The following is a 111,807-nucleotide window of genomic DNA, read 5'->3' on the forward strand; positions in this document are numbered from 1 at the left end:
TCGATCGACGTCGCGCGGTGGTACGACGAGCGGGACGCGTGGTCGCCGGAACGCATCGCCGACCACAACGCGCGGATGGCGCTGCGCATGGCGGGAGCCGGCCTCGGCTCCGCCGCTGCCGAGGCGGACCGGCCCCCGCACTCCTCGGACGGGTGACCTCGTCACCACCAGTGGTCCAGTTCGCACCACGTGAACGGTGAATACGGGCAATTGTGCACATGTCCCGGTCCAGTCGTGGCTCCCAGACTGGTTCTCACCACAACGCGGCAACGCACAAGGAGCACGCAGATGAGACGTAGCAAGGTCAGCGGCAAGGTCGCCGCCATCACGGGAGCCGGTTCGGGCATCGGCCGCGCCCTCGCCGTCGAACTCGCCCGCCGTGGTGCGTCCGTCGCCATCAGCGACCTCGACGAGACGGGCCTGGCGGAGACGGCGTCCTTGCTGGATGGCCCGTCCCACACGTCCGTCGTCGATGTCAGCGCCCGGGACGCGGTGCTGTCGTGGGCCGACGAGGTGAAGGGACGTTTCGGCCGGGTCAACCAGATCTACAACAACGCCGGCATCGCGTGGAACCGCCACGTGCTGGACAGCAAGTGGGCGGACTACGAACGCGTCCTCGCGGTCAACCTCAACGGGGTCATCCATGGCACCCATGCCTTCCTGCCGCACCTCGTCGCCTCGGGCGATGGCGCTGTCGTCAACGTCTCCAGCATCAACGGCGTCATCAGCCAGCCCGGACTGTCGCAGTACTGCGCAGCGAAGTTCGGCGTCCGCGGGTTCACCGAAGCGCTCCGCACCGAGATGATCCTCACCGGGCAGCCCGTCCACGTCAGCGTCGTGCATCCCGGTGGGGTCGCCACCGCGATCTCGTCGAGTGCAACGCGAATCGCCGAGGAAGCGGGTGAGGAACTCACCGCCGGCCAGCGCGCCCGGGAGCGCATCTACCGGGAGAAACTTCTTCGGATGCCACCCTCGAAGGCGGCCCGCATCATCGTCGATGGCGTCGAGCGGGCGAAACCGCGCATCCGCGTCGGCGGGGACGCGGTCGTGCTCGACCTGATGACGCGCCTGGCACCCGGATTCGCCACCTACCTCACCGTGCCGCTCGAGCGGAAGCTGTTCGGGCCGGCCTCCGGGATCGAGGAGGCAGTCGCAGCCGGGCCCTCGGTCAACGTGTCGCTCCCGGACTGACGGGGTTCGTACCGGGTCCGACCCGCGCAACGCGTGGTTCAGCGGTAATTGGTGAACTGCAGCGCGACATCCAGGTCCGCCGCCTTGAGCAGCCGCTGGACCTCCTGCAGGTCGTCGCGCGACTTGCTGGTCACCCGCAACTCGTCGCCCTCGATGCGCGACTTGACCGATTTCGGGCCTTCGTCGCGGATGATCTTGGAGATCTTCTTGGCGTTCTCCTGGCTGATGCCGTTCTTGAGCGTCGCCTCCAGGCGGTAGTCCTTGCCGGACAACTGCGGCTCGCCGTCGTGCGAGAGTTCCAGCGACTTCAGTGAGACGCCGCGCTTGACCAGCTTGGTCTGGAAGACGTCGAGCACTGCGAGCGTGCGCTCCTCGGAGTTGGCCTTCATGACGATCTTCTCGCCGGACCACTCCAGCACTGCGCCCACGTTGCGGAAGTCGTAGCGGGTGGAGATCTCCTTGGCCGCCTGGTTCAGCGCGTTGCTGACCTCCTGCTTGTCGGTCTTGCTGACGATGTCGAATGACGAGTCGGCCATGATCTCCAGCTCCTTCGGGCGAGTACGGTGCTCGCCCGAGTATGCCGCGCCCTCACGGGTATGCCGCCCGCGGGACGCCGATTGGCCCGCGCCGCCCGATGCTTGTTATCCTCGTCCACGCACCACGCCAGGTTGCCCGAGCGGCCAATGGGAGCGGACTGTAAATCCGTCGCGAAAGCTACCTAGGTTCGAATCCTAGACCTGGCACCACCTGACGAAGGGCCCCGGCGAATCAGCCGGGGCCCTTCGTCGTGCCCCGGACCGGATCGCTGCGGGTTCGGCTGCGTCCGGGGTTCGCAGAGGTTACGTTGGAGGCGCCATGAGCATCGACGAACAACGCGAGGACGCCGGCGGAGGTGTGCCTGCGGAGCCGCTGATCCTGCACCCGGAGCAGGAGGTCACCTTCGGTCAGGTGCGCGCGATCGGTCAGCGGATGCAGCGGTTCATGCTCGAGTACGAGTTCGCGCTGAGCGAGGTCGAGACCAAGATCACCATCCTCAGCGACGAATTCCGGCGGATGCACGACTACAACCCGATCGAGCACGTCTCCAGCCGGGTGAAGACCATCGACAGCCTGGTCGAGAAGCTGGACCGCAGGGGCGTCCCCGCCGAACTCGAGGCGATCCGCGAACAGATCACCGACATCGCCGGGATCCGGGTGACCTGCAGTTTCGTGGGCGACGCCTACATGCTGTTCGACCTGCTCACCCGGCAGGAGGACGTCACGGTCCGGATCGTCAAGGACTACATCGCGCAGCCGAAACCCAACGGCTACAAGAGCCTGCACGCGATCGTCGACATACCCGTGTTCCTGTCCACCGGGAAGGTCCTGGTGCCGGTCGAGATCCAGTTCCGAACGATCGCCATGGACTTCTGGGCGAGCCTGGAGCACAAGATCTACTACAAGTACGACCAGGACGTCCCCGCCGCGCTCCTCGCCGAACTGAAGGACGCCGCCGACGTCGCCGACGCACTCGACACCACGATGGATCGGCTGCACAAGCGGGTCCGTGGCGCCGACTCCGCACCGGGCCGAACGGCCGAGGCTCCGGAACCACGTCGGCCGTCATACGGCGATCAGGGCGATGCCGGCCAGGACGACCACCGCTCCGGCGAACTTGCGCGCCGGTGCCGGCTCGTGGAAGAGCTTCCACGCCAACAACGAGCCCACGACGATGCTCGACTCGCGTGCCGGCGCGACCAGCGCCACCGACGTCGTGGTCATCGCCTGCAGCACTAGGACGTACGCGAGCGGTGACAGCAGCGCGACGCACAGCGTCTCCCGCCAGTGCGCACGCAGCACGTACCGCAGCTCGGCCCGACGGCCGCGCAGCCCGGGCACCATGAGCCCGGCCTGCCAGGCGGTGCCGAGCCAGAAGTAGGGGATCGGCAGCAGCGCGAGGTGGGTCATCGCGTGGTCGTCCCACAGGGTGTATGCCGCAATGGCGAGCCCGGTCGCGGCACCCCACCGGACACCCCGCCAGGCCGGGGCCGCGTGCAGCTGCGGGGCGTCGGCCGACCGGGCCGACGCGACGACGGCGACACCGGCCACGATCACGAAACCACCCGCGACGGCAACGGCTCCGGGCCGATCGGCCAGCACCACAATGGCGAACAGCATGGTGATCAGTGGCCCGGTGCCGCGCGCCACCGGGTAGACCACGCTCAGGTCCGCCTTGCGGTAACCGGTCTGCAGCGTGAGCCCGTACACGATGTGTAGCGCACCCGAGAGCAGGCTCGCCAACAGCAGGGTCCGGGTGAGTCCGTCACCGCTGACGAGCAGCACCGCGATGCCGAGCGGTGACCAGAGGAGCGCCGAGAGCAGCGAGTAGGAGAAGACGAAGGCGTAGCTTCCACCACCGACCCGTTTCGCCGCGATGTTCCACACGGCGTGCAGGACCGCGGCCGTGAGGACGAGGCTCAGTGCGGTGGCAGACATCCCGAAGACGCTATCGAAGCGCCACCGCCCTCACCGCCGCGGGAATGATCGCAGCGTCGTCGGGCTTGAAGGACCACATGGGCGTTCCGGCCGTCACGGAGCCGCGGCCGCTCGCGATGAGCGAGCCGGCCGGGCGGCGGCTGCTCGCGACGACCGTGCTCGGGTCCGGCATGGGCTTCCTCGACGGCACGATCGCCAACGTCGCGCTTCCGCACATTGGCGACGACCTGGGCGCCGACCTGGCCGGGCTGCAGTGGGTGGTCAACGGCTACACGTTGTCGCTGGCATCGCTGATCCTGCTGGGTGGGTCGCTCGGAGACCGCCTCGGCAGAAAGCGGGTGTACGCCTGGGGGGTAGCCGGTTTCGCCGTCGCATCGGTTCTGGTCGCGGTGAGCCCCACGATCGGGATGCTGGTGCTCGCCAGGATCCTGCAGGGCGTCGCCGCTGCCGCACTGACTCCCGGATCGCTCGCGTTGATCCAGTCGTCGTTCCGCCAGGAGGACCGGATGCGCGCCGTCGGCGCGTGGACCGGCACCCTCGGCATCGCCACCGCGGGTGGACCGGTGGTCGGCGGTTGGCTGGTGGGCATCGACTGGCGGCTCGCGTTCTGGATCAACGTGCCGCTGGCGGTGATCGTCCTCGTGCTGTTGCGTTCCGCGCCGGAGAGTCGTGATCCGCACAAGATGGCTGAAATCGACTGGCGGGCAGTCGTGCTCGCGCCGATCGCGCTTGCGGGACTGACGTGGGGGCTGACGGCGTGGCCGGACTCCGGTGCGTCCGCGACGACGGTGCTGTCCCTGGTGGTGGGTGTCGTGGCCGGTATGGCGTTCGTGGTCGCCGAGCTGCGCGAATCGCATCCGATGGTGCCGCCGGCGCTCTTCGCGTCGCGGGACTTCTCGGTCATCAACGTCGTGACGCTCTTCGTCTATGCGGCGTTGTCCGGATCGATGCTCTTCCTGGCGATCTTCCTGCAGGTGAGCGCCGGATGGTCGCCGCTCGAGGCCGGTGCGGCCACCGTCCCGATCTCGGTGTTGATGTTCTTCCTCGCCTCCCGATTCGGTGCGTTGGCAACGAAGTTCGGTCCGAGGTCGCTCATGGTCGGTGGGGCAGCGGTGCTCGCTGCCGGCTTCGCGTCGCTGGCGTTCGCGCCGAACGACGCGTCATACCTGACCCAGATCCTGCCGGGCGTGGTCGTCATCGGCCTCGGCCTGTCGATCCTGGTCGCACCGCTGACCGGCACCGTCCTTGCCGCGGTGCCGGACAGTCAGTCCGGTCTCGCGAGCGGCATCAACAACGCGGTCTCGCGCACCGCGAGCCTCATCGCCGTCGCGGTGCTGCCGCTGCTGACCGGACTGAGCGGTACGGCCTACCAGAACCCGGAAGCCGTCGGGGACGCCTACCGTGCGTCCATGTGGTGGTGCGTCGCACTCGTCCTCGTCGGCGGCGGGCTCACGCTGGTCGGGCTGCGCCGCCGATCGGGCGCACCGACCGGCGCAACCTGACCAGCTGCCTGGTGCGCGACAAGATCTGCGGCCGGGTGATCCGCTCCGCGCGTTCGTCCGCCGGAGGGCGCCGGTTGGCGACATACTCAGCCCATGAGGTGGTACTGGGGGATGCTGCTGGCGATCGCGTTGATCGTGGCGGTGCCGATCGGCGCGCTCTGGTTGTGGGGCCGGCCGCGGGCGCACTTGGCGTTGCCGACGGCGGCAACGCCACCGGCCGAGGTGGTGCGCACCTATGCGCGGGCGATGAACGCACGCGACTTCGGTGCCTGCAAACACATGGGTGTCGGGGACGCCGGTGACCCGGTGGCCGATTGGAGCACCCTGCACGGGCCACAGATCCTCGACCTGAAGATCGACGGCGTCAGCAGGGTCATGTCGGGTCCGAAAGCCGCGAAACGCCAGTACGACCGGGGGCTGAAACGCTGGAACGAGGTCGTCGAGGTCGACACGACGGAGACACTGAAGAACTTCGACGGCACGCCCGACCCCGAGCCGGGCCACGTGTTCTCCTTCGTACTCGTCCGGCACGATGCGTCGCAGCCCTGGCGCATCTACTCCGCCGGCGAGGGCTGAGATCGGGGGACCTCACGTTTCGGCCGCCCGCCACGACTACCAGGTGATGAAGCAACCATTCGAGAATGCGATCGACGCACACGGGCCCACCGTGTTGCGGGTATGTCGTGCCGTCCTCGGCGCGACCGTGGACGCCGATGACGCCTGGTCGGAGACCTTCGTCGCGGCGCTGCGGGCGTGGCCGGAGCTGCCCGAGCACACCAACGTCGAGGCGTGGCTGGTGCGCGTGGCGCATCGCAAGGCGATCGACGTCGTCCGCGCGAACAGACGGCACGCGGTGCCCACCGACGAGCTGCCCGCCACGGCGCCCAGCACGGAAGGGGTGCCGCACGACGGAGACCCCGACCTGTGGTCGGCCGTGGCGGCGCTGCCCGAGCGACAGCGACTCGCGGTGGCTTACCACTACGTGGGTGGCCTGACGCACGGCGACACCGCGGAACTGATCGGTGGTACGGCCGACGCCGTCCGCCGGGCCGCGGCCGACGGCATCAGGGCGCTGCGGAAGACCTACGCATCGAGCGCAACTCAGGAAGGAAAACGATGAACACCCACGACAACCCGGCGCTCGACCTGGCGAGCGCACTGCCGGTGCACACCGACGAACTCGACTTGCTGCGCAGCCGATTGGCCGAGCGAGCAGGTCACGACGGGCTGCTCGACGTCGCCTACCGCACGATCGACACACCCCTGGGCCCGCTCCTCCTCGCCGCGACCGACCGCGGCCTGGTGCGGGTGGCCTACGAGCGAGAGGAGTTCGAGCAGGTGCTCGACACCATCGCCCGACGGGTCAGCCCGCGCATCCTGCGCACCCCTGCGCGTCTGGACGAGGTGGCCCGCGAACTCGACGAGTACTTCGCCGGGCACCGCCGGACCTTCGACCTGGCGCTGGACCACTCGCTGTCGGCGGGGTTCCGCGCGGAGGTGCACCGCAACCTGCCGACGATCGGCTACGGCCGCACGGCGTCGTACGGCGAGGTCGCGGCGCTGGTCGGCCGGCCCCGAGCGGTGCGCGCGGTGGGCACGGCGTGCGCGACGAACCCCCTGCCGATCGTGGTCCCGTGCCACCGGGTCGTCCGCAGCGACGGCTCGCTCGGCGGTTACGTCGGGGGAGTTGAGGCCAAGACGACGCTGCTGACCCTGGAAGGAGCCGCCTGATGAACCACTGGCAGCGCCGGGTCGACGGCGGCGACTGGGGCGGCATCGCAGCCGAGCTCGACGAGTACGGCGGTGCGCTGCTCCCGCAACTCCTCGACCCCGAAGAGGCGGCGCGGATCCGTGCGTTGTACCCACGCGACGAGCTGTTCCGCAGCACGGTCAACATGGGTCGGCACCGGTTCGGGGACGGCGAATACCGTTACTTCGCAACGCCGTACCCGAAGCCGATCGAGCGGCTGAAGCAGGCGCTGTACCCGCACCTGCTGCCGATCGCTCGTGACTGGTGGACCAGGCTCGGCCGCGAACCGGTGTGGCCGGACACGCTCGATGAGTGGCTGGCGCAGTGCCACGCCGCCGGACAGACGAAGTCGACGGCGATCCTGCTGAGGTATGGCGCGCAGGACTGGAACGCACTGCACCGAGACCTGTACGGCGACCTGGTGTTCCCGCTCCAGGTCGTGATCAATCTCAACGATCCGGGGGTCGACCACACCGGCGGCGAGTTCCTGCTCCTGGAACAGCGGCCGCGCGCCCAATCACGCGGCACCGCAACGTTGCTGCCGCACGGCCATGGATACGTCTTCACGACCCGGGACCGGCCGGTGCGGTCCGCGCGGGGCTGGTCGGCGGCGCCGGTGCGACACGGGGTCTCCGCCATACGATCCGGCGAGCGACACACCCTGGCCCTGGTGTTCCACGATGCCGCCTGAGCAGCAGGACCGGACGGCTTCCGGTGCCGGGGGGTTCACGCTGCTCGGCCCGGACCGGGTGCCCTACCGCTCGGACACTCCCGGGCTGCTCGGCGGCAACGGACGCCTGCACATCTACGGCCGGCTGGACTGCCCGTCCGCGCTGCGCGCCCTCGGGAAGGGCTACGCAAGGCACCGGGTCTTCTTCGCCGACGAGTCCACCGCGATCGCGGCCGGCTACCGGCCGTGCGGAAACTGTCTGCGGGAGAAGTACCGGGTGTGGAAGGCGGCGTCCCGGACGGCGATCCCCAGCGATTCCTCACCCGCGGGTGACAGCCTGAACGGATGAGCACCGTCACGGTCCTGCTCGTGGCCGGGTGGGCGATCTTCTGGCTGTACTGGCTGTTCGCCGCCTTCTCGATGAAGCGGGGTCACGTGCCTTGGTCCCGCGAGCTGGGCATCCGGGTCGTGGTCGCGGGTGTGGTGATCGTCCTCTACCGGTTGGGGGTCTTCCGGCACTACGACCGCAACACCGAACTGTGGCGCGGCGTTCTCGGGTTGGTGCTGCTGGCGATCGGGCTCGGATTCGCCGTCTGGGCGCGCCTGCACATCGGCCGGAACTGGGGAATGCCGATGACGCAGCACCAGGAACCCGAGCTCGTGACGAGCGGTCCGTATCGGCGGGTGCGTCATCCCATCTACTCCGGGCTCCTGCTCGGAGTGGTCGGGACCGCCGTCGCGCTGAGCTGGACGTGGCTGATCGCCGCGGCGCTCGCCGGGATCTATTTCGTCTACAGCGCGACCGTGGAGGAGCACTATCTCGCGAAGCAGTTCCCGGACACCTACCCCGCGTACCGGCACTCGACCAAGATGCTCGTGCCGTACGTCTTCTGAGCGGACCGACCTGCTGAAACCGTGCCACGCCTCGGTGAAATCGCCGCGAAACCACGGTGAAAGCGGCCGTTCCTAGCGTTCTGCGCAGACCGATCGTCCCCGCAGACCCCAGGAGGCAGCCATGACGGACACCCTCGTCGCCCCGGAAACACCCACCGAACCACCCAGCACCCGCACCTACCCCTCGATCCGCGCCGCGTGGATCCCGCTGGCCGCACTGTGCCTGGCCTTCTTCGTCGAGATGGTCGACAACACCCTGCTGTCGATCGCCCTGCCGACCATCGGCCGCGACCTCGGCAGCGGTACCACCGCGCTGCAGTGGGTCACCAGCGCCTACTCGCTGACCTTCGGCGGCCTGCTGCTGACCGCCGGCTCGGTCGCCGACCGATTCGGCCGGCGCCGGGTGCTGCTCGCCGGGCTCGGCCTCTTCGGGCTGCTCAGCCTCGGCGTCATACTCGTGCGCTCCACCGGCGAACTCATCGCGCTGCGCGCCGCGCTCGGGGTCGCGGCGGCCGCCATGGCACCGATCACCAACTCGCTGGTCTTCCGCCTCTTCGACAAGCAGGAGCTGCGGATGCGGGCGATGACGGTGATGATCGTCGTCGGCATGTCCGGCTTCATCCTCGGTCCGCTACTCGGCGGCACCGCGCTGGCCCACGTCGCGTGGCAGTGGCTACTGCTGGTCAACGCACCCATCGCCCTGGTCGCCTGCCTCGGGGTCTGGCGCGGCGTCGCCGCCGACCGGCGCGAGGACCTCACCGACGACCGGCTCGACCTGCCGGGCGCGGCGCTGAGCATCACGATGATCGGCCTCGCGTGCTACTCGCTCACCAGCGGCGTCGACCACGGCTGGCTCTCCGCGCTCACCCTCGGCTCCATCGCGGGCGCCGTGCTCGCCGCTGTCGCCTGGGTATGGCGCGAGCGCACCGGCAAGGCACCCATGCTCGACCTGTCCGTCCTGTCCAACGGCACCGTCCGCGGCGCGATCATCGCGCAGATCGGCACCGCGATCGCCATGGCCGCAGTGATGTTCGGGCTGATCCTGCACTTCCAGTACGCCTACGGGTGGAGCCCGGTGCGGGCCGGCCTGGCGAACCTGCCGATGATCGTCACGATGCTGCTCGCGACCCCGCTGCCGGAGTGGCTCGGCAAGCGGTTCGGCCATCGCAGCGCGTGCCTGGTCGGCGCCGCCTGCCTCGCCGGCTCGCTGGCGGGTATGGCGTGGGGCGTCGAGCACGGGTATGTCGCCATCGCGATCTCGATGGTCGTGATGACCGTCGGCCTGCGCACGGTCATGACCATCTGCGCGGTGGCGCTCGTCGACGCGATGCCGGAGAACCGCACCTCGATCGGCACCGCCCTCAACGACACCGCGCAGGAGGTCGGCACCAGCGTCGGCACCGCGATCGTCGGCACCCTCATCGCCGCACTCGTCACCGCAACGCTCCCGGCGGGTGTGTGGAGCAGCGACCTGGTGGCCTCGTTCTTCCACGGTGAGCGGATCACCTACGCGATCCTGGCCGCCGTCGTCGGCTGCATCGCGGCCGTCGGTGCCCTCACACTCACCGACTCGCACAGCGTCGAGGAGAACTGAGCGGCGACGATCGCCGGTGCTGCCAGGTGGCGGGTGTCCGGCGGGGTCGGTCCCGCCGGGGAATCCAAGGTAGGCTTGATCCCGGTCGGCAGTTGTTCCTTCACGTCTTGAGCGCGCTGGATGCATGCAGCGCTCGACGCAAAGGCACCGACGAGTCCATGTCGGAAGCTCGCAACGTCGATGTGTGGCCCCGAGATTCGCGCACCGTGTGCGACTCGGAAGAAACCTGGAGGGAATCGCCAACATGGCAACAGGCACCGTCAAGTGGTTCAACGCAGAAAAGGGCTTCGGCTTCATCGCACCGGAGGATGGCAGCCCGGACGTCTTCGTCCACTTCTCTGCGATCAGTGGCAGCGGCTACCGCTCGCTGGACGAGAACCAGCGCGTGGAGTTCGACTCGACGCAGGGTCAGAAGGGCCCGCAGGCCGAGAACGTTCGCCCGCTCTGATCGGCTGAAGCACCGAGAACGGGCGCACCCGGGACTGTCCCGGGTGCGCCCGTTCTGCATGCTCAGCACGCCTCGTCGCGCGCACACCGCAGGATCAGATAGCGCGGCACCTCCGCCGCCGGCTCGATCACCGCCACGAGGCGAAGCCCGGCCCGCAGCACAGGTCGTCGATGTCCATCAGGGCCATGTTCGAGACCACACCGTCGAACGGTTCGCCGTCCCACCAGTCGGTGGTGGTCGCGTCCCCGTGGCGGTAACGCACGCTGCCCGTGGCGGCATGCCGGAGCATCTCCGCTGACGCGTCGACCGCGGTGACATCGGCGCCGCGTTCGGCGAGTGCCCGGCTCACCGCGCCGACGCCGCACGCCAGGTCCAGGACACGCCGGCCGGTCAGGTCGTCGGGCAGGTACGGGAGACAGACCGGGACCCAGTCCCGGGTGGCGTCGGCGTACCACGGGGCGACCGCGTCATACCGAGTCTGCATGCGCCGAGCCTACGGCGGCTCGCCCCGGTGTGATCCGTGGTGGCTCAGACGATCTCGATCTCACAGGTGACGCCGGGCGCCCTGCTGAGGCGAGCATCAGCGGTGATCAACGGAATCCCCAGCCGGGTGGCGAGGGCGACGTGGAGCGCGTCGTAGAAACTCACATTTGCCCGCAACTCCCAGGCAAGGTCGGCGAGTGGCCCAGTGTGGGGGTAGCGGTGTTCGATCAAGGCGCCGGCGGCCTGCAGGGCGGCCGTCGCTTCCGCCCCGCTGATCCGCCCGGACAGCTCATGGCGGCGCAGGACGTTGCCGACCTCGGCGTCGATCAGGTGCGGTGCGTGCAAGCGGAGGCCGGGCAGCCGTTCCCGCAGCCGGTCGGCAGCGTCCGTCTTGCCGACCAGAGCCATGACCAATGCGGACGCGTCGAGCGCACAGTCGGTCACCGGCGCTCGTCGGCGAGGTCGGCCAGGACGGACTCCCTGGTGGCTCCAGGGGTGTCGCTCTCGGCGCGAACCTGCTCCATCCGCGCCAGGATCTCCTCGGTGGTCGGCCGGTTTGCCAGATCCACGACGGCATCGCGCATGTAGGACTGGATCGAGCGCCCTGAAGCACGTGCGCGCTTGCGGATCACCTCGTAGACGTCCTCGGGGATCTCGCGGATCTGGATCGTGGCCATAGCGCTATTTTAGCGCTACAGCGCTAATCTCGATAGCGACGCCGTGCGTGCGGCGCGTAGGCGAACCAGCCGTAGCTCGCACCCGGCGCCACCCCGGGAGTCGGCCCCTCGACGGGTGCACCGTCCTCGTCGTCCGTGTCGTCGGCCTCGTGGTCGCCGAGCCCGAGCAGCGAGCGCGTCACCGACTGGGACTGATCCAGCAGGTCGTCCAGAGCGGTGTGTATGTCGTGCGCCGACACCCGGTCCGCGCGCCCTTCCTCGGCGGCGGCCAGGACGGCCCGGCGGATCAGCTCCTTCAGGAACGACGCGGTCACCCCGTCGGTGCGGTCGACAACCCGCGCACGGTCGTCCTCGGGTAACCCGGCGAGGACGTCAGCGCCATACAGCTCCAGCAGTCTCGCCCGGGCCGGTCCGTCGGGCCGGGCGATCTCGACGGCGACGTCGACCCGCCCCGGTCGCTGCACCAACGCCCGCTCGAGGACCTCGGCCCGGTTGGTGGTGAGGACGAAGAGCAGGTCACTGTCGGCGGCCGACCCGTCCATGGCCTCCAGCAGTGCGAAGAGCACCGGATTGTGCTGCCCGTACTCCCGGTCCTCGGCGACGAGGTCCACATCCTCCAGCACGACCACGCTGGGCGCGAGCTCCCGGGCCAGCCCGGCGACCGCGCTCACCGAGTGCAGCGCCTCGCCCTGCAACAGCAGGCGGGTCGCGTCGGGGCGCCGGCCGATCAGGTAGCGCACGGTGTGCGTCTTGCCGGTGCCCGGAGGCCCGAAGAGCAGGAGCCCGCGCTTGAGGTGCTGCCCGGCGTCGCGCAGCGTCTGCGCGTGGGCGGTGATACCCAGCGCGTGCCGGTCGACGCGGCCGAGCACCTCCTCCGGCAGGATCACGTCCTCGCGTGCCACCGGCGGAAGTTGCACGAAGGACAGCGAGAGACCGCCCATCCGATTGCTCTCCACCACGATGGACTGCCCGCGAAAGACGTTGAGCTCGCTGCGAAGCCGATCGATGTCGGACAGCAGCGCCTGCGCCGCCCCGGTGTCGACCCCGGCGACCTCGATGCGCACGTCGGGCTCCTCGTGCGGCTGCGGGCCGTTCACCAGCAGGGCGTACGTGCCGCACGGGTCGCGGACGAGCAACAGCGCACGCTTCCAGCAGGCGAGGGTCTGCCCGGGCCCGCTCGCCAGGTCGATGACGTCGGGCGACCCGGTACGCAGGGGTGGTAGGCCGTCACCGGAGAGCAGCTCACCGAGCCCGAAGCTGGAGAAATGGCGTGGTGACGACAATCCGACGACGGTGACTTCGCGGCCGTCCTGCCGGCGCCACACATCCAGGGCCCGCTGCAGGTTGACGTGCTCGACGGGGCTCCACTCGCGACTGATCACCGAATGGTCGGTGCCGCCCAGGTGCTCGTGCAGCTGGTCGATCACCGGTGGATTGCGGCGTTCGGACACCTCCTGTGTCCACTCCATGAAGGCCTGGAAGTCGCGCGCGAACTGCTGCGCCTGCTGCTGTTGATCCCCCGTCATTCCCGCAGCATAGGCCCAGCCGCCGTCACCGCACGATGGGCGCCGTGATCAGCTCGTCGGGCACACCGAGTGCGTCGACGAGGGTCGTCACCTGCGGCCGCAGCTCCTGGCACAGGGCGTTCACCGCGGCCGTGACGGCGCGGCTGCGGCCGGTGGTGAGCCGGCCGTGCTCGAGGAACCACGCCTTGTCCTGCTCGATCGAGCCGAGGGCGTAGAGGATGAGGACGCGCTCGAGCAGATCCTTGCTTGCGCCGTCCGGTATGCCCTGCTGCGCCTCGACCGCGTCCTCCAGCACGCACCGGTCGATGTGCGTACGGGCGGCGAGGAGGACGTGGTCCTGAGCCTGGTTGAAGAGTTCGAACGCGTTGTCCTTGGTGGCTTTCCGTAGCCGGTTGCCGAGCGTCTCCAGCACGTGGTCGGCGCGCTGTTCGAACATCGACACGGCCCAGGGCAGGCTGTCCGTCGCGGACTCGTCGTCGCGTCCGGTCGCCGCGTCGATCAGCCGCTGGATGCCGGCGCGTCCGGTCGTGCGCTCGACGATCCGCCCGCCGACCTGCCCGGCGATCTTGCCCACCATGCCGGGCACGTCGAGGTCACCCCACATCGCCTGGTAGTCGGTGAGCAGACCCTTGGCAGCCAGTTGCAGCAGCACGGTGTTGTCGCCCTCGAACGTCGTGAAGACGTCGACGTCGGCGCGCAGTTGGGTCAGCTGGTTCTCGGCCATGTAGCCCGCCCCGCCGCACGCCTCACGGCAGGCCTGGATCGTGTCGAGTGCGTGCCACGTGGTGACCGCCTTCAGACCCGCGACCCGGGACTCCAACTCGCGCTGGCCCTCGACGTCGCGCTCGGCGTCGGCCGGCCCGCCCTGCAGCTCCTGCAGACGCTCGGTGACGGCGTTCTGCGCGAAGCTGAGCGCGACCGATTTCGCCAGCCGGGGGAGCAGTTTGCGTTGGTGCGCAAGGTAATCCAGCACGACGATCTCGTCCTGGTCCTCCGTGGCGGAGAACTGGCGTCGCGTGGTGCCGTAGCGCAACGCGATCGCCAGCGCCTTCTTCGCCGCCGCCCCGGAGCCGCCGCCCACACACACCCGGCCGCGCACCAGGGTGCCGAGCATGGTGAAGAAGCGACGGTTCGGGTTGTCGATGTCCGAGACGTAGCGGTGGGCGTCGTCGATGTCCCCGAAGGCGCCCAGCAGGTTGTCCTTCGGCACCCGCACGTGGTCGAACGCGAAGGTGCCGTTGTCCACGCCGGGCAGCCCGCCCTTGGGGCCGTTGTCACCGATCGTCACGCCGGGCAACGGTTCTCCCGACTCGTCCCGCACCGGAACGAGCACCGCGTGCACACCGTGCTCGCCGTCACCGGTGACCAGCTGGGCGAAGACGACCGCCATCCGCGCGTCGCGCGCCGCATTGCCGATGTAGGTCTTGACGGCGCTCTCGGTCGGTGTGTCGACGACCAGTTCGCGGGTCCGTTCGTCATACGTCGCAGTGGTTTCCAGTGCCTGCACGTTGCTGCCGTGGCCGACCTCGGTCATCGCGAAGGAGCCGAGCAGCTGCGCGGTCATGATGTCCTCGAGGTATGCCGCGTGGTGGCGTCGCGTGCCGAGGCGGGCCACGGCGCCGCCGAAGAGACCGAACTGCACGCCGGTCTTCACCAGTAGGGACAGGTCGCCGTACGCCTGCATCTCGAAGAGGACGCAGGAGGCGGCGTAGTCGAGTTCACCGCCGAACTCAGCGGGGAATCCCACTCGGCCATAACCCAATTCGGCGATCTTGAGCAGGGACTCGGTGGTGCGGGCGCGGTGTTCCTCGATCGTCAGGCCCGGTGGTGCGAGCATCACGTCGGCGGGCAGCTCGGTGCGGGCCCGCCGGCGGAGGTCGATCCACCGGCCGTCGAGGACGTCGCGGAGCTCGTCCGCGATGGGGTCTGTCATGTCGTACTCCTGGAGTCGAGGCCGAGTGCGCCGGACAAGCCGTAGGTGGCGAACTCGGCGAGATGTCGGACGACCACCTCACGCGGTGGTCGGTCGGGGTCGGCCAGCCACCGGTCGGCCGACTCGCGGACGAAGCCGATCAGGCCGTGCGCCCAGATGCGGGCCGCGGTGACAGGCTGGCCTGCTGCCTGCAACGCCTCGGCGAAGATCGGTTGCAGCACCCCGGCGATGGTGTCGCTGATGCCGATGACCGGGTCGTCCTCGGGGGAGACGTTCAGTGCGGGTCGACGGACCACGAAGCGGTAGACCTCGGGGTCCCGCTCGACCTGGGTGAAATAGCTGTCGATGACCGCCTCGATGACGGCCCGGGTGTCGCCGGTGAACGGTGTGCCGGCCGAGTCGCCGGCTGCGTCGAGCACCTGCTGCAGATCGCCGAGGACGTTGTTGTCGACGCTGGCGCAGACCGCGAGGTAGAGACCCAGCCGGTCGCCGAAGTGCCGGTAGATGACCGTCTTGCTGGTGCCCGCCTCGGCGGCGATCTCGTCCATGCCGACGGTCGCGCCGTGTTCCCGGATCGCCTTGATCGCGGCCTCGGTGAGCTCGCGGCGCCGCTGCTCGCGGTGCGCGGTCCAGCGGGCGTCGCGACCGTCGATCCGGGTGTCCTGCGGGGTCGTCATGACAGGGACGATACCCGAAACGCGCTGTACCTGCTACTCTCGGTATCGGTAATTCTTCACCAACCTCGGAGCAGATCTTGATGACGACGACTCGTGACGTCTATGTCCTCGGCGGCAACCGCATCCCGTTCGTGCGGTCCGGCGGCAAATACCTCAAAGCGCCCAACCAGGACATGCTGACGTCGGCGCTCGACGGCCTGGTCTCCCGCTTCGGCCTGGCCGGGGAGCGACTCGGCGAGGTGGCCGCCGGCGCGGTGCTGAAGCACTCGCGCGACTTCAACCTGACCCGCGAGTCGGTGCTCGGGTCCCACCTGTCGCCGACCACCCCCGCGTATGACGTGCAGCAGGCGTGCGGCACCGGCCTGGAGGCGGCCGTCCTCGTCGCCAACAAGATCGCCCTCGGCCAGATCGACTCCGGCATCGCCGGCGGCACCGACACCACCTCGGATGCGCCGCTGGCGGTGAACGACTCGCTGCGTCGCACGCTGATGAAGCTCAACTACGCCAAGACACCGCAGCAACGGATCTCCGCACTGACCAAGATCCGCCCCGGTCAGCTCGCGCCGGACCAGCCGAGCAACGGTGAGCCGCGCACCGGCCTGTCGATGGGCGAGCACCAGGCGATCACCACCAAGGAGTGGGGCATCACTCGCGAAGCGCAGGACGAACTGGCCGCCGCCAGTCACCAGCACCTCGCCGCGGCCTACGAGCGTGGCTTCTTCGACGACCTGCTGACGCCATACCTCGGGGTCACCCGGGACAACAACCTGCGCCCCGACAGCACACCGGAGAAGCTGGCCAAGCTGAAGCCGGTGTTCGGCAAGGGCGAGGGCGCCACCATGACGGCCGGCAACTCGACACCGCTCACCGACGGCGCCTCGGTGGTGCTGCTCGGCTCCAAGGAGTGGGCCGAGGAGCACCGCATCACCCCGCTCGCGCGCTTCGTCGACGCCGAGACCGCGGCGGTCGACTACGTCACCGGGAACGAAGGCCTGCTGATGGCACCGCCCTACGCGATCGCGCGGCTGTTGCAGCGGGGCGGCCTGACCCTGCAGGACTTCGACTTCTACGAGTTCCACGAGGCGTTCGCCTCCACCGTGCTGTGTCACCTGGCGGCGCTCGCGAGCGACGAGTTCTGCAAGGACAAGCTCGGTCTGGACGCCCCGCTCGGTGAGATCGACCGCACCAAGCTCAACGTCAACGGGTCCTCGCTCGCTGCCGGGCACCCCTTCGCGGCGACCGGTGGGCGCATCGTCGCCTCGACCGCGAAGATGTTGCACGAGAAGGGATCCGGCCGGGCCCTCATTTCCATCTGCGCCGCCGGTGGCAACGGCGTCGTGGCGATCCTGGAGGCAGCATGAGCAAGGACACCTACTCGAAACTCGTCAACAAGAACCCGATCGGCAAGAAGGTCGCCGGTCAGCTCGGGCTGCCGAAGCCGGAGATGCTGCGCCGCTACGAGGAGGGCCAGGACCTGCTGGTCGGACCGGCCGCAGTGGCCGGCATCGGGGATGCACCGGTCGCCGCGTCCGCGAGCGCGATCCTGAAGGCCTCCGGTGCCGTCGTCATGCACGCCACCCCGGAGACGTCGTACGACGCCCGGCTCGGCGCGATCGTGTTCGACGCCACCGCGGCACGCACGCTCGACCAGCTCGACGAGCTGCGGGCCACCGTCGCACCGGCGATCAAGAAGCTCGGTGCCTCGGCCCGGCTGGTGATCATCGGCACCACCCCTGCGGACCTGGGGGACGCCGAGGCGGCCGCCACCCAGCAGGCGCTGGAGGGGATCACCCGCTCCGTGGGCAAGGAGCTGCGGCGCGGCAGCACCGCCAACCTGCTGTGGGTCGATCGGGACGCCCAGGGCGACGCGTCGGTGCTCGCGGCACCGCTGCGCTTCCTGTTGTCGGCGCGGTCGGCATACGTCGACGGCCAGCCGGTGCGCGTTCGCACCGCCGACGTGCCGGACGTCTCCGACTGGCGGCACCCGATGCGCGGGCGGATCGCGGTCATCACCGGTGCCGCACGCGGCATCGGGGCCGAGATCGCCAAGGTCTTCGCGCGCGCGGGCGCGACGCTGATCCTGGTCGACATACCGGCCTCGGGTGACGCGCTCAGCAAGGTCGCCAACAGCCTGGGCGCGACCGCCCTGCAAACCGACGTGACGTCCGCGGACGCCGGCGCCAAGATCGCCGAGGCGGTAGCCCGCAAGGGCGACAAGCTCGACGTGATGGTGCACAACGCCGGTATCACCCGTGACAAGCTCTTCGTCAACACCGACGAAAACCGTTGGGGGAGTGTGCTGGACGTCAACCTGCGCTCGCAGTTCCGGATCAACGAGACACTGCTGGACCCGTCGGTCGCCGGCGGGTTGGCCGACGGCGGACGGATCATCGCGGTCGCCTCGATCAGCGGCATCGGCGGTAACCGGGGGCAGGCCAACTACGCCGCCTCCAAGGCCGGTGTCATCGGCATGGTGCGGCAGCTGTCGCAGAACCTCGCCGACCGGCAGATCACCGTCAACGCGGTCGCGCCCGGCTTCATCGAGACCGAGATGACCGCCAAGATCCCGTTCGCCACCCGCGAGGTCGGCCGGCGGCTCAACTCGCTGCTGCAGGGTGGTCGTCCGGGTGACGTCGGCGAGGCGATCGCGTTCTTCGCCGAGCCGGGCTCGGCGGGCGTCACCGGTCAGGTGCTGCGCGTCTGCGGCCAGAGCCAGTTGGGCGCATAGGGATGACGGACAGCATCGAACTCGAGGCACCGCCCAGCCTGCCGAAGGTCTTCGCCCGGGCCGTCGCCTCCTCCCGGGGACGCAACGGCAAGGGCCCGCTGCCGGACCTGCAGGTGGTGCGCAGGGGAGTCGCCATCGACCCGTCGCAGCTGGCCGACTACGACCACGTCTGCGGCTTCACGCTGCGGGACGAGGTGCCCTCGACCTACCTGCACAACCTCGTGTTCCCCTTGCAGGTCAGCCTCTTCGCCGACAAGCGTTACCCCTACCCGCTCGTGGGCAGCGTGCACCTGGACAACACGCTGACCCAGCACCGTCCGGTGCTGATCGGTGAGCAGCTGGACCTGTCGACGCACGCGACCAACGCCCGTCCGCACAAGCGCGGCGTGCAGGTCGACGTGGTGTCACGGGCGCACGTCGGGGATGAGCTGGTGTGGGAGGGGCTGGCGACATACCTCTATCGCGGCCAGCGGATCGACGGCAACCTGCCGGAGCGTCCGCAGGAGTTGCGGGGTCCCCGCGAAGTATCGGAGCGAGATACGAGCGGAGAACTTCGTGGGGTGCAGGACGAGGCGCCGGACGGCCCGGGCATGGTCTGGCGCCTGCCGGGGAATCTCGGCCGTCGCTTCGCCGCGGTGAGCGGCGACGTCAACCCGATCCACATGAATTCCGTCACAGCCAAGGCGATGGGCTTCCCGACCACGATCGTGCACGGGATGTGGAGCCAGGCACGGATGCTGGGCGCGATCGAGAACCGGCTGCCCGCGGCATACCGGGCCGAAATGTCCTTCCGGAAGGCGGTGCTGATCCCCGGGACGGTCCGGCTGGTCGCGCGCGAGCGGCCCGGTGCCTGGCAGCTGGCCCTGCGGGAGAACCGCAGGAGCACCGTCCTGGTCCGCGGGGAGGTCTCGCCGATTTCGTGATCGAACAGGCTGTGAGGTAGCCTTTTCGCTGCGCTGCTCGGCAGGGCGACCATGTGGTCGCGCCCGTGACAGGCAGGCCCCTATAGCTCAGTCGGCAGAGCGTCTCCATGGTAAGGAGAAGGTCAACGGTTCGATTCCGTTTGGGGGCTCTGGTGGGCCTTCGGTCCATCCGCCGAGGCGGGGTAGCTCAGCTGGTTAGAGCGCACGACTCATAATCGTGAGGTCGCGGGATCGAGCCCCGCCCCCGCTACAACGACAGACATACGCACCAAAGACAGAAACTCCGAGAGCAGGTTGCCGTGGCCAGCAAGAGCGCAGACATTCGCCCCAAGATCACCTTGGCGTGCACCGAGTGCAAAGAGCGCAACTACGTGACGAAGAAGAACCGTCGCAACAACCCCGACCGCATCGAGTTCATGAAGTACTGCCCGCGGGACAAGAAGCACACGCTGCACCGCGAGACCCGCTGACTCAACGCTTCGTCGAGCGCCTCGGACCCCTGGTGGTCCGGGGCGTTTCCGCGTGCTCCGGGACCAGTAGTCTGACGCCATGGCTGTGAACCCTGAGGTGGCCGGGCGGAGCTATCCGCCGTCTGCGCCGTATGTCGTGTCGCGCGCGAAGATCGCCGAGTTCGCCCGGGCGGTGGGCGCCACCGACGAGGCGCACTTCGATCCGGAGGTCGCGAGGTCCCGCGGCTACGCCGATGTCATCGCGCCGCCCACCTTCGCGGTGATGATCTCCCAGCAGGGCGATGCCAACGTGATGCAGGACCCGGACGCCGGCATCGACTACAGCCGGCTCGTGCACGGCGAGCAGGCGTTCGAACACCACCGGCCGCTCGTCGCGGGCGACGAGGTGCGCGCCACCACGACGATCGAGAAGGTCCGCCAGGCCGGGGGCCACTCGATGGTCACCATGGCCACCGAGCTGACGACACCGGACGGCGAGGTCGTGACCAGCGCGACGTCGGTGGTTGTGATTCGAGGGGACGAGGCATGAGCGAGAGCATCGAGGCGGGGACCGAGATCCCCAGCCGCACCATCCACGTCGACCGCGCCACGCTGATCCGGTATGCCGGGGCGAGTGGCGACTTCAACGTCATCCACTGGGACGAGCAGACCGCGAAATCGGTCGGGCTGCCCGACGTCATCGCGCACGGCATGTGGACCATGGGCGCCGCGATCCAGCCGGTCGTCGACTGGCTCGGTGACGCGGGACGCGTCACGTCATACAGCGTGCGGTTCAGCGCACCCGTGCCGGTGCCGCACGACGGCGGCGCGGACGTCGAGGTCGGCGCGACGGTGAAGTCCGTCGAGGGCGACACGGCGACCATCGACATCACTGCCACCTCCGGCGGGCAGAAGGTGCTGGTGCGTGCCCGGGCGACCGTGGCGCTGAAGTCCGCCTGATGCGGGAGGCGAACGGGGTCGAGCTGGCCCCGCTCACCACCATGCGGGTCGGCGGCCCCGCCGCGCGGCTCGTCGTCGCCGAGACCACCGACGAGATCGTCGACGTGGTGCGCGAGGTCGACGACGCGGCCGAGCCGCTGCTGGTCCTGTCCGGCGGGTCCAACCTGGTCATCTCCGACGACGGCTTCCCGGGCACCGTGCTGCGGATCGCCAACTCGGGCATCGAGGTCGAGTCCGCCGACGCGTGCGGCGGGGTGCACGTGCGGGTGGCTGCCGGCGAGGAGTGGGACGACTTCGTCGCGCGGTGTTGTGACGAAGGATGGTCGGGTGTCGAGGCGCTGTCCGGCATACCCGGGCTCGCCGGTGCGACGCCGGTGCAGAACGTCGGCGCCTACGGCCAAGAGGTCGCGCAGACGATCGCCTCGGTCCGCACCTGGGACCGGGTGGAGCAGCGGGTGCGCACCTTCTTCAACTCGGACTGCGAATTCGCCTACCGGCACTCGATCTTCAAGGGGTCGTCATACCGCGGCGGCGGGCGGTATGTCGTCCTCGACGTGCTCTTCGCGTTGCGTCCGACGCAGCTGTCGCAGCCCGTCGCCTATGCCGCGCTGGCGCAGGGCCTGGGCGTCGAGATCGGTGAACGGGTGCCGCTGGCCGACGCGCGCGCCGCAGTGCTGGAGCAGCGTCGCCGGCGCGGCATGGTGCTCGACGCGGGCGATCACGACACCTGGTCGTGCGGGTCGTTCTTCACCAACCCGATCATCAGCGCAGGTGCGTATGACGAGCTCGCGCGCGTCGCGGCCGAGCGGTTCGGCGTCGACGCACCGGCGCCACCGCACTGGCCGACCAAGGGGACCGGGGTGAAGACCAGCGCGGCCTGGCTGATCCAGCACACCGGCTTCGACAAGGGTCACGGCCTGCCCGGCCCGGCGGCGCTGTCCACCAAGCACCCGCTGGCGGTCACCAACCGGGGCGACGCGAAGGCCGCCGATGTCGCCGAGCTGGCCCGCGAGGTCCGCGACGGCGTGCAGGCGGCGTTCGGCATCACCCTGGTCAACGAGCCGATCTTCGTCGGACACGACCTCTGACCAGCACCCGCCAGCCCCGACCCGGATCGCCGACAGGCCCACAAAGCGCCGACAGGCGCAGTAAACCCGGGCGAAATGGGGCGAAATGGGGCCGTGCTTCTGGGCCTCTCGGTCGTTGGTGAGCCTTTCGGCGAATGAGGGATGCGGCGCGACGGCGGCGGTGGCACGATGGAAGGTGGCATCGGGAGGTCGCGATGTGGCGACTTGTTGAATACGCGGCGGCGTGTGTCGCGCCGGCTGCGATCCTGATCGGCTGCGAGAGGGCCGTGCGGGCCTGGATCGCGCCGAAACGATCCGCCACGGCCACACCGAGCCCCGCACCACGCGACATCGCCCGGCTCTCCTCGGACCTGACCCGGTTGTACACCGAACTCGACGTGCTGCGTTCCTCGAAAGCAGCCGCGCGCGTGCACCGGCTGCGGGCCACGACGCTGGCGTATGACGACGTGCTCGAGGCCTGCTGCACCGCGCTGCAGGTCGAGCACAGCATCCCGGAACGCGAATGGACGACCGTCGAACGGCTCGAGGTGGAGGCGACGCTGGAGGAGGCCGGCCTGCGCTGGTGAGCCGCCGCGGGCCGGTGGGCGTGCGAGGATGCCGCGCATGCACTTCACCGAGTACGACACGCGCCTTGCGGCATACGCAGTCATCGTCCGGGACGAACAGATCCTGCTGGCCTGGTACAACGGCAAGGGGCATGGCAAGGCGGGGTGGACGCTGCCCGGTGGGGGAGTCGAGTTCGACGAGTCGATGGAGGCGGCGGTCGTCCGCGAGGTGTTCGAGGAGACCGGCTACCACGTGACCGTCGGACGGCCCGTGGCCACGGACTACTTCGCTGCTGCGACCGACGGCCCGCTGGAGCGGCCGTTCAAGTCGCAGCGGGTGCTCTTCGAGGCGGAGATCACCGGCGGTGAGTTCGGCACCACCGAGGTCGACGGCTCGACCGACTTCGCGCGCTGGATGCCGCTGGCCGAGACCGACGGCATGGGCTACCGGTCACGCATCGTCGACGTCGCGCTGCGCCTGATCGCCCGGTGACTCCAGCCACGCGTCGATGTCGGCGTACGCCGCCTTGCGCACGTCCGCCGGCGCGAAGGATGCATCGATCGACGACCTGGCCAGGGCGGCGAGCTCCCGGTCGGTGAAGCCATGGTCCTCGCGGGCCGAACGGTATTGATCCGCAAGGCGATTGCCGAACAGCAGCGGATCGTCGGCACCCAGCGCGATCGTCGCACCCGCCTCGGCCAGCGTCCGCAGCGGCACCTCCTGCGGGGTGCGGTAGACGCCGAGGGCGACATTGGACCCCGGGCACACCTCGAGCGCGACACCGGAGTCCACCACCCGGTTGAGCACCGAGTGCGACTCGACGGAGCGGACACCGTGTCCCAGCCGGCTCGGCTGCAGCGAGCCGAGCGTCTCGTTGACCGCGTCGGGCCCGAGCAACTCGCCCGAGTGCGGGACCGACGCCAGCCCGGCCTTCCGGGCGATCCGGAACGCGGGTGCGAAATCGGTTGTGACTCCGCGGCGTTCGTCGTTCGACAGTCCGAAGCCGATGACCTCTCCGGGTCCGTCCCCGGCGTGCCGTGCGGCGAGTCGGGCGAGCGCCCGGGCGTCCATCGGGTGTTTCAGCCGGGAGGCCGCCACGATCACGCCGACGCCGATCGGCAGGTCGGCGCTCGCCGACCGGGCCTCGTCGAGCACGATCTCCAGCGCGGGCGTGATGCCGCCCAGGCCGGAGGCGTATGACGTGGGGTCGACCTGGATCTCCAGCCAGCGGGAGCCTTCGGCGACGTCGTCCTGCGCCGCCTCCCGCACCAGGCGGCGCAGGTCGGACTCGTCGGTGACGCAGGCGCGGGCGGCGTCATACAACCGCTGGAAGCGGAACCAGCCGCGTTCGTCCCGTGCGGACAGCTTCGGCGGCCACTGCGCCAGCAGCGCCTCCGGCAGCCGCACGTCGTGCTTGTCCGCGAGGTCACGCAGGGTCGCGATCCGCAGGGATCCGGTGAAATGCAGATGCAGATGAGCCTTGGGGAGGGTCGCCACCGAACGTTCGGGCATGGCCCCGAACCTAGTGGACCCGACGGCGCGCACACCTATGCTTGACGGCCATGAAACTGGCGCAGGTGCTCTGGATCGGCGGCGGGAGCGGCGCGGGGAAGTCCACACTGGCCCGGCGCATCGCCTATCGACACGACCTGCGACTGCACCCGGTCGATGCCTACACGTACGCCCACGTCGAACGCACCGACCCGAAGTCGCAGCCGGTGATGGCTCGAACCCATGCCATGGACTTCAAGGAGTTGATGGTCGACCCCACCGCCGAGCAGCAGGCGTCACGCTTCGTGGACTACGCGACGGAGCGGTTCGAGATGATCCTGCAGGACGTCACCGCTCGGGGAGACGGCCCGCTCGTGGTCGTGGAGGGCCCGCAGTTGCTGCCGGAGTTGGTCCAGCCGGTCATGGCGGGTCGCGGCCACGGAGTGTGGCTGCTGCCGACCTCCGAGTTCACCGCACGCAGCCTCGGCATCCGCAACAGCCCGACGCCGCTGGAACGAGAAAGTGACCGTGAACGCGGGCGCCGGCTCCGGCTGGAGCGCGATGCGCTGCTCACCGACCGGATCCGTCGGGCGGCCGCGGAGCGCGACCTGGCCGTCGTCGAGATGGACGGTGCGCAGGAGGAGGAGCAGAGCGCGGCTCGCCTGGACACCTTCTTCCGGCCGGTCGTGCAGGCCGGTCAACGGGCGGTCGACGGCGCGCAGCGCCGCGCCGTACGGCGTGAGGAGAATGCCGTGGCGAACGGCCAGATCGCCGCGTTCCGCCGGTCCCTCGGCGAGAACGCACCACCCGAGAGCCCCTTCGACTACGCGTGCGAGTGCAACACGCTCGGATGTGCACGGCTGGTGCCGTTGACTCCTTCGGCGTACCAAGCGGCCGGTGGCGCGGTCGGTCACTGAGACCGCGGGAACCCGGATCGACCGGTCTCCGTTTTGTTGGGAGCGGGGCACACCCCGTATGCTTGACACACCGATCAACCTCAAGCTGATGTGGCATGCCCGAAAAACGGGCGGCGACGACGCTTGAACGCTCGGAGGGCACTAGCTCAATTGGCAGAGCACCGGTCTCCAAAACCGGGGGTTGGGGGTTCAAGTCCCTCGTGCCCTGCAGGACAGGTACATCAGCATCGACAAGGCAGGAAACATCGTGAGCACGAGCACCGCCTCCACGCGTGGCTCGACCGAGGAGCGATCCCCGCGCGGTCTTGGCAAGATCCTGCTGTTCATCCGGCAGGTCATCGACGAGCTGCGCAAGGTCGTGCGGCCGACTCGGGACGAGCTGGTCAGCTACACGATCGCGCTGATCGTCTTCCTGGCGCTGATCATGGCCTACATCGTGGGTCTGGATCAGCTGGTGGTGAAGCTCGTCGGCTGGGTCTTCGGCTGACGCACGATGCTGCCGACGCGGCTCCCGCGACGGCATCGGTCCGACACAAGACATCAACGAAAGCAGGGCAATGACTGGCGAGCTGGACCCGCGCGAAGCTGCGGCGCTGGACGCGGAGCGCGCCGAATCGCAGGCGTGGAACGCCGACCTCCAGGTGGAGGACGCGCAGGACGCCGACGCGCTCGACATCGCCGCCGAGGCGGACAGCGAGGCGCCCGCGGACGACCTGCGCGAGACGTTCGAGGACGACCTCGATCTCGCCGACGGCGACAGCGACAGCGAGCAGTCCCTGGCCGCCGCGGGCGAAGGCGCGGACCCGGAGGACCCGGCCGAGCTCGAGGCGATCCACCCCGACTACGACGGCGCGGACGGCGACGACTCCGACGAGGACTTCGACGCCGCCGAGGTCGAGGACGACCCGCAGATCGACGCCGAGATCGCCGAGGCGGACGCGGACCTCTCCGCCGAGGCCGACGCGGAGCGCGACGAGGACGAGGTCGACGGGGCCGAAGGTGACGAGGAGGCCGACGCCGCGGTGGCCGCCGAAGCCGCCGACCTGGGCGAGGACGTCGCGTCCGACGAGGCCGATTCCGACGAGGCTGCGGACGACGAGGCTGCGGACGACGAGGAAGGCCCGGTGCTCAGCGCCGAGGAGCAGCGCGCGGCGTTCATCGCCGACCTGAAGCTGCAGTTCGGCGAGTGGTACGTCGTGCACTCCTACGCCGGTTACGAGAAGCGCGTGAAGGCCAACCTCGAGACCCGTATGACGAGCCTCAACATGGAGGACTACATCTTCCAGGTCGAGGTGCCGATGGAGGAGTTCACTGAGATCAAGAACTCCCAGCGCAAGACCGGCACCCGGGTCCGGATGCCCGGTTACGTGCTGGTCCGCATGGACCTGACCGACGAGAGCTGGGGCGCCGTGCGCCATACACCGGGTGTGACCGGCTTCGTCGGCAACGCCCACCAGCCGTCGCCGCTGTCGATCGACGAAGTCGTGACGATGCTCAACCCGGTCTTCGAGGAGCCGGCGGGCGAGGCCGAGTCCGGCGCTCCCGCTGCGAGCGGTGTCGCCAAGCCCGGCAAGGCCGCCGCGTCGGCGGACGTCGACTTCGAGGTCGGCGAGTCGGTCACGGTCATGGAGGGCCCGTTCGAGACGCTGCCCGCGTCGATCTCCGAGATCAACACCGACACCCAGAAGCTCAAGGTGCTCGTGTCCATCTTCGGCCGGGAGACCCCGGTCGAGCTGTCGTTCAACCAGGTCGCGAAGATCTAGACCCAGGTATGACGACACATCCCTGACAGGGTTCGCCTGCCAGGACATTGCAACCGGGTCATCGCCCACGGCGTCGGCCCACGAAAAGGAACAACAGCATGCCTCCCAAGAAGAAGGTCGCCGGCTTCATCAAGCTGCAGATCCAGGCCGGCCAGGCGACACCCGCCCCGCCGGTCGGTCCGGCGCTCGGTCAGCACGGCGTCAACATCATGGAGTTCGTCAAGGCGTACAACGACGCCACGGCGGACAAGCGCGGCAACGTCATCCCGGTGGAGATCACGGTCTATGAGGACCGCTCCTTCACCTTCATCACCAAGACGCCGCCGGCCGCCGAGCTGATCAAGAAGGCCGCCGGTGTCGCCAAGGGTTCCGGTGAGCCGCACAAGACCAAGGTCGGCAAGCTGACCAAGGACCAGGTCCGCGAGATCGCGCAGGAGAAGATGGCCGACCTCAACGCCAACGACATCGAGCAGGCGTCGCGCATCATCGCCGGGACCGCTCGCTCGATGGGTATCGACACCGAGGCCTGAGCACCACCTCATCGACCGTGGTTGGGCCTGCTTCGGCCCGCACAACCACAATTCCGAAAGGGAAGAACACATGAAGCACAGCAAGAACTACCGCGCAGCGGCGGAGCAGATCGACAAGGACAAGCTCTACACCCCGCTCGAGGCGGTGCGCCTGGCGAAGTCCGGTGCGAAGACCAAGTACGACTCGACCGTCGAGGTGGCCTTCCGCCTCGGTGTCGACCCGCGCAAGGCCGACCAGATGGTGCGCGGCACCGTCAACCTGCCGAACGGCACGGGTAAGACGGCGCGCGTGCTGGTCTTCGCCAACGGGGACAAGGCCGCCGCTGCCGAGGCCGCGGGTGCGGACTTCGTCGGCTCGGACGAGCTGCTCGACCGGGTTGCCGGTGGCTGGACCGACTTCGACGCGGTCGTCGCCACCCCGGACCTGATGGGCAAGGTCGGTCGTCTCGGTAAGGTGCTCGGCCCGCGCGGCCTGATGCCGAACCCGAAGACCGGCACCGTCACGATGGACGTCGCCAAGGCTGTCTCCGACATCAAGGGCGGCAAGATCGAGTTCCGCGTCGACAAGCACTCCAACCTGCACTTCATCATCGGCAAGGTCTCCTTCGACGAGAAGGCACTCATCGAGAACTACGGTGCGGCGCTGGACGAGATCCTGCGTCTGAAGCCGGCCGCCTCGAAGGGCCGTTACATCTCCAAGGCGACGATGTCGACCACGATGGGCCCGGGCATCCCGCTCGACGCGTCCGTCACGCGCAACCTGCTGGAAGAGGGCGCCGACGCCTGAGTATCGCCTCCGGCATACCTCACGAAGCGGCCGCTGCCCCAGCACGGGGCAGCGGCCGATTCGCCATCCTCGGCCGCATCGACCACCAGCGCGGCGGCCGCCACTGCTGTCAACGCAACCGCGAAGGTCGGCGACACCATCTCGGGCACGGCGCTGCAGCAGCGGTTGCAGCAAGCGCGGCGCGGGAGGTCCGCGCACGTGACGGAGAACACCGGCGCCCACGGCGCGTTCACCGCCGATGGTGTCGTGTCGTTCGCCGAGGACGGTACCGCGACCGAGCGGATGGTCGAGCACGTCGGTGCGAAGAAGGCCAATCTGTTGTATGTCGGAGACGTGCTCTACCTGCAGGTTCCGTCGGACGGCTCGGGCTGGATCGCGGTTCGACCCGATGGCACGGACGCGCTCTCCAGGCAGCTCGCGCCGTTGCTGTCCGCCATGCGACAGAGCGAAGGCGGTCGGGCCGGCGGCACGACGGATGTCACCTGGAAGGTCACGGCGAGCACACCGTCCGCGGTGACCTACCGGACGCACCTCACCGCGGCTCAGGTCAAGGCTCAGGCCACGAAACTGGGGACCAGCAAACTGGTCAAGGTCCCGGCCTCCGGCGAGGACATCATCGAAGTCGTCTCCTCCGCACAGCTGCTGCTGAGCATGCAGGTCGTGGCGAACGCGAAGACCACCCTGCAGGCGAAGTACTCCCATTGGGGCCCGGCGATCAAGATCACCGCACCGCCCGACTCCGTCCCGGCCTGAGCATCGCCGGGCACACCGTCAGAAGTAGTCGCGCAGCTGCATCGGCGTGTTGAACAGCGCGTCCCAGATCGGGTCGTGGTCGACGGGTCCGTGCAATTGGCCGGTCAGGCGCAGGCCCGAGCAACGCTGCGCGCCACCGTACAACGCCGCGAGGCCGCGTGCGCTGAAGACCGGCCCAGCACCGGAACTGCCATGTTCGCAACGCAATCCGGCGCCTTCCGCGGTGAGTGTGTAGTCTCCGTCGACCCCGGCGGCGAAGGCCCCCTCGACGGTGAACGGCAGGTCGACCTGCAGACCGGGCACTCCGCGACGTGCGCCGAAGGCTCCCGGTATGTCGAGCAGCGCGATCATGCAACGGTGCTCGCGCACGGGTGGTGGCGGTTCGAAGGGCAGCACCCCCAGCGACTCGTCGCCGGTGGGTAGCTCGACGTCGACCCGGCCGCTGACCGATCCGAAGCTGCCGAGGAAACGCCAGAGCGCGCGGGTCGCGTCCGGGGTGAGACCGATCAGGTCCTGCACCTCGATCACCGAGGATTCCGGGTCGTATCCCGTTCCACGGGTCCATCGCACGCTACCGACGATGCGGCCGCCGTCGTCGACGGCGAGGGTTGCGGACGCCGGGTCCGCGACGTAGTCGGCGCACAGGTGGGGCTCACCGGGGCCGGTCCGGGTGAGCGGCCCGAGGCGTTCGGCCGCCCATTCGGCATACAGACCACGGATCGTGTCCACATCGGCGGCCGTCGCGCGGCGCAGCAAGATCGACGTCGGCGCCGCGACGTGGGCGAGCAGGGACACGGGCAGCTCGCGGTGTTCGAGGGCACCTACGATCTCGTAGCCGAACCGGCGGTAGATCCCGGCCGCGGTGGGGAACAGTACGCTGACCGGCTGACCCATCCGCTGGGCCCGTTCGAAGCCGGCCCGGAAGAGCGGCGTGAGCAGCCCGCGGCCGCGAGCCTCGGCGTGGACCGCCACCCCCTCCACGCCGGAGACCGGTCGGGTGCGTCCGCCCGGCAGGTGGGCCTCGTAGTCGCTCACCCGGATCTTCGCGGTGAGCCTTCCGTCGACGAACGCACCGAACACCGTCCCACCGGCGGGTGGCAACTCGACCGGCCGGCGGTCGGGTCCGTACCCGAATGCCTCGGCGCCAAGCCGGTGGTTGGCCTTGCGGTCGTCGTCGGTCAGCTCGCGGATCACCGGCTTCATGACAGTGACCCTATGCGGGACAGCAGGATCGGGTGTGTGCCACCGTCAGTCGGAACCACGCGACGCGCCGACCAGGGTCGCGAGGCGGCGGATGGCGAACTCGTAGCCCTGCGACCCGCATCCGACGATCACCGCCGCCGCGACGTCGGACAGGTACGAGTGGTGCCGGAACGCCTCGCGCGCATGCACGTTGGAGATGTGCACCTCGATGAACGGTGCCGGCACGTTGGCCAGGGCATCGCGGATGGCCACCGACGTGTGGGTGTAGGCGCCGGCATTCAGCACGATGCCGGCCGTGCTCCCACGGACACTGTGCAGCTTGTCGACGATCGCGCCTTCGCTGTTGCTCTGGAAGCAGTCGACGGTCAGGCCGAACTCCCGTGCGGTCTCGGCGCACTGTGCCTCGATGTCGGCCAACGTCTCGTGCCCGTAGATCTCCGGCTCGCGTGTCCCGAGCAGGTTGAGGTTTGGTCCGTTGATCACGGTCAGCGGTTGGGTCGACATGTCACTCCTTGATGGTCCGGTTGAGCAGAGGTTCAGCGTATGCGGCACGGCCCGGTGGACTCGCGAACGACCAGGTGCGTGGGCAGTTGCCAGGACTGGTCCGTCCGAGTTCGTTGCAGTCCCAGGTGGATCAGGGTCTCGACGGCGCGTGCTCCGGCGTCCTGCGTGTGCTCGGCGAGCGTCGTCAGGGTCGGCGTGCACAGGTCCGCGCCGAAGATGTCGTCGAAGCCGACGACGCTCACGTCGTCCGGGACGCGCACGCCGCGCTCCAGCAGCCGCCGCATGACGCCCAGGGCGAGCATGTCGTTGTGGCACACGGCCGCCGTGGTGCCCGAGGTGATGACGGCATCCGCGGCCGCCGCACCGGCTTCCCTCGTCGGCGCGTAGGGGCCGAGCCTGCGGACCGTCATACCGACCGCGTGCGCGGCGTCCTCGAGGCCGGCCCAGCGCCGACGGCCGGACCACGACTCGGGTGGGCCGGCCAGGAAGACCGCCGACGGGTGTCCGTGCGACGCGAGGTGGTCGATGATCTGGCGCGTGCCCGATCCGAAGTCCGCGACGACGCCGGTGATGCCGGGGATCGCGCGGTTCAGCAGCACGAGGTTGTTGAGCTCGGCGGCCCGGCGCAGCTCGGTGTCCGGCAGACGGGACGCGCTGAGCACGAACCCGTCGACCGCCGGTCCGAGCCGTCGCACCAGTTCGGCCTCGGTCGCCGCCGACTCCTGGGTGTCGCCGAGCACCAGCGTGCGACCGGACCGCGCCGCGGCCCCTTCGGCGCCCTTGATCACGCCGGCGAAGTAGGGGTTGGTGATGTCGGGGACCAGCAGCGCGAGCGTCTCGGTGCGGCCGCTCTCCAGTGCGCGTGCCATCGGATTCGGCGTGTAGCCAAGGCTTTTCGCAACGTCGAGGACGTGCTCACGCGTCGCCTGGTTGACGCGTCCCGGGTTGGTGAAGGCGCGTGACACGGTCGATGCCGCCACGCCTGCCTCGCGGGCCACATCGAGGATCGTCGCGCGCTTGCGCGGCCGGGGAGCGTCCATGGAGGACAGTATGGCAAATTCTGGCAAACGATTGCCAGGTGATTTGGGTCACTCGTAGCGTCGTAGGTACGCACTGATGCAGGACGACGGAGGACGAAGCGATGTCAGACACCACCCACGAGAAGGGGCGCTCCCCGCGCCGCGCGGCCATTGCCGCGTGGACCGGCAGTGCGCTCGAGTACTACGACATGGCCATCTACGGCACTGCCGCGGCACTGGTCTTCCCGAAGATCTTCTTCCCGGAAGCCGATGCCTCGACGGCGACCATCGCGTCGCTCGCGACGTTCGGCGTCGGGTATGTCGCCCGCCCGGTCGGGTCGTTCTTCATGGGCCACATCGGTGACAAGCTGGGCCGCAAGCGGGTGCTGATCGGCACCATCATCCTGATGGGCCTGTCCACCTTCCTGGTCGGCTGCCTGCCGACCTACGACCAGGTCGGGCTGTTGGCTCCCGCACTGCTGGTGCTGCTGCGACTGCTGCAGGGTTTCTCGGCGGCCGGTGAGCAGGCGGGCTCCAACTCGATGACCTTCGAGCACGCACCGCAGCATCGCCGCGGCTTCTTCACCAGCTTCACCCTGAACGGCACCCAGGGCGGCCAGGTCCTCGCACCACTGGTGTTCCTGCCGATCGCCGCACTGCCCGAGCACCAGCTGCTGACCTGGGGCTGGCGGATCCCCTTCCTGCTCAGCGCGGTGGTCGTCGCGATCAGCTACTTCATCCGCGCCAAGCTCGACGAGACACCGGAGTTCCGCGCCGAGTCCGCGAGCGCCGAGGTGCCACCCGCCCCGCTCGCCGTGCTGTTCCGCGACCACTGGCGCGGCGTGGTCCGGGTCTTCTTCGCCGCATTCGTGGCGATGGTCAACACGGTGTTCGCGGTCTTCGCGCTGACGTTCGCCACCTCGGACGCCTACGGCATCGGGATCAGCAAGACGGCGATGTTGTGGCTCGCGATCATCGCGAACGTAGTGGCGCTGGGCACCATCCCCGCCTGGGCCGCACTGTCGGACCGGATCGGCCGCAAGCCGGTCTTCGTCGGCGGACTGATCGGCACCGGTGTGATGGTCGTGGTCTTCCTCTGGACGATCTCCACCGGCAGCCTCCCGCTGGTCATGATCACCGGCATCCTGCTCGCCGGTGTCGTCTACTCGATGCCGAACTCGGTGTGGCCGGTGACGTATGCCGAGTACTTCCCGACGAGCGTGCGGCTGTCGGGTATGGCGGTCGGAACGCAGTGCGGCTTCGCCCTGGCCGGCTTCACCCCGTCGATCGCGGGAGCCCTGATGGGCGGCGAGGCCGGCAACTGGTACAAGGTCGCAGCGTTCGCGCTCCTCGCGTGTACCGCCTCGGCGATCGCCGTCCTGAGCGGGCCGAACCGGACCCACACGATGCCGACAGCCGAGCTGGGCGCCAAGCGTGGCTGCAGCCACAAGCTCGTGCCGGCCGTCCCGGCGAACTGATCGGGCAGCGGTGAACACCATGACGCAACAGACTTCTTTCGTGCTGGGCCTGGTCGGCGCCGGCATCGGAGCCTCACTCACTCCGGCGATGCAGGAGCACGAGGGTTCGGCGTGCGGGCTGAACCTCACTTACCGTCGCATCGACGCCGGCATCGAGGGTTTCACCAGCGCCGACCTGCCCGAGGTCCTCGGCTGGGCCCGGCGGCTCGGTTTCGACGGGCTCAACATCACGCACCCGTTCAAGCAGGCCGTCATACCGCTGCTCGACGAGCTCACCGATGACGCCCACGACCTGGGCGCCGTCAACACCGTCCTGATGCGGGACGGACGGCTCGTCGGGACCAACACCGACTGGTCCGGGTACGGGCAGGCGTTCCGGCGGGAGCTGCCGGACGCGGTCCACGACCGCGTCGTGCTGGTCGGCGCCGGCGGCGCCGGCTCGGCGGTCGGGTACGCCCTGTTGCACCAGGGCGCGGAGCACGTGAGCGTCGTCGACGTCGACCGGGAGCGCGCCGACGGGTGCGTGACCCGCCTGGCCAAGGTGTTCGGTGACGAGCGGGTTGCTGTCGCCGGTGACGTCGCCGGGGCGCTGGCCGACGCACAGGGGCTGGTGAATGCGACGCCGATCGGCATGCTCGGCCACGAGGGTATGCCGATCGCGGCCGACCTGCTGCGCCCCGACCTGTGGGTGTCGGACGTGATCTACTTCCCGCTGCACACCGAACTGGTCGAACGTGCAAGGGAACTCGGCTGCCGGGTCCTTCCCGGCGGCGGCATGGCGGTGTTCCAGGCGGCCGATGCGTTCGCGCACTTCACCGGCCGCACCCCGGACGCGGACCGGATGATCCAGTACTTCAGCGAGCTGACCGCGCTGTGAGCGCGCTGCGCAAGGGCATCGCCACGGTGTCGCTGAGTGGGCTGCTCCCCGAGAAGTTGGCCACCATCGCGGCGGCCGGCTTCGACGGGGTGGAGATCTTCGACAACGACCTGATCGCGTCACCGCTGCATCCTTCGGAGGTCGCGGCACGGTGTGCCGACCTGGGGCTCACGGTGGACCTCTTCCAGCCGGTGCGGGACGTGGAAGGAGTGCCGCCCGAGGGGTTCCGCCGGGTCCTGCACCGTCTGGAGCGCAAGTTCGAGATAGCGCAACAACTCGGGGCACCGGTCGTGCTGGCCTGCTCGAACGTCTCGCCGGACGCCGTCGACGGTCCCGCGCTGCGCGCTGCACAACTGCACCGGATCGGCGAACTCGCGCAGGAACACGGACTGGTCGTCGCCTACGAGGCGCTCGCCTGGGGCCGGCACGTCAACCGGGTCTGGCAGTCCTGGACCGCGGTGCAGGACGCGGATCACCTGGCGGTCACACTCGCGGTGGACACCTTCCATCTGCTCGCCCGCGGGGACGACGCGGCAGCGCTGGACGGCATACCCGGCGACCGGATCGGCTTCCTGCAGGTCGCCGACGCACCGATGCTCGACATGAACGTGCTGGAGTGGTCGCGCCACTTCCGCTGCTTCCCGGGCCAGGGCACGCTCGACGTCGCCGGTGTCGTGGCTGCCACGCTCGCGGCAGGGTATGCCGGGCCGGTCTCGCTCGAGGTGTTCAGCGACGTGGTCCGGCAGGCGCCCCCGACGGTGACGGCACGGGACGCGATGCGTTCCTTGTTGTTCCTGGAGGATCAGCTGACCGGTGCGTTGCCCGCCGTGGCCGCGCAGGAAGCCGCCTTCGTGGAACTGGCGGCGCCGCCGGACGATCCGCAGGTGAAAGGAACGTTGGAAGCACTCGGTTTCCGGCTGGCCGGGGTCCATCGGACCAAGCCGGTCACCTGGTGGCGCAACGGCGGGGCGTCGCTGGTGCTCAACGGCCAGGAGACCGGCCACGGTCGGCCGCAGGCGCTCGGACTGGTCGCGCCCTCGGTGGCCGCGGTGCAGACGCGGGCCGCAGCACTCGACTGGCCGCAGTTGCAGCGCACCCGAGGCGCCGACGAGTCGGCCCTGCCGGGCATCACGGCACCGAGCGGTGTGCATGTCTTCGTCAGCGCCCCGGCCGGTGCACCGGACGACTGGCGCTCGGACTTCCGCGCCGACACCTCGCTCGGCGACAGCGGCTGGCTCGGGCTGGACCACGTCGGCATCACCGTGCCGCCCGACCGGCTCGACGAGGAGACCGCCTTCTACCGCATCCTGCTCGGGCTGCGTCCCGGCTCCCTGCAGGAGTTCATCCAGCCGCACGGACGGTTGCAGAGCAGGACGCTGCGGCCCGCCAGCGGCGGCCTGCGCATCGTGCTCAACGTGTCACAGGGTGACGGGGCATCGGCCGGAGCACGCGGCATCACCCAGTTGGCGTTCGGGTGCGCCGACGCGGCCCGGGAGGTGGGCCGCCTCCGCGCCGCGGGAGTGGCGTTGATGCCCGTCCCGGACAACTACTACGACGACCTGGACGCCGCGTTCGACCTGGACCCGCAGTTCCTCGGGCTGCTGCGGGACCACCGGTTGCTCTACGACGCGGACGCGCGCGGCGGCGAACTCCTGCACGCGTACACGATGCCCTGCGAGGACGGCTTCTTCGTCGAGATCCTCGAACGCAGAGGCGGTTACGACGGGTATGGCGCCCGCAACACGCACGTCCGCCTTGCCGCGCAAGCGGCTGCGTGACCCGGACCGAGGCTCAGATCGCGTAGGACGACTGAGTTCTCGTCGCGCGTGAGTCCCCGAGGTCGGTGTTCGCCGCCGCAGCTTCACGCAGTTCGGCGAGGGCCCGGTGGCATGCCGTGCGCACGGCACCCTCGCGCATCCGCATGATCGAGGCGACCTCGCCGACCGGAAGATCCTCCATGAAGCGCAGCACGACGATGGCGCGCTGCCGCTCGGGCAGGCGACGGACCTGCGCGAGCAGGGCGTGGTGTTGCACATACGCCTCGGCCGGATCCGGGCTGGTCAGCTCGTCGTTGTCGAACGGGCTGACGATCTCGGAGGATGCCCGGCGACGCCGCCCGGACAGGAAGGTGTGCACCATCATCCGTCGCACGTACGCCGAGGGAGCGGTTGCGGACCGGACCTTGCGCCAGGACACGAACGTCTTGGTGAAGGTCTCCTGCAACAGATCGTCCGCGTCGGTGCGGTTGCCGGTCAGCGAGGTCGCCAACTTGCGTAAACCCGCGGTCTCCCGCTCCACGAAGGACGCGAAATCGCTTGTCGTCACAGCAGATTCGCCTTCTGCAGGTTGGTGATGATGCTGCTGATGGCGGTGGACGCTCCCTGCTCGGACTGGGTCATGGCGGAGATCACGTACTTGCCGACGACCTGGACGGCGATGTAGTTCGACTTGAACTTCAGGTCCGGTTGGCTGGGTACGCCGGTCGATGGCTGTTCGAAGAGGTAGCTGGGTCCGTCCGCTCCGGCGACACCGGACCACGGGACCTGCACGGCGCCGGTCTGACCGGCCACCCAGATCCAGCCGCCGCGGCTGGCCTGCACCGTCGGGATGGCTGTCCGCGCCAGGTGGACGTTCTTGAACGCGACGATCAGGGTCATCAGGCTGCGCTGGTCCGGGTTGCCGTCGCCCGGCATGCTGCCGTCCGTGCGGTAGTTGAAGGCGCTGTCGAAGACGTTGGCGACCTGTCCGGTGGTGTCCGGGGTGCTGTCGTTCTGCGCGTTGCTGCGCGCCATGACCAGGGTGGGTACGGGAGCTGCGCCGAGGTCGTCCGCATCCACGTTGGAGGTCGGCCGGTGCCGCGAGTAGGTCAGCCCCTTGGGCAGTTGTGCGCCGTGCGGCAGCAGGTAGCCCGCGAGCCCGGCGATCTTCTTGTTGTGCCCCTGGTACGGGTCGGAGGTGCTGGTGTCATCCGGCCCCGAGTAGTCGTCGTACCCGGGCTGGACGGTGGTGATCGACGGGGAGGACGTGGCTTTCCTCGGTGCGGGGTGGCGGGTGGGGTTCTGTGTGGAGAACTGCAGGTGCACTCCCGGACCGGCCGGGTCGACCCGGTGGACGGAGTTGGCGCCGTTGCCCACCGCGTTGCCGGTCAGCGCGACCGTCGCCACGATCGCGGTCGCCGCGACCAGGCCGCCGCTCGCACCCGCCGCCACCCGCAAGTGCTTGCGCTGCCGGCCGGCGGAGATCGCGTGTTCGGCGAGGTCCGCGGCACCGTGTGCGTCGGACGGCAGGTCGGCATACGCCGCCCGCAGTTGTTCTTCCAGCTCGTCGATCATGACGATGAACCCCCTGAGGTCGAGGTGACTCGGTATGTCGAACAAGACGCCGCGAACAACGTCCCGCGTTACAGGTCACCGGACCGATGCCCCGAGCATACGGGTGCCCGGGGCAGCCGCAGGTGGCTCAGCGCCGCCGTATCTGGGCCGGCAACATCGCGAGGAGACCGAGCAACGCGGTGACCGCGACCAGGTAAGCCAGGCCGTGTTCGAGCGCGACCCGCGGCCCGCGGTCCATGGCACCGAAGAAGACGATGCCGATCAGCGCGACTCCGACGGTGTTGCCGACCTGCTGCACCGCGGACAACGTGCCCGACAGCGAACCCGCCTCGGCCGGCTGCACCGACGACATGATCGCGGCGATCTGGCTGGTCAGGGACACGCCCATCCCCAGCCCCGTCAGAACCAGCCCGGGTGCCAGCCAGAGGACCCCGGCCGCCGGGAGGTCGACCACCACGAACGCCGTCGCCAGGTGTCCGAGCAGGCTCGTTGCGGCTCCCACTGCGACCGCACGACGTCCGAACCGGGCGACCAGCCGCTCCGCCTGCGCCGTGCCGACCAGGTAGGCAACGGCGAGGAAGGTGAACATCGCGCCCGATCCCAGCGCGCTCAGGCCGCGCCCGCCCTGCAGGTACACCGCGAGGACCAGGAAGTAGGACGCCATCCCGAGGAAGAGTGCGACCTGCATGATCAAGCCGTTCCGGACGGCCGGCGAGCCGCGCAGCACCGCACCGAGCATCGGGTCGTCAGCGCGGCGCAGCAGGACCCGGCAGCGGACGACCAGCAGCGCGGTGCACAGGACGGACGCTGCGAGGCACGCCCACGTCCAGCTCGGCCAGCCGAGCCGGCGTCCCTCGAGCAGCGGCAGCAACAAGGTGGTGAGCGCGGCGACGGACAGCGCCATCTCGGCGACGTCGAGCTTCGGCGGGTGGTCCGCACGGGTGCCCGGCAGCCGCCGCACGAGCGCGAGTATGGCGACGCCGATCGGCACGTTGACCAGGAAGATCGAGCGCCAGCCCACACCGAGGAGGTCGAGCTGGATGAGCGCGCCGCCGATGAGCTGTCCGCTCGCCGCAGCGATACCCATCGCGGTGGAGTAGGCGCCGATGGCGCGGGCCCGCGCCGGCCCGGTGTAGATGTCGCCGATGAGCGCCAGCACCATCGGGGTGATCAGCGCGCCGCCGATGCCCTGCGCGATGCGGGCGCCGGTGAGGGTGCCGATCGACGGGGCCAGGCCACACGCCGCCGACGCGAGCGTGAAGAGGAGCACTCCGGTGGCGAAGATCCGGCGGCGGCCCCATCGGTCACCGGCCCGGGCGCCGGCGAGCAGCAGGCCGCCGTACGTGAGCCCGAACCCGGCGATCACCCACTCGATGCCGGTGTCGTCGGTGTGCAGGTCGTGTTGCATCGACGGCAGCGCGACGTTGACGATGAAGAAGTCCAGCACGACCACGAAGACGCCGGCCAACAACGTGATGAGCGGCACCGGGCCGGCCGTCGCCGTACCCCGAAGTGGTTGTGCGGTAACGGTTTCGGATGAGGTATGGCGACCGGGGCGACGCACCGTGTGTTGTGTTGTCATACCTGAAGTTCTCCAGCCTCCCCCAGGGGGAGACTCAACAATTCGGCTGACATCGACCCTCCTGCTGGGGGAGGGTTGAGCGTTGTGCGCATGACAGAGTTACTGAGCATCGGCGACTTCTCCCGGATGACGTTCCTCAGCGTCAAGGCGCTGCGGCACTACCACGACGTGGGGTTGCTGGAGCCCGCGCGGATCGACCCGCACTCGGGATACCGCTACTACGTGCCCGGGCAGGTCGCGGACGCGCAGCTCATCCGCCGGCTGCGGGACCTGGACATGTCGGTCGACGCGGTGCGCAAGGTGGTGACCGCGCCCGACCCGGCGGCACGTGATGTGATCATCGCCGAGCACCTGGACCGGATGACCGAGCAACTGCGCCGGACCCAGGAGACGGTCGACTCGCTGCGGCGCATCCTGCAGGACGAGCAGCAGGAGCTCGCGGTCGAGACGATCCACGAGCCCACGGTGCATGCGCTGGTCGTCCGTGAGCACGTGACCGGTGACACCGCGATGGCGTGGTGGATCGACACCTTCACGCAGCTGCACCGCAGTCTGCGAGTCGGTCGCGGCAGGCGCACCGGGCCGGACGGGGTGATCTTCCCGACCGAGTACTTCACCGAGGGAGCCGCCGAACTGGTCGCCTACGTCCCGGTCGACGCGCACACCCGCGGAGCCGAGCAGGTGCCGGGCGGGGACTTCGCCGTGACGACCTACGACGGGCCGTTCATCGACCTGGACCGGGCGTACGGCGTGCTCGGCCAGTCGGTGACGGAGCGGGCGATGTCCGGCGACGGGCCGGTGCGGGAGCGTTACCTCCCACGCGGTGACGAGAAGGACCTGATCGACCACACCACGATCGTGTGGTGGCCGGTCACCACACGATCGTGACCGGCGGTCAGGCGCCGGCGGGCGCCGATTTGCCTGCCGGTCGCTTCGGAACGTACCCTTGAGGCACCGAAGACCGCCGGTTGTTCATGTGCCCCGGCACATGACCGAAGGTTCCGCGACGAGCGGGCGACCAGCGCAGGTGAGCCAGGCAGCACGACCACGTCATACCTGTTATGACGCGTGACTCATGTGAGCCCCGGACACTTGTGCCGGGGCTCTTTTTCGTATGTCGGGCCGCGGCGATCCATCGGGACGAACATTCACCGATCAAGGAGGTCCGCATGGCCAGGTCCGACAAGTCGGCTGCCATCGCCGAGCTCACGGACAAGTTCCGTGACTCGGGTGCGGCCGTGCTGACGGAGTACCGCGGTCTGTCCGTGGCACAGCTCACCGAGCTGCGCAACTCCATCCGTGAGCACGCGACCTACACCGTGGTGAAGAACACGCTCACCAAGCGCGCCGCCGAGGCGGCCGGTGTGACGGCATTCGAGGGCGACCTACAGGGTCCGTCCGCGATCGCCTTCATCACCGGTGACCCGGTGGAGGCTGCCAAGGGGCTGCGTGACTTCGCCAAGGCGAACCCTCTGCTGGTGATCAAGGGCGGCGTCATGGACGGCAAGGCCCTGTCATCGGAAGAGATCACCAAGCTTGCGAGCCTCGAGTCTCGCGAGACCCTGCTCGCCAAGCTGGCCGGCGCCATGAACGCGTCGCTCAGCCAGGCGGTCTACCTCTTCGCCGCGCCGCTGTCGCAGACCGCTCGGGTCGTCGACGCACTGCGTGCCAAGGTCGAGACCGAGGGCCCGGTTGCCACCGACGCCCCGGCCGCTGCCGCCGAAGAGACCGCGCCCTCGGCCCCGGCCGAGGCTGCGACCGACGTCGCCGAGGGTGGCGACGAGAGCTGAGTGCTCCGGCATACGGCTCGAATCTTTAACAAGGACAAAGCCACTCACGGCATACGACCTGCGTGGTCGTAGAAACGAACGAAAGGTTGCCAACCATGGCAAAGCTCAGCACCGAAGAGCTCCTTGACCAGTTCAAGGAGATGACCCTGATCGAGCTCAGCGAGTTCGTCAAGGAGTTCGAGGACACCTTCAACGTCACCGCTGCGGCTCCGGTCGCCGTCGCCGCTGCTGGTGGCGCCGCCGGTGGTGCGGCCGCCGAGGCCGCCGAGGAGAAGACCGAGTTCGACGTCATCCTCACCGCCGCCGGTGACAAGAAGATCCAGGTCATCAAGGAGGTCCGCGCGCTGACCTCCCTCGGCCTGAAGGAGGCCAAGGACCTGGTGGACGGCGCTCCGAAGCCGGTTCTGGAGAACGTCGACAAGGACGCGGCCGAGAAGGCCAAGGAGCAGCTCGAGGGCGCCGGCGCGTCCGTCGAGCTCAAGTGAGCTGACGCTTCACAGCTTCACTGAGGCGGCCCGATCCCACCTGGGATCGGGCCGCTTTCGTGTGGGTGGCGCGGTCTCGACGCAGAGCTGGAGACGATGAGTATGCTCACGCGACGTGATGCGGATGAGGTGCTCCCGGGCTGCACTGAGTGGTGCGGCATGCCTCCTCCTGATCGTGGGGTGTTCGTCATCGGGCAAACCGGTGACGGCACGACATGTGTCGTCACCCGCAGAGGCCAGCCGCTCACGGTCTACCGGTAGCGGGCATGCTTCATCGGTGGGCCAGACCGCTCGGGCCGCTCCCGCTGATCTGCGCGTGGTGGCACGGAAGTCGTACGAGGTCACTGCTGGGGTCGTGGGCCACGTGGCTGTCTTCGGTGATTGGATCGCGTACGCGTCCGGGCCAAGCGGTGGAGCCAACCCCACCACGGTCTCGGTGATCAACCGGCGAACCGGCGCCGTGCGCCGGATCGCCACGACTGCATGGGCCGACGGGCAGACGGATTGGGTCGAGGGCACCGGTAACTGGGTGTTCTGGACCGATCAGAGTTTTGAGCCGACCGACGCGACGACTCCGGCGTGGACATTCAAGGGGATGGATCTGCTGACCGGCAAGGTCATCGAGCTGGACCATTCGGACTCGTGGTCGTCGCCCACTCCGATCCCACGCGCCGCCAACGGTTACGTGGTGTGGTATCGCGCAGCGAACAGGAAGGGGACCACTGCGACGGTGTGGACCTTCACACCGAAGACCGGCAAGAAGCACAAGATCGGCACCGGTTGGTACTCGTTCACCACCCCTGCCAAAGGGTTCGTCGTGTTCACGAGGCTGATCGAGCCCAGCAGCCCGAGCACGAAGCTGATGGACGTCAGCCTGTCGTCCGGGCAGGTTCGGCAGATTCAGGGTGGTCCGGACGCGACCATTCCACGGACCGCCAATGGGTCTGACCTCCTGGTCTGGCTGGCACCGTCGGTGAATGATGCGGAGAGCGTCAACTGGGAGACCGGAGTTTCCGGACGGTCGACGTCTCTGGTTGAGCCTGCGGCAACGATGGCGGTCCCTGGCAAGAACTTCGTCGCGTTCGCGGACAGAGACGGCGATCTCGAGGTGGTCAACGCAGCCAACGCTCATGACCTGCTCACGGTGACGACGGATCCCGTGTTCGTTCCCTGCCGTGTCGCCGCCGGTGGCAGCACTGTTGCCTGGTGTGAGCAGGAGTCGTCGACGCGGATCATGATCCGGACCGTAGAGGTCAGCTAGCCGGCCATCGCGGACCCGTCGAAGGGAAGTGCCCGCCGCTCCGAGTTGCACCGACACGATGGGCGCGATCAATGACTCAATGACCGCCTCACAATCTTCGCCGCCTGGGGCTACCGTCTGACGATGCCGCAGCAGACGTATTGGAAGGTCCCGTTTGAGTGGACAGCGACCACGCCCCCACCGGACGATGCCTTACCCGCGGGTTGGTCGTGGCGTGACGGGACAACGTTGGCGGCGCCGGTCGGGCTGGTCGGCGAAGTGCTGGCGAACTCGCCAGGGCCGGAGGATCGCCGAGCGGTCGACCAACTCGGAGCCGACGAAGCCGCCCGTCGGCTCGTTGCCCTGGCTCCGGGGTTCAGCTACCTACCGAGCTGTTGGCACGTCCTGATGGTGCGGCGGTCGATGGCAGGTTTCGTACTGCCTGTCATCTACGACGGTTGCGCCCGCGACGGTCTCGACGAAGCAACGATCTACCACATGGGGGTCGCGCCCGCATATCGCAGTCAGGGCATCGGACGACTCCTACTGCGCCACGCCACGCAGGCGCTTGTCAACCACGGCATCTGGCGGGCGTACTGCGATACGCCTTCGAATGACTACCCGATGATCCACCTGTTCGAGACTGAGAGGTGGAAGCGCCTCCCCGATCACGAACGCCCAATCGCCGAACTGGAATAGCCGTAGCTCATGACGGCGGGCCGCACTGCGTCCATCGGCGGTCGTCACGCTCCGGGTGACGATCCTCAACCGGACAGGACTGCTGGCGTGTCGCGTCCGACAGAGCCGCGGCCTGCTTCCGGAGCTGCGTTGACCTTCGAGCTGGTCGAACGCCAAGACTGATGGGTTATGGACGCTCAGGTTGTGCGGTTTCACCCACCGGAGGCACCGCTGCAGAAAGGAACCTGCTACGACGGCCCAACGTGATAAGTTTTGGACGATATTTTTATACGTATGGAGAACCTGTCAAGAAAGTTGAACCATGTCGTGGAGCCCGCAGGTCCCGTACAACGAGCTACCGCCGTTGCCGCCGCCTGGTCTGGATCTGGAGCCTAAGCCTGTCCTGAAGGCAACGGTCGAAGCACGCGTGGCTCTGGCGACCCTTGCCGAGGAGGGGCGGCAGTTACCGAACCCGACCATCCTGATCCACGCCGTACTCCTACTCGAGGCGCAGGCGAGCTCCGAGATCGAGAACATCGTCACCACCGCAGACGAACTCTTCAAATACGCCGAGGCCAATGCCGGCGAGCCCGCGGATGCTGCCACCAAGGAGGCTTTGCGCTACCGGGCGGCTCTGTTCGCTGGAGTTAGCGAGATCAAGAAGCGTCCGCTGATGAGCTCGACGGCCGCGCGTATCTGCTCGGTCCTGCACGCCCGGGAGATGGCCGTGCGATCCGTACCGGGAACCCGGATCGCCAACCCGGCTACCCAGGAGGTGGTCTACGCACCGCCGGAAGGTGCCGCTGTGATCTTGGACAAGCTGGGCGACTGGGAACGGTTCGTACACGCAACCGACGACCTCGACCCCTTGGTACGCATGGCATTAGCGCACTACCAGTTCGAGGCTGTCCACCCGTTCCATGACGGCAATGGCCGGACCGGGCGCGTAATAAACATCTTGATGCTGATCGAAGCCGGCCTGCTCGATGAGCCGATTCTCTACCTGTCCCGGGCCATCATCGAGCGCAAGAACGATTACTACCGGCTGCTGCGGGGCGTGACTGCTGAGCACGCGTGGATCGACTGGATCCTTTACATGCTCGATGCCGTCACGCGCTCAGCGAACTCCACCGTCCGCAAGATCGATGCGATCCGGGCGTGCCAGCGCGACATTGCCGGTCGCGCTCGAACGGTGACCAAAGGCGGCCAGAATGCGGCGCTGCTGGAGCTGCTCTTCGAGCAGCCCTACTGCCGCATCAACGTGGTGGTGGAACGTTGTGGGGTCTCCCGGCCGACGGCGGCAAACTGGCTGCACGCTCTCGCTGGTGCGGGGCTGCTGCGCGAAGTGAAGCACGGCAAGGAGGTGCTGTTCGTCAATCACGAGTTCCTCGAGGTGCTGATCCGCGCCGAGTAGTTCCCAGAACTACCTGGATCACGCTGACACGACATTCGCAGCCCAGGACCTGTCGACGATCACCGCCGACGTCGCAAAACCCGGTCCCGTGCACGATCACCGATCATCGATCATCGATCAAGGACCGTCACGCGGAGCGTGACCGTCACCGATCGGCTGATCGGGAGTGATGCTGTCGCACCCGGGGTGAACACCACCATCTACCCTGATCGCACGCGTCGCCAACGGTTACGTGGTGCGGTACCGCGCAGCTGCGCCTGCCGCTCCGACGCCGGACTCATGACTCGGCCAGGCTGAAGTCGGCGAAGTCGAAGCCGGGGGAGACGATGCAGGCGACGAGGGTGGCGCGGTCGGGGTCGGCCGGCACGGCGCTCTGCCACTCGCCGGCCGCGACGAGGTGCTGGCCACCGGGGCCGAGCGTCACCGTTTCGGTCTCCGTGGGGCCGGTGCCCGTGCCGCCGAGCGTCACCCGCGCGGGGCCGCCGCCCTGCCAGATCCACAGCTCCGGGGACCGCACCCGGTGCCAGGCCGACGTCTCCCCGGGACGCAGCAGGAACAGCACCGACGTCGCCAACGACCGTGTCCCATATTGCGTTTCGACCGTCTGTGGGTGGCGCCACGTCTCGCGGAACCACCCGCCCTCCGGATGCGGTTGCAACCCCAGGTCTTTCGGGTCCGTCGGAATGGGGTCCGACTGGTATGTCGACATCTGCCCTCACGGATTCGATGGACGGTCAGGAACATTCACCGGTGATCGTAGAGGCAATTACGGTGTCGTCAGGGAGGACGAAGATGACCATGGACCCATCGACCGGCCCGGGTGGACTGCGTGCCGCGCTCGGCGCGCTCGTCGAACCGCTGGCCGAGGTGCACCCGTGGCTGCCGGCCGCGCTGATCGATTTCGTACTGCACAGCGGCTCCGACGCGGTGCTGATGCTGCTGGAACCACCTCGCACGGGTTCGTTCGAGAGCGAGGAGCAGCGGCGACAGGATCGGCTGCTGCATGCCCGTATCGGCGGCTACGGGACGGGAAGTGTCGAAGCGGACCGGCGTGCCCAGCGCGGCTTCTACCAGGAGCTGGGAGCGTCGACTCCCGCCATACAGCTGCGGTGGTACCGGGTGCTGGCCGCACTGCACCCGCAGACGACGGACGACCCGTTGCCGCTTTCTGCCCTGCTCCACGGTTACGCGAACGCGGTCACCGACGGGCCGTCGTTCGGTCACCCGCAGCTGGAGCGACTGCTGGAATTCGCCGGCCACCCACCGGTTGCCGTCCTCGGCCGGGCGTTCGCCGCGTCGACCGAGGACGAGCTCTACGGTGTGCGGGACCTGCTCACCGCGATGCCCGGCTACGCCGACGCCCTGACCCGCCACCACGACACGGTGGTCGAGTCGATGCGGAACGCCGCCGGGCGGGGCCGCCTCGCCGTCCTGGGCCTGCTGGAGAGGCAGCCACTCGCCGTGTTGCGGCAGTACCTCCAGGTGCTCGCCGAGTATGCCGTCTCCGGGTCGTCGGAAGTCCGTGCGGCGGCGCAGAAACTGCTGGCCGAGGCGCCGGCGACCGAGGTCGACGACGCGTTCTGGCGGCTCGCGGCCGACGGCCGGCCGAACGAACGCGCCCACGCCCTCCGTCGCCTGTACGAACGCGCGAGTGACCCGGACGCGCGCGAGCGTGTTCTTCTGGCTGCCCGCTCCGACCGGGCCGCGAGCGTCCGCCAGGTCGCGGACGACCTGCCGATCGAGACCGCGCCGGTGCAGCTGCCATCGGCGCCGACGACATCGGTCGACTGGCAGGTGAGCCAGTCGCCGGAGTTGAACCTCGCGTTGCGTCAGTTGCGCGACGACCTCGACCTGGCGGCCGCCGAGATGAGTCTCACCGCGCCCCGCGGCCGAGCTCCCGGCCCCGACGACCCCGGTGTCCTGGGCAACGACGGTCTGCTGGACCTGACCGCCGCCGTGCTGGGCACGGGGACGGGAGCGGATCGGAGCCGGGTCAAGTGGAGGTGGCTCGCCTCGACGACCAGCTTCGAGCGGTTCGCGCAGAGCGACGGCGTGCAGTTGCCCGCCCTGCTTCGCGCGCTGCAGTGGTTCGGGCTGCTGCGCATCGAGGGCTCGCTGTCCGAATACACGGTGCTCGGCATACACGCCCTGCACGACGCGCGTCCGGAGCCGCCGTCCTTCGACGACGTCGCCCGGGCGCTCACCGACCTCGGGGTCCCGCGGGCGGCCGTGGTCGAAGCCGTCTGCTTCCAGACCCTGGGCGCGCCGTGGGATCGGGCCGACCTCGCGGGATTCGTCGCTCGGCACCTGCCGACCATCCTGTCGCTCACCGAGGAGACGCACGACCGGTCCGCGCTCGGCGACACGGAGGTCGAGCAGCGGGCAGCGGCGACCGAACTGCTCGGCGCCCTGGACGACCCGCCGGAACGTGTTGTCCGGCAGCTCGGCACGGCGGCCGTCACCGGGCCGCAGCAGATCCAGCGTGCCGCCCGGGCAGCCCTGGGTGACGGTCCGCATGCGGTGGCGGCCGTCGGCAACGCCATCGGCCACGGCCGTGCCACGGTGCGCACCGCCGGCGCGCGATGGGCCGCAGAACGGCACCTGTCCGCCGCTGTCCCTGCCCTGGAGCGCGCCGTCCGGGCGGAACGCAGCGACACCGTCCGAGCGGCCCAGCTCGACGCGCTCGAGGCGCTCGGACGGTCGGTGAGCGAGTACGTGGACCGGGACGCGCTGGTGGGCAAGGCGCGGGAGTCAGCCGCCGAACCGCTGCCCGACACGCTCGCCTGGTTCCCGTGGCCCGAGCTGCCGGTCGTGCGCTGGGCCGACTCCGGCGCGCCGGTGCCGCCGGAGGTCATCCGCGCGCACCTGGTGCAGTCGGTGCGGTCCAAGGATCCCCAGCCGGACGTGCTGCTGCGGCGGTATTGCGCGCTCTACGACCCGGCGGACCGGGAGCGGCTCGGCGACTTCGTGGCCCGGTCGTGGATCGACGCCGATCTGGCCGAGGTGCGGCGTCTCGAGCGGGAGAACGAGCCCATCCTGGACCCGCGCATCGGTTCGCTGATCGCAGCCAAGGGCGCGCTCGCGGTGGCCGCAGCCTGCGCCGGTGGCGGTGTCACCCCGCTGGTGCAGTCCTACCTCAACGAGTGGTACGGCATGCGTGCGGCGCAGTGCAAGGCGCTGCTGACCATGCTCGCCTGGGTGGACGACCCGAGCGCGGTCAACCTGTTGCTCGCGGTCGGTCGCAAGTTCCGGACACCCTCGATCCGCAAGGAGGCTGCAGCGCTCATCGAGGGTATGGCGGAGCGTCACGGCTGGACGCCCGACGAGTTCGCCGACCGGACCATTCCGGAGGACGTGACCGGCAGGAAGCTGAAGTCTGTGCAGCGCGAACAGACCGCACGGCTCTACGAGGCGATGGTCTCCGAACGGCTCTGGTCGGTGCCGGACTGGCGGCGCTTCACCTCGCACCCCGTCATCGCACCCCTGGTGTCCGGGCTCGTATGGCGCGCCGCGCCGTCCGACGGGGCGCAGCCCGTCGTGTTCACCGTCGGCCCGGACGGCCGTCCGCTCGCGGTGACCGGCTCGGTCACCGAGCTGCCGCCCGATACGGTCGTCGGCCTCGCGCACGGATCCCGCCTCCCGGCCGCCGAGGTCGAGGGATGGACGGCCTGGCTGGGCGCTCGCGATGCGGCGCCGGTGCTGTCGCAGTTCGGCCGCGCGGCGTACGTGGTCCCGGACGGGCAGCGGCGCAGCACCGAGATCGCCGATTTCACCGGCTGCCTGCTGACCGGATTCACCCTGCGCAATCGAGCGAAGAAGCTCGGCTATCAGCGGGGCCCCACCCTCGAGGGCGGCTGGTTCGTCCGTTACGAGAAGACCTTCGTCAGCACCGCCGTCACCGTCGCGATCTACTTTTCCGGCAATGTGCTGCCGGAGGATGACCTGCGGATCGCCTTGACCGACATACGTTTCGAGCGTTCTCGGCCCGGCCGCCCGGCTCGTTTCCTGCGTCTGGAGAAGGTGCCGCCGGTACTGGTGACGGAGGCGTATCACGACGCCGCCGACATCGCCGGCCGGAAGAACGTCCCGGTCGCCGACTGGCGGGACCGGATCCGTCGGTCCTGAGGGCGACGCCGTCAGGGCGTGCCGGAGTCTCCCCAGTGTCGAGGTATGAGCGGGTATGCCGGTCCCGGCGTGCGTAGGTCTGCACCGGGGGGAGCTATGACCGGGTTTCGGGGTCGGCGGCGTGCCGGAGTCTCCCCAGTGTCGAGGTATGAGCGGGTATGCCGGTGCCGGTGCGCGTAGGTCTCCACCGGGGGGACCTATGACCGGATATGCCGCCTAAGGCCGTACGCGACTCCCCACCGGGGGGACCTGTGCACGGCCGCGCGCCGCGCCCGACCCCCGCCCGACCCCCGCCCGCCGACCCGGCACGCCCGGAAGTTCTCCGGCGATTACTAAGCAAGCGCTTAGTGAGTCAGCTACTGTTAAGTAGCACACTCACGACCACCGAAGGGTTGCCCGACGATGCGCCTGCAACTGTCCGACGAGGACGCTGCCTTCCAGCAGCAGATGCGTGACTTCTTCACGACCGAGATCCCTGCCGACCTCCGCGAGCGCTGGGCGTCCGGCGGAGAGGTGAGCGCCGACGACATACGCGAGTCGCAACGCCTGCTCAACGCCGCCGGTCTCGCCGTCCCGCACTGGCCGGTGGAGTGGGGCGGCAAGGACTGGACCCAGCTGCAACGGCACCTCTACCTGCAGGAGATGCAGGCTGCCAGCGTGCCGCCGCCGCTCGCGTTCAACGCCAGCATGGTCGGGCCGGTCATCGCGACCTTCGGCAGCCAGGAGCAGAAAGAGCGCTTCCTGCCGGCCACCGCGAACCTGGACATCTGGTGGTGTCAGGGCTTCTCGGAGCCCAACGCCGGCTCCGACCTCGCGAGCCTGCGCACCGAGGCGGTGCTCGACGGCGACGAATGGGTCGTCAACGGGCAGAAGACCTGGACCACGCTCGGCCAGCATGCCGACTGGATCTTCGCGCTCGTGCGCACCGAGCCGGATGCTCCGAAGAAGCAGATGGGCATCTCGTTCCTGCTGATCGACATGAAGACGCCGGGCATCACTGTCCGCCCGATCCAACTGATCGACGGCGGCCACGAGGTCAACGAGGTCTTCTTCGACAACGTGCGAGTGCCCGCCGACCAACTGGTGGGGGAGCGCGGCAAGGGCTGGACGATCGCCAAGTTCCTCCTCGGCAACGAGCGGGTGGGCGTGGCTCCGGTCGGCACCATCAAGCGGGCCCTCGCCAGTGCCAAGGGGTATGCCGCCGCGGCCAGGTCCGGTGAGGGCACCCTGTTGCAGGAGCCGCTGGTCGCGGCCCGCTTCGCCGAACTCGAGACCCAGCTGGCCGCGCTCGAGCTCACCGTCCTGCGGGTCGCCGCCAACTCGCGCGGCGAGAAGCCCGACCCGGCATCGTCGATCCTGAAACTCAGGGGTTCGCAACTGCAGCAGGACGTCTTCGAGTTCACCATCGACATCGCCGGCCCGGCCTCGCTGGAGTGGCAGCAGCCGGACGACACCGACCTGCAGAGCTGGGCCGCCGTCGCGACACCCACCTACCTCAACTTCCGCAAGGCGTCGATCTACGGCGGGTCCAACGAGGTCCAGCGCAGCATCATCGCCTCGGGCATCCTCGGACTGAAGGGCTGACCACCATGGATTTCACATTCGACGACGAACAGAAGGCCCTGCAGGACGCGGTCCGGGAGCTCGCGGCCCGCAACGCGCCCGCGGAGGCGCACGGCGACGTCCCGGTCGGACCCGCGGCGCACGACCCCAAGGCGTGGTCGGCGATCGCCGAGATGGGGCTGCTCGCGCTGCCGTTCGGCGAGGACGTCGGGGGCGCGGGCGCGTCCACCGTCGAGGTCGCCATCGCCGCCACCGAACTGGGCAGGGCGCGGGTGGCCACGGCATACGCGGAGGCACTCACCGCGGCCGGCCTGATCGCCTTCGGCGGCAGCGACGAGCAGCGCGCGAAGCTGCTGCCCGACCTGCTCGACGGCACTTCGCTGGTCGTCCCGGCGTTCGCCGAGCCGGGTCGCGCCTGGTCGCTGGAGGCGTATGACGTCACGGCGTCCGGCGCCGGAGCGGGGTCCCCGCGAAGTATTCGGGGGAGCGAAGCGGAGGAGAAACTTCGTGGGGTGCAGGGTGACGTGACGCTGACCGGCACCAAGGAGCCGGTGCCCTACGCCGACGCCGCCGACAAGCTCGTCGTCACCGCGCGGGTGGGGGACCGGACCGGCCTCTTCCTCGTCGACGGCGCGACGGTGTCCGGCATGCGGGTCCGTCTCGACAACACCCCCGCGGTCGCCCTGGGCAGCGTCGACGACGCGGCACGTGCCATCCGGGCCGGCGTCAACCTCGGCATCCTCGCGGTGACCGCGGAGGCGCTCGGCGCGATGGACGCGGCGCTGCCGATGACCGTCGAATACCTCAAGACCCGCAAGCAGTTCGGGGTGCCGCTCGCGGCGTTCCAGACGCTCACCCAGCGCGCGGCCGACATGTACGTCTCGCTGGAACTCGCCCGAAGCACGGTGCTCTACGAGGGTATGGCGCTGGCCGCCGACCCGTATGACGCCACGGCCACCTCCCGGGCGAAGGTCGTGATCGGACAGTCGGGCCGCCACGTCGGCCAGGAGGCGATCCAGTTGCACGGCGGCATCGGGATGACCGCGGAGTACGCGGTGGGGCACCACACGGCCCGGCTGACCGCGATCGAGCACACCTTCGGCGACACCCGGTGGCACCTGGCCCGGCTGGCGGGGGCACTGGACGACCACGAGCAGGTGGACCTACTGACCTGACCGTCAGCTCGACACAAGCGGCGTCTCTGCATCCCGTAAGAACTTGGTCAAGCGCCCGTCCAGCTTTGGCAAGAATTACCCGCAGGCATTGCGCCGGACTTCTCGAATAGTGAAAGTGGCTACACCGCAGGCGTTTTCGCGCCTGCGGTGTCCATTTCCCGTCACATCGAGAAGAAGGCAGATCACATGCGCAGTCTCTATCGACTGGCTTTCGCGACCGTCGCCACCGCGGCACTCGTCGCCACCGGCACCGCCTCGGCCTCCGCGACCACGGTCACCGGCGACACCGTCAGCCCGCACATCATCGGCGGATCGAGCGGCAGCTCGCCATACATCGTGCAACTGGTCTTCGGCCAGAGCGACGGCACCTACGGCTGCACCGGGGAGGCGATCGCACCACAGTGGATCCTCACCGCGCAGCACTGCATCGACGGCACACAGTGGATGGACGTCTACTTCAGCAACTCGGTGACCAGCCCGGGCACCCCCATCGCCGCGGACCAGGTGGGCGGTTCGTCGTACGGCGATGTCGCGCTGGTGCACCTGTCGTCCAGCAAGTCGCTGAGCAGCTACGCGCCGCTCGCGTCCTCCTACAGCGCGCGCTCCGGTGACTCGGGAACCATCTGGGGCTACGGCCTCACCGCGGGTGGTGCACAGCCCACCCACCTCAACAAGGCGACCGTCAACGTGGTCGGCTCCAGCACCGACGCCTATGGCGGCAGCGCGATCCACGTCAAGGGCAGCAACGGTGCCTCCAACCACGGCGACTCCGGTGGTCCGCTGTTCGTCGGCGGGGTCATCGTCGGCGTCTGCTCGACCGGCGACGTCGCCGATCCCGGCAGCGACATCCACGCCGGCTCCAACTACGCGAATCTGACCGCCAGCCGGTCCTGGATCCGCTCGGTCACCGGGGTCTGACGAGGGAACCCCGGTCCACGAGCGCCGTCGCACCCGCCGTCCTCCCCGGGTGTGACGGCGCTCGTCGTACGAGAGCCTCACGTATGCCGGCGAGCGTCTCACCGATGGTTACCGGCGGCGATCGGCGATGGACTGCTCGGTGAACGCACGCACCGGGCGTGCCGCACCCAGGAGGAATCCCGTGAACTCACGACTCGCCATGGCGGCAAGCGTCTTCGGCGCGCTGACCGCGGGCGCGACCGCCGTGGTCTACCTCAACTTCTCGGCCCGGGTGATGCCGTCCCTCGGCCGGATGGCGAATGCCGCCGGTATCGCGCGCATGCAGTCCTTCAACCGGACCGCTGAGCAGGGCCCTTTCATGTTCTGCTTCTTCGGTGCCGCGCTCGCCGGGGGCTACCTGATCTATCGCTTCGCCCGCGGCGACCGGTCGACGGCCGGGGTGCTGCTCGCCGCGGGTGGTGCGGCATACCTGCTCGGCTTCCTGCTGACGATGGTCTACAACGTCCCGCTCAACGACCGGCTCGCCCGTCTCGACCCGCATGCCGCGAGCAGTATCGGGGTCTGGCGGGACTACCTGAGCGGCTGGACCGCGGCGAACACCGTGCGCGCGGTCCTGTCCGGCGTGGCCACCCTGCTGCTGGTCGGCGGCTCGGTCGCGGCCGCGCAGGGCCGGGCGAGCGGGTCGGCGGCTCCCGTCACAGATCCGCACCGGGTCAGCGCCGATGTCCTGCGTTGAGCGCGCGGCGCTCGCCGAGCTGACGGACCTCGCGGTCCGTCACGGCCGGCGATTGGGCTCGGCAGGCGTGACCGACCAGCCGGACCTGATCGACGGACCTCGCGCCCGCGGCGCGTTCGTGCTGCGCGTGGTGATGCAGCCGCCGTGGGCGCTGGAGATCGCCGAGGACGCCCCGCTGACCATGGTCGCGATGCTGACCGGCGGCACGTGGCTGCGCCGCACGAGCGAACCCCCGCAACGCCTGGTCGCCGGCGACGTGCTGCTCGTGCGGGGGCTGGCCCGCTACATCATGAGCGACGAGCCGACGACCGCCCCGGACATCCGCATCGGTCCCGGGCAGACCTGCTCCGGCACCGATGGTCGTGATCTGTCGGACGAGCTGGGCGCCGGGGTGCGGGCGTGGGGCAACGATCCGGCGGGTCGGGACACCATGCTGGTGGCCAGTTACGCCGACCGGGCCCAGCTCGGCACGGTGCTGGCGGGAGCGCTCCCGGACTTCGCCCTCGTGTGCGGCGCCGACAGCCCGCTGCTGCCGGTGCTGGTCCAGGAGGCCGCGCGCGATGCACTCGGTCAGGACGCGGTGCTGGACCGGATCCTCGACGTGGTGCTGATCTCCGTGGTCCGCGCCTGGGCCGCCGAGACGCCGTCGGCGGTCGGCGGGCTGCGCGTGCTCGCGGACCCGGCGGTGGCCGAGGCGGTCCGGCTGATCCGGGCCGAACCGGCGCACGGCTGGACCGTCGAGGCGCTGGCTGCGGCGGCGGGCGTGTCCCGGGCGGCGCTCGCCCGCCGCTTCCAGGAGGTGGTCGGTATGCCGCCCATCGGCTACCTGGCCCAGTGGCGGCTGTCCCTCGCGGCCGACCTGCTGCGCGGATCCGATCGGACCGTGGCGTCGGTCGCCCGCGAGGTCGGCTACGGCAGCCCGTTCAGTCTGAGCGCCGCCTTCAAGAAGATGTATGGCGTCAGCCCGCAGGCCTACCGCTCGTCGCCCGCGTGAGACGAGGGGAGTCGGAGACGCGACACGCCATACTTGCCGGTAGCCCTTGACCAGCGGCTCGGAAGGGTGCACTCTCGTGGCGTCGAATCTCGTCGCTGGGGGGCAGCTGAGGTCCGACCACTACCGCGTGTAGACACGCGGCCTCTTTTCGGGTATTGTGTTGCTTTGCGCTGCCCGTATCCAGCCAACCCACCTTTGACCGTGCTGAAATCTGCGCGCCCGATTCCGTGTCGGATGCGTCGAGAACAAGCTCATGTCGTCACGCCGTGCGGCGGTGACGGGGTCGACGGGGGAACCGCGAGGTTGCGGCGGCGCGACACGAATCGCCCGCTTTGAAAATGCCTGTGGAAGGATCCATCCTTGGCTGCCTCGCGCACTGCGACCCAATCCCTCTCCTCGGCAAAGACGGCCTCCGGCCGTCTGTCGTTCGCCAAGATCCGCGAACCGCTGGAAGTCCCTGATCTGCTTGCTCTGCAGACCGACAGCTTCGACTGGCTGCTCGGCAACGAGCGTTGGCAGGCCCGTGTGGCCGAAGCCAAGGACGCCGGCAAGGTCGACGTCCCGGACCGGTCCGGCCTGGAGGAGATCTTCGAGGAGATCTCCCCGATCGAGGACTTCTCCGGATCGATGAGCCTGTCCTTCCGCGACCACCGGTTCGAGGAAGTCAAGTACTCCATCGAGGAGTGCAAGGAACGCGACATGACCTATGCCGCGCCGTTGTTCGTCACCGCCGAGTTCATAAACTCCGGCACCGGTGAGATCAAGAGCCAGACCGTCTTCATGGGCGACTTCCCGCTCATGACCGACCGCGGCACCTTCATCATCAACGGCACCGAGCGTGTCGTCGTCTCCCAGCTGGTCCGCAGCCCGGGCGTCTACTTCGAGCGTTCGCTCGACAAGACCTCGGACAAGGACGTCTACACCGCCAAGATCATCCCGAGCCGCGGTGCGTGGCTGGAGTTCGAGGTCGACAAGCGCGACCAGGTCGGCGTGCGTGTCGACCGCAAGCGCAAGCAGTCGGTGACCGTGCTGCTCAAGGCGCTCGGCTGGACCGAGGCGCAGATCCTGGAGGAGTTCGGCGACTACGAGTCCATCCGGCAGACGCTGGAGAAGGACCACACCGCCAGCCAGGACGAGGCGCTGCTGGACATCTACCGCAAGCTGCGCCCGGGCGAGCCGCCGACCCGCGAGGCCGCCCAGAACCTGCTGGACAACCTCTACTTCAACGGCAAGCGCTACGACCTGGCCAAGGTCGGCCGCTACAAGATCGACAAGAAGCTCGGTCTCGAGGCCTCCATCAACGACAGCACGCTGTCGGTCGACGACATCGTCGCCACGATCAAGTACCTCGTGGCGCTGCACGCCGGCCAGGAGGCCCTGCCGGGCCGCCGCGACGGCGAGGACGTCGAGTTGCGCGTCGAGGTCGACGACATCGACCACTTCGGCAACCGCCGCATCCGCAACGTCGGCGAGCTCATCCAGAACCAGGTCCGCACGGGTCTGTCCCGGATGGAGCGCGTCGTGCGTGAGCGTATGACGACCCAGGACGTCGAGGCGATCACGCCGCAAACGCTGATCAACATCCGGCCGGTCGTCGCCTCCATCAAGGAGTTCTTCGGCACCAGCCAGCTGTCGCAGTTCATGGACCAGAACAACCCGCTGTCGGGCCTGACGCACAAGCGTCGGCTGAACGCCCTCGGCCCGGGTGGTCTGTCCCGTGACCGCGCCGGCATGGAGGTCCGCGACGTCCACCCGAGCCACTACGGCCGCATGTGCCCGATCGAGACCCCTGAGGGTCCGAACATCGGTCTGATCGGCTCGCTGGCGTCATACGGCCGGATCAACGCCTTCGGTTTCATCGAGACGCCGTACCGCAAGGTCAGCGCCGGCCGGGTCACCGACGAGATCCACTACCTGTCCGCCGACGAGGAGGACAACTTCGTCATCGCGCAGGCCAACGCGGCGCTGACCGACGACAACCACTTCGCGGAGGAGCGCGTCCTGGTCCGCACCCGCGGTGGTGAGGCGAGCGACGTGCCGGCCGACGAGGTCGACTACATGGACGTGTCCGCGCGCCAGATGGTGTCGGCCGCGACCGCGCTGATCCCGTTCCTGGAGCACGACGACACCTCGCGTGCGCTGATGGGCGCCAACATGCAGCGTCAGGCCGTGCCGCTGGTGCAGTCCGAGGCTCCGCTGGTCGGCACCGGTATGGAGCAGCGCGCCGCGCTCGACTCCGGTGACGTCGTCCGCGCCGAGAAGGCCGGCGTCGTGACCGAGGTCTCCGCCGACCTGGTGACCGTCCTCAACGACGACGGCACCCAGACGACCTACCGGATCAGCAAGTTCATCCGCTCCAACGCGGGTAACTGCTACAACCACCGCGTGGTCGTCAACGGTGGCGACCGGGTCGAGGCGGGTGCGGTCATCGCCGACGGTCCCGCGACCGACGGTGGCGAGATGGCGCTCGGCAAGAACCTCCTCGTGGCGTTCATGTCCTGGGAGGGTCACAACTTCGAGGACGCCATCATCCTGTCCCAGCGTCTGGTGCAGGACGACACGCTCTCTTCGATCCACATCGAGGAGCACGAGATCGACGCCCGCGACACCAAGCTGGGTCCGGAGGAGATCACCCGCGACATCCCCAACGTCAGCGAGGACGTCCTCGCCGACCTGGACGAGCGCGGCATCATCCGGATCGGTGCGGAGGTCCGTGACGGCGACCTGCTGGTCGGCAAGGTCACCCCGAAGGGTGAGACCGAGCTGACCCCGGAGGAGCGCCTGCTCCGCGCGATCTTCGGTGAGAAGGCGCGCGAGGTGCGCGACACCTCGATGAAGGTCCCGCACGGCGAGACCGGCACCGTCATCGGCGTCAAGGTCTTCGACCGCGAGGAGGGTGACGAGCTGCCGCCGGGTGTCAACCAGCTGGTGCGCGTCTACGTCGCCAACAAGCGCAAGATCACCGACGGCGACAAGCTCGCCGGCCGGCACGGCAACAAGGGCGTCATCTCCAAGATCCTGCCGGTCGAGGACATGCCGTTCCTGGAGGACGGCACCCCGGTCGACGTCGTGCTCAACCCGCACGGTGTGCCGCGGCGGATGAACCTCGGCCAGATCCTGGAGCTGCACCTCGGCTGGTCCGCCTCGCGCGGCTGGAAGATCGACGGCAACCCCGACTTCGCCAAGCAGATCGCGCCGGACGCCCAGGAGGCTCCGCCGTGGTCGCGCGTCGCGTCGCCGGTTTTCGACGGTGCGTCCGAGGACGTCATCACCGGTCTGCTCGACGCGACGTTGCCGACGCGCGACGGTGTGCGGCTGGTGGACCACACCGGCAAGACCCAGCTCTTCGACGGCCGCTCCGGCGAGCCGTTCCCGGAGCCGGTGTCGGTGGGTTACATGTACATCCTGAAGCTCCACCACCTGGTCGACGACAAGATCCACGCACGCTCCACCGGCCCCTACTCGATGATCACCCAGCAGCCGCTCGGCGGTAAGGCCCAGTTCGGTGGCCAGCGCTTCGGTGAGATGGAGGTCTGGGCACTGGAGGCGTACGGCGCCGCCTACGCCCTGCAGGAGCTGCTGACGATCAAGTCGGACGACGTGACCGGCCGCGTGAAGGTCTACGAGGCGATCGTCAAGGGCGAGAACATCCCCGAGCCCGGCATCCCCGAGTCGTTCAAGGTGCTGATCAAGGAGATGCAGTCGCTGTGCCTCAACGTCGAGGTGCTCTCCAGCGACGGCAGCCTGATCGACCTGCGCGACTCCGACCAGGAGGTCTTCCGCGCGGCGGAGGAGCTCGGCATCGACCTGAGCCGGCGCGAGCCGAGCAGCGTCGAGGAAGTCTGAAAACAGACAACCGGTTGAGGTATGCCGGGGAGCTCCTCGGCATACCTCGCCAAATCCTTTAGATAACAACTCTTTTCAGACTTTCGTTAGACACGAGAAGGAAGGCACAACGTGCTGGACGTCAACTTCTTCGACGAGCTACGCATCGGCCTCGCCACCGCTGAATCGATCCGTCAGTGGAGCCACGGTGAGGTGAAGAAGCCCGAAACCATCAACTACCGCACCCTGAAGCCGGAGAAGGACGGACTCTTCTGCGAGAAGATCTTCGGCCCGACCCGCGACTGGGAGTGCTACTGCGGCAAGTACAAGCGCGTCCGCTTCAAGGGCATCATCTGTGAGCGCTGCGGCGTCGAGGTGACCCGTAGCTCCGTGCGCCGCGAGCGGATGGGCCACATCGAGCTCGCCGCGCCGGTGACCCACATCTGGTACTTCAAGGGCGTCCCGTCGCGCCTGGGTTACCTGCTCGACCTCGCCCCGAAGGACCTGGAGAAGGTCATCTACTTCGCGGCATACATGATCACCTCGGTCGACACCGACCAGCGCCACAAGGACATGCCGTCCCTGGAGGCGCAGATCGAGGTCGAGAAGAAGGAGCTGGAGAACTCCCGCGACGACGCGGTCAACACCCGCGCCGCCAAGCTCGAGGCCGACCTGGCCGAGCTGGAGAAGGAAGGCGCCAAGGCCGACGCCCGCCGCAAGGTCCGCGAGTCCGCCGAGCGCGAGATGAACCAGATCCGCAAGCGCTCCGACCAGCAGATCGAGCGCCTGGAGCAGGTCTGGGACCGCTTCAAGAACCTCAAGGTCCAGGACCTCGAGGGCGACGAGGTGCTCTACCGCGAGATGCGCGACCGGTTCGGTCTCTACTTCGAGGGCGGCATGGGTGCCGAGGCGCTGCAGAAGCGCCTGGAAACCTTCGACCTCGACGCCGAGGCCGCGTCGCTGCGCGAGATCATCGCCACCGGCAAGGGGCAGCGCAAGACGCGTGCCCTGAAGCGGCTGCGGGTGGTCACCGCGTTCCAGCAGACCAAGAACAACCCCAGCGGCATGGTCCTGGACTGCGTCCCGGTCATCCCGCCGGACCTGCGCCCGATGGTGCAGCTGGACGGTGGCCGTTTCGCGACCTCCGACCTGAACGACCTCTACCGCCGGGTCATCAACCGCAACAACCGGTTGAAGCGACTGCTCGACCTGGGTGCGCCGGAGATCATCGTCAACAACGAGAAGCGCATGCTGCAGGAAGCTGTCGACTCGCTGTTCGACAACGGCCGCCGCGGCCGTCCGGTCACCGGCCCGGGCAACCGTCCGCTGAAGTCGCTCTCCGACATGCTCAAGGGCAAGCAGGGCCGCTTCCGGCAGAACCTGCTCGGTAAGCGCGTCGACTACTCGGGCCGTTCGGTCATCGTCGTCGGCCCGCAGCTGAAGCTGCACCAGTGCGGTCTGCCCAAGCAGATGGCGCTGGAGCTGTTCAAGCCGTTCGTGATGAAGCGCCTGGTCGACCTCGACCTGGCCCAGAACATCAAGTCGGCCAAGCGCATGGTGGAGCGCCAGCGCGCCGAGGTGTGGGACGTCCTCGAAGAGGTCATCACCGAGCATCCGGTGCTGCTGAACCGCGCACCGACGCTGCACCGCCTTGGCATCCAGGCCTTCGAGCCGCAGCTGGTCGAGGGCAAGGCCATCCAGATCCACCCGCTCGTCTGCACCGCGTTCAACGCGGACTTCGACGGTGACCAGATGGCCGTGCACGTGCCGCTGTCCGCGGAGGCGCAGGCCGAGGCACGCATCCTGATGCTCTCGAGCAACAACGTGCTGAAGCCCGCCGACGGTCGCCCCGTGACCATGCCCAGCCAGGACATGATCACCGGCCTCTACTTCCTGTCCGCACAGGACGGCGAGGCCAAGCGCGAGGACGGCGAGCACCTGCGCGCGTTCTCCTCGGCCGCCGAGGCCCGGATGGCGTTCGACCGCGGCGAGATCAAGCTCGGTTCGCTGACGACCATCCGTCTCTACGACCAGGTCCCGCCGGCCGGGTTCGAGCTGCCCGAGGGCGCGGAGCCCGACGAGCTCGGTCGCCTCGCGTCGTTCGAGCTGGACACGACCCTGGGTCGGGTGCTGTTCAACGAGGCGCTGCCGGAGGACTACCCGTTCCTCAACCAGGACATCGACAAGAAGGCGCTGTCCGGCGTCGTCAACGACCTGGCCGAGCGGTACCCGAAGGTGCAGGTCGCCGCGTCGCTCGACGCGCTGAAGGCGGCCGGCTTCTACTGGGCCACCCGCTCGGGCTGCACCGTCGCCATCAGCGACGTGCAGACCTCGTCGAACAAGTGGAACATCCTGGCCGGCTACGAGGAGAAGGCCGCCAAGATCCAGACGCAGTACGACCGTGGTCTGATCACCGACGACGAGCGCCGTCAGGAGCTCGTGGAGATCTGGACGCAGGCGACCAACGAGGTCGCCACGGACATGCAGCACAACTTCGACGCCAAGAACCCGATCTACCGCATGGTGTCCTCGGGCGCCGGTGGTAACTGGTTCCAGGTCCGGCAGATCGCCGGTGCGCGTGGTCTGATGGCCAACCCGAAGGGTGAGATCATCCCGCGTCCGATCAAGGCGAACTTCCGTGAGGGCCTGTCGGTGCTGGAGTTCTTCATCTCCACGCACGGTGCCCGTAAGGGTCTGGCCGACACCGCGTTGCGTACCGCCGACTCGGGTTACCTGACCCGACGCCTGGTGGACGTCTCGCAGGACGTCATCATCCGCGAGGACGACTGCGGCACCGACCGTGGTCTGCTGCTGCCGATCGGTCAGCGCAGCGCGGACGGCTCACTCGTCGAGCACGAGAACGTCGAGACCTCGGTCTACGCACGAAATCTCGCCACCGACGTGGAGGTCGACGGTGAGGTGCTGGCGCAGGCCGGCGCCGACCTGGGTGACGTCAACCTCGACAAGCTGCTCGCAGCCGGTGTCGAGGAGGTCAAGGTCCGCTCGGTGCTCACCTGTGAGTCGCGGGTCGGCACCTGCGCCATGTGCTACGGCCGCTCGCTGGCGACCGGCAAGCTGGTCGACATCGGCGAGGCCGTCGGCATCATCGCCGCCCAGTCGATCGGTGAGCCCGGCACCCAGCTGACCATGCGCACCTTCCACACCGGTGGTGCCGCGGGTGACGACATCACCCAGGGTCTGCCGCGCGTCGTCGAGCTGTTCGAGGCCCGCACCCCGAAGGGTGTCGCGCCGATCGCCGAGGCGACCGGTCGCATCCAGATCGAGGAGACCGACAAGGCGCGTCGCATCCTGCTGACCCCTGACGACGGCTCCGACGAGCACGCCTACCCGATCAGCAAGCGTGGCCGCCTGCTGGTCCAGGACGGGCAGCACGTCGAGGTCGGCACGCTGCTCGTGCAGGGTGCGATCGACCCCAAGCAGGTGCTGCGCATCCAGGGTGCCCGCGACGTCCAGAAGCACCTGGTCGACGAGGTCCAGAGCGTCTACCGCCAGCAGGGTGTGTCGATCCACGACAAGCACATCGAGGTCATCGTGCGGCAGATGCTGCGCCGGATCACGATCATCGAGGCGGGCGACACCGACCTGCTGCCCGGCGAGCTCGCCGAGCGCAGCCGCTTCGAGGACGCGTCCCGTCGCGCCCTCGCCGAAGGTGGTCGCCCGGCGTCCGGTCGTCCGGAGCTGATGGGCATCACCAAGGCGTCGCTGGCCACCGACTCGTGGCTGTCGGCGGCGTCCTTCCAGGAGACGACGCGAGTCCTCACCGAGGCGGCCATGCACGCCAAGAGCGACCCGCTGCTCGGCCTCAAGGAGAACGTCATCCTCGGTAAGTTGATCCCCGCCGGCACCGGCCTGCCGCGTTACCGCAACGTGAAGGTCGAGCCGACCGAGGAGGCCAAGGCTGCGCTCTACGCGCTGCCGGACTACCAGCCGTACGACTACCCGGTCTTCGGCCCGGGTTCGGGTGAGGCCGTCCGCCTGGACGACGCCTCGCTCGGCTTCGACAGCTGACCAAGTCCTCGCCGAGAGGCTCAGAAACACACTGACAGGCTCAGTAAATCGCCGCGAAAGCGGCGGATTTACTGAGCCTGTCGGTCGTGATGTGAGCCTGTCGGCGAGGGGGTCCAGGTATGACGTCGGTTGCTGGTTGGGGACGGGGCAGGGCCGCGAGTCGTACGTCGGTCAGTCCACCGGTTCGTCGGTCTCACCGTGCAACGGGCCGGTGTGGTCGGAGTCGTAGGCGATGTAGTAGCTGGGGCGTTGCTGGAGGGCGGCATACGTGCGCCCCACATATTCGCCGAGTATGCCGAGGCACAGCAGCTGCAGCGCCGAGAACACGGCGAGGATCACGACCGTCGACGCCCAGCCCGAGGTAGTGCCGCCGGCCAGTTTGCTCCAGACGACATAGACCAGCACCAGCGCCGCGACCACGAAACCGAGCAGGCTGAACCACGTGGCGAACCGCAGCGGCGCCTGCGAGAAGCCGGTGACCGAGTCCAGCGTGAGACTGATCATCTTGCGCAGCGGGTACTTCGACTCCCCGGCCGCGCGCGGGTCGCGCTTGTAGTCGACCGTCGTCGACGGGAACCCGAGCGTCGGCACCACCAACCGCAGCACCCGGTTGTGCTCCGGCAGGGCATTGATCGCATCGACCGTCGAGCGCGACATCATCCGGAAGTCGCCCGCGTCCTGGGAGATGTCGAGCTTCGCCAGCCGGCGCATCATCCGGTAGAACGCCCCGGCGGTGTGCCGCTTGAACGCCGAGTCCGTGGTCCGGTCGGTCCGCACCCCGTAGACCACGTCGACGTGCTCGGCGGTGGCGGCGGCATACATCCGGGCGATCGTCTCGGGCGGGTCCTGCAGGTCGGCGTCGATCGTGACCACCCAGTCACCGAGGGCGCGCTGCAGCCCCGCCGAGATCGCCGCCTGATGACCGGCGTTGGCGCGCAGTCGCACGACCCGCACGTTCGGCCACTCACGGAGCACCCGCTGCAACACGACCGGCGTCGTGTCGGTCGACCCGTCGTCGACGACGACCACCTCATACCCCGCGCCCAGGTCGTCCAGCACCGGCCGGAGCCGTTCGACGAAGAGCGGCAGCACCGCCTCCTCGTTGTACATCGGCACCACGACCGAGACCACGGGGTGGCCGGCGGTGGGCGGACGGGAGGAGGGGGCGGGCGCTGTCACGGTCGCAAATCTGCCAGATCGACGTCATCAGGGTCGCGCGGAGGTGCGTAATCGGCCGATTTTGCCGTCATACCGCGGACCGGTAGGATTGTGATTCGTGCGTGGGCTCTGCCCTGCCCGCTGACCGGTCACCGCATTTCGAGTGTATGACGGGTCGCGTGGCACCAGGCCACCACACGCTCTCGCCGGGCAGCCCATCGGGCGCGTCGGCCGGTCGGTGTCCGACGGGTCAGGTCGTCACACGGGAAGTGCGGGGGAGAGCGCCGGCCCGACGACACCCCCGACCGCGGGGTGTGGGAGGGGCGGGAAGCCCAAGGAGTCGGCAGGGGTGAACACCCCTGCCGACAGACAAGATTCGATCAGTTACGGAGACAGTAGGTTGCCTACAATCAACCAGCTCGTCCGCAAGGGTCGGCAGGACAAGATCTCTAAGGTCAAGACGCCGGCCCTCAAGGGCAGCCCCCAGCGACGCGGTGTGTGCACCCGCGTCTACACCACGACCCCGAAGAAGCCGAACTCCGCGCTTCGCAAGGTCGCGCGTGTGCGCCTCACCTCGGGCATCGAGGTCACGGCATACATTCCCGGCGTCGGCCACAACCTGCAGGAGCACTCGATCGTGCTCGTGCGTGGCGGTCGTGTGAAGGACCTGCCGGGTGTGCGTTACAAGATCATCCGCGGCGCGCTCGACACCCAGGGTGTCAAGGGCCGCCAGCAGGCTCGTTCCCGGTACGGCGCGAAGAAGGAGAAGAAGTAATGCCTCGCAAGGGCCCCGCTCCGAAGCGCCCCCTCGTCGTCGACCCGGTCTACGGGTCCCCGCTGGTCACCCAGCTGGTCAACAAGATCCTGCTGGACGGCAAGAAGTCCATCGCCGAGCGCATCGTCTACGGCGCCCTCGAGGGCTGCCGTGACAAGACCGGCACCGACCCGGTCGTGACGCTGAAGCGCGCGCTGGACAACGTCAAGCCGAGCCTCGAGGTCAAGAGCCGCCGCGTCGGCGGTGCGACCTACCAGGTCCCGGTCGAGGTCAAGCCGGGTCGCGCGACCACGCTGTCGCTGCGCTGGCTGGTCGGCTACGCCCGGCAGCGTCGTGAGAAGACGATGACCGAGCGTCTGATGAACGAGATCCTCGACGCGAGCAACGGCCTGGGTGCCGCGGTGAAGCGTCGCGAGGACACCCACAAGATGGCCGAGTCCAACCGGGCCTTCGCGCACTACCGCTGGTGATGCCCACCGCCGCCTGATGCGTCACGCATCGGGCGGCGGAGCCCCGGACGGCATACGCCCTCCATCAAATTTCGAGTCTGAGCACTAAGCACACAGGAAAGAAGACAACGTGGCACTCGACGTGCTGACCGACCTCAAGAAGGTCCGCAACATCGGCATCATGGCGCACATCGATGCCGGTAAGACCACGACCACCGAGCGGATCCTGTTCTACACCGGTGTCAACCACAAGATGGGCGAAACCCACGACGGTGCGTCGACCACCGACTGGATGGAGCAGGAGAAGGAGCGGGGGATCACCATCACCTCCGCTGCTGTCACCAGCTTCTGGGACGGTCACCAGATCAACATCATCGACACCCCCGGACACGTCGACTTCACCGTCGAGGTGGAGCGCTCGCTGCGCGTCCTGGACGGCGCGGTCGCGGTGTTCGACGGCAAGGAAGGTGTCGAGCCGCAGTCCGAGACCGTCTGGCGCCAGGCCGACAAGTACGACGTCCCGCGCATCTGCTTCATCAACAAGATGGACAAGATGGGCGCCGACTTCTACTTCACCGTGCAGACGGTCATCGACCGGCTCGGCGCGGAGCCGCTGGTGCTCCAGCTGCCGATCGGCGCCGAGGCCGACTTCCTCGGTGTCGTCGACCTGCTGCAGATGAAGGCGCTGGTGTGGCCGGGTGACGCCAAGGGTGACGTGACCCTCGGCGCCAAGTACGAGGTCCAGGACATCCCCGCCGACCTGCAGGAGAAGGCGGAGGAGTACCGCTCCAAGCTGGTCGAGCGCGTCGCCGAGGCGGACGACGACCTGATGGAGAAGTACCTCGAGGGCAACGAGCTGACCATCGACGAGCTGAAGGCCGGCATTCGCAAGCTGACCGTCAACTCGGAGGTCTACCCGATCCTGTGTGGTTCGGCGTTCAAGAACCGCGGTGTGCAGCCGATGCTCGACGCGGTCGTGGACTACCTGCCCTCGCCCGTCGACGTGCCGGCCATGGTCGGCCACAAGCCGGGCGACGAGAGCGTCGAGGTGCTGCGTCACCCGAGCACGGACGACCCGTTCTCCGCGCTCGCCTTCAAGATCGCCGCGCACCCCTTCTTCGGCACGCTGACCTTCATCCGGGTCTACTCGGGCAGGGTCGCCGCCGGCAGCCAGGTCTACAACACGACCAAGGGCAAGAAGGAGCGCATCGGCAAGCTCTTCCAGATGCACGCCAACAAGGAGAACCCGGTCGAGGAAGCTCTCGCCGGTCACATCTACGCGGCGATCGGTCTGAAGGAGACGACGACCGGTGACACCCTGTCGGACGTGAACGACCAGGTCGTGCTGGAGTCGATGAGCTTCCCGGAGCCCGTCATCCACGTCGCGATCGAGCCGAAGACCAAGGGTGACCAGGAGAAGCTGGGCACCGCCATCCAGAAGCTCGCGCAGGAGGACCCGACGTTCTCGGTCCGCCTCGACGAGGAGACCGGCCAGACCGTCATCGGCGGTATGGGCGAGCTCCACCTCGACATCCTGGTCGACCGCATGAAGCGGGAGTTCAAGGTCGAGGCCAACGTCGGTGCGCCGCAGGTGGCCTACCGCGAGACGATCCGTCGTGCGGTCGAGAAGTACGACTACACGCACAAGAAGCAGACCGGTGGTTCGGGCCAGTTCGCGAAGGTCCAGCTGTCGATCGAGCCGTTGGACACCGAGGAAGGCGAGCTCTACGAGTTCGAGAACAAGGTGACCGGTGGCCGTGTGCCGCGCGAGTACATCCCGTCCGTCGACCAGGGCATCCAGGAGGCGATGCAGCTCGGTGTCCTCGCCGGTTACCCACTGGTCGGCATCAAGGCGACCCTGCTCGACGGTGCCTACCACGACGTCGACTCCTCGGAGATGGCGTTCAAGATCGCCGGTTCGATGGCGCTGAAGGAAATGGTCCGCAAGGCCGACCCCGCGCTGCTCGAGCCGATGATGGCCGTCGAGGTCCGCACGCCCGAGGACTACATGGGCGACGTGATCGGTGACCTCAACTCCCGCCGTGGCCAGATCCAGGCCATGGAGGACATCAGCGGTGCCAAGGTCGTCAAGGCCCTCGTTCCGCTGTCGGAGATGTTCGGGTACGTCGGTGACCTGCGGTCCAAGACCCAGGGTCGCGCCAACTACACGATGCAGTTCGACTCCTACGCCGAGGTTCCCAAGAACGTGGCGGAGGAGATCATCAAGAAGATCCGGGGCGAGTGACGCGCGGGCGGTGCGTCATACCGAATTGATCGTGGTATGCCGCACCGCCTATCGTCAGCCCGGTTTGTAAGAAGAAGAATCAAACACACCGAAGGCGCCGCCCCGGCGTCAGCAACAGTCCTTGAAGGAGGACCCCACAGTGGCTAAGGCCAAGTTCGAGCGGACAAAGCCGCACGTCAACATCGGCACCATCGGTCACGTCGACCACGGCAAGACCACGTTGACGGCCGCCATCACCAAGGTGCTTGCGGACAAGTACCCCGACCTCAACACCGCGGCCGCGTTCGCCGACATCGACAACGCGCCCGAGGAGCGTCAGCGCGGTATCACGATCAACGTCTCCCACCAGGAGTACGAGACCGAGAAGCGTCACTACGCACACGTCGACGCCCCGGGTCACGCCGACTACGTGAAGAACATGATCACCGGTGCGGCCCAGATGGACGGCGCGATCCTCGTGGTCGCCGCCACCGACGGCCCGATGCCGCAGACCCGTGAGCACGTGCTGCTCGCCCGCCAGGTCGGCGTCCCCTACATCCTGGTGGCACTGAACAAGGCCGACATGGTCGACGACGAGGAGATCCTCGAGCTCGTCGAGATGGAGGTCCGTGAGCTGCTGTCGAGCCAGGAGTTCGACGGTGACAACGCCCCGGTCGTCAAGGTCTCGGCGCTGAAGGCGCTCGAGGGCGACCCGGAGTGGGTCAAGTCGGTCGAGGACCTGATGGACGCGGTCGACGAGTCGATCCCGGACCCGGTGCGCGACACCGACAAGCCGTTCCTGATGCCGATCGAGGACGTCTTCACGATCACCGGTCGTGGCACCGTCGTCACCGGCCGTATCGAGCGCGGTGTGCTGAACGTCAACGAAGAGGTCGAGATCGTGGGTATCCGCGAGGCCTCGCAGAAGACGACCGTCACCGGTATCGAGATGTTCCGCAAGCTGCTCGACGAGGGTCGCGCGGGTGAGAACGTCGGTCTGCTGCTCCGTGGCACCAAGCGCGAGGACGTCGAGCGCGGCCAGGTCGTCGTGAAGCCGGGTTCGATCACCCCGCACACCGAGTTCGAGGGCCAGGTCTACATCCTGGGCAAGGACGAGGGTGGCCGTCACACGCCGTTCTACGACAACTACCGCCCGCAGTTCTACTTCCGCACCACCGACGTGACCGGTGTCGTGAAGCTGCCTGAGGGCACCGAGATGGTCATGCCCGGTGACAACACCGAGATGACCGTCACCCTGATCCAGCCGATCGCGATGGAGGAGGGCCTGCGCTTCGCCATCCGCGAGGGCGGCCGCACCGTCGGCGCCGGCCGGGTCACCAAGATCCTCAAGTGACCTCGACGAGGTCGCTCTGCCGGATCTGAACTGAACGGCTGAAAGGCCCCGAACCTCATCCCGAGGTTCGGGGCCTTTCGCATGCCCGCGCTCCCCGTCCCCCCTCACCGAGAGGCCCACATAATGCCGAGAGGCGCAGATATAGGCGGTCTCCGGGCGGGTATTTGCTGGGCCTGTCGAGATTTGCTGGGCCTGTCGGTGAGTTATACAAGAGCCCTTGTGTATGGCGCCCGCGGCGGTCACGATATATCGCATGCCACGGAAGATCGCCGCGGAGCGGCATACCGACTCCGCGCCACCGGACGACCGGACGGACCTGCCGGAGGGCGCCGCGCTCATCGACGCGCTGCTCGCACTGCACCACCCCGTACGGCGGCGCATCTACGAGATCCTCACCAACGACGGGCCGGCGACCGTCGGACAACTGGCCGACCGCCTCGGCATCGCCGTCGGTTCGGTGAGCCACCACCTGAAACCGATGCACCGCACCGGATTCATCGAGCCCGCCCCCGAGCTCGCACGCGACACTCGTGAGTCCTGGTGGCGCGGGAAGAACCGCCGGTTGTCCTGGAGCAACGAGGACTACGCGGACGGCAGCTTCGCCCGGCAGGTCGCCGACGCGGCCGAGCGGGCCAACCTCGAATACCTCAACGCCGCAACGGTGCAGTGGATGCGCACCCGCGACAGCCTGCCCGCCCCCTGGCGGGAGGGACTCGCCAGCGACAACTTCGTTCCGGCGACCGCGGCGCAGCTGGAGGACTTGAAGGAGCGTGTCGACGCGCTGACGACCGAGTGGACGCGCGAGGTGCGGGCGGATGCCGAGGCGCACCCGGACGCCGAGCGACGGGCGGTCCGCTTCATCGCGCGCGTCTTCCCCAGCGAGCCGGGTGCGGTATGACGACGCCGATGCTCGACCGGCCGGAGCTCATCGCGCCGGCACCCCCGCCGGTCCGCAAGGACCGGATGGTGCAGGCGTACGTGCTGGCAGTCATGGTGTCCGCGGCGGGCGACACGGTCTTCACGATCGGTCTGGCGTGGACCGCCGTGCACCTGTTCACACCCGGACTCGCCGGACTCGTCCTCGGCATCGAGATGCTGCCGCAGGCGCTGTGCACGCTGCTCGGCGGCGTGATCGCGGACCGCTTCGACACCCGACGGGTGATGATGCTCGGCGAGCTGGCCAGGGTGGTCGTGCTCGCCGCCGCGGTCCTGTGCTGGCAGAGCGGATTACACGTCGGCGCAGTCCTTTTCGGAGTGGCGATCTGTTTCGGCACGGTGAGCGGGCTCAGCGGGCCGGCCGGTGCGACGCTGGTCCGGCAGCTGGTGCGTGTCGAGGACCTGGTGACCGTCAGCGGCTGGACCCAGACCGGCTCGCGCCTGGCCCGGCTGCTCGGGGCACCCCTCGGAGCGGTCGTCATCCACTGGGGGTTCGGCTTCTCGATGCTGGCCGACGGGCTGACCTTCCTTCTCGTGCTGATCGTGCTGCGGCTGGTCGTGCGCACCCGCTTCCGGCTGCCGCGCGCACCGAAGGAGCCCGTACTGCGGTCGCTGCGATCCGGGTGGGACTACGTCCGGAACACCCCGGTGGCGCGGGTGTTCCTGCTCGGCCTGGCCGCGCTGAACGTCTTCGTCACGCCGGTCTTCGCGGTCGGAGTCGCTTTACGCGTTTCCCAATCTCATTGGGGATCGGGCTGGTTGGGGGCGTCCGAGGCGACGTTCGCCGTCGGTGCGATCATCGGGTCGGTCGCCGGTATCCGCTGGCAGGGTGACTTCCTGCCGCGGCGGTCGTTTCGGCTGCTCGTGCTCCAGGGCATCGGGCTCGCCGCAGTCGGCCTGCCGAGCCGTGTCGCGCTCGTGGGCGGGATGCTGCTCATCGGCTGCACCGCGGGTCTGGCGTCGGTCTGGCTCAGCGGCTCGTTCCAGCGGGTCATCGCACCCAGCCACCTCGGGCGGGTCTCCTCGGTCAGCCAGTTCGGCGACCTGGTGCTCACCCCGGCGACGACACCGCTGTTCGGGGTGCTCGCCGGTGCGTCGTCGGTGGTACTCGCGACGACCTGCTTCGGTATGGCGATGAGCGTCCTGTGCGTGGTCTTCGCGCTCAACCCGCGGATCAGCGGGCTGCGTTGAACAACCAGGGCGTGGTCACCTGCAGCGCCTCGGCGATGTCCTGCTGCAGGGTCGGCGCGTTCGGGATGCGTTGAGGTTCGCGGGTTTCCGGGTGCAGCACGCTGTTGCCGAGCGCGACATACAGGCTGCGTAGCGTGCGCATGGTGTTGGTGGCCGCCGCGGGGACCGGGCCGGGCTCACCCGTAGCGAACATCGCCGCGACAGGCTTGAGCAACGGCTCGAGGCCGGCCTCCGGGTTGCCGAGCAGTATGCCGACAACGGCCGCCGCCACCCGGTCGTCCTCCTGCTCACGCCAGACGAACTCGGTTGTCGCCGTGAGTCGTTCGGCCACCGCGGAGAGCAGCCGGTCGGCCGGTGCGAGGCGGGTGGCGCCGAGCGTGCCGACGGCGTCGGCACCGTGCGCGACGGCGTGGATCCAGCCGACCGTCGGGTCGTGACCGCGTAGATCGGACTCGGTCGGCCACCAGGCCAGTAGCGCGTCGGTCCACTCCGGCGGCCACTCGCCGTCCTCCGGCGCCGCCCAGGTGCTGGCGAGGACGGCGAAGATCAGTGGTGCGAACGACCGGGCGAACGGGTCGCGGTGGCCGAGTCGCTCGACCATGCGATCACCCAGCCACCGGCGCTGCCCGGTGCTCAGGCCGTCCTCGGTGATCACTGTCGCCAGACCGGTGAAGGCGTGGTCGTCCCGGATCGCCGGGTCCACGGCCGTGAGGCCGTCGACATACCGGTCGAGGGTCTCCTGGTCCATGTGCCCAGCATGCCGCACCGAGTGACTGCGATGGCGGGCGATCAGCGGGTGGCGTGCCGCAGCCGGACCGCGAGGTTCATGTGCCCGATAGCGACGGCGTCGAAGTCCAGGTCCGGGCGGGCGGCGAGGAACTCCCCGAACGCGCGATGCTCGTGCTGGCGCCACCCGTGGTAGCCGAAGTACTCGTCGAACACGACGATGGTGCCGGGCACGAAACGGTCGCCGACGGCGTCGAACACGGTCTTGGTGGAGCTGTAGAGGTCCGCGTCCAGGTGCACGAACCGGAAGGGCTCGGTGGTGACCGCTGCGAACGCGGGCACCGTCTCGTCGAACCAGCCGACGTGGAACTCGACGTTGGACACCGGCAACTCAGGGGGTTTGCCGCCGACGTCGAACGCGCCCGCCCCCTCGCGGCTTCCGGTCCATGCCTCGGGAAGCCCTTCGAACGAGTCGAATCCGTGCACGACCGCACTCTCGAAGTGATCAGCGAGCAGGGTGAGACTGGCGCCCTTGTGCACGCCGAACTCCGCGATCAGCCCGGGAAACGCCGGCGCTTCGCGTGCCGCGGCACGCAGTGCGTCCGGGTTGTGCTGGTGCACCTGGGCATACGTGAAGCGTTCGTCGCCGTGGATGTGGTCGACCGAGTCCTTGACGGCCGCCCGACGCAGACCCAATGCGGTCGAGGGCACGTCACGGGTCGTGCGCAACTGCTTCAGCACCTGCCGCAGGAGCTCGTCGGTGGAGCCGTCGGCCATGTTCTCTCCCAACCTTTCCCGCTCGTGAGAGCACGAACTCCCGGCAAAGTAGCCCGCCCGGGTGGACTCCGGGTGGACAGTCGGTGACGTTGTGTCGACATCCCGGTGAGACCCGCCCTGAGGTGGTCCCGCGCGGTGCGCAGTGGGGTAACGTCACCGGCGTTCACAGTGGTGCGTCACCGCCAATTCGAAGTGAAAGCAGCGAGATTCACGTGTTCTCCCAAGCCCCGTCGCCGGATCTGTCGGCGATCATCCCCATGTGCAACGCGGCACCGACGGTCGGGAAGGTCGTCGAATCGTTCCTGGACGTCCCGGGCCACCGAGTGGAGGTCGTCGTGGTCGACGACGGCTCGACCGACGACTCGGTCGCGGTCGTGCAGGCGCTCGCCCGGGACGAGGTGCGCCTCGTCCGGCTCGAGGGCAATCACGGGGCCGGCTACGCGCGCAACGTGGGCTTCGACCAGGCCCACGGGCGTCATGCGATCTTCTTCGATGCGGATGACGAGTTGCACCCCGAGGTGATCGCGGAAGCGGTCGATGCCCTGGACGCGACCGATGCAGATGTCGCGATGATGCCGTACACCTACCGCCGCGGCTGGACGTCGGACCACACCGGGATGAACGCGTTCGACGACGTGGTCTGGAAGCACTATCTGCGGGACGAGCGTCGCAGACTCGTCCGGCTGTCCGACGTGCCGCGGCTGCTGGGCTTCTCCAACTACCCCTGGAACAAGGTGTTGCGCACCGACCGATTCCGTCGAACCGGACTGCGGTTCAGCGAAACCCAGGTCCACAACGACATCCTGGGGCACTGGATGACCTTGCTCGACGCTCGCTCGATCCTGCTGCTGGACGATCCGGTCTGCACCCACATCGTCGGAGACGGCGGCGGCAACCTGTCCCACCGGATGGGCCGGGAGCGCCTGGCGCTGTTCGACGCGCTCGACGAGACGTACGACACGCTGGAGCGTCGCCCCGAGCTGCGCAACCGATATTCGCACCACTACTGGGATTTCGTGCTGCGGTCGTCCGCCTGGGCGCTGGATCGCCTCGCCCCTGAAGTGGTGGACGCCGGGAGGCAACGCCTGCAGCAGCATCTGCTGCGCATCAACCTCGCCGATTTCATGCGTATCCGGGAGCGACGGGACCCCTCGCTCGCCGACCGCATCGTCCGTCGCTCGCTCGTCTGATCGGAAGTACCCGCATGGCAACTGTCAGCATCGTCGTCACCTCGTACAACATCGAGTCCTACATCGAAGAATGCCTCGAAAGCGTTGCGGCGCAGACACTCCAGGACATCGAGGTGCTTGTCGTCGACGACGGGTCGAGCGATGGTACGCCCGACAAGATCCGCGAGTTCGCCTCCCGTGACGCACGATTCGTTCCAGTGCTGTTGCCGGAGAACAGCCCCGGCGGGGTCGCGACCGCCGCGAACGCGGGCCTGGACCGGGCCACCGGGCGCTGGGTCGGCTTCGTGGACGGCGACGACTACGTCGAACCGGACATGTTCGAGCGTCTCGTGCGGGCCACCGAGGCTGCTGGAACGGACCTGGCGATGTGCAAGTACCTCGAGGTCGATGACACGACCGGGCAGCAGAATGAGCCGGCCGACGCGCACCGGTGGGCCGCGCTCGACCGCTCCGGCTACGACCTCGACCCGACGACCCGGCAGCAGTTCCTGCGTTTCGTCGCCGTGCCGTGGCGCAAGCTCTACCGCCGGTCCTTCCTGGAGGCGGAGTCGATCCGCTTCCCGGTCGGCGACTACTTCTTCGAGGACAACCCGTTCCACTGGTTCGCCCTGGTGAGTGCACGGTCGATCGCGGTGGTGCCGACGGTCCTGGCGTACCACCGCGTTGCCCGGTCCGGGCAGACGATGGCGACGGCCGATGAGCGGCTGCTGCGCATCTTCGCGCACCACGACACGATCCGTGCGTGGCTGCACGAACGCGGAGTGCTGGAGATCCACCAGGTGACCCTGCTGGCCTGGGTCATCTCGCAGTTGGAGTGGATCTCGCGTCGGACGCCGGAGGCACTGCGCGACGAGCTGTATGACGCGGTGCGGCCGATCTTCGCGCAGTATCCCCTTGCGGTCGTCAACCGGTCCCTCGCCGAGGGACACAAGGGCGAGCAGACGCGGCGTCTGTGTCTGCTGATCGCCAGGGACAGCCGCGCCGGCTTCCGCCGGGTGCTCGCCGGCCGTCCCGCCACTGACAACAAGTTGCGTGTCGGCTGGCACCACCTGCGCAATTCCGGTGTGCGGCAGACGGCCACGATGACCGGCAAGTACGCGCGGGAGCAGTTGGCTGCCAATGCTCGGCTCCAGGCGGTGACCCGGATCGGCACCTCGAGGGCGAAGGTCAGCAACGCCGATCTGATGTTCGCGCTGGCGGTGGTGCAACAACGGTTGACCGACCTCGAGGAGGAGGTCGCCGGCCTGGCGGCGGCACCCGGCGGTGCCGCCGCCGGTGACGTCAGTCCTGCAGCAGCGCAGGAAGCGCCCGCCCTGCGCTGATCGCGGCGGTGAGCTCGTCGGCCGCGTGCAGCGCATCGGCGATGGTGACATCCATGTCGAGGTACCGGTAGGTGCCGAGCCGCCCGAGGAACGTGACACGCGGCGCACGCCCGGCCTCGTCGAGGTAGCGGTTCAGCAACGTCTTGTCCCGCGCCATCCGGATCGGGTAGTAGGGGATGTCATCGCCCTCCGCCAGCCGGGAGAACTCGCGGAAACACACGGTGTCCTCGTGCTCCTCCCACGGCGCGAAGTGCTTGTGCTCGGAGATGCGGGTGAACGGGACGTCGACGTCGCCGTAGTTCATCACCGCGCAGCCCTGGTAGTCGCCGGTGCCGCGGATCTCCTCGAAGTCCAGCGTCCGGTAGCCGAGCCGGCCGAACCGGTGGTCGAACCACGCATCGAGCGGGCCCGTCCAGATGGTGTGGTCGAAGCGGTCGTGCTCCGCCTCGGTGTATGGCGTGCTCAGTCGTACCTCGATCCCCGGGTGGTCCAGGATGGCTTCGACCAGCGCCGTGTAACCGTCCCGCGGGATCGCCTGGTGCGGGTGCGCGAAGTACGAGTCCTGGTAGTTGAACCGCAGCGGCAGCCGGCGCAACACCGATGCCGGGATTTCGGTCGGGTCCAATCCCCATTGTTTGCAGGTGTATCCGTGGAAGAACGCCTCGTAGAGCTTGCGCCCCATCATCTTCAGCGCCTGCTCCTCGAAGTTCTGCGGCTCGACGATCGTGCCGTCGGACTGCTCGCCGATGAACTCCTGTGCCTGCGCCGGGGTGAGCGCGGTGCCGAACAGCTGGTTGATCGTCAGCAGGTTGACCGGCAGCGAGTAGACCCGGCTGCCGACGGTGCTGAACACCCGGTGGTGGTAGGGCTGCATCGTGCCGAATCGGTTGACATAGCGCCATACCCGCTCGTTGCCGGTGTGGAAGATGTGCGGGCCGTAGCGGTGGATCATGATGCCGGTCGCGGCGTCCCGCTCGGTGTGGCAGTTGCCCGCGACGTGGCCGCGGGTGTCGTGGACGACCACTCGGTGCCCGGCCTCGGCCAGTTCGCGGGCGACAACGGCGCCCGAGAACCCGGCGCCGGCGATTCCGATCTGCATTTCGCTCCTGAAGTCGATTGTGTTTGTCCCGTTCACTTCGCGCTCCCGCAACGGTTACCGGGGGCGCCTAGCGTCCTGACCGTGATCGAAATGGGACGACAGTTGAGTCACAGTGGGCACAGCGTGCTGCGCGGGAATGAACGCCGGGAGAAGCTGCGGTGGTCGGTGGTTGTACCGGCGCATAACTGTGCGCACTTCCTCGGCGAGACGCTCGCCGAGGTGGTCGAGCAGCTCGGTGGCCGCGACGACGCGGAGATCATCGTCGTGGACGACGCGTCCACCGAGGACGTCGAGGCCGTGGTGCGTGCCGTCGGCGGCGGTGCGGTGCGTTACGAACGCAATGCCCGCAACCTGGGCGCGGTCGCGACCTTCAACCGCTGCATCGAGCTGTCACGTGGGGAGATCGTGCACATCCTGCACGGCGACGACCTCGTGCTGCCCGGCTTCTACGTCGCGATGGAGATGGCCCTGGAAGGCAGCCCCGCGCTGACCGCGATGTGCCGCACGCGGCACATCGACGGCGACGGGGCGACCCTGCACGAGACCCGCCGCTACCGGGAAGGGACCGGCATCTGGGAGGGCGCCTTCGACGCGTTCGCGGTGTCCAACCGGGTGCGTGCTCCCGGCATGGTCGTGCGACGTTCGGCATACGAGACCTTCGGCGGCTTCCGCACCGACCTGCCGCACGCCGCGGACTGGGAGCTGTGGACCCGGATGGCGTCGCACGGGCCGGTGATGTTCGTGGACGAGATCCTCGCCGGCTACCGCAAGCACGGCGGGTCCGACACGGCACACCGGATGGCGACCGGCGAGAACATCCGCGAGCGGGTCACCGCGATCGGTCTGATCAGTGGCCACGTCCCGCCGGCACAGCGCAGGTCGACGACGCGCAGGGCGCTGGTCTACTCCTTCGTGTATGCCGGGCGCAGCAGCGTCGAGATGGCGAAACAGCGCGAGTGGCGGGTGGCCGGAGCGCAGGCACGTGAAGCGGTGCGCTGCCTGCTGCGTGCGCCCGGTGGAGTGCCGTGCGACCCGATGACCGACGCCCACGGCGAGCACGCGTCCGTCATACGGTCCCGGGCAGGGCGATCCATGCGGGTTTGAGACACTGGGGCGACCGCTTCGGAAGTCCCCCAGGAGAAACCTGCCGTGTCCAACACACGCCCGCTGCACGAGCTGTCCGCCGACGAACTCGCTGTCTTCCGCAAGGAGCAGCAGGCGGCATACGACACGTTGAAGGCCGGGGGGCTCAAGCTCGATCTCACGCGTGGGAAGCCGTCGGCGGAGCAGCTCGACCTGTCCAACGGGCTGCTCGACCTGCCGACGACCTACCGGGACGCGGCCGGCACCGACACCCGCAACTACGGCGGCCTCTACGGCCTCACCGGGTTGCGGCAGATCTTCGCCGACGTGCTGCGGGTGGAGCCCGAGCAGGTCATCGCCGGCGGCAACTCCAGCCTCACGCTGATGAAGGACGTCCTGACCGACCTGTTGCTCTTCGGCGCCGTCGACTCGACCCGTCCCTGGGTCCAGGAGGAGAAGCGTCGCTTCATCTGCCCCGTCCCCGGCTACGACCGGCACTTCCTGCTCACCGAGACCCTCGGTTTCGAGCTGGTGACCGTTCCGATGCGCGAGGACGGCCCGGACGCCGACGCCATCGCGCAGCTGGTCGCCGACGACCCGACGATCAAGGGCATGTGGATGGTGCCCACCTACGCCAACCCCACCGGGGACGTGTGCAGCCAGGAGGTCGCCGCCAAGCTGGCGTCGATGCCGACCGCGGCGCCCGACTTCAAGATCCTGTGGGACAACGCGTATGCCGTGCACCACCTGACTCCGCAGGAGACCAAGAGCGCCGACATCCTGTCGCTGGCCGCCGCGTCCGGCAACCCGCACCGCCCGGTCATGTTCGCGTCGACCTCGAAGATCACCTTCGCGGGTGCCGGCGTCGCGTTCCTGGCGGCGTCCAAGGAACAGATCGAGTGGTTCGTGAAGTACCTGGGCGTCGGGTCGATCGGCCCGGACAAGGTCAACCAGTTGCGGCACATCGAGTTCTTCGGTGACGCCGAGGGTGTCCTGGCGCACATGGCCAAGCACCGCGAGATCCTGGCGCCGAAGTTCGCCGAGGTGCAGCGCATCCTGAGCGAGCAGCTCGGCGGCCTCGGTGTCGCGAAGTGGACCGACCCGATCGGCGGCTACTTCGTCAGCGTCGACGTCGTGCCCGGCACCGCCTCCCGGGTGGTGCAGCTGGCCAAGGAGGCCGGCATCGCCCTCACCGGGGCGGGCGCCGCCTTCCCGCACGGCAACGATCCGGACGACACCAACCTGCGGCTCGCCCCGTCGTTTCCCGTGCTGGAGGAGGTCACGGCAGCGATGGAGGCGGTGGCCACCTGCATCCTGCTGGCCGCGGCCGAGAAACTCGCGGGATAAGCGGATCGTCGCGGGGACGGCCGTCGATGAACGGGCCACGAGTGAGCGAACCCACTCCCGCGGGTTCGCGGGCGTATGGCAGAGTTCGCCCTGTGGATTTCCCGGCTGAAACGCCTGCGACACCGGTCTTCTTCGTGGCCGGTGGTACGGGGATTTCTGCGGAAACCCTCGGCAACATGATGCTGCAGCAGTTTCCCAGCGTCCGTTTCGTGCGCGAGAAGCTGCCGTTCATCAAGACGTCCGAGCAGGCGCACGACGCCGTTGCCCAGATGGACGCGGCCAAGACCGAGGTCGTCACCCCGCTGGTGTTCTCCACCGTCGCGGTGGAGGAGATCCGCGAGATCCTGTCCGGCACCCAGTGCGCCTTCATCGACCTGTTCGGGTCGCACCTGGACATGGTGGAGCGGGTGTTGCACGTCAACGCCGCGCACAACGCCAGCAGTGCCCACGGGGTGCGGGACGTCGGGGAGTACGACGCCCGGATGAAGGCCGTCGAGTTCGCGATCGAGCACGACGACGGCCAGAGCCTGCGCCAGCTCGAGCGTGCGGATCTGATCATCACCGCACCCTCGCGCTGCGGTAAGACACCCACCACGATGTACCTCGCGCTGCAGTACGGCCTGCGGGTGGCCAACTACCCGCTGGTCGAGGAGGACTTCGAGACCGGTGGACTGCCGCGGCCCATCGCGCCGTATGTCGACAAGTGCTACGGCCTGCTCTCGACCGCGCACCGCCTGAGCCAGGTCCGTTCCGAGCGGCGACCCGGGTCGTCCTACGCGACGCTGGCGCAGTGCACCTACGAATTGCGACGTGCCGAGGCGATGTTCCGCGCACACCGCATCCCTTACATCAACTCCGCTGCCATGTCGGTGGAGGAGATGGCTGCGACGATCATGCAGACCCTCAAACTGAGCGCCGGACGCACGACGCGCGCTGGAGCACGATGACGCGAGAGTCGCGTCATACGAAAGGAATCCCGACATGACGAACATCGAGTGGTTCGCCGATCTCGGCATGAACGACGTCGAGACCGTGGGTGGCAAGAACGCCTCGCTCGGTGAGATGGTGCAGCACCTGTCGAAGGCGGGGGTGAGTGTGCCGACCGGGTTCGCAACCACGGCGGACGCGTACCGGCGCTTCCTGAACGACACGGGGCTGAAGGACCAGATCGACACATTGCTCGACGGCCTGGATGTGGACGACGTGCAGGAGCTGGCCCGGGTCGGCGCCAAGATCCGTGGTGACATCGAGGAGCAGACCTTCCCGGCCGACCTCGAGGCCGACATCCGTGCGGCGTACGAGAAACTCACCGCCGAGCAGGGCGAGGACGCGACCTTCGCGGTGCGCTCCAGCGCGACCGCCGAGGACCTGCCGGACGCGTCGTTCGCCGGCCAGCAGGAGACCTTCCTGAACATCAGCGGCATCGACAACGTGCTGCACGCCATCAAGCTCGTCTTCGCCTCGCTCTACAACGACCGGGCGATCGCCTACCGGGTGCACGCGGGCTACGACCACTCGCTGGTCGCGCTGTCCGCCGGTGTCCAGCGGATGGTGCGCTCGGACATCGGCTCGTCCGGCGTGATGTTCACCATGGACACCGAATCCGGTTTCCGCGACGCGGTTTTCGTCACCTCCAGCTACGGCCTGGGTGAGGCCGTCGTGCAGGGCGCGGTCAACCCGGACGAGTTCTACGTCTACAAGCCGGCGCTCAAGGCCGGTCGTCCCGCGATCCTCAAGCGTGGCGTCGGGTCCAAGGCGACCAAGATGGTCTACACCGGTGACTCGACAGTGGGGGAGACCATCCACTTCGTGCCCGTCGAGCCGGAGGACCAGGCCCGCCTGTCGCTGACCGACGACGAGGTCACCGAGCTGGCCACGCACGCGCTCGCCATCGAGGAGCACTACGGCCGCCCGATGGACATCGAGTGGGGCAAGGACGGGGTCGACGGCAAGCTCTACATCCTGCAGGCCCGCCCGGAGACGGTGCAGTCGCGGGCCAACACCTCGACCCTGCAGCGGTTCGTCCTCAAGGAGCGCGGCCCGATCGTCGTCGAGGGCCGCGCGATCGGTCAGAAGATCGGCGCGGGCGCGGTCCGCACCCTCACCTCGATCGACGCGATGCACGAGTTCCAGCCCGGTGAGGTGCTGGTCGCCGACATGACCGACCCCGACTGGGAGCCGATCATGAAACGGGCGTCGGCCATCGTCACCAACCGCGGCGGCCGCACCTGCCACGCGGCGATCATCGCGCGTGAGCTCGGCATACCGGCCGTGGTCGGCACCGGCTCGGCGACGACGGACCTGGCCGACGGGCAGCAGGTCACGGTGTCCTGCGCCGAGGGCGACACGGGGTTCGTGTACGAGGGCGCCCGCGAGTTCGACGTCAACGAGACCGCGCTGGACGAGATGCCCGACCTGCCCGTCAAGATCATGATGAACGTCGGCACACCGGACCAGGCGTTCGAGTTCAGCCGGCTGCCCAACAAGGGGATCGGCCTGGCCCGGCTGGAGTTCATCATCAACCGGCAGATCGGCATCCACCCGCGCGCGTTGCTGGAGCTGGACGACCAGGACCCGGACCTGCAGGAGCACATCCGCGCACTGATCGCGGCATACGACAGCCCCCGGGAGTTCTTCGTCAAGCGTGTCGCCGAGGGTGTCTCGACGCTCGCCGCGGCGTTCGCACCGGAACCGGTCATCGTGCGCATGTCGGACTTCAAGTCCAACGAGTACGCCGGGATGCTCGGCGGCGACCGCTACGAGCCGCACGAGGAGAACCCGATGATCGGGTACCGCGGCGCATCCCGTTACCTGTCCAAGGATTTCGAGGACTGCTTCGCGATGGAGTGTGAGGCGCTGCGGTACGTCCGCGAGGACATGGGGCTGACCAACGTGAAGGTGATGATCCCCTTCGTGCGCACCCTCGAAGAGGCCGAAGGTGTCATAGCGCTGCTCGCCAAGCACGGCCTGAAGCGCGGTGAGAACGACCTGCAGGTCGTCATGATGTGCGAGGTGCCGTCCAACGCCGTCATCGCGGACAAGTTCCTCGACCACTTCGACGGCTTCTCGATCGGCTCCAACGACATGACGCAGCTGACACTGGGCCTGGACCGTGACTCCGGGCTGGTCGCGGCCGGTTTCGACGAGCGCAACCCGGCGGTCAAGGCGATGCTCGAGATGGCGATCAAGGCGTGCCGCGACCGCGGCAAGTACGTCGGCATCTGCGGCCAGGGCCCCTCGGACCACCCGGACCTCGCCGAGTGGCTGCTGGACCAGGGCATCGAGTCCATGTCGCTCAACCCCGACACCGTCGTCGAGACCTGGCTGCGGCTGGCGAAGCACGGTGCGGAAGCCGGCGCCTGACGCCTGAGCCCTGAGCCCGCCGAAGGCGCCCGTCCCGGTCTCGGGAGGGGCGCCTTCGCGTTGGTGCGACGGGCTGCGGCGCGGCGGGATGTCGCGGTGCTGGCCGGTGTCCCGAAGTGCCGACGGTCGGTGGTAGGGGACGCGGTATGGCGGGGTTGGTGTCCCGAAGTGCCGACGGTCGGTGGCGCGGGACGGGTATGGCGGTGCCGGCGTCCCGAAGTGCCGACGGTCGGCGGCTCGGGACGGGTGCGGCGGAATTCGCGTCCCGAAGTGCCGACGGTCGGTGGTAGGGGACGGGGTTTGGCGGTGCTGGTGTCCCGAAGTGCCGACGGTCGGTGGTAGGGGACGGGATGCCGCGGTGCCGGTGTCCCGAAGTGCCGACGGTCGGTGGCTCGGGACGTGATGCCGCGGTGCCGGTGTCCCGAAGTGCCGACGGTCGGTGGCTCGGGACGTGATGCCGCGGTGCTGGCGTCCCGAAGTGCCGACGGTCGGTGGCCCGGGACGCGATGCCGCGGTGTTGGCGTCCCGAAGTGCCGACGGTCGGTGGTACGGGACGGCACTCCGCACGAGGTCTCGTCATACGACCTGACGTCTCGGCATGCGGCCGCGGAGGGTTAAGTTCGACAGATGGCCGCGCTCGACGAATCACCACCGGCGAGCGCAGCCGAACGCCCACTGGATGGCACTGCCGCCCTGATGGCGGCGCTCGGCATCATGCTGGTCGCGGCGAACCTGCGGCCCGCGGTCGTCTCCGTCTCACCGCTGATCGACACCATCTCCGACAGCTTCGGCTTCAGCAGTTCGACGGCGGGCCTGCTGACCACGCTGCCGGTGCTGTTCTTCGGGATCGCCGCGCCGGTGGCTCCACGGCTGGCACACCGCTTCGGCATCGAGCGCACCATCTTCGCCTCCCTCGCGGTGCTCGTGGCGGGGATCGCGCTGCGGCTCGTGCCGTCGGCGGGCGCCCTCTTCGGCGGATCGGTGCTGATCGGGGCGGGCATCGGGGTCTGCAACGTGGTGCTGCCGGCGCTGATCAAGCGCGACTTCGCCCACCGCTCCGGCCTGATGACCGGGCTCTACTCGATGACGTTGTCCGGCGGCGCCGCCGTCGCGGCCGGGCTGACCGTGCCGATCGACCACGCGCTCGGCGGGGACTGGCGGCTGACCCTGGCCGCCTGGGGTCTGCTCGTCGTGGTCTCGATGGTGCAGTGGCTGCCGCAGTTGCGGCGGGTGCACACGGTGGACGCGACCAAGCCGTCCAGCGCCGTCTGGCGGGACCGCACGGCCTGGGCCATCACGATCTACATGGGCTGCCAGTCGCTGATCTTCTACACCTTCGGCGCATGGCTGCCGAAGTTCCTGACCGACGAACGGGGTATGTCGACCGGCGCCGCGGGTGCCGTCCTCGCCATCGGCCAGACCGTCGGCCTGAGCTGCTCGCTGCTCGCGCCGATCGTGGCGGGACGTTTCGCCGGCCAGCGTGCGATCACGTTGGGGTCGCTCGGTTTCAGCATGCTCGGCTTCGTCGGCCTGCTGACCGTCCACGGCTGGTCGGCGCTGTGGGCCGGGATCATCATGATCGGGCCAGGGTGCGGCATCGGGCTCGCGCTGCTGTTCATGGTGCTGCGCAGCAACTCCGCGGCCCAGGCCGGTCAGGTCTCCGGTATGTCGCAGGCCGTGGGCTACGTACTCGCAGCCGCCGGGCCCATCCTGATCGGAGCGGTGCACGACAGCACCGGCTCCTGGACGATCGCGATGTCCGTCCTGGCGTGTGCCGCCATACCGCAGGGGATCGCGGCACTGCGCGCGGCCAGGGCGGGCCGTATGACGCCCGACCCGACCTGACCCGGCAAGCGCGATCAAGTCCCTCGGCGCCGTGGTGCGGCATGCTCATCCCATGAGCAGCACAGCGACCCAGGCCGACGTCTTCGGGCGGTATGTCGGTGTGCTCGCGGAGACCCTCGACGACCACGAGACGTCACCCGCGCAGCTGGCGCAACGGCTCTACACCTCGCGGTTCCACCTGGACCGCATCGTCTCGGCGGTCGGTGGGGAGTCGCCCGGGGCGCTGCGCCGGCGACTGTTGCTGGAACGAGCGGCGTACCGGCTCATCACGACCCGGTCGCGGATCCTGGACGTCGGCGTCGAGGCCGGCTACGGATCACACGAAGCGTTCACGCGTGCCTTCGCGCGTCATTTCAACGTCACACCACGCGAATTCCGCTGCCAACCGACAGGTTTCAAGATCCCGGCGGACAACGGCGTTCATTTTCAACCACCCGGCGGGCTACGGCTGCCGGGACGAGGAGGCGTCAGCGCCATGGAACTACTCACCAAGATGATCGACCACCACATCTGGCTGACCGGCGAATTCGTCGAACGCGCAAGTCGATTGACCGACGAGCAGCTGGACGAGCGGATCGACTACGGCCTGGACGACGACCCCGACGAGATGACCCTGCGCCGGTTGCTGTCCCGGCTCGTCGGGCAGATGGGCATGTGGAACGCCGCGCTCGCAGACCGCGAATACGACTGGGACATCGAGCAGCACGAGACGGTCACCTCGTTGCGGTCCCGCCTCGCCGAGGAGGGACCGCGCTTCGCCGACAACGTCCGGCACGCGATCGAGCACGACGAACTCGACGACACCTTCGTGGATGCGACGTGTGAGCAGGCGGAGGTCTTCACGTACGGCGGGATGATCGCCCACGTGCTGACCTTCGCCGCGCACCGGCGCACCCTGGTCGCGCTCGCGCTCGACAAGCACGGCATCACCGATCTCGGCTGGGGCGACCCGATGCGCTGGGTCGCCGAACGCGCTTGAACGACGGGGGTTCTCACGGCAGGGCAGCGGGCGCGGCGCCGCTCAGCCGGAGTGCCGCCGCGCGCCAGCCGGTCGGGTCCGGGCCGTCCGGGATCATCAGCAACGAGTACCAGAGGACGAGAACGCGCCACCAGTGGGTTTCGACCCCGTCCAGCGGCCGTTCCGAGCAGTAGCCCTCGAGCAGGGCGGTGTGCACGTCGGTGCCCACCGGACCCCAGTCCCGGAAACGGGTGCCGAGCAGGACGGCGGAGCGCGCCAGTTCGACGACCGGCCGATCCCAGCGCATCTCCTCGAAGTCGAGGACCGCCGCGACGCCGGACTCGGCACACAGGACGTTGGCCGACCGGATGTCGCCGTGCACCAGCTGGCCGGGAAGCGTCATCCCGGGAGCCGACGACAGCAGGCGTCGCAGCACGTCGCACGCCGGGTCGGGAAGATGGCCGGGTGCGTCCGCCAGCCAGCCCGCGATGGAGGTGCCCGGTGTTTTCGGGTGCGGCACCAGATCCGCCACCCGACCTGCGTCCGGGTAGGCCGCGAGCGCACGGTGCAGCCGTGCCAGGACGGCGCCGGCGGCCCGGAGCTGCGCGGGATCGGCGGTGTCCAGCAGGTCCCCGTCGATCCGTCGTTGCAACCCGATCGAGGTGCCGTCGAGCTCCACCTGGAGCCGGCCGTCCACAGCGGCGACCGGTGCCGAGACCGGAAGTCGCTGCCTCTCGAGCCACGACGTGAGCGTGGCGAGTGCGCTGAGGCGTGGGAAGACGTCGGATGCGACCGACCACTTCGCGATCAGCGGGCCGAGCGGTGTCCGGAGCGCGGCGAGCGCGTTCCGGGAGCTCATCGTGATGCGCTCGCACGCTTCGACCCGGACGCCCCAGTGCCTCTCGACCGACCGGGCGACCCAGTCCCCGGCCGCGGCGGCATCGGGGAAACCGAACCGGTCCCGTAGCTGGACCGCGGGGTCGTGCTGCTCCCACAGCATGGTCAGGTGCGGTGTTCGGGTCATGGGCCACCGACCGCGCTGCAGCGCGGTCCTACTCCTCCGAGATCGTCATCGAGGCGAGCCGCTGCCCGGCCAGTGCGATGCCGACGGCGAAGGCCACGACGGCGCCGAGCACGGCATACAGCAACGGCACCCCGGGTTTGCCGTCACCGAGGGCGGTCGCCAGATGTTGTATGACGGCGGTGCCCCACGCCCGTGCGGACAGCCATTTCACCGGCGACAGCAGCGACGAGATCGTCGACTCCCAGAGCAGCCAGAACAGCAGGCAGCCGACGATGCTGCGTTTCATGGTGGTGGCGAGCACGGTGAAGATGCCGACGTAGGCGACGGTCGAGACGACCCCGCCCGCGAACGCCGCGACGGCGACGTGCGAGGAGCCGCCGACCAGCAGGAACCCGGCGAGCAACATCGGCACGGCCGCGAAGACGATGCCCGCTGCCAGCACGACCACGGCCTTGCTGGAGATGATGGTCAGCCGGGAGACGGGCTTGGTCAGCAGGTAGATGATCGAGCCGTCGTCGAACTCCGAGTTGATCAGTGTCGTGGTTGCGACGAGCGCGACCACGGGTACGACGATCCCGATGCCGAACACCCGCAGGAAGCCCTCGGCGCCCGAGTCGTCCATGGTGCCCTCCGACGTGGCGCGGATGAGGGTCGCGAGCGCGAGCATGATCACCGGCATCGCGATCATCAGCCAGACGCGGGCACGCCCGAAGAGGGAGCGCATCCCGAGGCGCAGGATGGCGCTGTTCATTGCGGTGCCCCCGCGAGGTGTCGGAGCGGATGTCTCATGAGTTCACCAGGTAGCTGAAGACGCTCTCCAGCGATTCGTCGGTCGGGGTGAGTTCGAAGATGCGTATGCCGCCCGCCCGGGCGACCTTCGGCACCAGGACCGCGAACGCACCGAAGTCGTCGGCCTCGACCTCGAGCGCGGTGCCGCCACGCATCCGGGCGCCGCGCACCGACGGGTCCGCCAGCAGCAGCGTCGCGAGCTTGCGGTCGTCGGAGCTGCGCACGAGGTACTGGTTGGGCCGGTCGGTCATCAGCCGGCGGATCGCCGCGAAGTCGCCGCTGGCCGCGTGCCGCCCGGCGACCACGACCTCGACCTGCCGGGCGACCTGCTCGACCTCCTCCAGGATGTGCGAGCTGAACACGATGGTGCGCCCCTGCTCGGCGAACTGGGTGAGCAGGCCCATCATGTGCCGCCGCTGGATCGGGTCCATGCCGTTGAACGGTTCGTCGAGCAGCAGCACCTCCGGGTTGTGCACCAGCGCCGACGCCACCTTGATGCGCTGCTTCATGCCCTTGCTGTAGGTCGAGATCTTGCGGTCGGCGGCGTCGCTCATCTCGACCAGGTCGATCGCGAACCGGGTCGCCTTGTCGGGCTCGGCCACCCGCTGCAGGTCGGCGTTGAGCCGCACGAACTGGGTGCCGGTCAGGAAGTCGTAGAGCGACTCCTGCACCGGGACCAGCCCGATCCGTTGGTAGATCGCGATGTTGCCGCGGGTCGGCTGACCGTCGATGGTGACGGTGCCGCTGGACGGTGGCAGCAGCCCGGCCATCATCGACAGCAGGGTGGACTTGCCGGCGCCGTTGGGTCCGAGCAGGCCGGTGATGCCGGGTCCGATGTGCATGTTGACGTCGTTGACCGCGACGACGTTGCCGTACCACCGGGACACGTCGGTGAGCACCAGGTCGCTCATATTGATGCCGCCTTCCGGGTGCGGTGGAGCAGCACGTATGCCGAGCCGAGCAGCCAGCAGAGCGCGGCGATCCCGAAGCCGAGGGTCCAGCCGCCGGCCGGGTGCGGCATCGAGTCGGACGGGGTGGGCTGGTGGAAGGCGCCGCTGACGAACTCCGCGACCACGGTGAACGGGTTGAACAGGGCGCCGATGAAGCTGAGCGTCCGGTTGTCGGAGTCGTATGCCGTGCCCTGCACGGCGGTCACGATGCCCGAGGTCAGCATCAGTGCGACGATCACGGCGGTGACGGCGAGCCCGGACCGGGTGGTGATCGCCGAGACCATGCCGGAGAACGTCGCCAGCAGCAGTGCCAGGATCGCGACGCCGACGATCGCGGCGAGGTAGTTGCGGGTGTGTTCGCCGTGGTCGACGTCGGCGCTCATCGCCGCGGCATACCAGACGGTCAGCGGCACGGCGACGACCGCGAAGAGGGCGGTGGTGAGCGCGGCGAGGCGCATCAGGATGTAGGCGGTCCGCGACAGGGGCCGCGCGAAGTAGAGGACGACGGTCCGGTAGCGCAGGTCGCGCGCGAACAGCACCGGTGCCTGCGCCGCCGCGAAGATCGTGATGAGCAGCTGCGTCCAGTAGGGGAAGCCGAAGTAGTTGGCCAGCGGCGCGAACAGGTCGGCCTGGCTGGACAGGGACATCTTGTTCAGCTGCAGCAGCAGCCCGGCCAGCACCAGGGCCGGCACCATCAGCAGGGCGGCGACCAGCCAGGGCATCACCTTCGACTTGCCGGACCGGCCGAGGCCGAAACAGTGCCGCAGCGACAGGATGTAGAGCGACCAGGCGACCGCGCCGGTGCTCTGTCGCTTGCCGGTGAACGGCTGGTAGCCGATGTCGTGTATGACGCCACGCCGGGCCGGCGAGCTGGCGGGTTCGCTCATACCTGCGGGCCCCCTCCCTGCGCGAAGACTTCCTCCAGGCTGTGGTGCACCTCTTGTAGCCGCACCAGGCCGAGGCCCTCGTCGGCGACCAGGTCGCGGATCAGGTCCAGCGTCTCCGGGCGCTCCACCTGTACCTCGATGCGGTCGCCCACCGGCCAGGCGTGCACGCCACGGTCGAGCAACGCCTGGCCGATCCGGCGGTCGCTGCCGGGCGGTCCGAGCACCTCGACCAGCACGTTGCCGGTGGTGTGTGTCAGGTCCTGGGTGCGTTCGGCGCGCAGCAGCCGGCCGGCGTTGATCACGATCACGTGGTCGACGGTGCGTTCGAGCTCACCGAGCAGGTGGCTGGTGACCATGACGGAGATGCCGAAGTCGTGCCCGATGCGGCCGATCAGCTCCAGCATGTCGTCGCGGGCCCGGGGGTCGAGGCCGTTGGTGGGCTCGTCGAGCAGCACCAGGTGCGGGCTGTGCACGATCGCCTGCGCGAGCTTGGCGCGCTGCTTCATACCCGTCGAGTAGCCGCCCATCGGCCGGTGCCGCTCCTCGGCCAGGCCGACATGGCGCAGCACGTCGGAGGTGCGTTCGCGGGCCGCGTTGCGCGGCAGCCCGGACATCATCGCCATGTGCATGACGAAGTCGGCGGCCGAGACGTCACCGGGCAGTACGTCGTGCTCCGGCATGTAGCCCAGCAGTGCCCGGACCTCGGCGCCCTGGACGGTGGGGTCCATGCCGAGCACCCGGACGGTGCCGCCGGTCGGGTGCAGCAGGCCGAGCAGCACCTTGATCAGCGTGGACTTGCCGGCGCCGTTGACCCCGACGACGCCGGTGATGCCCTCCGGGACACTGAGCGTGAGGTCGTCGAGCGCCCGGACGCGGGGGTACTGCATCGTCAGACCCTGCGTGTCGGCGACCCCCATGTTGGGAGCCTAACCGGGCGCCCGCCGTCTGGGCGCCAGACTTGCCGGAACGGGACCACGGCCCTGTGGGGTCACCGTGCGGCGAACCCGGTCGCCGGTCAGACCCTGGCCTCGAAGACCAGGTTGAACGGTGTCTCGCCGATCCTGCGGAACCGGGTGAACCCGGCGTCGGTGCAGACCTGCCGGATGGCCCGCTCACCGGCCTGTGCGCCCAGCGCGTACCCGCCCGGCTGGGACATCGCGTTGGGAACGCACAGCAGGGTCGAGAAGCTGTAGTAGACCCGCCCGACCGGGTTGAGGTTCTCCGCGACGGAGTCGCCCGCGGCGGGTTCCACGATCAGCCACGCGCCCTCGGGGTTGAGGGTGGAGTTGATGTGCCGGGCGGCACCGACCGGGTCGCCCATGTCGTGCAGGCAGTCGAAGGTGGTGACGAGCGTGTAACCGGTGCCGGAGAACGACTGGGCGCCGGCCACCTCGAAGGAGACCCGGTCGCTCACTCCGGCCTCGGCGGCCCGTTTGCTCGCGGCCGCCACCGAGCCGTCGTGGTAGTCCGACCCGGCGAACGTCGAGCGCGGGTACGCCTGCGCCATGAGCACCGTGCTGGCGCCGTGGCCGCAGCCGACATCGGCCACGCGGGCGCCCGCGTTGAGGGTGGTCTCGACCCCGTCCAGGGCCGGGATCCACTCCGTGGTCAGGTGGGCCAGGTAGCCGGGCCGGAAGAACTTCTCGCAGCCGGTGAAGACCTGGGTGTCCTGCTCGTGCCAGCCGAGGCCGGCACCGGTCACGAATGCCTCCTGCATGCGGGGCAGCGCCTCGAGCGTCCCCAGCGCCAGTTCGAAGGCGCCCGGCAGGTACAGCGGGCCGTCGGGGTCGGTCAGGGCGAACGCCTTCTCCTCGGTCATGGAGTAGCGGTCGGCCGTGGCGTCATACTCCACGTACCCGCCGGCCGCCTGGCCGCGCAGCCACTCGGTGACGTAACGCGCGTTGGTGCCGGTGCGGTCGGCGAGTTCCGGGCCGGTGGCGGGCCCCTGGGCGAGAGCTCGGTAGAGGCCGAGCCGGTCGCCGAGGACGATGCTGCCGGCGGCGACCGTCGCTCCCAGGTCGCCGGCGAACCGGCCGACGAATTCCATCAATTTGTCGTTGTCGATGCTCATGGCGGATTCCTTGTCGCAGGTGGATGCTGGTGGACGGAGCATCGCCCGGCGCGATTGCAAGCAGATTGCAACCGGCGCCGGCCACCGTGCTGGTGGGACGGTCGACGTCGGCGTCGACCGGGTTCGTCCGAGGAGGCGCGCCATGCGAGCACGCGAGCCGGACCGCGCCGGGTTCGTCACCCGGGACGACGTCCATTGCTACTACGAGGCGTTCGGCGACGGCGAGCACGCGCTGGTCTTCCTCACCGACATCCTGGTGACCGGCCGGATGTGGAAGGCGCAGGTCGGCTACCTCGCCCGGCACTTCACCGTCGTGGTGGTCGACCCGCGCGGCAACGGCAGATCCGACAAGCCAACCGACGAGGCGGCGTATGCCGACACCGAGATGGTCGCGGACGTGGTCGCGGTGCTGGACGTGCTCGGCATCGACCGGGCGGTCGCGGTGGGTCTGTGCGAAAGCAGCTACTACGCGCTCGTGCTGGCAGCGACCCAGCCGGACCGGATCGAGGCGGTCGTGGCCATCGGCAGCAGCGTGCTGGACGGGACCCCGCGCCCGGACCGGGGCACGGACGTGTATGACGACCTGGCGTCGTGCTGGTACGCCCCGGACACCGGCCAGCAGGGCTGGGCGATGCTCAACCGCGAGATCTGGCTGCACGACTGGCCGCGGTGGCCGCAGTTCTTCTTCGGGCAGATCGTCAACGACCCGCACAGCACCAAGATCGTGGAGGACCTGACCGCGTGGGCGTGCGAGAGCACCGGGGCGGCACAGGTCGCGGCGGCCGAGCGGGATGACTACACGGTGAACACCCCGGACGAGATGGTGCAGGTGCTGGCGCCGCTGCGGTGCCCGGTGCTGTTCATCCACGGCACCCTCGACCTGTGCCAGTCGTTCGCCCGGGGCGCTCACCTGGCCCGCATGTTCGGAGGCGAGTTGCTCGCGCTCGGCGGCGCCGGTCACGTGCCGACCGGCCGGGATCCGGTCGCCGTCAACCACGCCATCGCCGACTTCGTCGCACGCGTCCACGACGGGTCCGCGGTGCCCCGGCGGGGTGGCCCGAGTCCCGTGCGGGCGCACCTGAACACCCGGCGGGACCCGGCGCCGCCGCTGGCGCAGGGGCGGCGGCTGGGCCGCGGCACGGCATACGGCGAGGGGGTGCCGCAAGCGGTGCTGCTGCCGGCCGCAGGCGCCGACGCGGACGCCTGGGCGGCCCAGCTGCCCGGCGTCGCTCGGCACCTGCCGCTGCTCGTGCTGGACACCGGTGTCGACCGGGTGGCAGAGGTCCGGGCGGCGCTGGAGGCGGCCGGGATCAGGGACTGCGTGGTCTTCGCCCCGCCCGGTGCCGGGCGGATCGCCAGCGCGCTCGCCGCCGACCGGGCCCGAGTCGCCGGAGTGGTGCTCGTCGACGCGCACCGTGCCCTGGCCGACCAGCCCGGGCTGCTGGAGTTCTTCGTGCAGCGGCTGCCGCGGGACCGTTGCGCGGCGTCGGTGGTGCGGGCCCTGGGCGACGCAGTTGCCGCGGACGTGGCCGGCCGTGCCGTGCTCGTCCGGGTCGTCGACACCCGCTCGGCGCGCACCGGCCGCGCCGACGCGGTCGTCACCGTCGAGGGCGGGACGGCCCCGGGCCGACCGCCGGCGTCCCGCCGCCGCAAGCGCCCGCGGGTCCTGTACCTGTCGTCACCCATCGGCCTCGGACACGTACGCCGCGACCTGGCCATCGCGGACGCGCTGCGCCGGCAGCGGCCGGGGCTGCAGGTGGACTGGCTGACACAGTCGCCGGTGACGGACTTCCTGGAGCGGGCGGGGGAGCGGGTGCACCCGGCCTCGGCCTGGCTGGCCAGCGAGTCCGGACACATCGACGCCGAAGCGGGGGAGCACGACCTGCACGCGTTCCGGGCGATCCGCCGGATGGACGAGATCCTGGTCAACAACTTCCACGTGTTCGACGACCTGGTGTCGGAGCGGGAGTACGACGCCTGGCTGGGCGACGAGGCGTGGGACCTGGACCACTTCCTGCACGAGAACCCGCGACGCAAGCGCGCACCGTTCGTCTGGTTGACCGACTTCGTCGGCTGGATCCCGATGCCGGACGGCGGCGAGCGGGAGGCGGCGCTGACCGCGGACTACAACGCCGAGATGCTGGAGCACGTCACCCGCTACCCGGACCTGCGTGACCTGTCGCTGTTCGTCGGCGACCCGGACGACGTGGTCGCGCGCGATTTCGGGCCCGGGCTGCCGGGCATCCGGGAGTGGACGCAGCAGCACTTCCGGTTCTGCGGCTATGTGATGGGTGAGCGCCTCTCACCGGACGAACGAGCCGGTTGGCGAACCCGGTTCGGGTATGCCGCGGACCAGTTGGTGTGCGTCGCCTCGGTCGGTGGCTCCGGTGTCGGCGAGGCACTGCTGCACCGCATCGTCGACGCCTACGAGACCTGTCGGTCGCGGCTGCCGTCCCTGCGGCTGGAGCTGGTCACCGGCCCGCGCATCGATCCGGGAACGTTCACCGTGCCGGCCGGGGTGACCGTCCACGGCTTTCTGCCCGACCTCGACCGCCGTCATGCAGTGTGCGACATCGCCCTCGTCCAGGGTGGCCTCTCGACGACCATGGAGTTGACCGCGGCGGGCCGTCCGTTCCTCTACTTCCCGCTGGGACACCATTTCGAGCAGCAGGTGCACGTGCGGCACCGGCTGGAGCGGCACCGGGCCGGCCGGGCGATGGATTACGCCACGGCCACCGCCGAGACGATCGCCGACGCGTTGGTGGGGGAGCTGAGCCGGCCGGTGGATTACCTTCCGGTGCCCGCCGACGGAGCGGAGCGTGCCGCGCGGCTGGTCGCCGGGATCCTCTGAGCAACCCGCTCGTGGATCGACCGCCAGGAGTGGGCCGTGGCCGCCAGCAGTGGCGCGACGACCCCGGCAGCCCGGTGCGGCTCGCCGCACGCCACCCACGCGCGAGCCAGGGCGTCATACACGTCCGCGCCGGGCACCCACGCCTGCCCGGCAGGGGCCCGGATGGCGGCCACCAGCCGGTCGGTCTCCTCGATCCGCTCCCCGGTCGCCGCCGCGTACGGCGCCAGGCAGCGCAACCGGTATGCCGACCCGACCTCGTCGCCGAGCGCCTCCAGTCCGGTGGCGCACAGCTCGGCCGCCTCGTCGGGCCGGCCGAGCTCCAGTAGCGCCGAGGCACAACAGCCCACCGCGGTGGCGTACCACCACGGATGGGATGGGTCCGCGGTCTCGAGGACCGCGCGGCGGGCGTCGGTGAGGGCCGCGTCGAGGTCGCCGGCCAGTCGCGCCAGCCAGCTGCGCTGCGCCAGGAAGAAGCCGGTGTAGGCGGCATACCCGGTCTCCCGGTTCACCGCGAGGGCCTCGTCCACCCGAGCCCGGGCGCCAGCCCAGTCCCCGGCGGCGGCGGGCACCAGGGCCGACTCCAGCAGCGCCCACTGCCGCAGCCACGGGACCCGGAGGCCGCCCAGCAGCGGGAGCAGTTCGGTGATGACCGGCGCGAGCGACTCGGCATCCGCGCAGTAGGCGTGCACGGTCTTCAACCCGTCCAGGGATCGCGCGAGGGTCTCGCGGGTGCCTCCGGACCGGGTCTCCGCGACGCCACGCCGGGCCAGGGTGAGGGCGTCGTCGAGCCGGAGCCGGCTGCACTCCAGGACCACCATGCGGGAGCGGAACAGCGTCACGGCGACCGGGTCGCCGAGTTCGGCCGCGCGCAGCAACCCCGTCCGGTTGTGCTGCAGCACCGCCTCGAGCGTGCGGTGCCGGGCCACCGAGATGTCGCCACCCAGCAGGAACTCCGCCCGCATCTGCAGGCGGGCGTCGCCGGTGGCCGTGATGACCGGCGCCGCAGCAGCCAGGTCGTCCTCGGCCGCGGCGAAGTCGGGGCGCGCCTCGTGCGCCCGAGCCCGCTCGAGCAGCACGTTGGCCACGAGCGCATCATCACCGGCGTGCGTGGCGTCGGTGAGGGCCGCCGTCAGCAGGGCGACCGCGTCGGCGACGGCGCCGTTGCGCCGGGCGGTCCGGCCGGCCTGCAGGTAGCCGGCCGCTGCGCGCTGTGGTTCTCCGGCCTCGTGCGCGTGGTGCGCCATCCGCTCGGGGCGGGCGGAGAGCAGACCGATGGCCCGGCGGTGGTGTGCGACCGCGAGCGGTTCGGGCAGGGTCCGGGCGACGGCCTCCTGCACCAGGTCGTTGACGAACTCGTACCGCGCTCCGGTGGGGACGAACAGTCCGGCCGCGACGAGTTGTTCGCAGGACTCGACCACGTCGGCCTCGGCACGGCCGAGCAGGGCCGCGAGGAGGGGAGGTTCGACGAGCGTCCCGAGCACCGAGGCGGCTGTCGCGGCCCGGGCAACGGTCGGGTCCAGGGGGCGCAGCTGTGCCCGGACGGCTGCGGTCAGGTCCTCGGGGGTGCCGTCGCTGCCCGATGCGAGGGCCCGGAGCACCGCGACCACGCTCAGCGGGTGACCGCGGGTGCGGGTCCGGATCTCCTCGGCGCGCGGTGCCTGACCCGACACGCGCACCAGTTCGTCGACGTCGTCGGCGGCGAGTGGACCGAGTGTGAGGTGTTCGGCGGCGGGCGGCAGTGGTGGGAGCGCCGCCGGGCCGTCGGTGCGTGCCGCGCCGAGCAGCAGCACCCGCGCCGCGCCGAGCCGATCGGCCAGGTGGACGAGCAGACCGGCGGTCGCCCGCGCTCCGTACTGGAGGTCGTCCAGCGCGAGCAGCACCGGTTGCTGGACCGAGAGGCTGGAAAGGACGCCGGCGACGGCGTCGAAGGCCTGCCGCCGGATCAGCTCGGGCGACGGGGCGTCGATGGCCCCGAGTTCGAAGAGTTCGGCGAGCTCCGGCAGGAGCCGGGCCCACGCCGGCAGGTGGGCGCCCAGCAGGTTGCGCAGCCGACCCGGCGGTTGGGACAGCAGGACGGGCCGGAGCACCTCGGCGAAAGGTTGGAGGAACAGGGAACGCTCCGAGGGACGACAGCGGCCGGTCAGGGTCAGGCCGCCGCCGGCGGCGGCAGTGTCGAGGGCCGCGGTCAGAAGCCGGGTCTTGCCGATCCCGGGAACGCCGCTGACCAGCACCAGCCGGGTGGCCCCCGTCTGTGCGGAAGTCCAGGCCGCGTCGATCCGGTCGAGTTCGGCACGTCGGCCGACCAGCGCCGGCCGGGTCGGTGGAGCCGGGCGTGCCGGTGCCGCCGGTTCGTCGTGGGTCCCACCCTGGAGCACCGCCAGCTGCAACCGGCGGGTCTCGTCGTCCGGGTCGCTGCCGAGCTCGGTCGTCAGCCGCGTCGTCAGCCGTCGGAGCTCGTCGAGGGCCTCGGCGCTGCGCCCCGCCGCGACCAGGAGCCGGACCAGGTCACGGTGCGCGCGTTCGTCATACGGATCGGCCAGCGTGGCGGCCCGGGCGCTGGGGAGGCCGTCGTCGGTCGCGCCGACCGCGGCCGCACAGGCGGCGTGCAGGTGTCGCGCCCGGCGGCACAGTTCCTCCGCCTCCCGCCGTGGGGCGTCCGCCCAGGGACCCACGCACTCGTCCGCGAGGGATCCGTCCCCGAGCAGGTCCAGTGCCCGGGCGGCACCGGCCAGGGCGAGTGTCGGCTCGCCTGCGGCGAATCGTCCTTCGGCGAGGAGGAGCAGTTCGGCCGCGGTGTCCACGTCGACCTCGACCGACCGCCCGAGCGTGTATGACGACAGGCCGGGTGTGATGACCGCGGGATCCAGGGTCCGGCGCAGCCGGCTGGCGAGGGTCGCGAGGTTGGCGGCCGGGTCCTGGGGTGGTCGGTCCTCCCACACGATCTCCGCGAGCCGGTCGGTGCTCACCGGCTGATGGTGGGTCAGTGCCAGCGCCGCAAGCAGCAGGCGGGCCTTGGGCGTGCCGAGTCGCGGGCCCGCGAAGTGCTGGTCCGGCGTCTGCACCGTGAGTTCGCCGCACACGGCGACCCCCACCACCACCGAACAAGTATCGCCCGCAGGAGTGCCGCGCCGCCACAACCGCGGTGGCGGCGGGTGCCGGGCGGGAGCGTCTCAATGCGAGACGTCCCGGGATGGCGGGGCCGGAGCGGTGCTAATTTGCAAGAGTAAAACTAGTAACAACTAAATTGAAGAGAGCAAAGGCATGTCCGAGATCATCCAAGGCCCGCAGAAGCTCGGTCCGCTGACCCCGCTGGTCGGTGAATGGGAGGGCGACGTCGGCGTCGACCTCTCGTACCACAACAAGGAGGACGAGACCTCCAAGACCAGCTACTTCGAGCAGGCTGTGTTCAAGCCGATCCCGATCCAGGAGAACGGCCGGCAGACGCTGTGGGGTCTCAACTACTCGATGACGGCGTGGCGGCACGGCGAGGAGGCGATGGATCCGTTCCACGACGAGATCGGGTTCCTGCTGTGGGACCGCGAGCGCCAGCTCGTGCTGCGCAACGTCGTCTTCGGACGCGGCATCGCCATACTCGCCGGCAGCAGCGCAGGGGCGCGTGACACCGAGCTGCGGTTCGACGCGTCGCCCGGTGCTGCCGACTTCGGGATCCTGCAGAACCCCTACCTGCTGGAGCGGGCCGAGATCACCGCCTTCAACAGCGTCTTCACCCTCAAGGACCCCGAGACGTTCAGCTACACCTCGGACCTGGTGCTCAAGCTCGCGCAGACCGGCGAGTCGATGCACCACACGGACGAGAACACCCTGAAGCTGGTCAAGCGCTACCACCCGGGCAGCCAGTTCAACTGATCCGGGGCCTTCGCGCGAGTGGGCGGCCGACGCCCGGTCATATGTCCCCCAAGGGTCGGCTCCGGCACGGCCGGGGCGCCGTTTCGCGGTCATAGGTCCCCCGGTGGGGACTCCGGTACGCGCGGGGCGCCGTTTCGCGGTCATAGGTCCCCCCGGTGGGGACTCCGGCACGGCCGGGGCGCCGTTTCCCGCTCATAGGTCCCCCCAGGGTCGGCTCCGGCTCGCGCGGGGCGCCGTTTCCCGGTCATAGGTCCCCCCAGGGTCGGCTCCGGCTCGCGCGGGGCGCCGTTTCCCGGTCATAGGTCCCCCCAGGGTCGGCTCCGGCTCGCGCGGGGCGCCGTTTCCCGGTCATAGGTCCCCCCCAGGGTCGACCCCGGCTCGCGCGGGGCGCCGCTTCCCGGTGATAGGTCCCCCGGGTGGGGACCCCGGTACGCGCCGAAACACCGCCGTGGCGGAACTCACTTTCCTCGATTTGGACCCTGTGGCGGTCTCTGGCAGACTGTTCAAGTTGCTTGACGTGCAGTGATCACGTGCGTCGCCATACGACTCGAAGCGATTCGAGGCGGGCGAGACGTGCAGCTGCCGCCCCGAAAGCGCCCCGTTCGCCGCCAGGCGAGCCTCGCGGGTGAGGTCGGGAAACGCGAGTTACAGGTGCGGGACCGATCGGTTTCGCCCGGCCACCCACGCCAGATATGTCGGCGTCGTGCTGCGGAGCACGCGCGACACACCCGAGCGCGGGGGTCGGAGGCGGAAGCAGGTTTCGCACCGACCAGACCTAAGTAAGTAGTAAGTACGGCGAGAGAGAGACACGGGCGAATGGCGGGACAAAAGATCCGCATCCGACTGAAGTCGTATGACCACGAGGTCATCGACAGCTCGGCGCGCAAGATTGTCGACACGGTCACTCGTGCCGGTGCAACGGTGGTCGGCCCCGTGCCGCTGCCGACGGAGAAGAACGTGTACTGCGTCATCCGGTCACCGCACAAGTACAAGGACAGCCGCGAGCACTTCGAGATGCGCACCCACAAGCGGCTCATCGACATTGTTGACCCGACGCCGAAGGCCGTCGACTCGCTGATGCGTCTCGACCTGCCGGCGGACGTCAACATCGAGATCAAGCTCTGATCAGGAGGGATGACTCGACATGACACACACCACTGAGCGTTCCGTGAAGGGCGTGCTGGGCGAGAAGCTCGGCATGACCCAGGTCTGGGACGAGAACGGCCGCCTGATCCCGGTCACCGTCGTGCAGGCCGGACCGTGCGTCGTCACGGCCGTCCGCGGCGACAACGAGGGCTACCACGCGGTGCAGATCGGCTACGGCGCGATCGACCCGCGCAAGGTCAACAAGCCGCTGACCGGTCACTTCGAGAAGGCCGGCGTGACCCCGCGCCGTCACCTCGCCGAGATCCGCACCGCTGACGCCGCCGAGTACGAGCTCGGCCAGGAAGTCACCGTGGAGACCTTCGAGGCCGGCCAGACCGTCGACGCCGTCGGCACCACCAAGGGCAAGGGCTTCGCCGGTGTCATGAAGCGCCACGGCTTCGCCGGCGTCAGCTCCTCGCACGGTGCGCACCGCAACCACCGCAAGCCGGGTTCGATCGGCGCCTGCGCCACCCCCGGCCGTGTCTTCAAGGGCGTGCGTATGGCGGGCCGCATGGGCGGCGAGCGCCAGACCACCCAGAACCTCACGATTCACGCGGTCGACACCGACAAGGGCCTGCTGCTGATCAAGGGCGCCGTCCCCGGCCCCCGCGGCGGCATCGTCCTGGTCAAGACGGCTGCGAAGTCGCCCGTCAAGGAGGCCTGAGCCAGATGACGACCGTTGACATCAAGAACGCCTCCGGCGCCGCGACCGGCACCGTCGAGCTGCCCGCCGACATCTTCGACGTGCAGACCAACGTGCCGCTGATCCACCAGGTCGTGGTGGCGCAGCTGGCCGCCGCACGCCAGGGCACCCACTCCACCAAGACCCGCGGCGAGGTCCGCGGCGGTGGCAAGAAGCCCTACCGCCAGAAGGGCACCGGCCGCGCCCGCCAGGGTTCGACCCGCGCCCCGCAGTTCGCCGGCGGTGGCACCGTGCACGGACCGAAGCCGCGCGACTACGCGCAGCGGACGCCCAAGAAGATGAAGGCCGCCGCCCTGCGCGGTGCGCTCTCCGACCGGGCCCGTCACGACCGCATCCACGTGCTGACCTCGGTGGTCGAGGGCGACAAGCCGTCGACCAGGGCCGCAGCAGCCGTGCTGGGTGAGCTGACCGAGCGCAAGAACCTCCTCGTGGTCCTGAACCGCGACGAGCAGACCGCGCTGCTGTCGGTGCGCAACCTGGCCGACGTGCACGTGCTGTTCGCCGACCAGCTCAACACCTACGACGTGCTGTGCGCGGACGACCTGGTCTTCACCCAGGCGGCGCTGGAGCGCTTCCTGGCCGGCCCGGCCGCCGCGACGAAGGCCGCCAAGGCCGCGTCGACCGAGGCCGCACCGGCCGCGACCGAGGCCGCCGACGGTGACTTCGGACCCGACTCGGCGGCACCGCTCGCCGACGGCGCGTCGCCCGACCCGGACACCTTCACGGTCAAGGGCAACAAGGACTCGATGAAGTACCACGTCGCCGGATCCCGTTGGTATGACGCCACGGTCGCCGAGGTGTGGTTCAAGACCGCCGAGGCCGCCGCTGCCGCCGGGTTCGCCCCGGCCGGTGGTGCCGCCGCGCAGCAGACCGACAAGGACAAGTGATTCTCGACATGACGCAACTGGGTAAGAACCCGCGCGACATCCTGATCGCGCCGGTCGTCTCGGAGAAGTCCTACGCCCTGCTCGACGAGGGCAAGTACACCTTCCTCGTCGACCCGCGGGCGAACAAGACCGAGATCAAGATCGCCGTCGAAGAGATCTTCGACGTGAAGGTCTCCTCGGTCCACACGATGAATCGGCAGGGCAAGACGCGTCGCACCCGTTTCGGTGTCGGCAAGCGCAAGGACACCAAGCGCGCCATCGTCTCGCTCAAGGAAGGCGCGATCGACATCTTCGGCGACCAGGCCTGAAGAGATCGCCCGTAGACAAAGACTCCTAAGGACAGACAATGGCTATCCGCAAGTACAAGCCGACGACGCCGGGCCGTCGTGGCTCGAGCGTGGCCGACTTCGCTGAGGTCACCCGCCGGGCGCCCGAGAAGTCGCTGGTGCGTCCGCTGCCGAAGACCGGTGGTCGCAACGCGTCGGGCCGCATCACGACCCGCCACATCGGTGGCGGTCACAAGCGTGCCTACCGGGTGATCGACTTCCGCCGCCTCGACAAGGACGGCATCCCCGCGAAGGTCGCGCACATCGAGTACGACCCCAACCGCACCGCTCGCATCGCGCTGCTGCACTACGCAGACGGTGAGAAGCGCTACATCATCGCGCCGAACCGCCTGAAGCAGGGCGACCAGGTCGAGAACGGCCCGAGCGCCGACATCAAGCCCGGCAACAACCTGCCGCTGCGCAACATCCCGACCGGTACGGTCGTCCACTGCATCGAGCTGCGGCCCGGTGGCGGTGCGAAGATCGCCCGTTCGGCCGGTGCGCGTGTGCAGCTGGTCGCCAAGGACGGCCCCTACGCCCAGCTGCGTATGCCGTCCGGCGAGATCCGCAACGTCGACGTCCGCTGCCGCGCGACCGTCGGCGAGGTGGGCAACGCCGAGCAGAGCAACATCAACTGGGGCAAGGCCGGCCGCATGCGCTGGAAGGGCAAGCGCCCGACCGTCCGCGGTGTCGCGATGAACCCGGTGGACCACCCGCACGGTGGTGGTGAGGGCAAGACCTCCGGTGGTCGTCACCCGGTCAGCCCGTGGGGTCAGGCCGAGGGCCGCACCCGTCGCCCGAAGAAGGAGAGCGACAAGCTCATCGTGCGTCGCCGTCGTACTGGAAAGAAGCGGTAAGAAATGCCCCGTTCACTGAAGAAGGGCCCCTTCGTCGACGACCACCTCCAGAAGAAGGTGGTCGCCCAGAACGAAGCCGGCACCAAGAACGTCATCAAGACCTGGTCCCGCCGGTCGATGATCACCCCGGACATGCTCGGCCACACGCTGGCCGTGCACGACGGCCGCAAGCACGTCCCGGTCTTCGTGACCGAGGCGATGGTCGGTCACAAGCTCGGTGAGTTCGCCCCGACTCGCACCTTCAAGGGTCACGAGAAGGACGACCGGAAGGGTCGCCGCCGCTGAGGCGGCGGGGTGAAGTCCCATGGCAACGAACACTGAAACGAACGAAGGATTCACTGTGGAAGCCAAGGCGCAGGCGCGGTTCGTCCGCGTGACGCCGACCAAGGCCCGCCGCGTTGTGGACCTGGTGCGTGGCAAGAACGCACAGGAGGCGATCAGCGTGCTCACCTTCGCGCCGCAGGGTGCGAGCGAGCCGGTGCTGAAGGTGCTCAACAGCGCCATCGCCAACGCCCGCCAGAAGGCGGACCAGGCGTCGGTGGCGTTCGACGAGCGGCTGCTCGTCGTGAGCGAGGCGTATGTCGACGAGGGCCCGACCATGAAGCGGTTCCGTCCGCGTGCACAGGGTCGCGCCAGCCGAATCCTCAAGCGCACGAGTCACATCACGCTGCATGTCGCACAGCCCGAGCGAAAGGACGGTGGCCGCTGATGGGTCAGAAGGTCAACCCGAACGGTTTCCGTCTCGGCATCACGACGGAGCACAAGAGCCGCTGGTTCGCCGACTCGGCCAAGCCGGGTCAGCGCTACCGCGACTACGTCAAGGAAGACGTCGCGATCCGCAACCTGATGTCGACCGGCATGGAGCGCGCCGGCATCAGCAAGGTCGAGATCGAGCGCACCCGTGACCGCGTGCGTGTCGACATCCACACCGCCCGCCCGGGCATCGTCATCGGTCGCCGCGGCGCCGAGGCCGACCGCCTGCGTGGTGCGCTGGAGAAGCTCACCGGCAAGCAGGTGCAGCTGAACATCCTCGAGGTCAAGAACCCCGAGACCGACGCTCAGCTGGTCGCCCAGGGCATCGCGGAGCAGCTGTCCGCCCGTGTGAACTTCCGTCGCGCGATGCGCAAGGGCATGCAGACGGCCGAGCGCGCCGGCGCCAAGGGCATCCGGGTGATGGTCTCCGGCCGGCTGAACGGCGCCGAGATGAGCCGCACCGAGTTCTACCGCGAGGGTCGGGTGCCGCTGCACACGCTGCGCGCGAACATCGACTACGGCTTCTACGAGGCCCGCACCACCTTCGGCCGCATCGGCGTGAAGGTCTGGATCTACAAGGGCGACCTCACCGCCAAGGAGCTGGCGCGCGAGCAGGCAGCGGCCCCGAGCCGCCCGGCGCGTGGCCGTCGTGACGACCGTCGCGGCGGTGGCCGCGGACGCCGTGACGGGGGCCCCCGCAGCACCGAGGCGCAGACAGAGGCACCGGTCGCCGCTGACGCAACCGCCGAGGCCCCCGCGGCCGAGGCGAGCAACCAGGGAGCTGAAGCCTGATGTTGATTCCCCGTCGTGTGAAGCACCGCAAGCAGCACCACCCCCGTCGCCGCGGTATGGCCAAGGGTGGCACCGCTGTGTCGTTCGGTGACTACGGCATCCAGGCACTGGAGCCGGCATACGTCACCAACCGGCAGATCGAGTCCGCTCGTATCGCCATGACCCGCTACATGAAGCGTGGCGGCAAGGTCTGGATCAACATCTACCCGGACCGCCCGCTCACCAAGAAGCCGGCCGAGACCCGCATGGGTTCCGGTAAGGGCTCGCCGGAGTGGTGGGTCGCCAACGTCAAGCCGGGCCGGATCATGTTCGAGCTGTCCGGTGTGTCCGAGGAAGTTGCACGCGAGGCCCTGCGCCTGGCGATGCACAAGCTGCCGATGAAGTGCCGCTTCGTCGCGCGTGAAGGTGGTGACCTCTGATGGCAGTGGGTTCGAAGGACCTGACCCCCGCGAAGCTGCGCGAGCTGGACGACCAGGCCCTCGCCGACGAGCTCGGCAAGGCCAAGCAGGAGCTGTTCAACCTGCGTTTCCAGTCGGCCACCGGCCAGCTGGAGAACAACTCGCGGCTGCGTGCGGTCCGCAAGGACATCGCCCGCATCTACACCGAGTTGCGCGAGCGTGAGCTCGGCATCGGTCGCACGCAGGAGAAGGCCGAAGCATGAGTGAAGAGATCGAAGGACAATCAGTGACCGAGGACCGTGCCGGCCAGGCTGCCGAGGGCGAGCGCAACTACCGCAAGACCCGTCAGGGCTACGTCGTCAGCGACAAGATGACCAAGACTGTGGTCGTCGAGGTCGAGGACCGCGTCAAGCACGCGCTCTACGGCAAGGTGCAGCGCAAGACCGCACGTGTCAAGGCGCACGACGAGCAGGAGTCCTGCGGCGTCGGCGACCGCGTCCTGATCATGGAGACCCGTCCGCTGTCGGCGCAGAAGCGCTGGCGTGTGGTCGAGATCCTGGAAAAGGCGAAGTAAGACGTGGCTGTATGTCGCTCACGACATACAGCAACCACCGCGGTGGCAACACCGCAACCAACATTGACCGTTCCGCAAGGCTCGCCGCGAGCGAGAACCAGTGAGACGACAGGAGAAGAAACGTGATCCAGCAGGAGTCGCGACTGCGCGTCGCCGACAACACCGGTGCCAAGGAGATCTTGTGCATCCGGGTTCTCGGCGGCTCGGGACGTCGCTACGCCGGCATCGGTGACACCATCGTGGCGACCGTCAAGGACGCCATCCCCGGCGGCAACGTCAAGAAGGGCGATGTGGTCAAGGCCGTTGTCGTGCGCACCCGCAAGGAGAAGCGCCGCCCGGACGGCAGCTACATCAAGTTCGACGAGAACGCTGCGGTCATCCTCAAGAGTGACGGTGACCCGCGCGGCACGCGCATCTTCGGCCCGGTGGGCCGCGAGCTGCGTGACAAGAAGTTCATGAAGATCATCTCGCTCGCGCCGGAGGTGCTGTAAGCCATGGCAGGCAAGCCGAAGATGAAGATCAAGAAGAACGACCTGGTCCAGGTCATTTCCGGCAAGGACAAGGGCCTGCAGGGCAAGGTCATCTCGGTCGACCCGGAGCGCCGCCGCGTGCTCGTCGAGGGTGTCAACCGGATCACCAAGCACGTCAAGGCCGGTCAGCCGGGTGGCGGTGCCGGTGGCATCGAGGTCACCGAGGCTCCGATCCACGTGAGCAACGTGATGATCGTGGACCCCGAGACCGGCAAGCCGACCCGCATCCGCATCCGTGAGGAGCAGGTGGAGCGCGACGGTCGCACCAAGACCGTCCGCACCCGCGTGTCGGTGAAGTCCGGAAAGGACCTCTGAGATGACCGCAACGACTACCGAGAAGGTCGCGCCCCGTCTCAAGGCGCGCTACCAGTCCGAGATCAAGGGTCAGCTGCAGGACGAGTTCACGTTCGCGAACGTCATGCAGGTGCCGACGGTGACCAAGGTCGTCGTCAACATGGGTGTCGGCGACGCCGCCCGTGACTCCAAGCTGATCGAGGGCGCCATCAAGGACCTCGCGGCGATCACCGGCCAGAAGCCGGCGGTCACCAAGGCCCGCAAGTCCATCGCGCAGTTCAAGCTGCGTGAGGGTATGCCGATCGGTGCGCACACCACGCTGCGCGGCGACCGCATGTGGGAGTTCCTGGACCGCCTGGTGTCGATCGCGCTGCCGCGCATCCGCGACTTCCGCGGCCTGTCGCCCAAGCAGTTCGACGGCAACGGCAACTACACCTTCGGTCTGACCGAGCAGTCGGTGTTCTACGAGATCGACCAGGACAAGATCGACCGGGTCCGCGGTATGGACATCACGGTCGTCACGACTGCGAGCAACGACGACGAGGGGCGGGCGCTGCTCAAGCACCTCGGATTCCCCTTCAAGGAGAACTGAGCATGGCCAAGAAAGCCCTGATCAACAAGGCCGAGAAGAAGCCGAAGTTCGCCGTGCGCGGATACACCCGCTGCCAGCGCTGCGGCCGCCCGCACTCGGTCTACCGCAAGTTCGGCCTGTGCCGGATCTGCCTGCGCGAGATGGCGCACCGCGGCGAACTGCCCGGCGTCACCAAGTCCAGCTGGTAGAGACGTATGACGCCGCGGCGTCATACCGACCAGTGCACCCAAGCAAAAACCACGTAACAACTACACCGAAGGTCCGCACCGGCTCCGGCCAGCAGAAACCACGGTGAGAAGGGCAAGTGCCCACGATGACCATGACCGACCCGATCGCGGACATGCTGACCCGCGTCCGGAACGCCAACTCGGCGCACCACGACTCGGCGACCATGCCGCACAGCAAGCTCAAGACGCACATCGCCGAGATCCTCCAGGCGGAGGGTTACATCGCCGGTTTCCGCGTCGAGGGCGAGGGTGTCGACAAGACACTCACGATCGACCTGAAGTACGGCCCCAACCGGGAGCGCTCCATCGCCGGCGTCCGCCGCGTGAGCAAGCCCGGTCTGCGGGTCTACGCCAAGTCCACCAACCTGCCGAAGGTTCTCGGTGGTCTGGGCGTTGCCATCCTGTCCACGTCGTCCGGTCTGCTGACTGACAAGCAGGCGGCGAGCAAGGGTGTTGGCGGGGAAGTCCTCGCCTACGTCTGGTGACCCGGAACAGTTAAGGAGAGAGACAGATGTCGCGTATCGGACGTCTTCCCGTTCCGGTGCCCAGCGGTGTCGAGGTGACCATCGACGGCCAGGCCGTTGCGGTCAAGGGCCCCAAGGGCCAGCTCGAGCTCACCGTGCCGGAGCCCATCACCGTCGCCAAGGGCGACGACGGTGCGATCAACGTGTCGCGCCCCAACGACGAGCGTGAGTCGCGGTCGCGTCACGGCCTGACCCGCAGCCTCATCAACAACATGGTCGTCGGCGTGACCGACGGCTTCACCAAGAAGCTGGAGATCCACGGCACGGGTTACCGCGTGACCGCCAAGGGTTCGGACCTGGAGTTCGCCCTCGGTTACAGCCACCCGATCGTCGTCAAGGCTCCGGCGGGTATCACCTTCGCGGTCGAGAACCCCACCCGGTTCTCGGTCAGCGGTGTCGACAAGCAGCAGGTCGGTGAGGTTGCCGCCAACATCCGCAAGCTGCGCAAGCCCGACCCCTACAAGGCGAAGGGTGTCCGCTACGAGGGCGAGCACATCCGCCGCAAGGTCGGAAAGGCTGGTAAGTAAGCCATGGCAAAGATTGTGAAGCGTTCCACGAGCAAGGCCGCGGCCCGCGCCCGTCGTCACTTCCGGCTGCGCAAGCGCCTCGCCGGCACGGCGGAGCGTCCCCGTCTGGTCGTCAACCGCTCCTCGCGTCACGTGTTCGTGCAGGTCGTCGACGACACCGTCGGCAAGACCGTCGCGTCCGCGTCGACCATGGAGGCGGACCTGCGGGCGCTCGACGGTGACAAGACCGCCAAGGCCCGCAAGGTCGGCGAGCTCGTCGCCGAGCGCGCCAAGGCGGCCGGTGTCGAGGCCGTGGTCTTCGACCGCGGCGGCAACAAGTACGCCGGTCGGGTCGCCGCCATCGCGGACGGCGCCCGTGAAGGCGGTCTGACACTGTGAGCAACTACACCAACGTCGAAATGAGGAAGCACTGATGCCTGGACCCCAGCGTCGAGGCGCTGCCGGCACCGGCAGCAGCTCGAACGACAACAACAACGACCGTCGCGACAACCGCCGCGGCAACGACCGCGGCGGGCGCCGTGGCGGTGACGACCGCAACCAGTACCTGGAGCGCGTCGTCACCATCAACCGCGTGGCCAAGGTCGTGCAGGGTGGTCGCCGGTTCAGCTTCACCGCGCTCGTGGTCGTCGGTGACGGCCAGGGCACCGTCGGTGTCGGCTACGGCAAGGCCAAGGAAGTCCCCTCCGCGATCGCCAAGGGCGTCGAGGAGGCGAAGAAGTCCTTCTTCCGCGTCCCGATGATCGGCGGCACCATTCCTCACCCGGTCCAGGGTGAGGCCGCCGCCGGTGTCGTGCTGCTGCGTCCGGCCAGCCCCGGTACCGGTGTCATCGCCGGTGGCCCGGTGCGCGCCGTGCTGGAGTGCGCGGGCATCCACGACGTGCTGTCCAAGTCGCTCGGCTCGGACAACGCGATCAACATCGTGCACGCGACCGTGACCGCGCTGAAGGAGCTGGAGCGTCCGGAGGCCGTCGCGGCCCGCCGTGGCCTGCCGCTCGACCAGGTCGCGCCGGCCGCCATGCAGCACGCGATGGCGGACGCCGCAGCGGCCGCCCAGGGTGAGAAGGCAGGTGCCTGATGGCGAACACGCTGGTTGTGACCCAGATCCGTTCGGAGATCGGTGGCAAGCCGAAGCACCGTGAGACCCTGCGGTCGCTCGGCCTGAAGCGGATCGGCCACACGGTCGAGAAGCCGGACAGCCCGGAGTTCCGCGGCATGGTTCGCGCGGTCGCCCACCTGGTGACCGTCGAGGAGAAGTGAAATGACTGAAGAGAAGACGCACGCACTGAAGGTGCACCACCTGCGTCCTGCTCCCGGTGCGAAGACCGCCAAGACCCGCGTGGGTCGCGGTGAGGGCTCCAAGGGCAAGACCGCCGGTCGCGGCACCAAGGGCACGAAGGCGCGCTACCAGGTGCGCGAGAGCTTCGAGGGTGGGCAGACGCCGCTGCACATGCGCCTGCCGAAGATGCGCGGTTTCAAGAACCCGTTCAAGGTGACCTACCAGGTCGTCAACCTCGACAAGATCTCGGCGCTGTTCCCGGACGGCGGCGACGTCACCGTCGAGGATCTGGTGGCCAAGGGCGCGGTCCGCAAGGGCCAGCCGGTCAAGGTGCTCGGCACCGGCGAGATCACCGTCACGGTGAACCTCACCGTGCAGAAGTTCTCCGCATCGGCCAAGGACAAGGTCGAGGCTGCGGGCGGCACGATCACGGCCGCCTGAGCGTGGCCACTCGCGTCTGAAACGCTCCGTGGGAACCACGAGACGACTCGTCTCGTTGTGCCCGCGGGGCGTTTCGCGCACCTGGGGCGCACCCACTTTGCTCCCCAACGGCTCGCTCCGCGAGTCGGCCAGGTAATCTCTGGCCAAGCCCAGCTGAAATCTCGGCCCTCCCGTCACAAGCGTGGAACGGCCGGCCCGAAGGTCTCCCCGCGTCGAGGGGAGCGCCCCGGGATTGTCACGGCCCGCCCCCGGTCACGGGGCGCGCCCAGGAGGACTCACGTTGCTCAACGTCATCGGCCGCGCGTTCCGCACGCCCGAGCTGCGTAACAAGATCTTGTTCACGCTGATGATCATCGCTGTCTTCCGGCTGGGCTCCCACATCCCCGCTCCGGGCATCGACTACAAGCAGGTGCAGCTGTGCCAGCAGGGTTCCGGCGGGCAGCAGTCGCTGCTCGGCCTGGCGAACCTGTTCTCCGGTGGCGCGCTGCTGCAGTTGTCGATCTTCGCGCTGGGGATCATGCCCTACATCACCGCGACGATCATCGTGCAGTTGCTGACCGTGGTGATCCCCAAGTTCGAGCAGCTGAAGAAGGAGGGCCAGTCCGGTCAGACCAAGATGACGCAGTACACGCGTTATCTGACGATCGGCCTGGCGATCCTGCAGTCCTCGACCCTGGTGACCGCGGTGCACAACAACCCGCAGTCGATCCTGGGCAATGGCCCGGCGTGCGGCAACATCATGACCGACGGCGCGACGCCGACCCTCGTCATCATGGTGCTCACCTTCACCGCCGGCACCGGCCTGATCATGTGGCTGGGCGAGCAGGTCACCGAGAAGGGCGTCGGCCAGGGCATGTCGCTGCTCATCCTGGTCTCGGTCGCGGCCCGGGTGCCGTCCGAGATCTGGTCGATCCGCCACCAGGGCTGGGGCAAGTTCTTCATGGTCGTGATCATGGGCCTGGTCATCCTGACCGTCGTGGTCTACGTCGAGAACTCCATCCGGCGGCTGCCGGTGCAGTACGCCAAGCGGATGATCGGCCGGCGCATGTATGGCGGCACGTCGACCTACATCCCGCTCAAGGTCAACATGGCCAACGTGATCCCGATCATCTTCGCCAGCTCGTTGCTGTCGCTGCCGGTGATGGTCGCGCAGTTCACCAACCCGCAGGGGACGACGCACCCGTCGGGCTGGTCGACGTGGGTCTTCAACAACCTCGGTAAGAGCGATCACCCGTCATACATGATCGTCTACACCGTCCTGAACCTCTTCTTCACGTTCTTCTACGTGTCCATCACCTACCAGCCCGACGAGGTCGCGGACGGCCTCAAGCAGTCGGGCTCGTTCATCCCGGGGGTGCGCGCCGGTCGCGCGACCGCGAAGTACATCAACTATGTGCTGACCCGGATCACGGTCGGTGGTGCGATCTACCTGGCGATCATCGCGCTGATCCCGCTGATCGCGCTCGCCCTGGTGGGGACCAACCAGAACTTCCCGTTCGGTGGCGCCTCCATCATCATCCTCGTAGGTGTCGGTCTCGATACCGTCAAGCAGGTCGATTCCAAGCTGCAGCAGCATCACTACGAAGGGTTCTTGAGATAATGCGCCTCATCATTCTGGGTCCGCCGGGAGCGGGTAAAGGCACGCAGGCCGAGCACATCTCGCAGCGGCGTGGCATCCCGCACATCTCCACCGGTGACATCTTCCGGGACAACATCCGCCGCGAGACCGAGCTGGGCAGCAAGGTCAAGAGCATCCTCGCCAGCGGTGGGTACGTGCCCGACGAGATCACCAACGAGATCGTCGCCGACCGGCTCGCCCAGGATGATGCGCAGGACGGCTTCCTGCTGGACGGCTATCCGCGCACGGTGGCGCAGGTCGAGGCGCTGGACACCCTGCTGGACGGCTGGGGTCACCCGTTGCAGGCCGTCATCGAGCTGCAGGTCGAGGAGCAGGAGCTGGTCAGCCGCATCCTGAAGCGTGCCGAGACCAGCGGCCGCAGCGACGACACCGAGGAGGTCATCCGGGAGCGGCTGCGCATCTACCGCGAGGAGACCGAGCCGCTGGTGCGGATCTACTCCGAGCGCAACCTGGTGATCGAGATCGACGGGGTGGGTGAGCTCGACGAGGTCACCGACCGGATCACCGCCGCACTGGACGCCCTGACACCGGCGTGATCTTCGGCCGGGAGAAGCTTCCGGCCAAGACGCCCGAGCAGATCCTGCTCATGCGCCGGGCCGGCCTCGTCGTGGGCGAATGCCTGCAGCTGCTGGCCGGGTCCGTCCGGGGCGGTACGACGACCGGCCGGCTCGACGCGCTCGCCGAGGAGTTCATCCGCGAGCGGGGTGGCACGCCCAGCTTCCTCGGGTATTACGGCTTCCCCGGCACGTTGTGCGTCTCGGTGAACGACGAGGTCGTCCACGGCATACCCGGCGACCGTGAGCTGCACGACGGTGACCTGGTGTCGATCGACTGCGGTGCCATCGTCGAGGGATGGCACGGCGACGCCGCCATCACCGTCGTGGTCGGCGGTGACGACGCGGCGCGGCCGGAGGACCTGCAACTGTCGGCGGCCACCCGGCGGGCGCTGTGGGCCGGCATCGCCGCGTTGCGGCCCGGCATCGGCATCTACGAACTCGGCGGCGTCATCGAGGACTCGGCGCGGGCGAGCGGGCGCGCCGACGGCCGCGACTACGGCATCCTGGACGGCTACACCGGGCACGGCATCGGCACCGAGATGCACATGGAGCCGACCGTCTACAACGAACGGGTGCGTCCGAAGGGGCCGCTCGTGCACGTCGGCGCAACCGTCGCCATCGAACCGATGCTGACCCTGGGCACCCACGAGTCACACGAACTCGACGACGAGTGGACGGTCGTCACCGAGGACGGTTCCCGGGCCGCCCACTGGGAGCACACCGTCGCCGTCACCGACGGTGGCCTGTGGGTGCTGACCGCCGTCGACGGCGGTGCGGCCGAGCTGAGCGCGCTGGGTGCGCCATACGCCCCGATCGGGTGACCGTCGATGCCCCCCTCGTCACCACGCACCCCCGGTAGCGGCGTCCGCAGCTCCCTGATCGCGGCGATCGTCGTCTTCTCCCTCGGGATCGCCGCCGGGCTGACCTACATCGTGCAGCACGGCACCACGACCGGGGCCGGGGGAGAGCAGCCGACGCTGCACACGGTGACCAGGACGGTCGGTCCGGGGCAGTCGACACCGGCTCCCACCGGGCAGTCGGCCTCGTCCACGACCACCTCGTCGGTCGCGCCGACACCGGGTGCGCCCTCGCCCACCCCGACCAGTGAGGCGGACGCGCTGCGCAAGCTCAACGAGTGGGCCGATGCCGACGCGGCGCGGACCCCACCGGACGGCAAATGGCAGGTCGTGCTCGGCTCGAAGTACGTCGGCATCGTGGACCCGCAGCAGCAGGCCGCGCCGTTCACTGCCCAGGACATCTGGGCGCAGTTCCAGGGCTACCGGCGGCAGTTCTCCGCGGAGGCCGACAAGTTCCGGGTGCTGCGCAGCTCCGACTACGGCAATCAGCAGCGCTTCGGCGGCCACGTCTACTGGGTGGCGATGCTGCTGTTCGACTTCGGCTCCGCGGCCGAGGCGAAGGGCTGGTGCCAGGACCGGTTCGGCAAGACCGGCAAGGCGCTGGAGGAGGACTGCATCCAGGCGCACTTCACCCCGCCCCGGGGCTGAGCGGAAGAACGGCGGGATCGCGCCGATTTGGGGCGCTCGCAGGTCGCGGGTAGACTGATCCTTCGGGTCTGGAGTGTCTGCATTCCTCGGCGCTCGGCCACCACCCTCCTGGTTCGGGGTTCGCCCCAAGCGAGTGTGATCGGTGTGTGTCCGAAACCGGTGCTGCGGGCGCGTCATACCCACGCAAATCAGGGGCATTCTCATCCGGAGACTGCCTCGCCGAGATTCAGTTAGGAAGGCATGGCCAAGAAGGACGGTGTCATCGAGATCGAGGGCACGATCGTCGAGGCCCTCCCGAACGCGATGTTCCGGGTGGAGCTGACCAATGGTCACAAGGTGCTCGCGCACATCTCCGGCAAGATGCGACAGCACTACATCCGGATCCTCCCCGAGGACCGCGTGGTGGTGGAGCTGAGCCCGTATGACCTGACCCGTGGTCGGATCGTCTTCCGGTACCGCTGATTCTTCGGCACGTTCGCACCCGTCGCCGCACCACGCGGCGACCTGACTTCGAGACAGTAGGCAGATGAAGGTCCAGCCGAGCGTCAAGAAGATCTGCGACAAGTGCAAGGTGATCCGCCGCAACGGCCGGGTCATGGTGATCTGCGAGAACGCTCGCCACAAGCAGCGTCAGGGCTGATCACCCGCACGACTCGCGTTCTTCGTCAGGACGCACACAGCACACAACTGAACACCTTTCGATTCGCGTGACCCACACCTCATGCCGCACGGCATGAATGTCACCCCGGGAGTAGAGGCCCGGGACCCAGCAATCCAGCCACTCCGGCTGACGCGGGAACGGCCACGCACCACACCTCTACGAGACAACAGGAGAAATGCCTGATGGCACGTTTGATCGGTGTCGACCTGCCGCGCGAGAAGCGCGTCGAGGTCGCACTCACCTACATCTTCGGCGTCGGTAAGACCCGCGCCGACGAGACGCTGGCCGCAACCGGCGTCAACCCGGACACCCGTGTCCGTGACCTCACCGAAGACGAAGTCGTCAAACTGCGCGACCACCTCGAGGGCAACTACCGCCTCGAAGGTGACCTGCGCCGTGAGATCGCCTCCGACATTCGCCGCAAGGTCGAGATCGGTTCCTACCAGGGCCTGCGCCACCGCCGGGGTCTCCCCGTGCACGGCCAGCGCACCAAGACCAACGCCCGCACCCGCAAGGGCCCGAAGCGCACGGTCGCCGGTAAGAAGAAGGCCAAGTAATCCCCTTTCGGGACACCCTCACACTTTTCGACTTTAGTTTTCAGGAGAATTCATGCCTCCCAAGAGCCGTCAGGCTTCCGGCG

114 protein-coding genes, 4 tRNA genes and 1 pseudogene (1 of these 119 only partly in view) are annotated in these 111,807 nt (G+C 68.8%); 92 read left to right on the top strand and 27 right to left on the bottom strand.

Annotated features, from left to right (window positions below; all coding sequences use genetic code 11):
- Positions 1-288 precede the first annotated feature (288 nt).
- A complete protein-coding gene (locus FHU39_RS20855; protein ID WP_183322679.1) occupies positions 289-1,191 on the top strand; it encodes an SDR family NAD(P)-dependent oxidoreductase in 903 nt (300 codons plus the stop codon).
- 38 nt (positions 1,192-1,229) lie between these two features.
- Here the strand turns inward: FHU39_RS20855 and FHU39_RS20860 are convergent, their stop codons facing one another.
- Positions 1,230-1,727 carry a YajQ family cyclic di-GMP-binding protein gene (locus tag FHU39_RS20860; protein WP_183322680.1) on the bottom strand — a complete coding sequence of 166 codons (498 nt, stop codon included), beginning with the start codon at positions 1,725-1,727 and terminating at the stop codon, positions 1,230-1,232.
- Positions 1,728-1,853: 126 nt separating this feature from the next.
- On the opposite strand from FHU39_RS20860, the gene FHU39_RS20865 reads away from it, so the two are divergent.
- Both FHU39_RS20865 and FHU39_RS20870 read left to right on the top strand, forming a co-directional pair.
- Positions 1,854-1,937: transfer RNA gene (locus tag FHU39_RS20865), tRNA-Tyr, on the top strand.
- Positions 1,938-2,160: 223 nt separating this feature from the next.
- Positions 2,161-2,754: pseudogene (locus FHU39_RS20870) on the top strand (GTP pyrophosphokinase); the annotation flags it as partial.
- A gap of 39 nt (positions 2,755-2,793) precedes the next feature.
- On the opposite strand, the gene FHU39_RS20875 reads toward FHU39_RS20870, so the two are convergent.
- Positions 2,794-3,666: an EamA family transporter gene (locus tag FHU39_RS20875; protein ID WP_183322681.1), complete on the bottom strand. Its 873-nt coding sequence runs from the start codon at positions 3,664-3,666 to the stop codon at positions 2,794-2,796.
- Positions 3,667-3,743: 77 nt separating this feature from the next.
- On the opposite strand from FHU39_RS20875, the gene FHU39_RS20880 reads away from it, so the two are divergent.
- From FHU39_RS20880 to FHU39_RS20920, 9 genes are all read left to right on the top strand, one after another.
- Complete coding sequence (locus tag FHU39_RS20880) at positions 3,744-5,168, top strand: MFS transporter (RefSeq protein WP_183322682.1); 1,425 nt, start codon at positions 3,744-3,746, stop codon at positions 5,166-5,168.
- Between the two features lie 93 nt (positions 5,169-5,261).
- On the top strand, positions 5,262-5,744 hold the full coding sequence (locus FHU39_RS20885) for a hypothetical protein (protein ID WP_183322683.1): 483 nt from the start codon (positions 5,262-5,264) through the stop codon (positions 5,742-5,744).
- A 46-nt stretch (positions 5,745-5,790) separates the two neighbouring features.
- The gene (locus FHU39_RS20890) at positions 5,791-6,288 is read left to right on the top strand and encodes an RNA polymerase sigma factor (protein WP_183322684.1); all 498 of its coding nucleotides are present in this window, start codon (positions 5,791-5,793) and stop codon (positions 6,286-6,288) included.
- Positions 6,285-6,899, top strand: a complete 615-nt coding sequence (locus FHU39_RS20895; RefSeq protein WP_183322685.1) for a methylated-DNA--[protein]-cysteine S-methyltransferase — start codon at positions 6,285-6,287, stop codon at positions 6,897-6,899. The genes FHU39_RS20890 and FHU39_RS20895 overlap by 4 nt, the downstream gene beginning before the upstream one ends.
- Positions 6,899-7,609, top strand: coding sequence for a 2OG-Fe(II) oxygenase (locus FHU39_RS20900; protein WP_183322686.1), 711 nt, complete (start codon positions 6,899-6,901; stop codon positions 7,607-7,609). The genes FHU39_RS20895 and FHU39_RS20900 overlap by 1 nt, the downstream gene beginning before the upstream one ends.
- On the top strand, positions 7,599-7,937 hold the full coding sequence (locus FHU39_RS20905; RefSeq protein WP_183322687.1) for an Ada metal-binding domain-containing protein: 339 nt from the start codon (positions 7,599-7,601) through the stop codon (positions 7,935-7,937). Before FHU39_RS20900 ends, FHU39_RS20905 begins: the two co-directional genes overlap by 11 nt.
- Positions 7,934-8,482 (top strand): methyltransferase family protein, encoded by a 549-nt coding sequence (locus FHU39_RS20910; RefSeq protein ID WP_183322688.1) that lies wholly within the window; start codon positions 7,934-7,936, stop codon positions 8,480-8,482. Before FHU39_RS20905 ends, FHU39_RS20910 begins: the two co-directional genes overlap by 4 nt.
- A 121-nt stretch (positions 8,483-8,603) precedes the next feature.
- Positions 8,604-10,076, top strand: a complete 1,473-nt coding sequence (locus FHU39_RS20915) for an MFS transporter (protein ID WP_183322689.1) — start codon at positions 8,604-8,606, stop codon at positions 10,074-10,076.
- A gap of 244 nt (positions 10,077-10,320) precedes the next feature.
- Entirely contained in the window at positions 10,321-10,524 is a 204-nt protein-coding gene (locus FHU39_RS20920; protein WP_183322690.1) for a cold-shock protein, read from the top strand.
- A 127-nt stretch (positions 10,525-10,651) separates the two neighbouring features.
- Here FHU39_RS20920 and FHU39_RS20925 read toward each other — a convergent pair whose 3' ends face one another.
- The 6 genes from FHU39_RS20925 to FHU39_RS20950 are packed head-to-tail and all read right to left on the bottom strand — an operon-like array spanning position 10,652 to position 15,820.
- Positions 10,652-11,008 carry a class I SAM-dependent methyltransferase gene (locus FHU39_RS20925; protein WP_183322691.1) on the bottom strand — a complete coding sequence of 119 codons (357 nt, stop codon included), beginning with the start codon at positions 11,006-11,008 and terminating at the stop codon, positions 10,652-10,654.
- Between the two features lie 44 nt (positions 11,009-11,052).
- Entirely contained in the window at positions 11,053-11,451 is a 399-nt protein-coding gene (locus FHU39_RS20930; RefSeq protein WP_183322692.1) for a PIN domain-containing protein, read from the bottom strand.
- Positions 11,448-11,684 carry a FitA-like ribbon-helix-helix domain-containing protein gene (locus FHU39_RS20935; protein WP_183322693.1) on the bottom strand — a complete coding sequence of 79 codons (237 nt, stop codon included), beginning with the start codon at positions 11,682-11,684 and terminating at the stop codon, positions 11,448-11,450. Before FHU39_RS20935 ends, FHU39_RS20930 begins: the two co-directional genes overlap by 4 nt.
- A gap of 23 nt (positions 11,685-11,707) precedes the next feature.
- On the bottom strand, positions 11,708-13,210 hold the full coding sequence (locus tag FHU39_RS20940) for an AAA family ATPase (protein WP_183322694.1): 1,503 nt from the start codon (positions 13,208-13,210) through the stop codon (positions 11,708-11,710).
- A 25-nt stretch (positions 13,211-13,235) separates the two neighbouring features.
- Entirely contained in the window at positions 13,236-15,143 is a 1,908-nt protein-coding gene (locus tag FHU39_RS20945; protein WP_183322695.1) for an acyl-CoA dehydrogenase family protein, read from the bottom strand.
- Positions 15,140-15,820: a TetR/AcrR family transcriptional regulator gene (locus FHU39_RS20950; protein WP_183322696.1), complete on the bottom strand. Its 681-nt coding sequence runs from the start codon at positions 15,818-15,820 to the stop codon at positions 15,140-15,142. Before FHU39_RS20950 ends, FHU39_RS20945 begins: the two co-directional genes overlap by 4 nt.
- A gap of 80 nt (positions 15,821-15,900) precedes the next feature.
- Between FHU39_RS20950 and FHU39_RS20955 the strand changes: the two genes are divergently transcribed.
- The 11 genes from FHU39_RS20955 to FHU39_RS21005 all read left to right on the top strand — a co-directional run bounded on the left by FHU39_RS20955 (position 15,901) and on the right by FHU39_RS21005 (position 23,006).
- Entirely contained in the window at positions 15,901-17,181 is a 1,281-nt protein-coding gene (locus FHU39_RS20955; protein ID WP_183322697.1) for an acetyl-CoA C-acetyltransferase, read from the top strand.
- Complete coding sequence (locus tag FHU39_RS20960; protein WP_183322698.1) at positions 17,178-18,548, top strand: 3-oxoacyl-ACP reductase; 1,371 nt, start codon at positions 17,178-17,180, stop codon at positions 18,546-18,548. Before FHU39_RS20955 ends, FHU39_RS20960 begins: the two co-directional genes overlap by 4 nt.
- A gap of 2 nt (positions 18,549-18,550) precedes the next feature.
- Positions 18,551-19,471, top strand: coding sequence for a MaoC/PaaZ C-terminal domain-containing protein (locus FHU39_RS20965; protein WP_183322699.1), 921 nt, complete (start codon positions 18,551-18,553; stop codon positions 19,469-19,471).
- 76 nt (positions 19,472-19,547) lie between these two features.
- Positions 19,548-19,620: transfer RNA gene (locus tag FHU39_RS20970), tRNA-Thr, on the top strand.
- Positions 19,621-19,647: 27 nt separating this feature from the next.
- Positions 19,648-19,721 (top strand) — tRNA-Met (locus FHU39_RS20975).
- Between the two features lie 49 nt (positions 19,722-19,770).
- Positions 19,771-19,941 (top strand): 50S ribosomal protein L33, encoded by a 171-nt coding sequence (rpmG, locus tag FHU39_RS20980; protein ID WP_183322700.1) that lies wholly within the window; start codon positions 19,771-19,773, stop codon positions 19,939-19,941.
- Between the two features lie 79 nt (positions 19,942-20,020).
- Entirely contained in the window at positions 20,021-20,470 is a 450-nt protein-coding gene (locus FHU39_RS20985) for an FAS1-like dehydratase domain-containing protein (RefSeq protein ID WP_183322701.1), read from the top strand.
- Complete coding sequence (locus tag FHU39_RS20990; protein ID WP_183322702.1) at positions 20,467-20,880, top strand: MaoC family dehydratase; 414 nt, start codon at positions 20,467-20,469, stop codon at positions 20,878-20,880. Before FHU39_RS20985 ends, FHU39_RS20990 begins: the two co-directional genes overlap by 4 nt.
- Positions 20,880-21,968: a UDP-N-acetylmuramate dehydrogenase gene (locus FHU39_RS20995; protein ID WP_183322703.1), complete on the top strand. Its 1,089-nt coding sequence runs from the start codon at positions 20,880-20,882 to the stop codon at positions 21,966-21,968. Before FHU39_RS20990 ends, FHU39_RS20995 begins: the two co-directional genes overlap by 1 nt.
- 194 nt (positions 21,969-22,162) lie before the next feature.
- Positions 22,163-22,534, top strand: a complete 372-nt coding sequence (locus FHU39_RS21000; protein WP_183322704.1) for a hypothetical protein — start codon at positions 22,163-22,165, stop codon at positions 22,532-22,534.
- Between the two features lie 37 nt (positions 22,535-22,571).
- The gene (locus tag FHU39_RS21005; RefSeq protein ID WP_183322705.1) at positions 22,572-23,006 is read left to right on the top strand and encodes an NUDIX domain-containing protein; all 435 of its coding nucleotides are present in this window, start codon (positions 22,572-22,574) and stop codon (positions 23,004-23,006) included.
- Here FHU39_RS21005 and FHU39_RS21010 read toward each other — a convergent pair.
- Complete coding sequence (locus FHU39_RS21010; protein WP_183322706.1) at positions 22,965-24,026, bottom strand: adenosine deaminase; 1,062 nt, start codon at positions 24,024-24,026, stop codon at positions 22,965-22,967. The genes FHU39_RS21005 and FHU39_RS21010 overlap by 42 nt on opposite strands.
- Positions 24,027-24,076: 50 nt before the next feature.
- On the opposite strand from FHU39_RS21010, the gene FHU39_RS21015 reads away from it, so the two are divergent.
- The 7 genes from FHU39_RS21015 (at position 24,077) to FHU39_RS21045 (ending at position 28,755) form a co-directional block, all read left to right on the top strand.
- Complete coding sequence (locus tag FHU39_RS21015; RefSeq protein WP_183322707.1) at positions 24,077-24,922, top strand: hypothetical protein; 846 nt, start codon at positions 24,077-24,079, stop codon at positions 24,920-24,922.
- Positions 24,923-25,057: 135 nt separating this feature from the next.
- Positions 25,058-25,130 (top strand) — tRNA-Trp (locus FHU39_RS21020).
- A gap of 39 nt (positions 25,131-25,169) precedes the next feature.
- Positions 25,170-25,409, top strand: coding sequence for a preprotein translocase subunit SecE (gene secE, locus FHU39_RS21025; RefSeq protein WP_343066048.1), 240 nt, complete (start codon positions 25,170-25,172; stop codon positions 25,407-25,409).
- Between the two features lie 343 nt (positions 25,410-25,752).
- Complete coding sequence (nusG, locus tag FHU39_RS21030) at positions 25,753-26,685, top strand: transcription termination/antitermination protein NusG (RefSeq protein ID WP_425484822.1); 933 nt, start codon at positions 25,753-25,755, stop codon at positions 26,683-26,685.
- A 98-nt stretch (positions 26,686-26,783) separates the two neighbouring features.
- A complete protein-coding gene (rplK, locus tag FHU39_RS21035; protein WP_183322709.1) occupies positions 26,784-27,215 on the top strand; it encodes a 50S ribosomal protein L11 in 432 nt (143 codons plus the stop codon).
- A gap of 70 nt (positions 27,216-27,285) precedes the next feature.
- Positions 27,286-28,002 carry a 50S ribosomal protein L1 gene (gene rplA, locus FHU39_RS21040; protein WP_183322710.1) on the top strand — a complete coding sequence of 239 codons (717 nt, stop codon included), beginning with the start codon at positions 27,286-27,288 and terminating at the stop codon, positions 28,000-28,002.
- Between the two features lie 198 nt (positions 28,003-28,200).
- Complete coding sequence (locus FHU39_RS21045) at positions 28,201-28,755, top strand: hypothetical protein (protein ID WP_183322711.1); 555 nt, start codon at positions 28,201-28,203, stop codon at positions 28,753-28,755.
- A gap of 18 nt (positions 28,756-28,773) precedes the next feature.
- On the opposite strand, the gene FHU39_RS21050 is transcribed toward FHU39_RS21045, so the two are convergent.
- From FHU39_RS21050 to FHU39_RS21060, 3 genes are read right to left on the bottom strand one after another with little or no spacing between them, the layout of a single operon-like run.
- Positions 28,774-29,958 carry a GNAT family N-acetyltransferase gene (locus tag FHU39_RS21050; RefSeq protein ID WP_183322712.1) on the bottom strand — a complete coding sequence of 395 codons (1,185 nt, stop codon included), beginning with the start codon at positions 29,956-29,958 and terminating at the stop codon, positions 28,774-28,776.
- Positions 29,959-30,003: 45 nt separating this feature from the next.
- Complete coding sequence (gene aroQ / locus FHU39_RS21055) at positions 30,004-30,462, bottom strand: type II 3-dehydroquinate dehydratase (protein WP_183322713.1); 459 nt, start codon at positions 30,460-30,462, stop codon at positions 30,004-30,006.
- A gap of 32 nt (positions 30,463-30,494) precedes the next feature.
- Positions 30,495-31,502: a LacI family DNA-binding transcriptional regulator gene (locus tag FHU39_RS21060; protein WP_183322714.1), complete on the bottom strand. Its 1,008-nt coding sequence runs from the start codon at positions 31,500-31,502 to the stop codon at positions 30,495-30,497.
- A 101-nt stretch (positions 31,503-31,603) separates the two neighbouring features.
- Here FHU39_RS21060 and FHU39_RS21065 point away from each other — a divergent pair, with 101 nt between their 5' ends.
- Genes FHU39_RS21065 through FHU39_RS21075 form a run of 3 tightly spaced genes read left to right on the top strand, consistent with a single transcriptional unit; the run spans position 31,604 to position 35,614 of the window.
- Positions 31,604-32,959: an MFS transporter gene (locus FHU39_RS21065; protein ID WP_183322715.1), complete on the top strand. Its 1,356-nt coding sequence runs from the start codon at positions 31,604-31,606 to the stop codon at positions 32,957-32,959.
- A gap of 19 nt (positions 32,960-32,978) precedes the next feature.
- Entirely contained in the window at positions 32,979-33,836 is an 858-nt protein-coding gene (locus tag FHU39_RS21070; RefSeq protein ID WP_183322716.1) for a shikimate dehydrogenase, read from the top strand.
- Positions 33,833-35,614, top strand: coding sequence for a sugar phosphate isomerase/epimerase and 4-hydroxyphenylpyruvate domain-containing protein (locus FHU39_RS21075; RefSeq protein ID WP_343066049.1), 1,782 nt, complete (start codon positions 33,833-33,835; stop codon positions 35,612-35,614). Before FHU39_RS21070 ends, FHU39_RS21075 begins: the two co-directional genes overlap by 4 nt.
- A gap of 13 nt (positions 35,615-35,627) precedes the next feature.
- Here the strand turns inward: FHU39_RS21075 and FHU39_RS21080 are convergent, their stop codons facing one another.
- The 3 genes from FHU39_RS21080 to FHU39_RS21090 form a co-directional block, all read right to left on the bottom strand.
- On the bottom strand, positions 35,628-36,161 hold the full coding sequence (locus FHU39_RS21080) for a SigE family RNA polymerase sigma factor (RefSeq protein ID WP_183322717.1): 534 nt from the start codon (positions 36,159-36,161) through the stop codon (positions 35,628-35,630).
- Entirely contained in the window at positions 36,158-37,168 is a 1,011-nt protein-coding gene (locus FHU39_RS21085; RefSeq protein ID WP_183322718.1) for a hypothetical protein, read from the bottom strand. Before FHU39_RS21085 ends, FHU39_RS21080 begins: the two co-directional genes overlap by 4 nt.
- Before the next feature lie 127 nt (positions 37,169-37,295).
- On the bottom strand, positions 37,296-38,750 hold the full coding sequence (locus FHU39_RS21090; protein WP_183322719.1) for an MFS transporter: 1,455 nt from the start codon (positions 38,748-38,750) through the stop codon (positions 37,296-37,298).
- A 90-nt stretch (positions 38,751-38,840) separates the two neighbouring features.
- Here FHU39_RS21090 and FHU39_RS21095 point away from each other — a divergent pair, with 90 nt between their 5' ends.
- The 6 genes from FHU39_RS21095 to FHU39_RS21120 all read left to right on the top strand — a co-directional run bounded on the left by FHU39_RS21095 (position 38,841) and on the right by FHU39_RS21120 (position 44,357).
- On the top strand, positions 38,841-39,638 hold the full coding sequence (locus FHU39_RS21095; RefSeq protein WP_183322720.1) for a MerR family transcriptional regulator: 798 nt from the start codon (positions 38,841-38,843) through the stop codon (positions 39,636-39,638).
- 281 nt (positions 39,639-39,919) lie between these two features.
- The gene (rplJ, locus tag FHU39_RS21100; RefSeq protein ID WP_183322721.1) at positions 39,920-40,540 is read left to right on the top strand and encodes a 50S ribosomal protein L10; all 621 of its coding nucleotides are present in this window, start codon (positions 39,920-39,922) and stop codon (positions 40,538-40,540) included.
- 95 nt (positions 40,541-40,635) lie between these two features.
- A complete protein-coding gene (gene rplL, locus FHU39_RS21105; RefSeq protein WP_183322722.1) occupies positions 40,636-41,025 on the top strand; it encodes a 50S ribosomal protein L7/L12 in 390 nt (129 codons plus the stop codon).
- A 460-nt stretch (positions 41,026-41,485) separates the two neighbouring features.
- Complete coding sequence (locus tag FHU39_RS21110) at positions 41,486-42,286, top strand: hypothetical protein (protein WP_183322723.1); 801 nt, start codon at positions 41,486-41,488, stop codon at positions 42,284-42,286.
- 123 nt (positions 42,287-42,409) lie between these two features.
- Positions 42,410-42,964, top strand: coding sequence for a GNAT family N-acetyltransferase (locus FHU39_RS21115; RefSeq protein WP_183322724.1), 555 nt, complete (start codon positions 42,410-42,412; stop codon positions 42,962-42,964).
- Positions 42,965-43,265: 301 nt separating this feature from the next.
- The gene (locus FHU39_RS21120; RefSeq protein ID WP_183322725.1) at positions 43,266-44,357 is read left to right on the top strand and encodes a Fic family protein; all 1,092 of its coding nucleotides are present in this window, start codon (positions 43,266-43,268) and stop codon (positions 44,355-44,357) included.
- Between the two features lie 277 nt (positions 44,358-44,634).
- Here FHU39_RS21120 and FHU39_RS21125 read toward each other — a convergent pair whose 3' ends face one another.
- On the bottom strand, positions 44,635-45,066 hold the full coding sequence (locus tag FHU39_RS21125) for a cupin domain-containing protein (protein WP_183322726.1): 432 nt from the start codon (positions 45,064-45,066) through the stop codon (positions 44,635-44,637).
- Between the two features lie 83 nt (positions 45,067-45,149).
- On the opposite strand from FHU39_RS21125, the gene FHU39_RS21130 reads away from it, so the two are divergent.
- The 8 genes from FHU39_RS21130 (at position 45,150) to FHU39_RS21165 (ending at position 61,722) form a co-directional block, all read left to right on the top strand.
- On the top strand, positions 45,150-48,482 hold the full coding sequence (locus FHU39_RS21130) for a DUF4132 domain-containing protein (RefSeq protein ID WP_183322727.1): 3,333 nt from the start codon (positions 45,150-45,152) through the stop codon (positions 48,480-48,482).
- Positions 48,483-48,884: 402 nt separating this feature from the next.
- Positions 48,885-50,066 carry an acyl-CoA dehydrogenase family protein gene (locus FHU39_RS21135; protein WP_183322728.1) on the top strand — a complete coding sequence of 394 codons (1,182 nt, stop codon included), beginning with the start codon at positions 48,885-48,887 and terminating at the stop codon, positions 50,064-50,066.
- 5 nt (positions 50,067-50,071) lie between these two features.
- Positions 50,072-51,220 carry an acyl-CoA dehydrogenase family protein gene (locus FHU39_RS21140; RefSeq protein WP_183322729.1) on the top strand — a complete coding sequence of 383 codons (1,149 nt, stop codon included), beginning with the start codon at positions 50,072-50,074 and terminating at the stop codon, positions 51,218-51,220.
- A gap of 186 nt (positions 51,221-51,406) precedes the next feature.
- The gene (locus FHU39_RS21145; RefSeq protein ID WP_183322730.1) at positions 51,407-52,138 is read left to right on the top strand and encodes a S1 family peptidase; all 732 of its coding nucleotides are present in this window, start codon (positions 51,407-51,409) and stop codon (positions 52,136-52,138) included.
- 181 nt (positions 52,139-52,319) lie between these two features.
- Entirely contained in the window at positions 52,320-52,874 is a 555-nt protein-coding gene (locus tag FHU39_RS21150; RefSeq protein ID WP_183322731.1) for an anthrone oxygenase family protein, read from the top strand.
- Positions 52,861-53,868, top strand: coding sequence for an AraC family transcriptional regulator (locus FHU39_RS21155; protein ID WP_183322732.1), 1,008 nt, complete (start codon positions 52,861-52,863; stop codon positions 53,866-53,868). The genes FHU39_RS21150 and FHU39_RS21155 overlap by 14 nt, the downstream gene beginning before the upstream one ends.
- 360 nt (positions 53,869-54,228) lie before the next feature.
- Positions 54,229-57,714, top strand: coding sequence for a DNA-directed RNA polymerase subunit beta (gene rpoB, locus FHU39_RS21160; protein ID WP_183322733.1), 3,486 nt, complete (start codon positions 54,229-54,231; stop codon positions 57,712-57,714).
- Positions 57,715-57,825: 111 nt separating this feature from the next.
- Entirely contained in the window at positions 57,826-61,722 is a 3,897-nt protein-coding gene (locus tag FHU39_RS21165; RefSeq protein WP_183322734.1) for a DNA-directed RNA polymerase subunit beta', read from the top strand.
- 171 nt (positions 61,723-61,893) lie between these two features.
- On the opposite strand, the gene FHU39_RS21170 is transcribed toward FHU39_RS21165, so the two are convergent.
- The gene (locus FHU39_RS21170) at positions 61,894-62,901 is read right to left on the bottom strand and encodes a glycosyltransferase family 2 protein (protein ID WP_343066050.1); all 1,008 of its coding nucleotides are present in this window, start codon (positions 62,899-62,901) and stop codon (positions 61,894-61,896) included.
- A 379-nt stretch (positions 62,902-63,280) separates the two neighbouring features.
- Here FHU39_RS21170 and rpsL point away from each other — a divergent pair, with 379 nt between their 5' ends.
- From rpsL to FHU39_RS21200, 6 genes are all read left to right on the top strand, one after another.
- Complete coding sequence (gene rpsL, locus FHU39_RS21175) at positions 63,281-63,655, top strand: 30S ribosomal protein S12 (protein WP_183322735.1); 375 nt, start codon at positions 63,281-63,283, stop codon at positions 63,653-63,655.
- Positions 63,655-64,125: a 30S ribosomal protein S7 gene (rpsG, locus tag FHU39_RS21180; RefSeq protein ID WP_183322736.1), complete on the top strand. Its 471-nt coding sequence runs from the start codon at positions 63,655-63,657 to the stop codon at positions 64,123-64,125. Before rpsL ends, rpsG begins: the two co-directional genes overlap by 1 nt.
- 109 nt (positions 64,126-64,234) lie before the next feature.
- Positions 64,235-66,349: an elongation factor G gene (gene fusA, locus FHU39_RS21185; RefSeq protein ID WP_183322737.1), complete on the top strand. Its 2,115-nt coding sequence runs from the start codon at positions 64,235-64,237 to the stop codon at positions 66,347-66,349.
- A 139-nt stretch (positions 66,350-66,488) separates the two neighbouring features.
- Entirely contained in the window at positions 66,489-67,682 is a 1,194-nt protein-coding gene (tuf, locus tag FHU39_RS21190; RefSeq protein WP_183322738.1) for an elongation factor Tu, read from the top strand.
- Between the two features lie 253 nt (positions 67,683-67,935).
- A complete protein-coding gene (locus tag FHU39_RS21195) occupies positions 67,936-68,580 on the top strand; it encodes a winged helix-turn-helix domain-containing protein (RefSeq protein WP_183322739.1) in 645 nt (214 codons plus the stop codon).
- Positions 68,577-69,809: an MFS transporter gene (locus FHU39_RS21200; RefSeq protein WP_183322740.1), complete on the top strand. Its 1,233-nt coding sequence runs from the start codon at positions 68,577-68,579 to the stop codon at positions 69,807-69,809. Before FHU39_RS21195 ends, FHU39_RS21200 begins: the two co-directional genes overlap by 4 nt.
- On the opposite strand, the gene FHU39_RS21205 is transcribed toward FHU39_RS21200, so the two are convergent.
- Positions 69,793-70,557 (bottom strand): DUF2785 domain-containing protein, encoded by a 765-nt coding sequence (locus tag FHU39_RS21205; RefSeq protein WP_183322741.1) that lies wholly within the window; start codon positions 70,555-70,557, stop codon positions 69,793-69,795. The two genes, FHU39_RS21200 and FHU39_RS21205, sit on opposite strands and share 17 nt — an antisense overlap.
- Positions 70,558-70,598: 41 nt before the next feature.
- Positions 70,599-71,312: a class I SAM-dependent methyltransferase gene (locus FHU39_RS21210; RefSeq protein WP_183322742.1), complete on the bottom strand. Its 714-nt coding sequence runs from the start codon at positions 71,310-71,312 to the stop codon at positions 70,599-70,601.
- A 212-nt stretch (positions 71,313-71,524) separates the two neighbouring features.
- On the opposite strand from FHU39_RS21210, the gene FHU39_RS21215 reads away from it, so the two are divergent.
- Both FHU39_RS21215 and FHU39_RS21220 read left to right on the top strand, forming a co-directional pair.
- Entirely contained in the window at positions 71,525-72,502 is a 978-nt protein-coding gene (locus FHU39_RS21215) for a glycosyltransferase (protein WP_183322743.1), read from the top strand.
- Positions 72,503-72,516: 14 nt separating this feature from the next.
- Complete coding sequence (locus FHU39_RS21220) at positions 72,517-73,824, top strand: glycosyltransferase family 2 protein (protein ID WP_183322744.1); 1,308 nt, start codon at positions 72,517-72,519, stop codon at positions 73,822-73,824.
- Here the strand turns inward: FHU39_RS21220 and glf are convergent.
- Positions 73,784-74,923, bottom strand: a complete 1,140-nt coding sequence (gene glf, locus FHU39_RS21225; RefSeq protein WP_183322745.1) for a UDP-galactopyranose mutase — start codon at positions 74,921-74,923, stop codon at positions 73,784-73,786. The genes FHU39_RS21220 and glf overlap by 41 nt on opposite strands.
- A 90-nt stretch (positions 74,924-75,013) precedes the next feature.
- Here glf and FHU39_RS21230 point away from each other — a divergent pair, with 90 nt between their 5' ends.
- From FHU39_RS21230 to FHU39_RS21255, 6 genes are all read left to right on the top strand, one after another.
- Positions 75,014-76,027: a glycosyltransferase gene (locus tag FHU39_RS21230; protein ID WP_183322746.1), complete on the top strand. Its 1,014-nt coding sequence runs from the start codon at positions 75,014-75,016 to the stop codon at positions 76,025-76,027.
- 45 nt (positions 76,028-76,072) lie between these two features.
- On the top strand, positions 76,073-77,353 hold the full coding sequence (locus tag FHU39_RS21235; protein ID WP_183322747.1) for an aspartate aminotransferase type Ic: 1,281 nt from the start codon (positions 76,073-76,075) through the stop codon (positions 77,351-77,353).
- Positions 77,354-77,445: 92 nt separating this feature from the next.
- Entirely contained in the window at positions 77,446-78,300 is an 855-nt protein-coding gene (locus FHU39_RS21240) for a pyruvate, water dikinase regulatory protein (protein ID WP_343066051.1), read from the top strand.
- Positions 78,301-78,334: 34 nt separating this feature from the next.
- Complete coding sequence (ppsA, locus tag FHU39_RS21245; protein ID WP_183322749.1) at positions 78,335-80,716, top strand: phosphoenolpyruvate synthase; 2,382 nt, start codon at positions 78,335-78,337, stop codon at positions 80,714-80,716.
- Between the two features lie 627 nt (positions 80,717-81,343).
- The gene (locus tag FHU39_RS21250; protein WP_183322750.1) at positions 81,344-82,561 is read left to right on the top strand and encodes a CynX/NimT family MFS transporter; all 1,218 of its coding nucleotides are present in this window, start codon (positions 81,344-81,346) and stop codon (positions 82,559-82,561) included.
- Positions 82,562-82,613: 52 nt separating this feature from the next.
- Entirely contained in the window at positions 82,614-83,540 is a 927-nt protein-coding gene (locus FHU39_RS21255; RefSeq protein ID WP_183322751.1) for a helix-turn-helix transcriptional regulator, read from the top strand.
- A 13-nt stretch (positions 83,541-83,553) separates the two neighbouring features.
- Here FHU39_RS21255 and FHU39_RS21260 read toward each other — a convergent pair whose 3' ends face one another.
- The 6 genes from FHU39_RS21260 to FHU39_RS21285 all read right to left on the bottom strand — a co-directional run bounded on the left by FHU39_RS21260 (position 83,554) and on the right by FHU39_RS21285 (position 89,240).
- Positions 83,554-84,543: a phosphotransferase enzyme family protein gene (locus tag FHU39_RS21260; protein WP_183322752.1), complete on the bottom strand. Its 990-nt coding sequence runs from the start codon at positions 84,541-84,543 to the stop codon at positions 83,554-83,556.
- A gap of 28 nt (positions 84,544-84,571) precedes the next feature.
- Positions 84,572-85,294, bottom strand: a complete 723-nt coding sequence (locus FHU39_RS21265; protein WP_183322753.1) for an ABC transporter permease — start codon at positions 85,292-85,294, stop codon at positions 84,572-84,574.
- A 34-nt stretch (positions 85,295-85,328) separates the two neighbouring features.
- On the bottom strand, positions 85,329-86,243 hold the full coding sequence (locus FHU39_RS21270; RefSeq protein ID WP_183322754.1) for an ABC transporter ATP-binding protein: 915 nt from the start codon (positions 86,241-86,243) through the stop codon (positions 85,329-85,331).
- The gene (locus tag FHU39_RS21275) at positions 86,240-87,169 is read right to left on the bottom strand and encodes an ABC transporter permease (RefSeq protein WP_183322755.1); all 930 of its coding nucleotides are present in this window, start codon (positions 87,167-87,169) and stop codon (positions 86,240-86,242) included. The genes FHU39_RS21270 and FHU39_RS21275 overlap by 4 nt, the downstream gene beginning before the upstream one ends.
- Positions 87,166-88,086 (bottom strand): ABC transporter ATP-binding protein, encoded by a 921-nt coding sequence (locus FHU39_RS21280; protein ID WP_183322756.1) that lies wholly within the window; start codon positions 88,084-88,086, stop codon positions 87,166-87,168. The genes FHU39_RS21275 and FHU39_RS21280 overlap by 4 nt, the downstream gene beginning before the upstream one ends.
- 98 nt (positions 88,087-88,184) lie before the next feature.
- Positions 88,185-89,240 (bottom strand): class I SAM-dependent methyltransferase, encoded by a 1,056-nt coding sequence (locus FHU39_RS21285; RefSeq protein WP_183322757.1) that lies wholly within the window; start codon positions 89,238-89,240, stop codon positions 88,185-88,187.
- Between the two features lie 142 nt (positions 89,241-89,382).
- Here FHU39_RS21285 and FHU39_RS21290 point away from each other — a divergent pair, with 142 nt between their 5' ends.
- A complete protein-coding gene (locus tag FHU39_RS21290) occupies positions 89,383-92,091 on the top strand; it encodes an alpha/beta hydrolase (protein ID WP_183322758.1) in 2,709 nt (902 codons plus the stop codon).
- Here FHU39_RS21290 and FHU39_RS21295 read toward each other — a convergent pair.
- The gene (locus tag FHU39_RS21295) at positions 92,028-95,189 is read right to left on the bottom strand and encodes an AAA family ATPase (protein WP_183322759.1); all 3,162 of its coding nucleotides are present in this window, start codon (positions 95,187-95,189) and stop codon (positions 92,028-92,030) included. The genes FHU39_RS21290 and FHU39_RS21295 overlap by 64 nt on opposite strands.
- 163 nt (positions 95,190-95,352) lie before the next feature.
- Between FHU39_RS21295 and FHU39_RS21300 the strand changes: the two genes are divergently transcribed.
- The 30 genes from FHU39_RS21300 to rpsK form a co-directional block, all read left to right on the top strand.
- Positions 95,353-95,958, top strand: coding sequence for a heme-binding beta-barrel domain-containing protein (locus FHU39_RS21300; protein WP_183322760.1), 606 nt, complete (start codon positions 95,353-95,355; stop codon positions 95,956-95,958).
- A gap of 816 nt (positions 95,959-96,774) precedes the next feature.
- The gene (gene rpsJ, locus FHU39_RS21305; protein ID WP_114930053.1) at positions 96,775-97,083 is read left to right on the top strand and encodes a 30S ribosomal protein S10; all 309 of its coding nucleotides are present in this window, start codon (positions 96,775-96,777) and stop codon (positions 97,081-97,083) included.
- Between the two features lie 19 nt (positions 97,084-97,102).
- On the top strand, positions 97,103-97,768 hold the full coding sequence (gene rplC, locus FHU39_RS21310; RefSeq protein WP_183322761.1) for a 50S ribosomal protein L3: 666 nt from the start codon (positions 97,103-97,105) through the stop codon (positions 97,766-97,768).
- A 5-nt stretch (positions 97,769-97,773) separates the two neighbouring features.
- Positions 97,774-98,694: a 50S ribosomal protein L4, sunset domain variant gene (gene rplD, locus FHU39_RS21315; protein ID WP_221185791.1), complete on the top strand. Its 921-nt coding sequence runs from the start codon at positions 97,774-97,776 to the stop codon at positions 98,692-98,694.
- Between the two features lie 8 nt (positions 98,695-98,702).
- On the top strand, positions 98,703-99,002 hold the full coding sequence (gene rplW / locus FHU39_RS21320) for a 50S ribosomal protein L23 (protein WP_183322762.1): 300 nt from the start codon (positions 98,703-98,705) through the stop codon (positions 99,000-99,002).
- Positions 99,003-99,040: 38 nt separating this feature from the next.
- Positions 99,041-99,877, top strand: coding sequence for a 50S ribosomal protein L2 (rplB, locus tag FHU39_RS21325; protein ID WP_183322763.1), 837 nt, complete (start codon positions 99,041-99,043; stop codon positions 99,875-99,877).
- Between the two features lie 3 nt (positions 99,878-99,880).
- Positions 99,881-100,162, top strand: coding sequence for a 30S ribosomal protein S19 (gene rpsS / locus FHU39_RS21330; RefSeq protein WP_183322764.1), 282 nt, complete (start codon positions 99,881-99,883; stop codon positions 100,160-100,162).
- A gap of 55 nt (positions 100,163-100,217) precedes the next feature.
- Entirely contained in the window at positions 100,218-100,586 is a 369-nt protein-coding gene (rplV, locus tag FHU39_RS21335; protein ID WP_183322946.1) for a 50S ribosomal protein L22, read from the top strand.
- Positions 100,586-101,422 (top strand): 30S ribosomal protein S3, encoded by an 837-nt coding sequence (gene rpsC / locus FHU39_RS21340; protein WP_183322765.1) that lies wholly within the window; start codon positions 100,586-100,588, stop codon positions 101,420-101,422. The genes rplV and rpsC overlap by 1 nt, the downstream gene beginning before the upstream one ends.
- Positions 101,422-101,841, top strand: a complete 420-nt coding sequence (gene rplP / locus FHU39_RS21345; RefSeq protein WP_183322766.1) for a 50S ribosomal protein L16 — start codon at positions 101,422-101,424, stop codon at positions 101,839-101,841. Before rpsC ends, rplP begins: the two co-directional genes overlap by 1 nt.
- On the top strand, positions 101,841-102,083 hold the full coding sequence (rpmC, locus tag FHU39_RS21350; protein ID WP_183322767.1) for a 50S ribosomal protein L29: 243 nt from the start codon (positions 101,841-101,843) through the stop codon (positions 102,081-102,083). The genes rplP and rpmC overlap by 1 nt, the downstream gene beginning before the upstream one ends.
- Positions 102,080-102,394: a 30S ribosomal protein S17 gene (gene rpsQ / locus FHU39_RS21355; protein ID WP_183322768.1), complete on the top strand. Its 315-nt coding sequence runs from the start codon at positions 102,080-102,082 to the stop codon at positions 102,392-102,394. Before rpmC ends, rpsQ begins: the two co-directional genes overlap by 4 nt.
- Before the next feature lie 122 nt (positions 102,395-102,516).
- Positions 102,517-102,885: a 50S ribosomal protein L14 gene (gene rplN / locus FHU39_RS21360; protein ID WP_123271422.1), complete on the top strand. Its 369-nt coding sequence runs from the start codon at positions 102,517-102,519 to the stop codon at positions 102,883-102,885.
- Between the two features lie 3 nt (positions 102,886-102,888).
- Positions 102,889-103,239, top strand: a complete 351-nt coding sequence (gene rplX, locus FHU39_RS21365) for a 50S ribosomal protein L24 (protein WP_221185793.1) — start codon at positions 102,889-102,891, stop codon at positions 103,237-103,239.
- Position 103,240: 1 nt separating this feature from the next.
- A complete protein-coding gene (gene rplE, locus FHU39_RS21370; RefSeq protein ID WP_183322769.1) occupies positions 103,241-103,810 on the top strand; it encodes a 50S ribosomal protein L5 in 570 nt (189 codons plus the stop codon).
- Positions 103,811-103,812: 2 nt separating this feature from the next.
- Positions 103,813-103,998 carry a type Z 30S ribosomal protein S14 gene (locus FHU39_RS21375; RefSeq protein ID WP_183322770.1) on the top strand — a complete coding sequence of 62 codons (186 nt, stop codon included), beginning with the start codon at positions 103,813-103,815 and terminating at the stop codon, positions 103,996-103,998.
- Between the two features lie 125 nt (positions 103,999-104,123).
- A complete protein-coding gene (gene rpsH, locus FHU39_RS21380) occupies positions 104,124-104,522 on the top strand; it encodes a 30S ribosomal protein S8 (protein ID WP_183322948.1) in 399 nt (132 codons plus the stop codon).
- Positions 104,523-104,548: 26 nt separating this feature from the next.
- The gene (gene rplF, locus FHU39_RS21385; protein ID WP_183322771.1) at positions 104,549-105,088 is read left to right on the top strand and encodes a 50S ribosomal protein L6; all 540 of its coding nucleotides are present in this window, start codon (positions 104,549-104,551) and stop codon (positions 105,086-105,088) included.
- A gap of 3 nt (positions 105,089-105,091) precedes the next feature.
- Positions 105,092-105,466 carry a 50S ribosomal protein L18 gene (rplR, locus tag FHU39_RS21390; RefSeq protein WP_183322772.1) on the top strand — a complete coding sequence of 125 codons (375 nt, stop codon included), beginning with the start codon at positions 105,092-105,094 and terminating at the stop codon, positions 105,464-105,466.
- A 34-nt stretch (positions 105,467-105,500) separates the two neighbouring features.
- Complete coding sequence (gene rpsE, locus FHU39_RS21395; protein WP_183322773.1) at positions 105,501-106,163, top strand: 30S ribosomal protein S5; 663 nt, start codon at positions 105,501-105,503, stop codon at positions 106,161-106,163.
- Positions 106,163-106,345, top strand: a complete 183-nt coding sequence (gene rpmD / locus FHU39_RS21400) for a 50S ribosomal protein L30 (protein WP_183322774.1) — start codon at positions 106,163-106,165, stop codon at positions 106,343-106,345. Before rpsE ends, rpmD begins: the two co-directional genes overlap by 1 nt.
- A gap of 1 nt (position 106,346) precedes the next feature.
- The gene (rplO, locus tag FHU39_RS21405; RefSeq protein WP_183322775.1) at positions 106,347-106,805 is read left to right on the top strand and encodes a 50S ribosomal protein L15; all 459 of its coding nucleotides are present in this window, start codon (positions 106,347-106,349) and stop codon (positions 106,803-106,805) included.
- Between the two features lie 280 nt (positions 106,806-107,085).
- On the top strand, positions 107,086-108,405 hold the full coding sequence (secY, locus tag FHU39_RS21410; RefSeq protein WP_183322776.1) for a preprotein translocase subunit SecY: 1,320 nt from the start codon (positions 107,086-107,088) through the stop codon (positions 108,403-108,405).
- Complete coding sequence (locus FHU39_RS21415) at positions 108,405-108,980, top strand: adenylate kinase (protein WP_183322777.1); 576 nt, start codon at positions 108,405-108,407, stop codon at positions 108,978-108,980. Before secY ends, FHU39_RS21415 begins: the two co-directional genes overlap by 1 nt.
- Positions 108,980-109,822 (top strand): type I methionyl aminopeptidase, encoded by an 843-nt coding sequence (gene map, locus FHU39_RS21420; RefSeq protein ID WP_183322949.1) that lies wholly within the window; start codon positions 108,980-108,982, stop codon positions 109,820-109,822. Before FHU39_RS21415 ends, map begins: the two co-directional genes overlap by 1 nt.
- A gap of 6 nt (positions 109,823-109,828) precedes the next feature.
- Positions 109,829-110,506, top strand: coding sequence for a hypothetical protein (locus FHU39_RS21425; protein WP_183322778.1), 678 nt, complete (start codon positions 109,829-109,831; stop codon positions 110,504-110,506).
- A gap of 240 nt (positions 110,507-110,746) precedes the next feature.
- Positions 110,747-110,968: a translation initiation factor IF-1 gene (gene infA / locus FHU39_RS21430; RefSeq protein WP_006946284.1), complete on the top strand. Its 222-nt coding sequence runs from the start codon at positions 110,747-110,749 to the stop codon at positions 110,966-110,968.
- 64 nt (positions 110,969-111,032) lie between these two features.
- Complete coding sequence (gene rpmJ / locus FHU39_RS21435) at positions 111,033-111,146, top strand: 50S ribosomal protein L36 (protein WP_019286332.1); 114 nt, start codon at positions 111,033-111,035, stop codon at positions 111,144-111,146.
- A 203-nt stretch (positions 111,147-111,349) separates the two neighbouring features.
- Positions 111,350-111,724 (top strand): 30S ribosomal protein S13, encoded by a 375-nt coding sequence (gene rpsM / locus FHU39_RS21440; protein WP_183322779.1) that lies wholly within the window; start codon positions 111,350-111,352, stop codon positions 111,722-111,724.
- 52 nt (positions 111,725-111,776) lie between these two features.
- Positions 111,777-111,807, top strand: the 5' end (the start) of a protein-coding gene (rpsK, locus tag FHU39_RS21445) for a 30S ribosomal protein S11 (RefSeq protein WP_183322780.1). Its footprint extends 374 nt past the window's final position; the window shows 31 of its 405 coding nt (coding positions 1-31); it begins with the start codon at positions 111,777-111,779; the stop codon falls past the right edge of the window.

The sequence above is a fragment of the Flexivirga oryzae genome (genome assembly GCF_014190805.1).
In the GTDB taxonomy this organism is placed as follows: Bacteria; Actinomycetota; Actinomycetes; order Actinomycetales; family Dermatophilaceae; genus Flexivirga; species Flexivirga oryzae.

Coding starts and splice junctions, on each gene's coding strand:
- FHU39_RS21200 (WP_183322740.1), top strand. CDS start 68,577: ATGACGACGCCGATGCTCGACCGGCCGGAGCTCATCGCGCCGGCACCC.
- rpsJ (WP_114930053.1), top strand. CDS start 96,775: ATGGCGGGACAAAAGATCCGCATCCGACTGAAGTCGTATGACCACGAG.
- FHU39_RS21135 (WP_183322728.1), top strand. CDS start 48,885: ATGCGCCTGCAACTGTCCGACGAGGACGCTGCCTTCCAGCAGCAGATG.
- FHU39_RS21050 (WP_183322712.1), bottom strand. CDS start 29,958: ATGAAGCCGGTGATCCGCGAGCTGACCGACGACGACCGCAAGGCCAAC.
- FHU39_RS21140 (WP_183322729.1), top strand. CDS start 50,072: ATGGATTTCACATTCGACGACGAACAGAAGGCCCTGCAGGACGCGGTC.
- rplW (WP_183322762.1), top strand. CDS start 98,703: ATGACGCAACTGGGTAAGAACCCGCGCGACATCCTGATCGCGCCGGTC.
- FHU39_RS20925 (WP_183322691.1), bottom strand. CDS start 11,008: ATGCAGACTCGGTATGACGCGGTCGCCCCGTGGTACGCCGACGCCACC.
- FHU39_RS21265 (WP_183322753.1), bottom strand. CDS start 85,294: ATGAACAGCGCCATCCTGCGCCTCGGGATGCGCTCCCTCTTCGGGCGT.
- rplJ (WP_183322721.1), top strand. CDS start 39,920: ATGGCCAGGTCCGACAAGTCGGCTGCCATCGCCGAGCTCACGGACAAG.
- FHU39_RS21145 (WP_183322730.1), top strand. CDS start 51,407: ATGCGCAGTCTCTATCGACTGGCTTTCGCGACCGTCGCCACCGCGGCA.
- FHU39_RS21220 (WP_183322744.1), top strand. CDS start 72,517: ATGGCAACTGTCAGCATCGTCGTCACCTCGTACAACATCGAGTCCTAC.
- rpmJ (WP_019286332.1), top strand. CDS start 111,033: ATGAAGGTCCAGCCGAGCGTCAAGAAGATCTGCGACAAGTGCAAGGTG.
- rplB (WP_183322763.1), top strand. CDS start 99,041: ATGGCTATCCGCAAGTACAAGCCGACGACGCCGGGCCGTCGTGGCTCG.
- FHU39_RS20990 (WP_183322702.1), top strand. CDS start 20,467: ATGAGCGAGAGCATCGAGGCGGGGACCGAGATCCCCAGCCGCACCATC.
- FHU39_RS21125 (WP_183322726.1), bottom strand. CDS start 45,066: ATGTCGACATACCAGTCGGACCCCATTCCGACGGACCCGAAAGACCTG.
- rpsE (WP_183322773.1), top strand. CDS start 105,501: ATGCCTGGACCCCAGCGTCGAGGCGCTGCCGGCACCGGCAGCAGCTCG.
- FHU39_RS20855 (WP_183322679.1), top strand. CDS start 289: ATGAGACGTAGCAAGGTCAGCGGCAAGGTCGCCGCCATCACGGGAGCC.
- FHU39_RS20960 (WP_183322698.1), top strand. CDS start 17,178: ATGAGCAAGGACACCTACTCGAAACTCGTCAACAAGAACCCGATCGGC.
- FHU39_RS20965 (WP_183322699.1), top strand. CDS start 18,551: ATGACGGACAGCATCGAACTCGAGGCACCGCCCAGCCTGCCGAAGGTC.
- FHU39_RS20985 (WP_183322701.1), top strand. CDS start 20,021: ATGGCTGTGAACCCTGAGGTGGCCGGGCGGAGCTATCCGCCGTCTGCG.
- FHU39_RS21060 (WP_183322714.1), bottom strand. CDS start 31,502: ATGGACGCTCCCCGGCCGCGCAAGCGCGCGACGATCCTCGATGTGGCC.
- FHU39_RS21130 (WP_183322727.1), top strand. CDS start 45,150: ATGACCATGGACCCATCGACCGGCCCGGGTGGACTGCGTGCCGCGCTC.
- rplP (WP_183322766.1), top strand. CDS start 101,422: ATGTTGATTCCCCGTCGTGTGAAGCACCGCAAGCAGCACCACCCCCGT.
- FHU39_RS21155 (WP_183322732.1), top strand. CDS start 52,861: ATGTCCTGCGTTGAGCGCGCGGCGCTCGCCGAGCTGACGGACCTCGCG.
- FHU39_RS20875 (WP_183322681.1), bottom strand. CDS start 3,666: ATGTCTGCCACCGCACTGAGCCTCGTCCTCACGGCCGCGGTCCTGCAC.
- FHU39_RS20910 (WP_183322688.1), top strand. CDS start 7,934: ATGAGCACCGTCACGGTCCTGCTCGTGGCCGGGTGGGCGATCTTCTGG.
- FHU39_RS20860 (WP_183322680.1), bottom strand. CDS start 1,727: ATGGCCGACTCGTCATTCGACATCGTCAGCAAGACCGACAAGCAGGAG.
- rplC (WP_183322761.1), top strand. CDS start 97,103: ATGACACACACCACTGAGCGTTCCGTGAAGGGCGTGCTGGGCGAGAAG.
- FHU39_RS20890 (WP_183322684.1), top strand. CDS start 5,791: ATGAAGCAACCATTCGAGAATGCGATCGACGCACACGGGCCCACCGTG.
- ppsA (WP_183322749.1), top strand. CDS start 78,335: ATGACGAACATCGAGTGGTTCGCCGATCTCGGCATGAACGACGTCGAG.
- FHU39_RS20915 (WP_183322689.1), top strand. CDS start 8,604: ATGACGGACACCCTCGTCGCCCCGGAAACACCCACCGAACCACCCAGC.
- rpsS (WP_183322764.1), top strand. CDS start 99,881: ATGCCCCGTTCACTGAAGAAGGGCCCCTTCGTCGACGACCACCTCCAG.
- FHU39_RS21205 (WP_183322741.1), bottom strand. CDS start 70,557: ATGGACCAGGAGACCCTCGACCGGTATGTCGACGGCCTCACGGCCGTG.
- FHU39_RS21085 (WP_183322718.1), bottom strand. CDS start 37,168: ATGATCGACGAGCTGGAAGAACAACTGCGGGCGGCGTATGCCGACCTG.
- FHU39_RS21375 (WP_183322770.1), top strand. CDS start 103,813: ATGGCCAAGAAAGCCCTGATCAACAAGGCCGAGAAGAAGCCGAAGTTC.
- FHU39_RS20935 (WP_183322693.1), bottom strand. CDS start 11,684: ATGGCCACGATCCAGATCCGCGAGATCCCCGAGGACGTCTACGAGGTG.
- rplD (WP_221185791.1), top strand. CDS start 97,774: ATGACGACCGTTGACATCAAGAACGCCTCCGGCGCCGCGACCGGCACC.
- rplK (WP_183322709.1), top strand. CDS start 26,784: ATGCCTCCCAAGAAGAAGGTCGCCGGCTTCATCAAGCTGCAGATCCAG.
- FHU39_RS21250 (WP_183322750.1), top strand. CDS start 81,344: ATGGCCGCGCTCGACGAATCACCACCGGCGAGCGCAGCCGAACGCCCA.
- FHU39_RS20900 (WP_183322686.1), top strand. CDS start 6,899: ATGAACCACTGGCAGCGCCGGGTCGACGGCGGCGACTGGGGCGGCATC.
- FHU39_RS20905 (WP_183322687.1), top strand. CDS start 7,599: ATGCCGCCTGAGCAGCAGGACCGGACGGCTTCCGGTGCCGGGGGGTTC.
- FHU39_RS21115 (WP_183322724.1), top strand. CDS start 42,410: ATGCCGCAGCAGACGTATTGGAAGGTCCCGTTTGAGTGGACAGCGACC.
- FHU39_RS21195 (WP_183322739.1), top strand. CDS start 67,936: ATGCCACGGAAGATCGCCGCGGAGCGGCATACCGACTCCGCGCCACCG.
- FHU39_RS21210 (WP_183322742.1), bottom strand. CDS start 71,312: ATGGCCGACGGCTCCACCGACGAGCTCCTGCGGCAGGTGCTGAAGCAG.
- FHU39_RS21290 (WP_183322758.1), top strand. CDS start 89,383: ATGCGAGCACGCGAGCCGGACCGCGCCGGGTTCGTCACCCGGGACGAC.
- FHU39_RS21275 (WP_183322755.1), bottom strand. CDS start 87,169: ATGAGCGAACCCGCCAGCTCGCCGGCCCGGCGTGGCGTCATACACGAC.
- rpsM (WP_183322779.1), top strand. CDS start 111,350: ATGGCACGTTTGATCGGTGTCGACCTGCCGCGCGAGAAGCGCGTCGAG.
- FHU39_RS21010 (WP_183322706.1), bottom strand. CDS start 24,026: ATGCCCGAACGTTCGGTGGCGACCCTCCCCAAGGCTCATCTGCATCTG.
- FHU39_RS21260 (WP_183322752.1), bottom strand. CDS start 84,543: ATGACCCGAACACCGCACCTGACCATGCTGTGGGAGCAGCACGACCCC.
- rplE (WP_183322769.1), top strand. CDS start 103,241: ATGACCGCAACGACTACCGAGAAGGTCGCGCCCCGTCTCAAGGCGCGC.
- rpsG (WP_183322736.1), top strand. CDS start 63,655: ATGCCTCGCAAGGGCCCCGCTCCGAAGCGCCCCCTCGTCGTCGACCCG.
- FHU39_RS21015 (WP_183322707.1), top strand. CDS start 24,077: ATGAAACTGGCGCAGGTGCTCTGGATCGGCGGCGGGAGCGGCGCGGGG.
- FHU39_RS20940 (WP_183322694.1), bottom strand. CDS start 13,210: ATGACGGGGGATCAACAGCAGCAGGCGCAGCAGTTCGCGCGCGACTTC.
- FHU39_RS21065 (WP_183322715.1), top strand. CDS start 31,604: ATGTCAGACACCACCCACGAGAAGGGGCGCTCCCCGCGCCGCGCGGCC.
- FHU39_RS20995 (WP_183322703.1), top strand. CDS start 20,880: ATGCGGGAGGCGAACGGGGTCGAGCTGGCCCCGCTCACCACCATGCGG.
- FHU39_RS21005 (WP_183322705.1), top strand. CDS start 22,572: ATGCACTTCACCGAGTACGACACGCGCCTTGCGGCATACGCAGTCATC.
- rpsQ (WP_183322768.1), top strand. CDS start 102,080: ATGAGTGAAGAGATCGAAGGACAATCAGTGACCGAGGACCGTGCCGGC.
- glf (WP_183322745.1), bottom strand. CDS start 74,923: ATGCAGATCGGAATCGCCGGCGCCGGGTTCTCGGGCGCCGTTGTCGCC.
- FHU39_RS21095 (WP_183322720.1), top strand. CDS start 38,841: ATGACAGAGTTACTGAGCATCGGCGACTTCTCCCGGATGACGTTCCTC.
- FHU39_RS21255 (WP_183322751.1), top strand. CDS start 82,614: ATGAGCAGCACAGCGACCCAGGCCGACGTCTTCGGGCGGTATGTCGGT.
- rplR (WP_183322772.1), top strand. CDS start 105,092: ATGGCAAAGATTGTGAAGCGTTCCACGAGCAAGGCCGCGGCCCGCGCC.
- FHU39_RS20955 (WP_183322697.1), top strand. CDS start 15,901: ATGACGACGACTCGTGACGTCTATGTCCTCGGCGGCAACCGCATCCCG.
- rpmC (WP_183322767.1), top strand. CDS start 101,841: ATGGCAGTGGGTTCGAAGGACCTGACCCCCGCGAAGCTGCGCGAGCTG.
- FHU39_RS21000 (WP_183322704.1), top strand. CDS start 22,163: ATGTGGCGACTTGTTGAATACGCGGCGGCGTGTGTCGCGCCGGCTGCG.
- FHU39_RS21270 (WP_183322754.1), bottom strand. CDS start 86,243: ATGAGCGACCTGGTGCTCACCGACGTGTCCCGGTGGTACGGCAACGTC.
- infA (WP_006946284.1), top strand. CDS start 110,747: ATGGCCAAGAAGGACGGTGTCATCGAGATCGAGGGCACGATCGTCGAG.
- FHU39_RS20920 (WP_183322690.1), top strand. CDS start 10,321: ATGGCAACAGGCACCGTCAAGTGGTTCAACGCAGAAAAGGGCTTCGGC.
- rpsC (WP_183322765.1), top strand. CDS start 100,586: ATGGGTCAGAAGGTCAACCCGAACGGTTTCCGTCTCGGCATCACGACG.
- FHU39_RS21120 (WP_183322725.1), top strand. CDS start 43,266: ATGTCGTGGAGCCCGCAGGTCCCGTACAACGAGCTACCGCCGTTGCCG.
- FHU39_RS21285 (WP_183322757.1), bottom strand. CDS start 89,240: ATGAGCATCGACAACGACAAATTGATGGAATTCGTCGGCCGGTTCGCC.
- rplO (WP_183322775.1), top strand. CDS start 106,347: ATGACTGAAGAGAAGACGCACGCACTGAAGGTGCACCACCTGCGTCCT.
- rpmD (WP_183322774.1), top strand. CDS start 106,163: ATGGCGAACACGCTGGTTGTGACCCAGATCCGTTCGGAGATCGGTGGC.
- FHU39_RS21425 (WP_183322778.1), top strand. CDS start 109,829: ATGCCCCCCTCGTCACCACGCACCCCCGGTAGCGGCGTCCGCAGCTCC.
- FHU39_RS20945 (WP_183322695.1), bottom strand. CDS start 15,143: ATGACAGACCCCATCGCGGACGAGCTCCGCGACGTCCTCGACGGCCGG.
- rplF (WP_183322771.1), top strand. CDS start 104,549: ATGTCGCGTATCGGACGTCTTCCCGTTCCGGTGCCCAGCGGTGTCGAG.
- FHU39_RS20950 (WP_183322696.1), bottom strand. CDS start 15,820: ATGACGACCCCGCAGGACACCCGGATCGACGGTCGCGACGCCCGCTGG.
- aroQ (WP_183322713.1), bottom strand. CDS start 30,462: ATGTCGACCCAACCGCTGACCGTGATCAACGGACCAAACCTCAACCTG.
- FHU39_RS21090 (WP_183322719.1), bottom strand. CDS start 38,750: ATGACAACACAACACACGGTGCGTCGCCCCGGTCGCCATACCTCATCC.
- rplX (WP_221185793.1), top strand. CDS start 102,889: ATGGCAGGCAAGCCGAAGATGAAGATCAAGAAGAACGACCTGGTCCAG.
- rplL (WP_183322722.1), top strand. CDS start 40,636: ATGGCAAAGCTCAGCACCGAAGAGCTCCTTGACCAGTTCAAGGAGATG.
- FHU39_RS20880 (WP_183322682.1), top strand. CDS start 3,744: ATGGGCGTTCCGGCCGTCACGGAGCCGCGGCCGCTCGCGATGAGCGAG.
- FHU39_RS21415 (WP_183322777.1), top strand. CDS start 108,405: ATGCGCCTCATCATTCTGGGTCCGCCGGGAGCGGGTAAAGGCACGCAG.
- FHU39_RS20885 (WP_183322683.1), top strand. CDS start 5,262: ATGAGGTGGTACTGGGGGATGCTGCTGGCGATCGCGTTGATCGTGGCG.
- rpsH (WP_183322948.1), top strand. CDS start 104,124: ATGACCATGACCGACCCGATCGCGGACATGCTGACCCGCGTCCGGAAC.
- FHU39_RS21070 (WP_183322716.1), top strand. CDS start 32,979: ATGACGCAACAGACTTCTTTCGTGCTGGGCCTGGTCGGCGCCGGCATC.
- rplA (WP_183322710.1), top strand. CDS start 27,286: ATGAAGCACAGCAAGAACTACCGCGCAGCGGCGGAGCAGATCGACAAG.
- FHU39_RS21280 (WP_183322756.1), bottom strand. CDS start 88,086: ATGGGGGTCGCCGACACGCAGGGTCTGACGATGCAGTACCCCCGCGTC.
- FHU39_RS21300 (WP_183322760.1), top strand. CDS start 95,353: ATGTCCGAGATCATCCAAGGCCCGCAGAAGCTCGGTCCGCTGACCCCG.
- FHU39_RS21230 (WP_183322746.1), top strand. CDS start 75,014: ATGGGACGACAGTTGAGTCACAGTGGGCACAGCGTGCTGCGCGGGAAT.
- FHU39_RS20895 (WP_183322685.1), top strand. CDS start 6,285: ATGAACACCCACGACAACCCGGCGCTCGACCTGGCGAGCGCACTGCCG.